General features: G+C 73.3%; 77 protein-coding genes (1 of these 77 running past the window's edge). 47 read left to right on the top strand and 30 right to left on the bottom strand.

Annotated features, from left to right (window positions below):
* The 13 genes from ACFIF2_RS23345 to ACFIF2_RS23405 form a co-directional block, all read left to right on the top strand.
* The coding region (locus tag ACFIF2_RS23345) for a type I polyketide synthase (RefSeq protein WP_395575162.1) at window positions 1-4,710 on the top strand (4,710 nt) is incomplete at its 5' end.
* Between the two features lie 56 nt (window positions 4,711-4,766).
* A complete protein-coding gene (locus ACFIF2_RS23350) occupies window positions 4,767-14,159 on the top strand; it encodes a type I polyketide synthase (RefSeq protein ID WP_395575264.1) in 9,393 nt (3,130 codons plus the stop codon).
* Window positions 14,160-14,203: 44 nt separating this feature from the next.
* Complete coding sequence (locus ACFIF2_RS23355) at window positions 14,204-34,714, top strand: SDR family NAD(P)-dependent oxidoreductase (protein WP_395575163.1); 20,511 nt, start codon at window positions 14,204-14,206, stop codon at window positions 34,712-34,714.
* A 16-nt stretch (window positions 34,715-34,730) separates the two neighbouring features.
* Window positions 34,731-36,029: a lysine N(6)-hydroxylase/L-ornithine N(5)-oxygenase family protein gene (locus tag ACFIF2_RS23360; protein WP_395575164.1), complete on the top strand. Its 1,299-nt coding sequence runs from the start codon at window positions 34,731-34,733 to the stop codon at window positions 36,027-36,029.
* A 28-nt stretch (window positions 36,030-36,057) separates the two neighbouring features.
* Window positions 36,058-36,879 (top strand): SAM-dependent methyltransferase, encoded by an 822-nt coding sequence (locus tag ACFIF2_RS23365; RefSeq protein ID WP_395575165.1) that lies wholly within the window; start codon window positions 36,058-36,060, stop codon window positions 36,877-36,879.
* A 37-nt stretch (window positions 36,880-36,916) separates the two neighbouring features.
* On the top strand, window positions 36,917-38,131 hold the full coding sequence (locus ACFIF2_RS23370; RefSeq protein WP_395575166.1) for a LeuA family protein: 1,215 nt from the start codon (window positions 36,917-36,919) through the stop codon (window positions 38,129-38,131).
* Window positions 38,128-39,558, top strand: coding sequence for a 3-isopropylmalate dehydratase large subunit (gene leuC, locus ACFIF2_RS23375; protein ID WP_395575167.1), 1,431 nt, complete (start codon window positions 38,128-38,130; stop codon window positions 39,556-39,558). The genes ACFIF2_RS23370 and leuC overlap by 4 nt, the downstream gene beginning before the upstream one ends.
* Window positions 39,559-39,583: 25 nt before the next feature.
* Complete coding sequence (gene leuD / locus ACFIF2_RS23380; protein WP_395575168.1) at window positions 39,584-40,189, top strand: 3-isopropylmalate dehydratase small subunit; 606 nt, start codon at window positions 39,584-39,586, stop codon at window positions 40,187-40,189.
* 5 nt (window positions 40,190-40,194) lie between these two features.
* On the top strand, window positions 40,195-41,223 hold the full coding sequence (locus ACFIF2_RS23385; protein ID WP_395575169.1) for an isocitrate/isopropylmalate dehydrogenase family protein: 1,029 nt from the start codon (window positions 40,195-40,197) through the stop codon (window positions 41,221-41,223).
* Window positions 41,207-42,397, top strand: coding sequence for a pyridoxal phosphate-dependent aminotransferase (locus tag ACFIF2_RS23390; protein ID WP_395575170.1), 1,191 nt, complete (start codon window positions 41,207-41,209; stop codon window positions 42,395-42,397). The genes ACFIF2_RS23385 and ACFIF2_RS23390 overlap by 17 nt, the downstream gene beginning before the upstream one ends.
* A 40-nt stretch (window positions 42,398-42,437) precedes the next feature.
* On the top strand, window positions 42,438-43,493 hold the full coding sequence (locus tag ACFIF2_RS23395) for an SAM-dependent methyltransferase (RefSeq protein ID WP_395575171.1): 1,056 nt from the start codon (window positions 42,438-42,440) through the stop codon (window positions 43,491-43,493).
* 44 nt (window positions 43,494-43,537) lie between these two features.
* Complete coding sequence (locus ACFIF2_RS23400; protein WP_395575172.1) at window positions 43,538-44,713, top strand: cytochrome P450; 1,176 nt, start codon at window positions 43,538-43,540, stop codon at window positions 44,711-44,713.
* 24 nt (window positions 44,714-44,737) lie between these two features.
* Window positions 44,738-44,950, top strand: coding sequence for an MbtH family protein (locus ACFIF2_RS23405; RefSeq protein WP_395575173.1), 213 nt, complete (start codon window positions 44,738-44,740; stop codon window positions 44,948-44,950).
* A gap of 113 nt (window positions 44,951-45,063) precedes the next feature.
* On the opposite strand, the gene ACFIF2_RS23410 is transcribed toward ACFIF2_RS23405, so the two are convergent.
* Window positions 45,064-45,555, bottom strand: a complete 492-nt coding sequence (locus ACFIF2_RS23410; protein WP_395575174.1) for a peptidylprolyl isomerase — start codon at window positions 45,553-45,555, stop codon at window positions 45,064-45,066.
* 343 nt (window positions 45,556-45,898) lie between these two features.
* On the opposite strand from ACFIF2_RS23410, the gene ACFIF2_RS23415 reads away from it, so the two are divergent.
* The 5 genes from ACFIF2_RS23415 to ACFIF2_RS23435 all read left to right on the top strand — a co-directional run bounded on the left by ACFIF2_RS23415 (window position 45,899) and on the right by ACFIF2_RS23435 (window position 51,600).
* Window positions 45,899-47,203 carry an ABC transporter substrate-binding protein gene (locus ACFIF2_RS23415; RefSeq protein ID WP_395575175.1) on the top strand — a complete coding sequence of 435 codons (1,305 nt, stop codon included), beginning with the start codon at window positions 45,899-45,901 and terminating at the stop codon, window positions 47,201-47,203.
* Between the two features lie 10 nt (window positions 47,204-47,213).
* Entirely contained in the window at window positions 47,214-48,170 is a 957-nt protein-coding gene (locus ACFIF2_RS23420; protein ID WP_395575176.1) for a carbohydrate ABC transporter permease, read from the top strand.
* On the top strand, window positions 48,167-48,985 hold the full coding sequence (locus ACFIF2_RS23425) for a carbohydrate ABC transporter permease (RefSeq protein WP_395575177.1): 819 nt from the start codon (window positions 48,167-48,169) through the stop codon (window positions 48,983-48,985). The genes ACFIF2_RS23420 and ACFIF2_RS23425 overlap by 4 nt, the downstream gene beginning before the upstream one ends.
* Window positions 48,982-51,363: a glycoside hydrolase family 3 N-terminal domain-containing protein gene (locus tag ACFIF2_RS23430; RefSeq protein WP_395575178.1), complete on the top strand. Its 2,382-nt coding sequence runs from the start codon at window positions 48,982-48,984 to the stop codon at window positions 51,361-51,363. The genes ACFIF2_RS23425 and ACFIF2_RS23430 overlap by 4 nt, the downstream gene beginning before the upstream one ends.
* A 90-nt stretch (window positions 51,364-51,453) precedes the next feature.
* Window positions 51,454-51,600: a hypothetical protein gene (locus tag ACFIF2_RS23435; RefSeq protein WP_395575179.1), complete on the top strand. Its 147-nt coding sequence runs from the start codon at window positions 51,454-51,456 to the stop codon at window positions 51,598-51,600.
* Between the two features lie 126 nt (window positions 51,601-51,726).
* Here ACFIF2_RS23435 and ACFIF2_RS23440 read toward each other — a convergent pair whose 3' ends face one another.
* Window positions 51,727-52,299: a dihydrofolate reductase family protein gene (locus ACFIF2_RS23440; protein ID WP_395575180.1), complete on the bottom strand. Its 573-nt coding sequence runs from the start codon at window positions 52,297-52,299 to the stop codon at window positions 51,727-51,729.
* Between the two features lie 167 nt (window positions 52,300-52,466).
* Window positions 52,467-54,269, bottom strand: coding sequence for a PucR family transcriptional regulator (locus tag ACFIF2_RS23445; protein ID WP_395575181.1), 1,803 nt, complete (start codon window positions 54,267-54,269; stop codon window positions 52,467-52,469).
* A 258-nt stretch (window positions 54,270-54,527) separates the two neighbouring features.
* On the opposite strand from ACFIF2_RS23445, the gene ACFIF2_RS23450 reads away from it, so the two are divergent.
* The 4 genes from ACFIF2_RS23450 (at window position 54,528) to ACFIF2_RS23465 (ending at window position 62,470) form a co-directional block, all read left to right on the top strand.
* Window positions 54,528-55,793, top strand: a complete 1,266-nt coding sequence (locus ACFIF2_RS23450) for an aspartate aminotransferase family protein (RefSeq protein WP_395575182.1) — start codon at window positions 54,528-54,530, stop codon at window positions 55,791-55,793.
* Window positions 55,790-57,229 (top strand): NAD-dependent succinate-semialdehyde dehydrogenase, encoded by a 1,440-nt coding sequence (locus ACFIF2_RS23455; protein ID WP_395575183.1) that lies wholly within the window; start codon window positions 55,790-55,792, stop codon window positions 57,227-57,229. Before ACFIF2_RS23450 ends, ACFIF2_RS23455 begins: the two co-directional genes overlap by 4 nt.
* Window positions 57,230-57,275: 46 nt before the next feature.
* Window positions 57,276-58,721: an argininosuccinate synthase gene (argG, locus tag ACFIF2_RS23460; RefSeq protein ID WP_395575184.1), complete on the top strand. Its 1,446-nt coding sequence runs from the start codon at window positions 57,276-57,278 to the stop codon at window positions 58,719-58,721.
* 368 nt (window positions 58,722-59,089) lie between these two features.
* Window positions 59,090-62,470 (top strand): CARDB domain-containing protein, encoded by a 3,381-nt coding sequence (locus tag ACFIF2_RS23465; RefSeq protein ID WP_395575185.1) that lies wholly within the window; start codon window positions 59,090-59,092, stop codon window positions 62,468-62,470.
* A gap of 34 nt (window positions 62,471-62,504) precedes the next feature.
* On the opposite strand, the gene ACFIF2_RS23470 is transcribed toward ACFIF2_RS23465, so the two are convergent.
* The 3 genes from ACFIF2_RS23470 to ACFIF2_RS23480 all read right to left on the bottom strand — a co-directional run bounded on the left by ACFIF2_RS23470 (window position 62,505) and on the right by ACFIF2_RS23480 (window position 67,120).
* Window positions 62,505-64,772: a hypothetical protein gene (locus ACFIF2_RS23470; RefSeq protein ID WP_395575186.1), complete on the bottom strand. Its 2,268-nt coding sequence runs from the start codon at window positions 64,770-64,772 to the stop codon at window positions 62,505-62,507.
* A 171-nt stretch (window positions 64,773-64,943) separates the two neighbouring features.
* A complete protein-coding gene (locus ACFIF2_RS23475) occupies window positions 64,944-66,398 on the bottom strand; it encodes a glyceraldehyde-3-phosphate dehydrogenase (protein ID WP_395575187.1) in 1,455 nt (484 codons plus the stop codon).
* Between the two features lie 116 nt (window positions 66,399-66,514).
* Entirely contained in the window at window positions 66,515-67,120 is a 606-nt protein-coding gene (locus ACFIF2_RS23480; RefSeq protein ID WP_395575188.1) for a hypothetical protein, read from the bottom strand.
* Window positions 67,121-67,336: 216 nt separating this feature from the next.
* On the opposite strand from ACFIF2_RS23480, the gene ACFIF2_RS23485 reads away from it, so the two are divergent.
* Entirely contained in the window at window positions 67,337-67,738 is a 402-nt protein-coding gene (locus ACFIF2_RS23485) for an SseB family protein (protein ID WP_395575189.1), read from the top strand.
* Between the two features lie 15 nt (window positions 67,739-67,753).
* Here the strand turns inward: ACFIF2_RS23485 and ACFIF2_RS23490 are convergent, their stop codons facing one another.
* From ACFIF2_RS23490 to ACFIF2_RS23510, 5 genes are all read right to left on the bottom strand, one after another.
* A complete protein-coding gene (locus ACFIF2_RS23490; RefSeq protein WP_395575190.1) occupies window positions 67,754-68,161 on the bottom strand; it encodes a MarR family winged helix-turn-helix transcriptional regulator in 408 nt (135 codons plus the stop codon).
* 100 nt (window positions 68,162-68,261) lie between these two features.
* Window positions 68,262-69,293 (bottom strand): LacI family DNA-binding transcriptional regulator, encoded by a 1,032-nt coding sequence (locus ACFIF2_RS23495; RefSeq protein ID WP_395575191.1) that lies wholly within the window; start codon window positions 69,291-69,293, stop codon window positions 68,262-68,264.
* The gene (locus tag ACFIF2_RS23500) at window positions 69,290-70,195 is read right to left on the bottom strand and encodes a carbohydrate ABC transporter permease (RefSeq protein WP_395575192.1); all 906 of its coding nucleotides are present in this window, start codon (window positions 70,193-70,195) and stop codon (window positions 69,290-69,292) included. Before ACFIF2_RS23500 ends, ACFIF2_RS23495 begins: the two co-directional genes overlap by 4 nt.
* Window positions 70,192-71,145 (bottom strand): carbohydrate ABC transporter permease, encoded by a 954-nt coding sequence (locus ACFIF2_RS23505; protein WP_395575193.1) that lies wholly within the window; start codon window positions 71,143-71,145, stop codon window positions 70,192-70,194. The genes ACFIF2_RS23500 and ACFIF2_RS23505 overlap by 4 nt, the downstream gene beginning before the upstream one ends.
* On the bottom strand, window positions 71,142-72,461 hold the full coding sequence (locus ACFIF2_RS23510) for an ABC transporter substrate-binding protein (protein ID WP_395575194.1): 1,320 nt from the start codon (window positions 72,459-72,461) through the stop codon (window positions 71,142-71,144). The genes ACFIF2_RS23505 and ACFIF2_RS23510 overlap by 4 nt, the downstream gene beginning before the upstream one ends.
* Before the next feature lie 185 nt (window positions 72,462-72,646).
* On the opposite strand from ACFIF2_RS23510, the gene ACFIF2_RS23515 reads away from it, so the two are divergent.
* The 4 genes from ACFIF2_RS23515 (at window position 72,647) to crcB (ACFIF2_RS23530) (ending at window position 77,338) form a co-directional block, all read left to right on the top strand.
* A complete protein-coding gene (locus ACFIF2_RS23515) occupies window positions 72,647-74,668 on the top strand; it encodes a beta-galactosidase (RefSeq protein ID WP_395575195.1) in 2,022 nt (673 codons plus the stop codon).
* A 104-nt stretch (window positions 74,669-74,772) separates the two neighbouring features.
* On the top strand, window positions 74,773-76,335 hold the full coding sequence (locus tag ACFIF2_RS23520; protein WP_395575196.1) for an arabinogalactan endo-beta-1,4-galactanase: 1,563 nt from the start codon (window positions 74,773-74,775) through the stop codon (window positions 76,333-76,335).
* A gap of 137 nt (window positions 76,336-76,472) precedes the next feature.
* Entirely contained in the window at window positions 76,473-76,967 is a 495-nt protein-coding gene (gene crcB / locus ACFIF2_RS23525) for a fluoride efflux transporter CrcB (protein WP_395575197.1), read from the top strand.
* Window positions 76,964-77,338, top strand: a complete 375-nt coding sequence (gene crcB, locus ACFIF2_RS23530; RefSeq protein ID WP_395575198.1) for a fluoride efflux transporter CrcB — start codon at window positions 76,964-76,966, stop codon at window positions 77,336-77,338. The genes crcB (ACFIF2_RS23525) and crcB (ACFIF2_RS23530) overlap by 4 nt, the downstream gene beginning before the upstream one ends.
* 98 nt (window positions 77,339-77,436) lie before the next feature.
* Here the strand turns inward: crcB (ACFIF2_RS23530) and ACFIF2_RS23535 are convergent, their stop codons facing one another.
* Window positions 77,437-78,495 carry a fatty acid desaturase family protein gene (locus ACFIF2_RS23535; RefSeq protein ID WP_395575199.1) on the bottom strand — a complete coding sequence of 353 codons (1,059 nt, stop codon included), beginning with the start codon at window positions 78,493-78,495 and terminating at the stop codon, window positions 77,437-77,439.
* A 133-nt stretch (window positions 78,496-78,628) separates the two neighbouring features.
* Here ACFIF2_RS23535 and ACFIF2_RS23540 point away from each other — a divergent pair, with 133 nt between their 5' ends.
* Entirely contained in the window at window positions 78,629-79,552 is a 924-nt protein-coding gene (locus ACFIF2_RS23540; protein WP_395575200.1) for a glutaminase, read from the top strand.
* Window positions 79,553-79,579: 27 nt separating this feature from the next.
* On the opposite strand, the gene ACFIF2_RS23545 is transcribed toward ACFIF2_RS23540, so the two are convergent.
* The 3 genes from ACFIF2_RS23545 to ACFIF2_RS23555 form a co-directional block, all read right to left on the bottom strand.
* On the bottom strand, window positions 79,580-80,761 hold the full coding sequence (locus tag ACFIF2_RS23545) for a D-alanyl-D-alanine carboxypeptidase family protein (protein WP_395575201.1): 1,182 nt from the start codon (window positions 80,759-80,761) through the stop codon (window positions 79,580-79,582).
* A 200-nt stretch (window positions 80,762-80,961) separates the two neighbouring features.
* Entirely contained in the window at window positions 80,962-82,104 is a 1,143-nt protein-coding gene (gene rho / locus ACFIF2_RS23550) for a transcription termination factor Rho (RefSeq protein WP_395575202.1), read from the bottom strand.
* Between the two features lie 343 nt (window positions 82,105-82,447).
* Window positions 82,448-82,858 (bottom strand): nuclear transport factor 2 family protein, encoded by a 411-nt coding sequence (locus tag ACFIF2_RS23555; protein WP_395575203.1) that lies wholly within the window; start codon window positions 82,856-82,858, stop codon window positions 82,448-82,450.
* Between the two features lie 80 nt (window positions 82,859-82,938).
* Between ACFIF2_RS23555 and ACFIF2_RS23560 the strand changes: the two genes are divergently transcribed.
* Both ACFIF2_RS23560 and ACFIF2_RS23565 read left to right on the top strand, forming a co-directional pair.
* On the top strand, window positions 82,939-83,526 hold the full coding sequence (locus ACFIF2_RS23560) for a PadR family transcriptional regulator (protein WP_395575204.1): 588 nt from the start codon (window positions 82,939-82,941) through the stop codon (window positions 83,524-83,526).
* 4 nt (window positions 83,527-83,530) lie between these two features.
* The gene (locus ACFIF2_RS23565; RefSeq protein WP_395575205.1) at window positions 83,531-84,292 is read left to right on the top strand and encodes a class I SAM-dependent methyltransferase; all 762 of its coding nucleotides are present in this window, start codon (window positions 83,531-83,533) and stop codon (window positions 84,290-84,292) included.
* Window positions 84,293-84,313: 21 nt separating this feature from the next.
* Here the strand turns inward: ACFIF2_RS23565 and ACFIF2_RS23570 are convergent, their stop codons facing one another.
* From ACFIF2_RS23570 to ACFIF2_RS23595, 6 genes are all read right to left on the bottom strand, one after another.
* Window positions 84,314-85,069, bottom strand: a complete 756-nt coding sequence (locus ACFIF2_RS23570) for a GntR family transcriptional regulator (RefSeq protein ID WP_395575206.1) — start codon at window positions 85,067-85,069, stop codon at window positions 84,314-84,316.
* Between the two features lie 161 nt (window positions 85,070-85,230).
* Window positions 85,231-86,199, bottom strand: a complete 969-nt coding sequence (locus ACFIF2_RS23575) for an acetylxylan esterase (protein WP_395575207.1) — start codon at window positions 86,197-86,199, stop codon at window positions 85,231-85,233.
* 234 nt (window positions 86,200-86,433) lie between these two features.
* Window positions 86,434-87,018, bottom strand: coding sequence for a DUF3592 domain-containing protein (locus ACFIF2_RS23580; protein WP_395575208.1), 585 nt, complete (start codon window positions 87,016-87,018; stop codon window positions 86,434-86,436).
* A 163-nt stretch (window positions 87,019-87,181) separates the two neighbouring features.
* A complete protein-coding gene (locus tag ACFIF2_RS23585) occupies window positions 87,182-87,958 on the bottom strand; it encodes a ferredoxin reductase (RefSeq protein WP_395575209.1) in 777 nt (258 codons plus the stop codon).
* Window positions 87,951-88,556, bottom strand: a complete 606-nt coding sequence (locus ACFIF2_RS23590; RefSeq protein ID WP_395575210.1) for a sulfite oxidase-like oxidoreductase — start codon at window positions 88,554-88,556, stop codon at window positions 87,951-87,953. Before ACFIF2_RS23590 ends, ACFIF2_RS23585 begins: the two co-directional genes overlap by 8 nt.
* A gap of 91 nt (window positions 88,557-88,647) precedes the next feature.
* Window positions 88,648-89,142, bottom strand: coding sequence for a MarR family winged helix-turn-helix transcriptional regulator (locus tag ACFIF2_RS23595; RefSeq protein ID WP_395575211.1), 495 nt, complete (start codon window positions 89,140-89,142; stop codon window positions 88,648-88,650).
* A gap of 92 nt (window positions 89,143-89,234) precedes the next feature.
* Here ACFIF2_RS23595 and ACFIF2_RS23600 point away from each other — a divergent pair, with 92 nt between their 5' ends.
* Both ACFIF2_RS23600 and ACFIF2_RS23605 read left to right on the top strand, forming a co-directional pair.
* Window positions 89,235-90,314 (top strand): hypothetical protein, encoded by a 1,080-nt coding sequence (locus ACFIF2_RS23600; RefSeq protein ID WP_395575212.1) that lies wholly within the window; start codon window positions 89,235-89,237, stop codon window positions 90,312-90,314.
* 174 nt (window positions 90,315-90,488) lie between these two features.
* Window positions 90,489-91,319 (top strand): putative protein N(5)-glutamine methyltransferase, encoded by an 831-nt coding sequence (locus tag ACFIF2_RS23605; RefSeq protein ID WP_395575213.1) that lies wholly within the window; start codon window positions 90,489-90,491, stop codon window positions 91,317-91,319.
* 62 nt (window positions 91,320-91,381) lie between these two features.
* On the opposite strand, the gene ACFIF2_RS23610 is transcribed toward ACFIF2_RS23605, so the two are convergent.
* Window positions 91,382-93,460, bottom strand: a complete 2,079-nt coding sequence (locus ACFIF2_RS23610) for a SpoIIE family protein phosphatase (RefSeq protein ID WP_395575214.1) — start codon at window positions 93,458-93,460, stop codon at window positions 91,382-91,384.
* A 266-nt stretch (window positions 93,461-93,726) separates the two neighbouring features.
* On the opposite strand from ACFIF2_RS23610, the gene ACFIF2_RS23615 reads away from it, so the two are divergent.
* The 4 genes from ACFIF2_RS23615 to ACFIF2_RS23630 all read left to right on the top strand — a co-directional run bounded on the left by ACFIF2_RS23615 (window position 93,727) and on the right by ACFIF2_RS23630 (window position 97,780).
* Window positions 93,727-94,620: a hypothetical protein gene (locus tag ACFIF2_RS23615; protein ID WP_395575215.1), complete on the top strand. Its 894-nt coding sequence runs from the start codon at window positions 93,727-93,729 to the stop codon at window positions 94,618-94,620.
* Window positions 94,621-94,699: 79 nt separating this feature from the next.
* Complete coding sequence (locus tag ACFIF2_RS23620) at window positions 94,700-95,068, top strand: hypothetical protein (RefSeq protein WP_395575216.1); 369 nt, start codon at window positions 94,700-94,702, stop codon at window positions 95,066-95,068.
* 113 nt (window positions 95,069-95,181) lie between these two features.
* Window positions 95,182-97,197 (top strand): FAD-dependent oxidoreductase, encoded by a 2,016-nt coding sequence (locus ACFIF2_RS23625; RefSeq protein ID WP_395575217.1) that lies wholly within the window; start codon window positions 95,182-95,184, stop codon window positions 97,195-97,197.
* Between the two features lie 31 nt (window positions 97,198-97,228).
* Window positions 97,229-97,780, top strand: a complete 552-nt coding sequence (locus ACFIF2_RS23630) for a PadR family transcriptional regulator (protein WP_395575218.1) — start codon at window positions 97,229-97,231, stop codon at window positions 97,778-97,780.
* 31 nt (window positions 97,781-97,811) lie between these two features.
* Here the strand turns inward: ACFIF2_RS23630 and ACFIF2_RS23635 are convergent, their stop codons facing one another.
* Both ACFIF2_RS23635 and ACFIF2_RS23640 read right to left on the bottom strand, forming a co-directional pair.
* Window positions 97,812-98,366 (bottom strand): hypothetical protein, encoded by a 555-nt coding sequence (locus tag ACFIF2_RS23635; protein ID WP_395575219.1) that lies wholly within the window; start codon window positions 98,364-98,366, stop codon window positions 97,812-97,814.
* A gap of 189 nt (window positions 98,367-98,555) precedes the next feature.
* On the bottom strand, window positions 98,556-99,572 hold the full coding sequence (locus tag ACFIF2_RS23640; protein ID WP_395575220.1) for a fibronectin type III domain-containing protein: 1,017 nt from the start codon (window positions 99,570-99,572) through the stop codon (window positions 98,556-98,558).
* Between the two features lie 430 nt (window positions 99,573-100,002).
* On the opposite strand from ACFIF2_RS23640, the gene ACFIF2_RS23645 reads away from it, so the two are divergent.
* Window positions 100,003-100,881, top strand: a complete 879-nt coding sequence (locus ACFIF2_RS23645) for a glycoside hydrolase family 75 protein (protein WP_395575221.1) — start codon at window positions 100,003-100,005, stop codon at window positions 100,879-100,881.
* A gap of 30 nt (window positions 100,882-100,911) precedes the next feature.
* On the opposite strand, the gene ACFIF2_RS23650 is transcribed toward ACFIF2_RS23645, so the two are convergent.
* The gene (locus tag ACFIF2_RS23650) at window positions 100,912-101,673 is read right to left on the bottom strand and encodes an SDR family NAD(P)-dependent oxidoreductase (protein ID WP_395575222.1); all 762 of its coding nucleotides are present in this window, start codon (window positions 101,671-101,673) and stop codon (window positions 100,912-100,914) included.
* A gap of 135 nt (window positions 101,674-101,808) precedes the next feature.
* On the opposite strand from ACFIF2_RS23650, the gene ACFIF2_RS23655 reads away from it, so the two are divergent.
* Together ACFIF2_RS23655 and ACFIF2_RS23660 are read left to right on the top strand one after the other, a co-directional pair.
* Window positions 101,809-102,453, top strand: coding sequence for a TetR/AcrR family transcriptional regulator (locus ACFIF2_RS23655; RefSeq protein ID WP_395575223.1), 645 nt, complete (start codon window positions 101,809-101,811; stop codon window positions 102,451-102,453).
* 366 nt (window positions 102,454-102,819) lie between these two features.
* Complete coding sequence (locus tag ACFIF2_RS23660; RefSeq protein ID WP_395575224.1) at window positions 102,820-104,109, top strand: sulfite oxidase; 1,290 nt, start codon at window positions 102,820-102,822, stop codon at window positions 104,107-104,109.
* Between the two features lie 9 nt (window positions 104,110-104,118).
* On the opposite strand, the gene ACFIF2_RS23665 is transcribed toward ACFIF2_RS23660, so the two are convergent.
* The 4 genes from ACFIF2_RS23665 to ACFIF2_RS23680 all read right to left on the bottom strand — a co-directional run bounded on the left by ACFIF2_RS23665 (window position 104,119) and on the right by ACFIF2_RS23680 (window position 107,632).
* Window positions 104,119-104,529: a PTS-dependent dihydroxyacetone kinase phosphotransferase subunit DhaM gene (locus ACFIF2_RS23665; protein ID WP_395575225.1), complete on the bottom strand. Its 411-nt coding sequence runs from the start codon at window positions 104,527-104,529 to the stop codon at window positions 104,119-104,121.
* On the bottom strand, window positions 104,522-105,121 hold the full coding sequence (dhaL, locus tag ACFIF2_RS23670; protein ID WP_395575226.1) for a dihydroxyacetone kinase subunit DhaL: 600 nt from the start codon (window positions 105,119-105,121) through the stop codon (window positions 104,522-104,524). Before dhaL ends, ACFIF2_RS23665 begins: the two co-directional genes overlap by 8 nt.
* Before the next feature lie 49 nt (window positions 105,122-105,170).
* On the bottom strand, window positions 105,171-106,163 hold the full coding sequence (dhaK, locus tag ACFIF2_RS23675; protein WP_395575227.1) for a dihydroxyacetone kinase subunit DhaK: 993 nt from the start codon (window positions 106,161-106,163) through the stop codon (window positions 105,171-105,173).
* A 185-nt stretch (window positions 106,164-106,348) separates the two neighbouring features.
* Window positions 106,349-107,632, bottom strand: coding sequence for an MFS transporter (locus ACFIF2_RS23680; RefSeq protein WP_395575228.1), 1,284 nt, complete (start codon window positions 107,630-107,632; stop codon window positions 106,349-106,351).
* Between the two features lie 370 nt (window positions 107,633-108,002).
* Between ACFIF2_RS23680 and ACFIF2_RS23685 the strand changes: the two genes are divergently transcribed.
* The 7 genes from ACFIF2_RS23685 (at window position 108,003) to ACFIF2_RS23715 (ending at window position 114,469) form a co-directional block, all read left to right on the top strand.
* A complete protein-coding gene (locus ACFIF2_RS23685) occupies window positions 108,003-109,022 on the top strand; it encodes a FecCD family ABC transporter permease (RefSeq protein WP_395575265.1) in 1,020 nt (339 codons plus the stop codon).
* A gap of 1 nt (window position 109,023) precedes the next feature.
* Window positions 109,024-109,797: an ABC transporter ATP-binding protein gene (locus tag ACFIF2_RS23690; RefSeq protein ID WP_395575229.1), complete on the top strand. Its 774-nt coding sequence runs from the start codon at window positions 109,024-109,026 to the stop codon at window positions 109,795-109,797.
* Between the two features lie 14 nt (window positions 109,798-109,811).
* Window positions 109,812-110,822, top strand: a complete 1,011-nt coding sequence (locus tag ACFIF2_RS23695) for an ABC transporter substrate-binding protein (RefSeq protein ID WP_395575230.1) — start codon at window positions 109,812-109,814, stop codon at window positions 110,820-110,822.
* A 110-nt stretch (window positions 110,823-110,932) separates the two neighbouring features.
* Entirely contained in the window at window positions 110,933-111,691 is a 759-nt protein-coding gene (locus ACFIF2_RS23700; RefSeq protein WP_395575231.1) for a methyltransferase, read from the top strand.
* Complete coding sequence (locus ACFIF2_RS23705) at window positions 111,688-112,497, top strand: Rossmann-like domain-containing protein (RefSeq protein ID WP_395575232.1); 810 nt, start codon at window positions 111,688-111,690, stop codon at window positions 112,495-112,497. Before ACFIF2_RS23700 ends, ACFIF2_RS23705 begins: the two co-directional genes overlap by 4 nt.
* Window positions 112,494-113,498, top strand: a complete 1,005-nt coding sequence (locus ACFIF2_RS23710) for a GHMP kinase (RefSeq protein WP_395575233.1) — start codon at window positions 112,494-112,496, stop codon at window positions 113,496-113,498. The genes ACFIF2_RS23705 and ACFIF2_RS23710 overlap by 4 nt, the downstream gene beginning before the upstream one ends.
* On the top strand, window positions 113,456-114,469 hold the full coding sequence (locus ACFIF2_RS23715; protein ID WP_395575234.1) for a pyridoxal-phosphate dependent enzyme: 1,014 nt from the start codon (window positions 113,456-113,458) through the stop codon (window positions 114,467-114,469). The genes ACFIF2_RS23710 and ACFIF2_RS23715 overlap by 43 nt, the downstream gene beginning before the upstream one ends.
* A gap of 44 nt (window positions 114,470-114,513) precedes the next feature.
* On the opposite strand, the gene aztA is transcribed toward ACFIF2_RS23715, so the two are convergent.
* A complete protein-coding gene (gene aztA / locus ACFIF2_RS23720) occupies window positions 114,514-115,257 on the bottom strand; it encodes a zinc ABC transporter ATP-binding protein AztA (protein WP_395575235.1) in 744 nt (247 codons plus the stop codon).
* 14 nt (window positions 115,258-115,271) lie between these two features.
* Here aztA and aztB point away from each other — a divergent pair, with 14 nt between their 5' ends.
* On the top strand, window positions 115,272-115,343 hold the beginning of the coding sequence (aztB, locus tag ACFIF2_RS23725; protein WP_395575236.1) for a zinc ABC transporter permease AztB. Its footprint extends 825 nt past the window's final position; 72 of the gene's 897 nt are visible here — the first part of the coding sequence; the start codon lies at window positions 115,272-115,274; its stop codon lies beyond the right edge, outside the window.

Genomic DNA, 115,343 nt, shown 5'->3' on the forward strand with positions numbered 1-115,343 from the left:
CGTCGCAATGGTCATCGGGTGTTGGCGGTGGTGCGTGGGTCGGCGGTGAATCAGGACGGTGCGTCGAACGGACTGACCGCGCCGAATGGTCCGTCACAGCAGCGGGTGATCCGGCAGGCGTTGGCGGGTGCTCGTCTGTCGCCGTCCGAGGTGGATGTGGTCGAGGGGCATGGGACTGGCACGAGGTTGGGTGATCCGATTGAGGTCCAGGCGCTGCTGGCCACCTACGGACAGGGGAGGCAGGAGCCGCTGCTGCTGGGTTCGGTGAAGTCGAATCTGGGTCATACGCAGGCGGCCGCGGGTGTGGCGGGTGTCATCAAGATGGTGATGGCGATGCGCCACGGGGTGCTGCCCGCGACGCTCCATGTGGATGAGCCGTCGTCGCATGTGGACTGGTCGGCCGGTGGGGTGCGGTTGCTGACGGAGCGGACGGCGTGGCCTGAGGGGGATCGTCCGAGGCGGGCGGGTGTGTCGTCGTTCGGGATCAGTGGCACCAACGCGCACGTGATTCTGGAGCAAGGGCCTGCGGTTGTGGCGGAGGATGCTGCGCCGGAGTGGTCGGGGCCGGTGCCGGTGGTGTTGTCCGCTGCGAGTGAGGCGGCGTTGCGGGCGCAGGCGGGCCGGCTGGTGCCGTTGGCGGGAGATGTTCCGGTGGCGGTGCTGGGTCATGCGGTGGCGACGACGCGTACGGTGCTGGAGCACCGGGCGGTGGTCGTGGCCGGCGATGAAACCGAACTCCGTCAGGGTCTCCAGGCGTTGGCGACGGGCGAGTCCCGGGCCGACGTGGTCGTCGGGAGCACGATGCCCGGTGGTTGGGCGTTCCTGTTCGCGGGGCAGGGTGCACAGCGGGTGGGTATGGGACGTGTGCTGTATGAGCGGTTCCCGGTGTTCGCGGGGGTGCTGGACGACCTGCTCGAGCGTCTCGGCGTGCGTGAGGAGTTCTTCGGCACGGATGCCGCGGTGTGGGAGGGGACGGGTGTCGCTCAGCGGGTGTTGTTCGCGTTCGAGGTGGCGCTGTTCCGGTTGTGGGAGTCGTGGGGTGTGGTGCCCGATGTCGTCGCCGGCCACTCGGTGGGGGAGATCGCTGCCGCTCACGTGGCGGGTGTGCTCTCGCTGGAGGATGCGTGTGTGCTGGTGGGGGCACGTGGCCGGTTGATGCAGGAGCTTCCGGCCGGTGGGGTGATGGTGGCGCTGGAGGCGTCCGAGGACGAGGTCGTCCCGCTGCTGGAGAACGTGGCGGGTGCGTCCCTGGCGGCTGTGAACGGACCCACGTCCGTGGTCGTCTCTGGTGAGGCGGACGCGGTGGAACAGGTCGTGGCCTCTCTGCCGGGGCGGCGTTCGCGGCGGCTGAAGGTCAGCCACGCCTTCCATTCACCCCTGATGGAGCCGATGCTCGACGCCTTCCGTGAGGCGGTGTCTGGGTTGTCGTTCCGGACTCCGGAGCGGTTCCGTTTCGTGTCGACGGTGACGGGCGGGCCGGTGGTGGAGGAGATCGCCACGGCGGAGTACTGGGTGGAACATGCACGCCGTGAGGTGCGCTTCGCCGACGCGGTGTCCTGTCTGCATGCCGATGGCGTGGAGACGTTCGTCGAGATCGGACCCGATGGCGTACTGAGCGCCATGGGGCCGGAGATCGTGGACGACGGACGCACGCTGTTCGTGCCCTCCGTCCGCCGCGACCGGGACGAGAGCGCGTCCCTCATGACCGCGCTCGCCCACGCCCATGTCCGCGGAGCTCAGGTCGACTGGGACCAGGTGTTCCAGGCACCGTCCAGGACACCCGCCGTGGACCTCCCGACCTACGCGTTCCAGAGGCGTCACTACTGGCTGAGGGACGCCGCGCGGACGACCGGCCAGGTCGCCGGGGCGGCCGGGTTCGGCAGCGCCGGTCATCCGCTGCTCGGGGCCGTGGTGGAGCTGCCGGAGTCCGGTGGATGTCTGCTCACCGGCACGCTGGCACTGGACGCGCAGGAATGGCTCGCCGACCACGTGATCGCGGGTACGGCTCTGCTGCCGGGCACCGCGTTCCTCGAGTGTGCTCTGCGCGCCGGCCGCGAGGTGGGGTGTACCCAGGTCGCCGAACTGACCCTGGAGACACCGTTGGTCCTGCCGCAGCGCGGGGAGGTGGCGGTCCAGGTGACGGTGGGCGCCGAGAACGAGGACGGCGGCCGTCGGGTCAGCGTGTACGCACGGCAGGGCGACGAGGCATGGGTGCGGCACGCCACCGGAGTACTGACCGGCTCCGCGACCCAGACCGAGCCCTCCGAGAGCGGTTCCGCGTGGACCGCCGCGTGGCCTCCCGTCGGCGCCGAGCCCGTCGACCTCGCGGACTTCTACCCGCGTCTCGCGGAGGCCGGTTTCGAGTACGGACTCGCGTTCCGGGGACTGCGGTCGGTGTGGCGGCAGGGTGACGAGATCTACGCGGAGGTGAGCCCGCCCGAGGACGTCGCCGCGCGGGCCGGGGAGTACGCCGTACACCCGGCTCTGCTCGACGCCGTCCTCCACGCCACCGCGCTGACACGGCCGGAGGCCGGGCTGCCGTTCTCCTGGAGCGGGGTGCGGTTGGCCAGGGCGGGTGCGGCGGCGCTGCGGGTGCGGCTCACGCCGGCCTCCGACGGCGCGCTGGCCCTGACGGCACAGGACACGTCGGGTGAGTTCGTCCTCTCCGCCGAATCACTGACCTTCCGTCAGGTGTCGGAGCGGCAGTTGCGCGCCGCCCGCGGCGGACCGAAGGCGCTGTTCCGGGTCGACTGGACACCCGCCTCTGCCGCTCCGACCGCACCCAGCAACTCCAGCAACTCCAGCAACTCCAGCGACTCCACAACCCCCGCACCCGTCGCTTCCTTCTCCCTCGGCCACCTCGCCGCCGGCCTGGACTCGCTGCCCGCCGAGGTGCCCGAACTGGTGCTACTGCCGTGCTTCGCGAACACCACCGACGTCCCAGACGTCCCAGACACAACCAACCCAACCCACCCAACCGACCCAACCGACCCAACCCACACCCCCCACATCCAAGCCACCCTCATACGCGTCCTGGCCCTGCTCCAGGAGTGGGTCGCGGATCCGCGGCTGGAGCGTTCGAGGCTCGTGGTCGTGACGCGTGGCGCCGTCGCCGTGGACGAAAGCGAGGGCGTGCCCGATCTCGCCGGTGCCGCCGTATGGGGCCTCGTGCGGGCCGCCCAGGCGGAGTACCCCGGCCGGTTCGTCCTCGTCGACGTCGACGTCGACGAACCGGACGTGCTGCCCTCGGCGCTGGCCGCACGGGACTGGGAGCGGGAGCCGCAACTCGCCTCGCGGGCCGGTGTCGTGCGCGTGCCCAGGCTGGTGCCCGCCACGGGGCGGGCGGAACCCGTCGCCTGGAACCCGGACGGCACCGTCCTGATCACCGGCGGCACCGGAGCGCTCGGCACCGAGATCGCCCGCCACCTGGTGACCGCGCGAGGCGTACGCCATCTGCTGCTGCTGAGCCGCGGCGGCGGCGACGCGGCCACCGCTGCCGTGACGGCGGAACTCGCCGGGCACGGTGCCGACGTCCGGGTCGTCGCCTGCGACGTGTCCGACGAGGACGACCTGGCCCGCGTGCTGGCGTCGGTCCCGCGGGAGCACCCGCTCACCGGGGTGATCCACGCGGCGGGCGTCGTCGACGACGGCGTTCTGACCGCCCTGACCGCCGAGCAGCTCCACACGGCACTGGCGCCGAAGGCGGACGCGGCGCTGCACCTGCACCGGCTGACCCGGCACCTGCCCCTGGACGCGTTCGTGCTGTTCTCGTCCACCACCAGCCTCTTCGGCGGACCGGGGCAGGCGAACTACGCCGCGGCCAACGCGCTCCTCAACGGGCTGGCCCACCACCGGCGCGCCCACGGCCTGACGGCCTCCGCGCTGGCGTGGGGACGCTGGGAGCGCGACAGCGGGATCGTCGGCGGCCTCGCCGGGGCCGACGTGCGCAGAATGGCCCGGGCGGGCATCGGCGCCCTGTCCCCGGCGGAGGCGCTGGAACTCTTCGACGCCGGGACCGCGGCGGAGGAGGCCGAGTTCGCGGCCGTCCTGCTGGACCGTGCCGCGCTGCGCGCCCAGGCTCGGGCGGGCACGCTGCTGCCGCTGCTGCACGGCCTCGTACCGGCGCCGCAGAGGCAGGACGAGACGCCCGGCGCGAGCCGGACGGCGGACCTGCGGAGCAGGCTCGCGGGGGCGGCGACGGAGACGGAGCGCACCGACCTGGTGCACCGCGTGGTGGTCCGTGAGCTGGCCGGGGTGCTCGGGCACCACGATGCGGCGGGGATCGACGCCGATCGCGGATTCTTCGAGATGGGCCTGGATTCGCTCACGGCGATCGAACTGCGGAACAGGCTGGACGCGGCCACGGGACTGCGGCTCCCGACGGCGGCGCTCTTCGACCACCCGAACGTCCACGCTCTGACCAGGCATCTGACGGCGGCTCTCGCGCCCGAGGACGCGACGGCCGACGGCGACTCGGAGCTGCAACGGGTGATCGCCGCCATTCCCGTGGACCGGCTGCGCGACGCCGGAGTCCTCGACCTGCTGCTGCGCCTCGCGAACGACGAGGGGCGGCAGCCGGCGGAGCACTCGAACGCCCAGGCCACACGGCAGTTGACGGAGCGTGAGGAATACGACCCGGACGGCATCGACGAGATGGGTCTCGACGAATTGATCCACATGGCGCAGGATGATCAGCGAGAGCGGGACTGACGGGGGCATCGATGAATCAGAGCAAAGAGCAGATCATTGAAGCGTTACGGGGATCGCTGAAGGAGACCGAGCGTCTGCGCCGGCGTAACCGGCAGCTCGTCGACGAGGCGCACGAGCCCATCGCCATCATCGGCATGGCGTGCCGCTGCCCGGGCGACGTACGCAGCCCCGAGGACCTGTGGCGCCTGGTCGAGGAGGGCCGCGACGCGGTCGCCGGCTTCCCGGCCGACCGGGGCTGGGACCTGGAGTCCCTGTACGACCCGGATCCCGACCGGACCGGTACCAGCTACGCCCGGGAGGGCGGCTTCCTCTACCCGGCCGCCGAGTTCGACGCCGAGTTCTTCGGCATCAGCCCCAAGGACGCGCTGGCGATCGACCCGCAGCAGCGGCTGCTCCTGGAGACCTCCTGGGAGGCCGTCGAGCGGGCGGGCATCGACCCGACCACCCTGCGCGGCCGGTCGGTCGGCACCTACGTCGGCGTGATGTACAACGACTACGCCACCCGCATGCACCGCGCCCCCGAAGGCTTCGAAGGCTATGTCGGCAACGGCAGTTCGGGCAGCGTCGCCTCCGGCCGCATCGCGTACACCCTCGGGCTGGAGGGGCCGACGATCACGATCGACACCGCCTGCTCCTCCTCGCTGGTCGGCCTGCACCTGGCGACCAGGGCCCTGCGGCAGGGCGAGTGCGCGCTCGCCCTGGCGGGCGGTGTCACGGTGATGTCGTCACCGGCGGCGTTCATCGAGTTCAGCCGCCAGCGCGGCCTCGCCCCCGACGGCCGCTGCAAGTCGTTCTCCGACCGGGCGGACGGCACCGGCTGGGGTGAGGGCGTCGGCATGCTGCTGCTCGCCCGGCTGTCGGACGCCGTGCGCGACGGGCACCGTGTGCTCGCCGTCGTCCGCGGCTCCGCCGTGAACCAGGACGGCGCCTCCAGCGGACTGACCGCCCCCAGCGGCCCCGCCCAGCAGCGCGTCATCCGTGCCGCGCTCGCCGACGCCCGGCTGCTCGTGACGGATGTCGACGCCGTCGAGGCGCACGGCACCGGAACACCGCTCGGCGACCCGATCGAGGCGCAGGCCCTGCTGGCCACCTACGGCCAGAACCGCCAAGTCCCGCTGGCCCTGGGCTCGGTGAAGTCCAACATCGGCCACACCCAGGCCGCGGCGGGTGTCACCGGCGTCATCAAGATGGTGATGGCGATGCGGCACGGCACGCTGCCGCGCACCCTGCACGTGGACCGGCCGTCCCCGCAGGTCGACTGGTCGGCGGGCGCCGTCGAGCTGCTGACAGCCGCCCGGCCGTGGCCCGAACTGGACCGTCCCAGGCGCGCCGCGGTGTCCGCGTTCGGCGTGAGCGGCACCAACGCGCACGTGATCCTGGAGCAGGCCCCCGCCGTGGCACCACCGGAGCCGACCGGCACCGTGCCGGTCGTGCCGTGGGTGCTGTCCGGCCGGACGGAGGCCGCGCTGCGCGACCAGGCGCGCCGGCTGAACGCGCTGGCGCAGGAGCGCCCCGACGTGGACCCGGTCGACGTCGCGCACGCGCTGGCGACGTCGCGCACCCGGTTCGACCACCGCGCGGTGGTGCTCGCCGGTGACCGGGCCGGCCTGCGCGCCGGCCTCGACGGCCTCGCCGACGGACGCAGCCTGCCGGACGTCGTACGGGGGCGGGCCAAGGGCACGTCCCGGGTGGCGTTCGTCTTCCCCGGCCAGGGCGCCCAGTGGACCGGCATGGCGCTGTCGCTGCTCGACTCCTCACCGGTGTTCGCCGCGCGGATGGCGCAGTGCGCGCAGGCCCTCGCCCCGTACGCGGACCGGGACCCGCGCACCGTGCTGCGCGAGGGCGACCCCTTGGAGCGGGTGGACGTCGTACAGCCCGTGCTGTGGGCGGTGATGGTGTCCCTGGCCGAGGTGTGGCGTTCGCTGGGCGTGCGGCCCGCCGCCGTCGTCGGGCACTCCCAGGGTGAGATAGCCGCGGCGTGCGTGGCGGGCGCGCTGTCCCTCGACGACGGCGCGCGGATCGTGGCGCTGCGCAGCCGGGCGCTGCTGGACCTCGCCGGGCGCGGCGGCATGATGTCGGTGGCCCTCCCGGCCGACCGGGTGCGGGACCGGCTCGCCGCATGGGACGGCGCGCTGTCGGTGGCCGCGGTGAACGGCCCGTCGTCCGTGGTGGTCTCCGGCGACGACGCGGCGCTCGACGCGCTCCTGGGCGCGCTCGCCGACGAAGGCGTACGGGCCCGCCGTATCGAGGTGGACTACGCCTCCCACTCGCATCACGTCGACTCCGTCCGCGGCGGGATAGCCACGGCGCTCGGGACCGTCGCACCGCGCACGTCGGAGATCCCCTTCCACTCCACGGTCACCGGCGGACTGCTGGACACGACCGCGCTGGACGCCGGCTACTGGTACCGCAACCTCCGCGAACCGGTCGGCTTCGAACCGGTGATCAGGCAGCTCCTCGACGACGGGGTGACCTGCTTCGTCGAGGTGAGCACGCATCCCGTGCTGTCGCCGGGGCTGCAGGAGACCATCGACGACGCGGGCCGTGACGCCGCCGTCGTCGGCACGCTGCGGCGGGGGGCCGGCGGGCTGGAGCGGATGCTCGCCTCGGCGGCCGAGGCGTACGTCCGCGGCGTGCCCGTGGCGTTCGAATCGGTCCTCGAAGAGGCCGGTCCCGCACCCGTCGACCTGCCCACGTACGCGTTCCAGCACCAGCGGTACTGGCTCGACGCACCCGACCTCGCCTCGGCGGGCACCCACCCGGACGACTGGGAACGGACGTTCTGGCAGGCCGTCGACGCCGCCGACGGCCGGGCCCTGAGCGAGCTGCTCGCGCTGCCCGCGGACGCCTCGCTGGAGTCGGCCGCGTCGACCCTGGCGAGCCGGCGCCGCGGCCGCACGCGGCGGGCCGCCCTGAACGAGCTGCGGTACCGGATCGTGTGGCGCCCGCTCGGGCTCGGCTCGGCGCCCGGCGCGTCGGGGACCTGGCTGGTCGTGGTGCCCCCGGGCCACGCCACCGACCCCCGAGCCGCCGGCCTCGTCGAGGGCCTGCGCGCCCGGCGCCTCGACGTGCTGGTCACCGAGGCGGCCGGCCTCGCCGACGTCGACACCGCCCCGGTGACAGGGGTGCTGTCGCTGCTGGCCCTGGCCGAGGACACCGCGCTGCTCGGCACGGCCGACCTGGTGCGGGCACTGGGCGCGGCCGGCGTCGAGGCACCCCTGTGGTGCGTGACCGACGGAGCCGTCGCCACCGACGAGGACGAGGCGCCGGCCGGCGTCGTGCCGGCCGGGCTGTGGGGTCTGGGCCGGGTCGTGGGGCTGGAGCACCCGCACCGCTGGGGCGGCCTCGTGGACCTGCCGCCCCGCATCGACGACACGGCCCTGGACCGGCTGGTCGCCGTGCTCGGCGGCATCGACGACGAGTGCGAGGTCGCGATACGCGACGCGGCCGTCCTCGTCCGGCGCATGGTCCGGGCACCGCTGCCCGACACGGCCGCCACCGAGCCGTGGCGCCCGCGCGGCACCGTGCTGATCAGCGGCGGGACCGGGCTGATCGGTGCGCACGTGGCCCGCAGACTCGCCGCGGACGGAGCCGAACACCTCGTCCTGGCCGGACTGCGCGGGCCGGACGCCCCGGGAGCCGCCGAGCTGGCGCGGGAGCTGACCGAGCTGGGCGCCCGCGTCACCGTCGTCGCCTGCGACATGTCCGTACGGTCCGAGGTCGCCGCGCTCCTCGACTCGCTGCCCGAGGACACACCCCTGACGGCGGTGCTGCACGCGGCCGGGGTGCTGTCCGACGGCATGGTCGACACCCTCACCCCGGACCAGTTCGCCGCGGTCATGGCACCGAAGGTCGACGGCGCGCTGCACCTGCACGAACTGACGCGTCACCTGGACCTCGACGCGTTCGTCCTGTTCTCCTCCGTCGCCGGCACGCTCGGCGCCGCGGGCCAGGGCAACTACGCGGCCGCCAACGCCCACCTGGACGCCCTCGCGCTGCAGCGCCGGCGCGCCGGACTGCCCGCCACCTCCGTCGCCTGGGGCTCCTGGGGCGCCGGTCTGGCCGAGGACGTCGCCGACCGGCTCGAACGGCGCGGGTTCACGGCCCTGGACCCGGACCTCGCGGTGGCCGCCCTCCTCCAGGCGATCACCCACGACGACACGCACCTCGTGGTCACCCACGTCGACTGGGAGCGGGCCGCGCCCGCCTTCACCATGGCCCGCCCCAGCCCGCTGATCCGCGAGATACCGGAGGCCAGGCGGGCCCTGGACGGCACGGGGAACGCGGGGCACGGCTCCCGCCCCGACGCGTCGGCGCTGGCGGCGAAGCTCGCGACCGTACCGGCCGACGCCCGGCGCCACCTCCTCCTCGACCTCGTGCGCACCGAGGCGGCGGTCGTGCTCGGACACGCCACGCCCGACGCCGTGGAAGCGACCCGCGCCTTCCGCGAGCTGGGCTTCGACTCGCTGTCGGCCGTGGAACTGCGCAACCGCCTGTCCGCGGCCACCGGACTCACCCTGCCCGCCGGCGTGGTCTTCGACCACCCCTCGGCGCGCGCGCTCGCCGACTTCCTCCTCACCAGGGCGACCGGCCAAACCCCCGAGGTCCGGCAGCTCGCCGATGCGACGGGCGGCGCCGACGACGAACCCATCGCGATCGTGAGCATGGCGTGCCGGTTCCCCGGCGGCGTCACCACACCCGAGCAGTTCTGGGACCTGCTGGCCGCGGGCGGCGACGCGATCTCACCCTTCCCCACCAACCGCGGCTGGGACCTCGCCGAGCTGTACGACCCCGACCCCCACCGGGCCGGGAAGGCATACGCCCGGGAGGGCGGGTTCCTGCACGACGCGGGCGACTTCGACGCGGCGTTCTTCGGTGTCTCCCCGCGCGAGGCGCTGGCCATGGACCCCCAGCAGCGGCTGCTGCTGGAGACCTCCTGGGAGGCCGTCGAACGGGCGGGCATCGACCCGACCACCCTCCACGGCACCGCCACCGGCGTCTACACGGGCGGCATGCACTCCTTCTACGGGGCGGCCACACCGCCCGAGGAGGGCCTCGAAGCCCACCTGATGACCGGCGTGTTCACCAGCGTCCTGTCCGGGCGGGTGTCCTACTCACTGGGACTGGAGGGACCGTCCCTCACCGTCGACACCGCCTGCTCGTCCTCCCTGGTCGCCCTGCACCTGGCCTGCCAGGCCCTGCGCCGGGGAGAGTGCACCATGGCCCTGGCCGGCGGAGTGGCCGTGATGCCCTCCACGGGAGGCTTCGCCGGGCTGAGCCGGCAGCAGGTGCTCGCGCCCGACGGCCGGTGCAAGCCGTTCGCGGCCGCCGCAGACGGCATGAGCATGGCCGAGGGCGCCGGGGTCCTGCTCGTCGAGCGGCTGTCCGACGCCCGGCGCAACGGCCACCCCGTCCTGGCCGTCATCCGCGGCAGCGCGGTCAACCACGACGGCGCCTCCAACGGACTGAGCGCGCCGAACGGACCGTCGCAGGAGCGGGTGATCCGGCACGCCCTGCACGCCGCCGGCCTCTCCGGACGCGACATCGACGTGGTGGAGGCCCACGGCACCGGCACCCGACTGGGCGACCCCATCGAGGCGAACGCCCTGCTCGCGACCTACGGCCAGGACCGGGACCGACCCCTGTGGCTCGGCTCGGTCAAGTCCAACATCGGCCACACAGCCGCCGCGGCCGCCGTGGCCGGCGTGATGAAACTCGTCCTGTCCATGCGGCACGGCGTCCTGCCCAGGACCCTGCACGTCGACGCCCCCACCCCGCACGTCGACTGGGAGTCGGGCGACATCCGGCTGCTGACGGACGCCCGGCCCTGGGAACGCGGCGACGGACCGCGCCGCGCCGCGATCTCCTCGTTCGGGATCAGCGGCACCAACGCCCACCTCCTCCTGGAGGAACCCCAGGCCGCCGACCTGCCCGACCCGCCCGAGCGGACCACGCCGCCCGCCGTCGTACCGTGGGTGCTGTCCGCCAGGACCGGCAAGGCACTGGACGAACAGCTCCACCGGCTGCGCGCGCGGCTCGCCGGACAGCACGACCTCGATCCCGCCGACGTCGGCTACTCACTGGCCCACGGCCGGTCGGTCTTCGCCCACCGCGCCGTCCTCCTCGGCACCGACGGCACCGAACTGGCCCGCGCGGCCGCCGGCACCACCGGCTCCGGCACCGTACGGGGCGTCGCCGCCGGCGAGGCACGGCCGGTGTTCGTCTTCCCAGGCCAGGGCAGCGAGTGGCCCGCCATGGGCCGTGAACTCCTGGAGAACTCACCCGCCTTCCGGGAACAGGCCGAGGCGTGCGACGCCGAGATCCGCGCCCTCACCGGCTGGTCGGTGCTGGACGTGCTGCGCGGCGGGACGGACATGCCCGGCGAACGCGTCGACGTACAGCAGCCGGTCCTGTTCACCATGATGGTGTCCCTGGCCGCGCTGTGGCGCTCCTACGGCGTGGAACCCGCGGCCGCGGTGGGGCACTCGCAGGGCGAGATCGCCGCCGCGTACGTCGCGGGAGCCCTGACCCTGCGGGACGCCGCGCGCATCGTCGTCACCCGCAGCGACGCCTGGCGCGCCCTGATCGGGCGCGGCGGCATGACGGCCGTCCTGCTGCCGTCCGACGAGGCGGCACGCCGTATCGAACCCTGGGGCGGCGCGCTGTCGGTGGCCGCCGTCAACGGGCCGGGCTCCTGCACGGTCTCCGGCGACCCCGCGGCCTGCGACGAGTTCGCGGCCGCGTGCACCGCCGACGGCATCCGGGCCCGCCGGGTGCCCGGCGTGACCGTGGCCGGGCACTCCGCCCAGGTCGACGCGTTGCGCGAGCGGCTGCTGCGCGACCTCGCGCCCGTCACCCCGCGGCAGGGCAGGATCCCGCTGTACTCCACGGTGACCGGGGACACGGTCGACACCGCCACGCTCGACGCCGGCTACTGGTACCGCAACATGCGGGAGACCGTGGAGTTCGAGACCGCGGTCCGCGCCACCGCCCGTGACGGATACCGCACGTTCATCGAGGTCGCTCCCCATCCGGTGCTGGCGCTCTCCATCCAGGAGACCGTCGAACAGCACGGAGCCGAACCGGTCGTCGTCCCCACGCTGCGCCGCGACGAGGGCGGACAGCGACGGTTTTTGACGTCGGCCGCCGAGGCGCACGTGCACGGCGTGACCGTCGACTGGACGGTCGCGTTCCGCGGCACGGGTGCCCGCCGGGTCGACCTGCCGACCTATCCGTTCCAGCACGAGACCTTCTGGCTGGACACTCCTGTCGCCGGTACCGGCACCGCCGGCGCGGCCGGTACGGCGGCCTCGGCCGACGAGGCGTTCTGGGCCGCCGTCGAACGACAGGACCTCACCGCGCTGACCTCGGCCCTGGACGTCGGCGCCGACATCGCGCCTGCCGTCCGTGAGACGCTGCCCGTCCTGGCGGCCTGGCGCCAGAGCCTCAGCCGGCGCTCCGCCGTGGACTCCTGGACCTACCGGGTGACCTGGCGGCCCCTCGCCCCCGCCCCCACGGCGGTGCCGGGCGGCACCTGGCTCGCCGTGGTGCCCGGCGCACGGGCACAACACCCCACCGTCGAGGCGCTCGTGCACGCCGTCGAACGCTCCGGCGCCGAGGTCGTACGGATCGACGTCGACGCCGCCGACCTCGTCCGGGCCACCCTGTCGGAACGCCTGCGGGCCGCCGCCGACAGCCGCCCGGTCGCCGGCGTGCTGTCCCTGCTGGCGCTCGACGACTCCCCGAGCCCCGCCCACCCCGGCGTCGCCGCGGCCACCGCGGGCACCCTGGCCCTGGTGCAGGCGCTCGGCGACACGGCGACGGCCGGACAGCTGTGGTGCGTCACCAGCGGCGCGGTGTCGGTGGACGACACGGACCCGCTCCGGGACCCGACCGCCGCCCAGGTGTGGGGCCTTGGCCGCGCCGTCGCGCTGGAGCGGCCCGAGCGCTGGGGCGGGCTGATCGACCTGCCGCAGGACGTGGACCAGTCGGCGCGGGACCGCTTCGTCGAGGCACTCGCCGGCATGGCGGCCCAGGAGGACCAACTGGCCGTCCGCCCCACCGGGGTCCACGGCTGCCGCCTCGTCCGCGCCGAACCGGCCGCCGCCACCCCGGCCGCCGGCACCGGGTGGCGGCCCTCGGGGACCGTGCTCGTCACCGGCGGCACCGGGGCGCTCGGCAGGGACGTGGCCCGATGGCTCGCGGCCGACGGCGCGGACCACCTCGTCCTGACCGGCCGGCGGGCCACGAGCGCTCGGGGCGTGGACGAACTCGTCGCCGAACTGACCGCCCTGGGCGCCCGGGTGACGGTCGCGGACTGCGACGCGGCGGACCGCACCGCACTGGCGGACCTGCTGGCCGCGGTGCCCGACGACGCCCCGCTGACCGCCGTGATGCACGTCGCCGGAGTGGTCGACGACGGTCCGGTCGACGCACTGACCCCGGAACGTCTCGACCGGGTCTTCGCCTCCAAGGTCACCGCCGTGAACAACCTCCACGAGCTGACCGCGGACCTGGACCTCACCGCCTTCGTGATGTTCTCCGCGTTCGGCGGCACCTTCGGCAGCATCGGACAGGCCAACTACGCCGCGGCCAACGCCTATCTGGACGCGTTCGCCCGCCACCGCAGGGCGCGGGGGCTGACCGCCACGTCGGTGGCGTGGGGCGCGTGGGGCGGCGGCAGCCTCGACTCGCGCGACCACGCCGAGGCCGGCCTCCGCAGCCGCGGCGTACGCGCGATGGACCCCCGGCTCGCGATGGACGCGCTCCGGCGTGCCGTCCACCAGGACGAGACCTTCCTGCTGGTGGGCGACATCGAGTGGGACCGCTTCGCCACGGGCCTCGCGTCCCTGCGGCCCAGTCCGCTGCTGACCACGGTGCCCGAAGCACGGGCCGCCATGGAGGAGGAGGCCGCGGCCGGCCGCGACACCGACGGCCGGGACACGCTGTCCGCCCTGCGCGACAGGCTGGCCGCGCTCTCCGGACCGGAAGGCGACGACCACGTCCTCGGCCTGGTCCGCGGTGAACTCGCCGCGGTGCTCCGGCACCCCGACCCCGACACCGTCGACGTGGACGGCCCGTTGACCGGGCTCGGCCTGGACTCGGTGCTGGCGGTCGAACTCCGCAACCGGCTCAGCCGGCTCAGCGGACTGCGGCTGCCCGTCACACTCGTCTTCGACCACCCGACGGCACGCGCCGTCGCCACCCACCTGCTGGAGCGGATCCGGCAGGACGCGGCCAACCCCGCGACCGAGCTGCTGGAGGAGCTCGAAACGCGGTTGCCCTCGATCGCGTCCGACGACCTGACCCGCAAGGCCGTCACCACCCGGCTGAGATCACTGCTCGCGCAGCTCACCGACGAACAGCCCGAGCACGAGTCCGTCGCGTTGACGGAGGCCACGGACGACGAGCTGATCGAGTACATCGGCAAGGAACTCGGCATCTCCTGACCGTCCGGCCGACACGTTTCCGTTCTTCAAGGGGCACCCACCACATGGCGGACAAAGAGCGTCTCAGCTACTACCTCAAGCGCGTCACCACCGATCTGCAGGACACCCGCAGGCAGCTGCGGGAGATCCAGGAGGAGCGGCGAGAGCCGATCGCGGTCGTCGGCATCGGATGCCGCTTCCCCGGCGAAGTGGCCTCGCCGGAGGACCTGTGGCGGCTGCTCGTGTCCGGCGGGAACGCCGTGGCCGACTTCCCCGCCGACCGCGGCTGGGACCTGGCCTCGCTGTTCGACCCCGACCCCGACCGGCCGGGCACCAGCTACACCCGTCGCGGTGCCTTCCTCGCGGACGCCGCCGACTTCGACGCCGAGTTCTTCGGGATCTCCCCGCGCGAGGCGCTGGCGATGGACCCCCAGCAGCGGCACCTCCTGGAGGTCGCCTGGGAGACCCTGGAACGGGCCGGCATCGACCCCGCGACGCTGCGGGGCAGCAGGACCGGCGTCTTCGCCGGCACGAACGGTCAGGACTACGTCCGCCTGCTGATGACCTCGCTGGAGTCCGAGGCCCTCGAAGGCCACCGCCTCACCGGCAACACCGCCAGCGTGCTCTCCGGCCGCGTGGCGTACACGCTCGGCCTGGAGGGCCCCGCCGTCACCGTCGACACCGCCTGCTCGTCGTCGCTGGTGGCCCTGCACCTGGCCGTCCAGTCACTGCGCCAGGGAGAGTGCGCCCTCGCGCTCGCGGGCGGCGCGACGGTCATGTCGACACCGGGCGCCTTCATCGAGTTCAGCCGCCAGCGCGGCATGGCACCCGACGGCCTGTGCAAACCGTTCGCGAACGCGGCGGACGGCACCGGCTGGGGCGAGGGGGTCGGCCTGCTCCTGCTGGAGCGGCTGTCGGACGCGCGCGCCAACGGCCACCAGGTGCTGGCCGTGGTGCGCGGCAGCGCCGTGAACCAGGACGGCGCCAGCAACGGCCTCACCGCGCCGAACGGCCCGGCGCAGGAGCGCGTCATCCGGGACGCCCTCGACAACGCCGGGCTCACCCCCGACGAGATCGACGCCGTCGAGGCACACGGCACCGGCACCACCCTGGGCGACCCGATCGAGGCCAACGCGGTCCTCGCCACCTACGGCCGCCACCACACGGCGCGACGGCCGCTGCTCCTGGGCTCGGTGAAGTCCAACCTCGGCCACACGCAGGCCGCCGCGGGCGTCGCCGGAGTCATCAAGGCGATCCTCGCCGTCCGCCACGCGGTGGTGCCGCCCACCCTCCACGTCGACCGGCCGACCTCCCACGTGGACTGGTCGTCCGGTGCCGTGCTGCTGCCGACCGAGCCGACGGACTGGCCCGTCACGGACCGGCCGCGCCGCGTCGGCGTCTCCTCGTTCGGAGTCAGCGGCACCAACGCCCACGTGATCGTCGAACAGCCGCCGGCCGCCGAGCCGGCCCCCGCCGTCACGGCACCCGGCCCCCTCACCCACGGCACCCTGCCGCTGCTGCTGTCCGGCCACACTCCGCGCGCCCTGCGCGCACAGGCCACCCGGCTCCTGGCGCGGCTGGACGACGACCCGGACGCCGGCCTCCTGGACCTCGCGTACTCGCTGGCCACCGGCCGCGCGGCGCTGCCCTTCCGGGCCGCCGTCGTCTGCGAGGACCGCGCGTCCGCGCTGCGCGGCCTCGACGCGCTGGCCCAGGGCACCGCCTCCCCGTACCTGCTCGGTGGCGACACCCGGGTCAAGAGCGGACGCACCGCGTTCCTGCTCGGCGGCCAGGGCGCGCAGCGGCCCGGCACGGGACGCCGCCTCCACGACCGGGTACCGGGGTTCGCCGCGGCCCTCGACGCCGTCGCGGCGACCCTCGACCCGCTCCTGGGCCGGCCCGTCCGCGACGTGCTGTTCGGCGACGACGGCCTGCTCGAGCACACGCGGTACGCGCAGCCCGCACTGTTCGCGCTCGAAGTGGCGCTGTGCCGGCTGTGGGAGAGCTGGGGAGTACGGCCGGACTACCTCCTCGGGCACTCCGTGGGCGAGGTCGCCGCCGCCCACGTGGCCGGCGTGCTCTCCCTGGAGGACGCCTGCGTCCTCGTCACGGCCCGCGGACGGCTCATGCAGGCGATGGCACCCGGCGTCATGGTGTCCGTGGCCGCCTCCGAGGCGGAGGTGGCACCCCTGCTCACCGACCGCGTCTCGATCGCGGCGGTCAACGGCCCCGCCTCCGTCGTCGTCTCGGGCGACGAGGACGCGGTGTCGTCCGTGCTGTCGGCCCTGGGCGAGCGCAGGTCGAAGCGGCTGGCCACGAACCACGCGTTCCACTCGCCGTCCATGGAACCGATGCTGGAGGAGTTCCGCTCCGTCGTCGAGGAGTTGACGTTCCACCCGCCGCGGATCCCGGTCGTCTCCGACGTGACCGGCCGGGTCGCCGCGGCCGACGACCTCGCGACCGCCGCGTACTGGGTGCGCCACGTCCGGGAACCCGTCCGCTTCCACGCCGGGATGGAGGACCTGCTCACCCGCGGGGTGACCACGTTCGTCGAACTGGGGCCGGGCGGCGTCCTCACCGGTCTGGGCCGCGACAGCGTGCCCGCCGACCGCACCGACGTACTCCTGACGCCCGCGCTGCGCCACGGCAAGGACGAGATCACCACCACCGTGACCGCGCTGGCCGGTGCCCACGCCAACGGCACCCCCGTCGACTGGGCGGCCGTGTTCGCCGGCAGCGGTGCCGCCCCGGCCGACCTGCCGACCTACGCGTTCCAGCGCGAGCGCCACTGGCTGAAGAACCCGTTCTCCGCGACCGGCGACGTGACCCGCGCCGGCGTCGGCACCGCGAACCACCCGCTGCTCGGCGCGGCCGTGGCGCTCGCCGACGGTGACGGACTGCTGCTGACCGGCCTGCTGTCCCGGCACAGCCACCCCTGGCTCGCCGACCCGGCCGACGGCGTGCCCCGTCTGGCCGCCGCCCTGCTGGAACTGGCGCTGCACGCGGGCGACCGGGTCGGCTGCGGCCGCGTCGCCGAGCTGGCCGTGGACGAGCCGCTGACCCTGCCGGAAACCGGCGGTCTCGTCGTACAGGTACGGGTGGGCGCGCCGGACGAGACCGGCGGCCGGCCCGTCACCGTCCACGCCCGTGAGGACCACGACGACGCCCCGTGGACCCGCCACGCCGCCGGCGTCCTCGACCGAGGCCCGCTGCCCGCGCCCGCGACGGACCACGGCCCGCCCGACGGGACCGCCGCGGCGAGCGGCACCGCCGGGACGACCGGCACCGCCGCTCCGCACGCCGAGCGGGGCAGCGGCGCCGACGGCCCGCGGCTGCTCGGCGCGCGGCGCGACGGCGACACCCTGTACGCCGACGTCGGGCCGTCCGCCGACGCGCCGGCCGGCACCGCCCTCTACGGCCTGCACCCCGCCCTCCTGGCCGCCGTCGTCCAGGCCGCCGGGCCTCTCATGCCCCCGGTGAGCGACCACCGGCTCAGCCTGCTGCCCGTCCGGTGGCACGGGGTGGAACTCCACGCACCCGGTGCGACCGCGGCCCGCGCCGAGCTCACCCTGACCGGCGAGCACACCGCGTCCCTGGTCCTCACCGACGACGCGGGGCGCACCATCGCCCGGGCGGACGCCGTGACGTTCGGGGAGACGGCCGTGCGCGGCCGGCACGGCGACGCCCTCTTCCGGATCGCCTGGGACGAGGTGCCGCTCGAGCACGGGAACATCCCCGACGACGGGTGGGCGGTGCTCGGGGACGCCGGCACCGCCGCCCTGTTCGGTGACGCGGTGCCGTACGCCGACCTCACCGAGCTGTCCCGGGCCGTACGGGCCGGGACCCCGGCGCCCGCCGTCGTCCTCGCCCCCGTGCCGCCGAACGGGCCCGGCGCCGCCGATGGCACCGAGGGCCCCGGGGATCCGGGTGCGCTCGGCCAGGACGTACGCGCCGCGCTCCGGACCGTCCTCGAACTGGCCCGGCAGTGGCTCGCGGACGACGCCTTCGCCGCGTCCCGCCTCGTGGTGGTGACCCAAGGCGCCGTGACCACCGCGCCGGACGCCCCGCCGGACGACCTGGCCACGGCCCCGGTCTGGGGGCTCGTCCGGTCCGCGCAGTCCGAGCACCCCGACCGGTTCCTGCTCCTCGACGTGGACGGCACGGCCGCCTCGTACCGTTCGGTCGCCCCGGCCCTGGCCGGCGGCGAACCCCAGCTGGCGCTGCGGGCCGGCACCGCCCACGCGCCCCGGCTGGCCCGGCTGCGGCAGCCCGGCCTCCCCGCCGCGCCACGCCTCGACCCCGACGGGACCGTCCTGGTCACCGGTGCCACGAGCGGCGTCGGCCGGCTCGTCGCCCGGCACCTGGCGGAGCGGCACGGCGTACGGCATCTGCTGCTGGTCAGCCGACGCGGAGCGGCCGCCGACGGCGCGGCCTCGCTGTGTGCCGAACTCGCCGAGCTGGGCGCCGACGCGACCGTCGCCGCCTGCGACGTGGGAGACCGCGACGAACTGGCGGCCTGCCTGGCGGCGATACCGGCCGCACACCCGCTGACGGCCGTCGTGCACAGCGCCGGTGTCGTGCACGACGGACTGATCAGCTCGTTGACCGAGGAACAGGTGGACCGCGTGCTGCGGCCCAAGGTCGACGCGGTGCTCCACCTCCACGACCTCACCCGCGACCTCGACCTCGCCGCCTTCGTCGTCTTCTCCTCGGCCGCCGCCACCATCGGCGCCGGAGGCCAGGGCAACTACGCGGCGGCGAACACCTTCCTCGACGCGTTCGCCACGCACCGCGCGGCGCTGGGCCTGCCGATGGTCTCCGTGCAGTGGGGCCTGTGGGCGGAACGCAGCGGCATGACGCGAGAACTCGGCGACGCCCACCACACGCGGGCCAGAAGCGCCGGCATCATCCCGATGCCCACCGAGCAGGGCCTCGCCCTCTTCGACGCGGCGCTCGACGCGGACCGTCCCGTCGTGGTCGCCGCGCCGGTCGACCTGGCCGCCTGGCGGGCGCGAGCGGCGTCCGGCACCGTGCCGCCGCTCCTGCACGGCCTCGTCCCGCCGGCGACGTCCGGCCCGGTGACGACCGGCGGTCAGACCTCCGGCACACGGCTCGACCTGGCCGGCATGTCGGACGCGGAACGGTCCAGGACGCTGCTGAACCTGGTCCGCACCCACACGGCCGCCGTGCTCGGCCACGACTCCACCGAGTCGGCCGGCGCCGACCGCCTCTTCAGTGAGCTGGGCATCGACTCCCTCACCGCGGTCGAACTGCGCAACCGCCTCACCCACGCCACCGGTGTCCGCCTGTCCACCACACTCGTCTTCGATTACCCGACCCCGGCCGAGCTGGCCCGCTTCCTCGACGAGGAACTGGCCGACACGGCACGGACGACGACGCGGACACCGTCCGCCGCCGCGACGAGCGGCACGCCGGACGAGCCCATCGCGATCGTCGGCATGGCGTGCCGCTTCCCCGGCGGTGTGCGCTCGCCGGAAGACCTCTGGCGACTGGTCGCCCAGGAGCAGGAGGGCATCGGCGCCTTCCCGACCGACCGCGGCTGGGACCTGGAGCAACTGCTCGGCGACGGCCGGTCGAGCGTGCGCAACGGCGGATTCCTGACCGACGCGGGTGACTTCGACGCGGAGTTCTTCGGGATCTCGCCGCGTGAGGCGCTGGCGATGGACCCGCAGCAGCGGCTGCTGCTGGAGACCAGCTGGGAGGTCTTCGAGCGGGCCGGCATCGACCCGGCCGCCCTGCGCGGCAGCGACACCGGTGTCTTCGCCGGCACCAACGGCCAGGACTACGCCCTTCTCCTCCAGGACCTCCCGGAGGAACTGGAGGGCTTCGTCGGCATCGGCAACGGCGGCGCCGTCTTCTCCGGCCGGCTGTCCTACACGTTCGGCCTCGAAGGCCCCGCGGTGACGGTGGACACCGCGTGCTCGGCCTCGCTGGTGGCGCTGCACCTGGCGGTGCAGTCGCTGCGGCAGGGCGAGTGCTCGCTGGCGCTCGTCGGCGGTGCGACCGTGATGTCGACGCCGATGCAGTTCGTGGAGTTCAGCCGGCAGGGCGGGCTCTCACCGGACGGGCGGTGCAAGGCGTTCGCGGCCGGTGCCGACGGCACGGGATGGTCCGAGGGCGTGGGTGTGCTGCTGGTGGAGCGTCTGTCGGACGCCCGGCGCAATGGTCATCGGGTGCTGGCGGTGGTGCGCGGGTCGGCGGTGAACCAGGACGGCGCCTCGAACGGACTGACCGCGCCGAACGGCCCGTCGCAGCAGCGGGTGATCCGGCGGGCCTTGGCGAGTGCGGGGCTGGAGCCGTCCGAGGTGGACGCGGTCGAGGCCCACGGGACCGGCACCAGGCTGGGCGACCCGATCGAGGCGCAGGCGTTGCTGGCCACCTACGGACAGGGGAGGCAGGAGCCCCTGCTGCTGGGCTCGGTGAAGTCGAACCTGGGTCATACGCAGGCGGCCGCGGGTGTGGCGGGTGTCATCAAGATGGTGATGGCGATGCGCCACGGTGAGCTGCCGGCCACGCTTCACGTGGACGAGCCGTCGCCGCACGTCGACTGGTCGGCAGGTGACGTACGGCTGCTGACGGAGCGGACGCCGTGGCCCGAGGTGGACCGCCCTTGGCGGGCGGGCGTGTCGTCGTTCGGTGTCAGCGGCACCAACGCGCACGTCATCCTCGAAGCCGCGACCGGCACGGACAGCCACCCCGCGGCGGAGGCGGGCGACGCCACCGGCCCTGTCACGCCCTGGGTCCTCTCCGCCGCCGACGACCGGGCCCTGCGCGACCAGGCGGCCCGGCTGCTGGAACGGCTCGACGACGAACCGGCCGCGGTGACCGGCGAACAGGTCGCCACGCCCGCCGACCTGGCGTACTCCCTCGCCACCACCCGGTCGGCGCTGCACCACCGCGCCGTACTGCTCCCGCGGACCGCCGCGGAACTGCCGGAACTCCTGCGGGCACTGGCCGAGGACCGCCCGGCCACCGGAACGGTCCGCGGCACGGCACTCACCCGACCGCAGATCGCGTTCGTCTTCCCCGGCCAGGGAACGCAGTGGAGCGGCATGGCGAGGGAACTCCTCGAAGCCGCCCCCGTGTTCGCCGCGCGCATGGCCGAGTGCGCGGCCGCGATCGACCCCTTCGTCGACTGGTCGCTCCTGGACGTCGTCCGGGGCGAGCCGGGCGCGCCCGCCCTCGACCGCGTCGACGTGGTCCAGCCGGTGCTGTTCGCCGTCATGGTCTCGCTCGCCGAACTGTGGCGCGCGTACGGCGTCGAACCGGACGCCGTCCTCGGACACAGCCAGGGTGAGATCGCCGCCGCCCACGTCGCGGGCGGACTCTCGCTGTCCGACGCCGCCCGCGTGGTGACCCTGCGCAGCCAGGCCCTGACCGCCCTGTCCGGCCGGGGCGGCATGGTCTGGGTGCCCGAAACACCCGACCAGGTCGCCGAACGGCTCACGACCTGGGACGGACGCCTCGCGATCGCCGCCGTCAACGGACCCGCCGCCGTGGTGGTGTCCGGCGAGAGCGAGGCCCTGGACGCGTTCCTGGCCGCCTGCCTCGCCGCCGACGTACGGGCGAAGCGGATCGACGTCGACTACGCCTCGCACTCCCCGCAGGTGGAGGAGATCCGGGAACGGCTCGCCGACGCCCTCGCGCCGATCCGCCCCCGGTCCGGCCACACCCCGTTCTACTCCGCCGTGACCGGCGAACCGCTGGACACGGCCCGGCTGGACGCCGCCTACTGGTACGACAACCTCCGCCGCACCGTCGGCTTCGAGCGGGCGACCCGGCAGGCCGTCGAGCACGGGCACACCGTGTTCGTCGAGGTCAGCCCGCACCCCGTGCTCATCCCCGCCGTGCAGGAGACCGCCGACGCACAGGAGCGGACCGTCTCCGTGCTCGGCACGCTGCACCGCGACGAGGGCGGCCTGCCACGCTTCGTGACGGCACTGGCCGAGGCGCACGTCCGAGGGGTCGCCGTGGACTGGCGGCCGGTCCTGCCCACCGGCCGCCCGGTCGACCTGCCGACCTACGCCTTCCAGCGGCGCCGGTTCTGGCCGGACGACTACCTGGCCCGCGCGGGAGACGCCTCGGGTCTCGGCCTGGCCGACGCCGCGCACCCGCTGCTCGGCGCCGTCGTCACGCCCGCCGGGGCCGACACCTGCCTGCTGACCGGACGGCTGTCCACCCGGACCCACCCGTGGCTGGCCGACCACCGCGTCCAGGACGCGCTCGTCCTGCCCGGCACCGCCTACGTCGACATGGCGATACGCGCCGGCGACGAAGTGGGCTGCCCGTGGATCGAGGAACTCACCCTGCGGGCCCCGCTGGTGCTGCCCCCGCACGGAGACGTCCACGTGCAGGTGACCGTCGCCGCCGCCGACGACGAGGGCCGCCGTGAGATCACCGTGCACGCACGGCGGGACGGCGACGCGGACTGGACCGGGCACGCCACCGGAGTGCTCGGCCCGGAACGCGAGGGCGCCTCGCGGGGCCCGCGCCCGGGGGAGGAGTTCCAGGACGGCCCGGCCGAGTGGCCGCCGCCGGGCGCGGTCCCCGTGCCCCTGGACGGCTTCTACCCGCGCTTCGCGGAGTCCGGGCTGCACTACGGACCCGTGTTCCAGGGACTGCGGGCCGCCTGGCTGGACGGCGACGACGTCCTCGCCGAGGTCCGGCTGCCCGAAGAGCAGCACTCCGCGGCAGGCCGCTTCGGCCTCCACCCCGCCCTCCTCGACGCGGCCCTGCACGCGCGCGCCGTCGCGACCGCGCGGCCCGGGGACGCGGCGCCGCGGCTGCCGTTCTCCTGGTCGGACGTCACCCTGTACGCCACGGGCGCGGCCGCCCTGCGGGTCCGGCTCTCCCCGACCGGGACGGACACCGTGGCCCTGCTGGTCACCGACGAGAGCGGGACCGCCGTCGCCTCGGTGGGATCCCTGGCGGTCCGGCCCCTCACCGGCGCACAGCCCGTCACCCGCAGCCCGCTGCACGCCCTGGACTGGACCGTCCTGCCCGTCCCCACCACGACGGGCGCCGTCCGTACGGTGCGGCTCGGCGACCCCGGACCGGAACCGGACGGCGAGCACCACCCGGACCTCGCCGCCCTGCTCGCCGCCCTCGACGCGGGCGCGGACCTTCCCGACGCCGTGTTCGCCGCCCTCCCGGAGCCGTCGCCAGGCGACGACGTCGTCGCGGCCGCGCACACGAGCGCGCGCACCGCACTGGACCTGCTGCACGCCTGGCTCGCCGAGGACCGGCTCGCCGACAGCCGGCTGGTGCTGGTGACACACGGCGCCGTCGGCGAGGCACCCACCGGCCCGGCCGGCGCCACGGCCTGGGGCCTGGTGCGCGCCGCCCAGTCGGAACACCCCGGGGTGTTCGGACTCCTCGACACGGACGGACACGCCGTACCCAAGGAGGTCCTCGACCTCGCCGCCGTCGGCGACGAACCGCAACTCGCCTGGCACGGTGGTGGTCTGCGGGTGCCGCGGTTGGCGCGCTTGGGTGCGGGTGGTGCTGGTGGTGTGGGTGGTGTGGGTGGTGTGGGTTCGGGGTCGTGGTTCGGTCCTGAGGGGACGGTGGTGGTGACGGGTGGTACGGGTGTGCTGGGGCGGTTGGTGGTGCGGCATCTGGTGGAGGTGTACGGGGTTCGGCGTCTGTTGTTGTTGAGTCGTGGTGGGGGGAGTGTGGAGGGGCTGGGTGCCGAGGTGTCGGTGCGGGTGTGTGATGTGTCGGTGCGGGAGGAGTTGGCGGCGGCGTTGGCGTCGGTGCCGGCGGAGCATCCGGTGCGGGGGGTGGTGCACGCGGCGGGGGTGCTCGACGACGCGTTGGTGGGTTCGCTGAGCGGGGAGCGGCTCGCGCGGGTCCTGCGGCCGAAGGTGGATGCCGCCTGGCACCTGCACGAGCTGACCCGTGACATGGACCTCACCGCCTTCGTCCTGTTCTCCTCGGCGGCCGGCACCCTGGGCAGCGCCGGACAGGGCAACTACGCCGCGGGCAACGTCTTCCTGGACACGCTCGCCGCGTACCGCAGGGCCCAGGGCCTGCCGGCACACTCGCTGGCCTGGGGCCTGTGGGAGGACCGCTCCGCCCTCACCGGGCGGCTCGACGGTCACGACCTGGACCGCGTCTCCCGCAGCGGCATCCGCCCGCTGTCCGCGGCCGAAGGGCTGGCGATGTTCGACGACGCCCTCGGGCGCGACGAGCCACTCGTCCTCCCGGTCGCCTTCACGGCCGGCGGACTCCGCGGCCGGGGCCAGGCCGTACCGCCCCTGCTGCGCGGCCTGGTCCGCGCACCGGAGCGCCGGACGGCCGCCTCCGCGGCACCGGGCGGCGAAGCACTGCGCGACCGACTCGCCGGCCTCGGGGAGAGGGACCGCCACGAGACCGTCCTGAACCTGGTGCGCGCCCACACGGGCGTCGTGCTCGGCCACAGCGCCGCCGAAGCGGTCTCGGCCGAACGGGCCTTCAAGGACATGGGCTTCAGCTCCCTGTCCGCCGTCGAACTGCGCAACCGGCTCGCTTCGGCCACCGGCCTCAGACTGCCCGCCACGCTGGTCTTCGACCATCCGAACGTGTCGGCACTCACCGATCACCTGCTGGCGAGACTCCTCGGCGAAGGAGCCGCGGCCGCCCCGGCGGCCGTCGCGGCACGCCCCGCGAGGGGCGCGGTCGACGAACCCCTCGCGATCGTGGGCATGAGCTGCCGCTACCCCGGCGGTGTCCGGTCCCCCGAGGACCTGTGGCGGGTGGTGTCCGGCGGACAGGACGCCATCTCCGCCTTCCCGACCGACCGCGGCTGGGACCTGGACCGCCTCTTCGACACGGGCCAGACCGTCAGGTCGTCCGCGCGTGAGGGCGGATTCCTCTACGACGTCGCCGACTTCGACGCGGAGTTCTTCGGGATCTCGCCGCGTGAGGCGCTGGCGATGGACCCGCAGCAGCGGTTGCTGCTGGAGACGAGCTGGGAGGCCGTCGAGCGGGCCGGCATCGACCCGGCCGCCCTGCGCGGCAGCGACACCGGCGTCTTCGCCGGCGTGATGTACCACGACTACGCGGCACGGCTCCACGACGTCGTCCCCGGCGACCTGGTGGGCTATCTGGGCAACGGCAGTGCGGGCAGCGTCGCCACCGGCCGCGTGGCGTACACCTTCGGTCTCGAAGGGCCCGCGGTGACGGTGGACACGGCGTGTTCGTCGTCGCTGGTGGCGCTGCACCTGGCGGCGCAGTCGCTGCGGCAGGGCGAGTGCTCGCTGGCGCTCGTCGGCGGCGTGACGGTGATGTCGTCGCCCGCGGCCTTCATCGAGTTCAGCCGGCAGGGCGGCCTCTCGCACGACGGGCGGTGCAAGGCGTTCGCGGCCGGTGCCGACGGCACGGGGTGGTCCGAGGGCGTCGGTGTCCTGTTGGTGGAGCGTCTGTCGGACGCCCGTCGCAACGGTCATCGGGTGCTGGCGGTGGTGCGCGGGTCGGCGGTGAACCAGGACGGCGCCTCGAACGGACTGACCGCGCCGAACGGCCCGTCGCAGCAGCGTGTGATCCGGCGGGCCTTGGCGAGTGCGGGGTTGCAGCCGTCCGAGGTGGACGCGGTGGAGGCTCACGGGACCGGCACCAGGCTGGGCGATCCGATCGAGGCGCAGGCGTTGCTGGCCACCTACGGTCAGGGGAGGCAGGAGCCGCTGCTGCTGGGCTCGGTGAAGTCGAATCTGGGTCATACGCAGGCGGCCGCGGGTGTGGCGGGTGTCATCAAGATGGTGATGGCGATGCGGCACGGTGAGCTGCCGGCCACGCTTCACGTGGACGAGCCGTCGCCGCACGTCGACTGGTCCGCGGGTGACGTACGGCTGCTGACGGAGCGGACGGCGTGGCCCGAGGTGGACCGGCCCTGGCGGGCGGGCGTGTCGTCGTTCGGTGTCAGCGGCACCAACGCGCACGTCATCCTCGAAGCCGCGACCGGCACGGACAGCCACCCCGAAAGGGAGGCGGCCGACGGCACCGCCCCGGTCGTCCCCTGGTTCCTCTCCGCCCGCGGCCCCGCTGCCCTCCGGGCCCGCGCCGCCCAGCTGGTGCCCAGCACCGAGCACGACACGGTGGACATGGCCTACTCCCTGGCCACCACCCGCACGGCTCTGGAGCACCGGGCGGCCGTGATCGCCCAGGACCCGGAGGGACGGGCCGCCGCCCTCACCGCGCTCGCCACCGGCGGCCGGGCGCCGGGAGCCGTCACCGGCACCGTGGTGCCGGACAACCGGCTCGCGTATCTGTTCTCCGGGCAGGGCGCCCAGTACACCGGCATGGGACGCGCCCTGTACGCCGCGTACCCCGCGTTCGCCCGGGCCTTCGACGCCGTGTGCGCGCGGTTCGACGCAGACCTGGACGTCCCGCTGCGTTCCGTCGTCTTCGACGGCGCCGCGTCGCTCGACGAGACCCTCTGGACCCAGCCGGCCCTGTTCGCCGTGGAGGTCGCGCTCGCCCGCCTCTTCGAGGACTGGGGCATCAGACCCGACCGGCTGATCGGCCACTCCGTCGGGGAGATCGCCGCGGCCCACATCGCGGGCGTGTTCACGCTGGAGGACGCGTGCACGCTGGTCGCCGCGCGCGGCCGCCTCATGCAGGAACTCCCGGCCGGCGGGGCGATGGTGTCGGTGCGGGCCACCCCGGACGAGGTGCTGACGTCGCTGTCCGGGGTGGAGCACCTCGTCGGCATCGCCGCCGTGAACGGCCCGTCGGCCACCGTCGTCTCCGGCGACGGCGACACCGTCACCCGCATCGAGGCGTACTGGGCCGGCCAGGGCAGGAAGACCCGGCGACTGGCCGTCAGCCACGCGTTCCACTCGCCCCTGATGGAGCCGATGCTCGAGGAGTTCGCCCAGGTCGTCCGCGGCCTGCGCCCCGCGCCGCCCCGGACACCCCTCGTGTCCACGGTGACCGGTGAGCCCCTCACGGACGAGCAGGCGTGTTCTGCGGAGTACTGGACCGACCACGCCCGGTCGACCGTGCGCTACCTCGACGGCGCGCACACCCTGCACCGGCTCGGCGTGACGACGTACGTCGAACTGGGGCCCGGCGGCGTCCTGACCCCGATGACGCGGGACTGCCTCGCGGACCGCGCCGACGCCGCCGCCGTCGTCCCCACCCTGCGTGCCGACCGGGACGACGTCACCGCCGTCCTCTCGGCCGTCGCCGCCCTGTACGTGCGGGGCACGGAAGCGGACCCCGCGTCCCTGTTCGCCGGCACGGGCGCGCGGCGCGTGGACCTGCCCACCTACCCGTTCCAGCGCCGGAGGTACTGGCTGGACCCGGCCAGGACGCCCGTACCGGCAGCGGAGGCGGCCGCCGCCGACGCCCTGCGGTACCGGGAGTCCTGGAGCCCCCTGGCCGAACCGACACCGGCCGTGCCGACCGGGACCTGGCTCGTCGTCGCCCCCGCGAACGGCCTCGCCGGTCCCGTGGACGCCGCGATCGCCACGGCGCTGGCGGCTCACGGCGCGCGGGTGCGCACCCTGACGCTCGACGGCGCACGGCCACGCGACGACGTCGCGGCACTGCTGCGCGACGCGGTGGCGGACGGGGAAACGGTCGCCGCGGTGGTGTCCCTGGCCGCGCTCGACGACCGGCCGTCGGCCGGGCACCCGGACGTCCCGGCCGGGATCGGGACGACCTTGGAACTGCTCGCCGGACTCGTCGAGGCCGACGTGCGGGCACCCCTGTGGTGTCTGACCCGGGGAGCGGTGTCCGCACACCCCGCGGACGGGCCGGTCGCTCCCGGGCAGGCGCAGCTCTGGGGTCTGGGCCGGGTACTGGCCCTGGAGCACCCCGACCGGTGGGGCGGACTCGTCGACCTGCCGGACGAGGCCGACGAACGCTGCCTCACCCGCCTCGTCGGTGCCCTCGTGAGCCGTACCGAGGACCAGGTCGCGCTGCGGCCCGCCGGTGTGTTCGCCCGCAGGGTGATCCGGGCCCTGCCCCGCGTCGGTGAACGCCGCCCGTGGACCCCGCACGGCACCGTGCTGATCACCGGCGGCAGCGGAGCCCTCGCCGGGCACGTCGCACGGCACCTCGCACGCCGGGGCGCCGACCGTCTGCTGCTGGTCAGCCGCCGCGGCCCGGACGCACCCGGGGCCGACGCGCTCACGGCCGAACTCACCGGCCTCGGCGCCGCGGTGACCACCGTGGCCTGCGACGTACGCGACCGGGACGCGCTCGCCGGGGTGCTGGCGGCCGTACCGGCGGAGCACCCGCTCACGGCGGTCGTGCACACGGCGGGCGTCAGCGAGGTGCGCGCGGCGGCCGACACGGAACCGGCCCACTACGCGGCCGTCACCTCGGCGAAGGTCGCGGGCGCCGCCCACCTGGACGCGCTGCTCGCCGACCGGCCGCTCGACGCCTTCGTCCTGTTCTCCTCGATCGCCGCCACCTGGGGCGCGGGCGGCCAGGGCGCGTACGCGGCGGGCAACGCCTTCCTCGACGCACTCGCACGCGGCCGGGCCGCGCGCGGGCTCGCCGCGACCTCGATCGCCTGGGGAGCGTGGGACGGAGACGGGATGGCCGACGCCGACGGCCTGACCCGGCGCGGAGTACTGCCGATGGACCCGGCCCTCGCCCTCGACGCCATGACGGAGGCGGTGGAGTACGCCCGGACCACGGTCACCGTCGCCGACGTCGACTGGTCCCGGCTCGCCCCGCTGTTCGCCGCGGTCCGGCCGGCCCCGCTGTTCGCGGAACTGCCGGACGCGCGCCAGGCGCTGACCGCGGCACAGGACGGGACGCCGTCGGGCGGACCGGTCGCCGGCCTCGCCGGTCTGGACGCCGTCGCCGGACCTCAGCGGCGCCGGATCCTGCTCGACCTGCTCCGCGCCGAGGCCGGCGCGGTGCTCGGGTACTCCGGGTCCGAACCCGTCGCGGCGGACCGGGCGTTCCAGGACCTCGGGTTCGACTCGCTGACCGCCATGGAACTGCGGGACCGGCTCGCGACGGCCACCGGACTGCCGCTGCCGACGACACTGGTCTTCGACTACCCGTCGCCCGCCGCGCTCGCCGACCACCTGGTAGCGCTCCTGGCGGGCGACGCCGAGCCGGACGGCGACCCGGCCGACACCGCGCCCGGGGCCGCCGCGACCGCGGACGAGCCCATCGCGATCGTCGGCATGGCCTGCCGCTTCCCCGGGGACGTGCGCACCCCCGACGACCTGTGGCGGCTGGTGCGCGACGGCGGCGACGCGATCACCGAGTTCCCGGACGACCGCGGCTGGGACCTCGCCGCGCTGCACGCCCCCGACCCCGAGCGGCCGGGTACGTCGTACACCAAGGAGGGCGGATTCCTCACCGGAGCCGGGGACTTCGACGCGGCGTTCTTCCGGATCAGCCCCCGTGAGGCGCTGGCCATGGACCCGCAGCAGCGGCTGCTGCTGGAGACGTCCTGGGAGGCCGTCGAACGGGCGGGCATCGCACCCGACGCGCTGCGCGGCAGCCGTACCGGCGTGTTCGTCGGCACGAACGGCCAGGACTACTCGCTGCTCCTGCACGCCGCGGCCGAGGACCTCGGAGGGTACGTCGGCACCGGCAACAGCGCCGCCGCCGTGTCCGGCCGTATCGCCTACAGCTTCGGTCTCGAAGGCCCCGCGATCACCGTCGACACCGCCTGTTCCTCGTCGCTGGTCTCGCTCCACCTGGCCTGCAAGGCGCTGCTGCGCTCGGAGTGCTCCCTGGCGCTGGCCGGCGGCGCCGCCGTGATGGCGACACCGGCGGCCTTCGTCGAGTTCAGCCGCCAGCGCGCCCTGGCACCGGACGGCCGCTGCAAGCCGTTCGCCGACGGGGCGGACGGCACCGGCTGGGGCGAGGGCGTCGGCGTGCTCCTGCTGGAACGGCTCTCCGACGCGCGCCGCAACGGCCACCGGGTCCTCGCCGTGGTGCGGGGGACCGCCGTCAACCAGGACGGCGCGAGCAGCGGCTTCTCGGCCCCCAACGGCCCCTCCCAGCAGAGGGTCATCCGCGCGGCGCTGGCCGAGGCCGGGCTGCGCGGGCACGACGTCGACGCCGTGGAGGCCCACGGCACCGGCACCTCGCTCGGCGACCCGATCGAGGCGCAGGCGCTGCTGGCCACGTACGGACGCGACCGGGACGCGCAGCGGCCGCTGCTGCTCGGCTCGGTCAAGTCCAACATCGGCCACACGCAGGCGGCCGCGGGCGTCGCCGGGGTGATCAAGATGGTCGAGGCGATGCGCCACGGCCTGCTGCCCGCCACCCTGCACGTCGACGAGCCCACCACGCACGTCGACTGGTCGGCGGGCGCGGTCCGGGTCCTGGCCGACGCGGTCGAGTGGCCCGAGACGGGCCGGGCACGCCGCGCGGCCGTCTCCGCCTTCGGCGTGACCGGCACGAACGCGCACGTGATCCTGGAGCAGGCACCCGACCTCGAAGGCGCCGGAACCGACGTACCCGTGTCCGACGGCGACCTGTCCGTGTCCGGCGGCGACCTGTCCGCGTCCGACGGCGACGCGTTCGCCTCCGGCGGCGACGGACACGACGCGCCCCGCGCCCTGCCCGTCGTCCCCTGGGTGCTCTCCGCGCGCACCGAGGACGCCCTGCGCGACCAGGCCCGGCGGCTGCTGACCGCCCTGACGGACGGCGGCGCGGACACCCCCGGCCCCAGTGCCGTGGACGTCGGCCACACGCTGGCGACGGCCCGGGCGGCCCTGGAGCACCGCGCGGTCCTGCTCGGCGCCGACCGGGCGGAGCTGCTGCGCGGCCTGGCCGGGGGCGGCGCCGTGACCGGCCGCGCCGTCCCCGACGCGCGAACGGTGTTCGTCTTCCCGGGGCAGGGGGCCCAATGGGTGGGCATGGCCGACGGGCTGATGGCCGAGTCGCCGGTCTTCGCCGACCGGATGCGGGAGTGCGCGGCCGCGCTGAGCCCGTACACGCAGTGGTCGCTGCTCGACGTGCTCGGGGACGCCGACGCGCTCGCCCGGGTCGACGTGGTGCAGCCGGCGCTCTTCGCGGTGATGGTGTCACTGGCCCAGGTGTGGCGCTCGCTCGGCGTCGAACCGGACGCCGTGGTGGGCCACTCGCAGGGCGAGATGGCGGCCGCGTGCGTCGCGGGGGCGCTGTCCTTGCAGGACGCCGCCCGGGTGGTGGCCCTGCGCAGCCGCGCCCTGGTCCGACTCGCCGGCAGCGGCGGCATGGTGTCGCTGGCCGCGCCCGCCGAGCGCGCCGAAGCACTGCTGGCCGGCCACAGCGGCCGGCTGTCCCTCGCGGCGGTCAACGGCCCGTCCTCGGTGGTCGTCTCGGGCGACCGGCGGGCACTGGACGACCTGCTCGCCGAGGCCGGACGGCAGGGGATCCGGGCGCGCCCGGTCGAGGTCGACTACGCCTCCCACGGGGCCGCGGTCGAAAGCGTCCGGGACGAACTGACCGACGCCCTCCAGGGAATCCGGCCCCGCGTCGCGAGCGTGCCGGTGTACTCCACCGTGACCGGTGAGGCCATGGACACCACGGCCTGGGGACCCGACTACTGGTACCGCAACCTGCGCGGCACGGTCCGCTTCGACACAGCCGTGCGGGCCGCGCTCGCCGCGGGGGCCACCTGCTTCGTCGAGGTCAGCCCGCACCCCGTGCTCTCGGGCAGCGTGCAGGAGACCATCGACGACGCCGGACGCACCGCTCTCGCCCTCGGCACCCTGCGCCGCGACGAGGGCGGCACCCGCCGCCTGCTCACCTCCGCGGCCGAGGCGTTCACGCACGGCGTCCCGGTGCGGTGGCAGGAGGTGTTCGAGGGCACCCGCGCCCGCCGGGCCGACCTGCCGACCTACGCCTTCCAGCACGAGCGGTACTGGCTGCGCCCCGCCGCGCAGCCCGCGACGTCCCCGGCGGGGCTCGGCATGACCGTCGCCGGTCACCCGTTCCTCGGCGCCGCCGTGGAACTCCCCGGCACGGACGGGTACGTGTGCGTCGGCCGGATCACCCGCCACAGCGCGGCGTGGCTCGCCGACCACGAACTGCGCGGTGACACGGTGCTGCCCCACGCCGCCCTCGTCGAGCTCGCCCTGAGCGCGGGCGCCGACCTGGGAGCCGGCCACCTGCGGGAGTTCACCGTCGAGGCACCGCCTGCCCTGCCGGACGACGGAGCCCTGTGCCTCCAGGTCGCCGTCGGGGGCCCGGACGACACCGGCGCCCGTACCGTCACCGTGCACGCGCGGCCGGACATGGACTCGGCGGAGTGGACGCTGCACGCCCGGGGTGTGCTGGCGACCGCGCCGCACGGCGTCACCCGGGCGCGTCTCCTGCCGCCCGTCGACGCCGTGACCGTCGAACCGGCCGCCCTGTACGACCGGTTGGCGTCGCTCGGTGTGGGGTACGGGCCCGCGTTCCAGGCCCTGCGGTCGGTGCGGCGGGAGGGCGCCGAGGTGTTCGCGGAGGTCGCCCTGCCCGACGACGTCGACGCCGACGCGTTCGGCACCCACCCCGTCCTGCTGGACGCCGCGCTGCAGGCCGTACGGCTCACCGACAGCGACACCCACGGTGACAGTGACAGTGGCAGTGACAGTGACTCCGACACCGGCTCCGGTGTCCTGACGCCCGTCTCGTGGCGCGGGGTGACGTGTCACGCGGTCGGCGCCTCGGCGCTGCGCGTGCGGCTGACACCCACCGGGACCGACGCGTACACGCTGGTGGCCGCGGACGAGTCGGGCGAGACCGTCCTGACCGTCGAGGAGATCACCCTGCGGCCGCTGCCGGACGCCCGGCCGGACACCGACCGCGCACTGCGGCGCGACGGCCTGTTCCACGTCGACTGGGTCCCGGTGGTCGCGCCGACGGCGGCACCGCGCCGCGACTGGGCCCTGCTGGGCGACGGCGCCCGAGCCCTCATGCCCGACTGCGCGGACCTCGTCACCCACCAGGACGTGGCGGCACTCGGCACGGCACCCGCCGTACCCGAGGTCGTGCTGGCGCCCTGGGAGCCGCAGACCGACGTCCACGCGGCCACCGCGCGGGCGCTGGAACTCGTACGGTCCTGGCTCGCCGACGACCGCACGGCGGACGCGAAGCTCGTCCTGATCACCCGCGGAGCCGTCGCCGCCGCGCCGGACGAGGACGTGACCGACCTGGCGGGCGCCGCCGTCTGGGGCCTGGTGCGCTCCGCCCAGTCCGAGGATCCCGAACGGATCGTGCTCGTCGACGCTCCGGAACCGCCTGCCCGGGACGTCCTCGCCGCGGCGCTCGCCACCGGGGAACCCCAGATCGCCGTACGCGCCGGTGGTCTGCGGGTGCCGCGGTTGGCGCGGTTGGGTGTGGGTGGTGGAGGTGGTGCTGGTGGTGCTGGTGGTGTGGGTTCGGGGTCGTTGTTCGGTCCTGAGGGGACGGTGGTGGTGACGGGTGGTACGGGTGTGCTGGGGCGGTTGGTGGCGCGGCATCTGGTGGAGGTGTATGGGGTTCGGCGTCTGTTGTTGTTGAGTCGTGGTGGGGGGAGTGTGGAGGGGCTGGGTGCCGAGGTGTCGGTGCGGGTGTGTGATGTGGCGGTGCGGGAGGAGTTGGCGGCGGCGTTGGCGTCGGTGCCGGCGGAGCATCCGGTGCGGGGGGTGGTGCACGCGGCGGGTGTGCTCGACGACGCGTTGGTGGGTTCGCTGAGCGGGGAGCGGCTCGCGCGGGTCCTGCGGCCGAAGGTGGATGCCGCCTGGCATCTGCACGAGCTGACCCGTGACATGGACCTCACCGCCTTCGTCCTCTTCTCCGCCGCGGCCGGCATCCTCGGCAACCCGGGCCAGGCCAACTACGCCGCGGCCAACGCCCATCTGGACGCCCTGGCCCTGCACCGCAGGGCCAGGGGGCTGCCCGCGCAGTCCCTGGCCTGGGGGCTGTGGGCGCAGGCCACCGGCATGACCGGGCACCTCGACCCCGCCGAGCTGGAGCGGATCGCCCGGTCCGGAGTGCTCCCCCTCTCCGCCGAGCAGGGCCTGCGCCTGTTCGACCTGGCCTGTGCGGCCGACGCTCCCGCCGTGGTGCCGATGCTGCTGGACACGGCCGCGCTGCGGGCCCGGGCACGCCACGAGCCGCTCCACCCGCTGTTCGACGGCCTCGTCCGCCGGCCCGTCCGGCGCGTGTCCGGCCCGGTACGGCCCGAGAGCGGCGAATCCCTCGCCGAGCGCCTGGCCGCCGTACCGGAGGAGCAGCGCGACGAGGTCGTGTTCGAGATCGTGCGGTCGGCGACGGCGTCGCTGCTCGGCCACACCGACCCGGAGAAGGTCGAGAGGGACCGCACGTTCGTCGAACTGGGCATGGACTCGCTCGGCTCGGTGCGGCTGCGCAACCACCTGGCGGCGGTCTGCGGCGTACGACTGCCCGCGGGCCTGATCTTCGACCGTCCGACGCCGATGGACCTGGCGGTCCACCTGCGTTCGCTGATCCTGCCGGCGACCGGCGACGACGTACCCGAGGAGGTGGCCACCGCGCTCCTGGTGCTGGAGGAGCTGAACAAGCTGCGGGGAAGCATCGCGGCGATGCCGGCCGACAGCGCTCCGCGCGTCCGGATCAACACACTGCTACGCGCCCTCACGTCCACGTGGGGGACCGACTGACATGGGGGGAGAACACATGTCCGCGCGGGAGACGTCCCAGATCCTCGACGTGGCCGGGATCGGCTTCGGCCCGTCCAACCTGGCCCTGGCCATCGCGTTGCGGGAACGGGGCGAACAGGCGCCGAACGCGGCCTTCTTCGAACGCAGTACGTCCTTCGGCTGGCATCGCGGCATGCTGATCGACGACGCGACGATGCAGATCTCGTTCCTCAAGGACCTCGTCACGATGCGCGATCCGACGAGCCCGTTCAGCTTCCTGTGCTACCTCAAGGAACGCGATCGGCTCGTGGACTTCATCAACCACCAGATCCTCGTGCCGTCCCGGGCCGAGTTCCACGACTACCTCGCCTGGGCGGCTGCCAAGATCCCCCAGGACGTGAGTTACGGCAGCGAGGTGACCGCCGTCCGCGCCGTGCAGGGCGACGGCGTGGTCGACCGTCTCGAGCTGCTGGTCCGTGACGTCGCCGAGCCGGGCCGTACGCGGACCGTCCTGGCCCGCAACCTCGTGGTGGCCACCGGCCTGCGGCCCGCCGTGCCGGACGGCATCGAACTGTCCGAACACGTCTGGCACAGCTCCGACTTCCTGCACCGGCTCGCCGGACTGCCCCCGGCGCCGGGGCGCACCTTCACGGTGGTGGGGGCCGGGCAGAGCGCGGCGGAGATCACCAACCACCTCCTGGGGAGGTTCCCCGACGCCCGCGTGCACGCGGTCTTCTCGCGCTACGGCTACAGCGTCGCCGACGACAGCCCGTTCGCGAACCGCATCTTCGACCCGGCCGCCGTGGACGACTACTACCTGGCGTCGCCCGAGGTGCGGCGGTCCCTGATGAAGTATCACGGCAACGCCAACTACGCGGTCGTCGACCTCGACCTGATCAAGGAGATCTACCGCCGCCAGTACCAGGAGAAGGTGGCCGGCACCGACCGGCTGCGGATCGCCAACGTGTCCCGCGTCCGCGCGGTCACCCCGTCCGCCGGCGCCGTGGACGTACGGATCGAATACCTCCCCGACGGCCGGACGGAAACCGTGAATTCCGATGTCGTCATCTTCGCCACGGGTTACCATCCAGCAGATCCGCTGCCCTTGCTCGGAGACCTGAACGACTTCATCGAACTGGACGACGACGGTATGCTGCGGATCGACCGCAACTATCGAGTCGGCACGTCCGAGAAACTCACTTGCGGCATCTATCTGCAGGGCGCGACCGAGCACACCCACGGCATCTCGTCGAGCCTGCTCTCCATGACCGCCGTGCGCTCCGGAGAAATCGCCGAATCCCTGTGCGCGGAGCGCCGGCGCACCGCACGATCCTGACACCCCTGACACGGAAGAGGAGACCGGCATGCAGTCGGACGAGAAGGTTCCCGGCACCGACCTGCCCCAACTGGACTACTACGAACTGGTCGGCCCGATGCTGCGCCGGGAGTGGGACGACAACTTCCACTTCGCCTACTGGCTCGGGCCGGACGACGACGCCACCGTCGAGGAGGCGACCGACCGGTTCACCGACCTGCTGATTCCGAAGCTCGGCGTCGGCGCCGGAAAGCGGGTGCTCGACGTGGGCTGCGGACTCGGGAAGCCCGCCGTCCGCGTGGCCAGGGCGACCGGCGCCGCCGTCCTCGGCATCACCATCAGCACCTACCAGATCGGGCTCGCCACCGAGCGGGCGGCCGCCGAAGGGCTCGCCGAACAGGTGCGGTTCCAGCAGGCGGACGGCACGGACATGCCCTTCGACGAGGGCTCGTTCGACGCGGTGCTCGCCTTCGAGTCGATCGTCCACATGGACCGCCGCCGCGCCCTCGCCGAAATGGGCCGGGTCGTCGCACCGGGCGGACGGGTGGTGCTGACGGACCTGTTCGACCGGGAGGACATCACGGACGAGGAGGCCGCCGAAAGGGCTTCCCGACCCGGCGCGCTGCCCCGCCTCGCGGAATACGGGGAGCTGCTCGCGGAGGCCGGACTGGTGGCCGACGAGATCACCGACATCTCGGAGAACGTGAGCCCCTCGTTCACGATGATGAATGACATCACCCTGGCGAACAAGGACGAACTGGCCAAGCTCTTCAATTTCACGCCGGAGCAGTCGGAGGAGGCGGAGAGCATGGTCGGCCAGATGACCGGAGAACTCGGCTGCGTGCTGATCGTGGCCCATCGGAAGTCCTGAATTCCAGTTTCGGCCGGACGGGAACGGAGCGGGATCAATGACGCAACAGGAAAACCGACGACTGCGCAGAATATCCATCTTCGACGCCACTTTACGAGACGGTGAACAGGCGCCGGGAAACGCGATGACCACCGAGCAGAAGAGAACGCTCGCGCTGGAGGCCGAGGCATACGGGGCCGACACCGTCGAGGCGGGTTTCCCCGGCTCCTCCCCGGAGGACTTCGAAGCCACCCGCCTCATCGCCGAGGCACTGGCCCCCACCACCCGGTTCGCCACGTTCAACCGGACCTCCCGGGACGACGTACGGCTGTCCGTGGAGGCAGGGGGAACACGCCCCAACCACCAGGTCCAGATCTGTGGCACGGGCAGCGACCTGCACCTGAAGTACAAGCGCGGCATCACGCGCCAGGAGGCGGTCAGGGAGACCGGGGACGCGATCCGGTACGCCCACTCCCTCGGGGCGCAGGACATCTCCTTCGGCGTCGAGGACGCCAGCCGCGGCGAGAAGGACCTGATCGAGGCGCTCGTCACCGAGGCGCTGGAGGCCGGGGTCACCACCGTGATCCTCGCCGACACCACCGGCTGCGCCACCCCGCAGGAGTACGGCGACCTGTGCGCGATGGTCCGCTCCTGGCTCCCGGACGACGTCACGCTCGCCACGCACTGCCACGACGACCTCGGACTGTCACTGGCCAACGCCCTCGCCGGCGTCCAGGCGGGTGCGAACGAGGTCCAGGCCACCCTCGCCGGCATCGGAGAGCGCGCGGGCAACACGCCGCTGGAGGAAATGGCGGCGACACTGGCGTACAAGGGCGAGCAGTTCGGCGCCACGACCGGCATCCGGCTGGACCGCCTCTACGGCGCCTTCCAGCGGCTGTCGTCGGCAATCTCCATGGCGCCGCCCCGCAACAAGGCGATCTTCGGCGACAACGCCTTCGCCACCGAGGCGGGCATCCACCAGGACGGCATCCTCAAGAACCCGGCGACCTACGAGTTCATCAACCCGTACCGGTTCGCCCGGGAGCGCTCGCTGCTGGTCGGCCGTCACTCCGGCCGCGCCATCTTCCGGCACGTCCTGGAACAGCTCGGCATGGAGCCCGACGACGCCCTGGTGGAGCGGCTGTACCAGGAGTACGTCACGGAACGCCCGGACGGCCGGTGCGACGAGCTCGACGTGGTGCGCACCCGGCTGACCGCCGAGTTCGGTCCGGCCGGCGACGGGGGCACCTCCACGGCGAAGAGCCGCCGATGACGGGCCCGGCGACGGAACCGACGACGGCACCGAGGACCCTGGTCGAGAAGGTCTGGGACAGCCACCGCGTAGGCGGCACCACGGACGGGCCCGACCTGCTCTACATCGACCTGCACCTGGTCCACGAGGCGACGTCCGCCCAGGCGTTCGACGGCCTGCGGCTGGCCCGGCGCCCCGTGCGCAGACCCGATCTGACCCTGGCCGTCGAGGACCACAACGTGCCCACCGACAGCCTCGTCATCACCGACCCGGTCAGCGTCGAACAGGTCACCACCCTGCGGGGCAACTGCGCCGAGCACGGCATCGAACTCTTCCGCCACGGCGACGGGCAGCAGGGCATCGTCCATGTCGTCGGCCCCGAACTGGGCGCCGTGCAACCGGGGATGACCGTGGTGTGCGGCGACAGCCACACCTCCACGCACGGCGCGTTCGGCGCCCTCGCCTTCGGCATCGGCACCAGCGACGTGGAGCACGTGCTCGCCACCCAGACGCTGGCCCTGCAACGGCCCCGGACGATGGCGGTCGAGTTCACCGGCGAGCCCGCACCGGGCGTCACCGCCAAGGACCTCATGCTCACCCTGCTCGCCCGGATCGGCGCCAACGGCGCGCACGGCCACGTCCTGGAGTACCGCGGCGAAGCCGTCCGCCGGCTCTCCATGGAGGGCCGGATGACCATGTGCAACCTCAGCATCGAAGCCGGCGCCCGGGCCGGACTCGTCGCGCCGGACGAGACCACCGTCGCCTACCTCGCCGACCGGCCGAGGCGGCCGGCCGGCCGGGCCTGGCGGGACGCGCTCGCCCACTGGGAGACGCTGCGCTCCGACCCCGGCGCGGTGTTCGACCGCACCGTCACCGTCGACGTGGGCGACCTCACGCCCGTGGTGACCTGGGGAACCAACCCGGGGCAGGCCGTGCCCCTCGACGACAGCGTGCCCGACCCGGACACGTACGCCGACCCCGTGGAACAGGCCGCGGCCCGCCGGGCCCTGGACTACATGGGCCTGACCCCGGGCACCCCGATGCGCGACATCGAGGTCGACACCGTGTTCCTCGGCTCCTGCACCAACGGACGTGTCGAGGACCTCCGCTCGGCGGCCGAGGTCCTGCGCGGCCGCAAGGTCGCGCCCGACGTCCGCATGCTCGTCGTACCCGGCTCCATGCGGGTCCGCGAACAGGCCGAGAAGGAGGGGCTGCACGAGGTGTTCCTGGCGGCGGGCGCCGAATGGCGGTTCTCCGGCTGCTCGATGTGCCTCGGCATGAACGCCGACAGGCTCCCCGGCCGCCAGCGCTGCGCCTCGACGTCCAACCGCAACTACGAGGGACGGCAGGGGCGCACCGCACGCACGCACCTCGTCTCCCCGGCCGTCGCGGCGGCGACCGCGGTCACCGGCCGACTCGCCGCGCCGGCCGACCTGGACCGCCGGTGACCGAACAGACCGAGGAGGTGCGGGGATGGAACCGCTGAGCAGCCACACCGGCACGGTGCTGCCGCTCCGCCGCAGCGACGTGGACACCGACCAGATCATCCCCAGCGAGTACTGCCGGCGGCTGTCCAGGACCGGGTACGAGGACGCCCTGTTCGCCCGCTGGCGGGAAGAGCCCGGCTTCGTCCTCAACGACCCCCTGCGCGCCCGGAGCACGGTCCTCGTCGCCGGCGCGAACTTCGGCACGGGAAGCTCCCGCGAGCACGCCGTGTGGGCGCTCAGGGACTGGGGCGTCGCCGCGGTGATCGCCCCCAGCTTCGGCGACATCTTCCGCCGCAACGCCCTGAAGAACGGTCTGCTGGTGGCCCAGCTGCCCGAGGACGACGTGGCCCACCTGATGGCACGGGCCGAGCAGGACGCCTCGTACGAGGTCACCGTCGACCTGGCCCGGTGCGTCGTGCGCTGGCCCGGGGGCAGCCGCCCCTTCGACGTCGACAGCAGGGCCCGCCGCCTGCTCCTGGAGGGCCTGGACGACATCGCCGTGACCCTGGAGAGACAGGACGACATCATCGCCTACGAACAGGGGCGGCCCGACTGGCTGCCCGCCTTCTCGCCGACGGGCGGGGTGAGCTGACGACGATGCCCCTCATCACCGTCATCCCCGGCGACGGCATCGGCCCCGAGGTCACCGAGCAGGCCCTCGCCCTGCTCGACGGCCTCGGCCTGGACCTCGACTTCGACGTGCTCGACCACGTGAACGCCGGCACGTTCCTCGCGACCGGGACCGCGCTGACCGACGACGACCTCGCCCGGGTCCGCCGCGGCTCCGGCACCCTGCTCGGCGCGATCGGCGACCCGCGCGCCACGGGCACCCGGTACGCCAGGGACGTACTGCTGCGGCTGCGGTTCGAACTCGACCTGTACGCCAACTACCGTCCGGTCAGGCTCCTGCACGACCGGCTCAGCCCGCTGCGGGACCCGGGGCGGCGGTTCATCGACTGCGCGATCGTCCGGGAGAACACCGAGGGCCTCTACACGGACATCGGCGGCGCGCTGCGGCCGGGCTCCACGGCGGAGGTGGCCGTCGACACCGAGGTGAGCACCCACCTCGGCGTCACCCGGGTGATCGACTTCGCGCTGGCGTCGGCGACGAGCGCCGTCTGCATGGTCGACAAGTCCAACGCCGTACCCAACGGCGGGCGGCTGTGGCAGCAGTGCTGGCGGGACGCCACCGCGAACCGCCCCGACCTGGACACCTCCCACCTCTACGTCGACGTCGCCGCCATGCGCCTGGTCTCCGACCCGACCGCGTTCGACGTCATCGTCACCAACAACTCCTACGGCGACATCCTGTCCGACCTCGCCGCGGAACTGGCCGGCGGCCTCGGCACCGCCGCCTCGGCCAACCTCAACCCCGAGACGGGATTCGGGCTGTACGAACCGGTCCACGGCAGCGCACCGGACATCGCCGGCACGGACACCGCCAACCCGGTCGGAGCGATCCTGTCCGCCGCCCTGCTCCTGGAGCGGACCGGACACCCGGCGGAGGCCGCCGCCGTCCGTACGGCGGTGGAGACGGCCGTCGCGGAGCTGCGCTGCACCGCCGACATCGGCGGCCGGCTCGGTACGAAGGCGGCCGGGGAGGCGATCCGTGCGGCACTCCTGTGAACCACGCGGCGACGGGAAGGCGCCGAGGCTCTCCCGCCGCGTGTCGGGGATCGGCTCGATGGAACTGGCGGGTCTGATGCGGCTGGCGCACGACGCCGGTGCCATCGACATCGCCCTCGGCATCCCGCCGGGCGACCCGCCCGCCGCGGCGATCGAGGCGGCGAGGACCGCACTCGGCACCGGGCACAACCAGTACGCGCCGCCGGAGGGCCTGCCGGCGCTGCGCCGGCTGATCGCCGCCGAACTCCTGCGCACACGGGGTGTCGTGGCCGATCCCGCCGACGAGATCACGGTCACCTGCGGCGCGACCGAGGGCGTCCTGGACGCCGTCCTCACCGTCACCGACCCCGGCGACGAGGTGATCCTGCCCGAGCCGTTCTACGAGAACTACCCGGGCGTGATCGCACTGGCCGGAGCGGTGCACCGCCCGGTCCCGCTCGCCGGCCCCGACCGGCGCCTCGACCTGGACGCGGTGCGGGCCGCGATCACGGGCCGTACCCGCGCGGTGCTGCTCAACACCCCGCACAACCCGACGGGCCGCGCCTTCGACGAGAGCGAGGTGTCGGGGCTGCTCGCCCTGTGCGCCGAGCACGATCTGACCCTCATCACCGACGAGGTGTACGAGCGCTACGTCTACGACGGGCGGGCCCACGTGTCGCCGCTGGGCATGCCCCTCGCCGCGGACCGCGTGATCGTCGTGGGCAGCCTGTCGAAGTCGCTGCACATGTCCGGCTGGCGCGTGGGCTACTGCGTCGCCTCCCCGGCCCTCACCGCGGGACTCCGGCGGGTGCACGAGCGCACCACCGTGGGTGCCGCCCGCCCCTTGCAGGAGGGAGTGTCGGCGCTCGGCGCCGCCGACTTCACCGACGACCGGGCGCTGTTCCAGGAGCGCCGCGACCACCTCGTGGCACACCTGGACGCCCTGGGCTTCGACGTGTCCCCGCCGGAGGGCGGCTGGTTCGTCCTCGCCGGTACGTCCCGCCTGGCGGCCCGCAGCGACAAGCTGGCCGCCGAGCTGGTGGAGTCCGCCGGGGTGCTGCTCGCCCCCGCCACGAGCTTCTTCACCGACCGCGCGGACGGTCTGACCTGGGCACGCGCCACGTTCGTGCGCGACCGGGACCGCACGGTCGAAGCACTGGAAAGGATGCGCCGATTCTTCGCCCGAACACCCTGACACAGCCGAACCGACCGGACGCACAGGAGGAGAGCGAGAAGTGACAGCTGACAGCAAGTCCGTGGAAGTCCTCGACGACGAGGTGCAGCACACCTGGAAGTCCGTGGCCGAGGCCGGCGCCGGCGAGCTGGCGTCGTCGTACGTCCTGAGCACCGCGATCGTCGGGCTCGCCAACTCCGGTGTCGCCGACCGCCTCTCGGGCGACTGGACGCCCCTCGCGGACCTGGCCCCGAAGCCGGAACTGGCCGACCGGATCGGCAAGGTCCTGCGCTTCCTGGAGCTGCGCGGCATCGTGGAGTCCCAGGACGACACGTGGCGCACCACCGAGCGCGGGGCCCGGCTCCTCGACGAGGTCGCGGAGTCGCTCCTCGGCTACTACGTCGACGCCTACGGACCGGTCCTGCACGACATCGGGGGACTGCTGAACGGCACCAGGACGTACGGCACCGACGTCAGCCGGGACACCGAGGCCCTCGGGCTGCGCTGCGAGGTCCTGTTCCGCAGCTTCGGCGGCAACCTGGTGCGCGACCTGGTCCGCGAGCGCGGCGCCCGCGGCGTCCTCGACCTCGGCTGCGGCACCGGCGGCCTCCTGCTCGACCTGGTGCGGGACAACCCCGGACTGCGCGGCTTCGGACTGGACATCGCCGAGGACGCCATCACCTACGCCGGACGGCGAGCGGCCGAGCAAGGCGTCGGCGACCGGCTCTCGTTCCTCGTCGGCGACGCCTTCCGGCCGCAGGACTGGCCGGCCGAGGTGGTCGAAGGAGCCGACTTCTACGTGGCCGTCGGGGCCCTGCACGAGCACTTCCGGGACGGCGAGGCGGCGGTGGTCGACCTGCTCGGCCGGTACGGCGAGCTGCTGCGCGCCGACCGGAACCGCACGCTGCTGCTGTGCGAGCCGGAACTGTTCGTGGACACCGAGGACGCCAACTTCTACCTGATCCACGTACTGACCGAGCAGGGCTTCCCGCAGCCGCGGGAGGGCTGGCTGAAGGTGATCGAGGCGGCCGGACTCACCTGCAAGCGCGTCTTCTCCGCGCCCAACACCGCCTTCAGGTTCGCGTATTACGAGATCGTCGCCGACCCGTCGTCCTGACCGCGCCGGCCCGGCCCACCACCGACCACACAAGGAGACCCGCCATGCCGACCACGCCGGACGGCCCGTCCGACCCGCGCCCCGGTCTCGAGATGCTCGACCTGTGCCGCACCATGCGCGACACCAGCCCGGTGGCGCGCGATCCCGCGAGCGGCGCCTACCAGGTCTTCCGGTACGACGACGCGGTCTCCGTGCTGTCGGACCACGAGACGTTCTCCTCGGACTTCAGCGCGGTCTTCCCCGACGCCACCCAGTTCATGGAGGGGCACATCGGCACCCTGGACCCGCCGCGCCACCAGCAACTGCGCCGGCTCGTCAGCCAGGTGTTCACCCCGCGCGCCGTCGCCCAGCTGGAGGACAGGGTGGAGCAGCTCGCCGACGAGCTGCTGGACCGTGTGCCGAAGAAGACCGAGCTCGAACTCGTCGACGACATCGCCTACTCGCTGCCGCTGACCGTCATCACGGAGATGCTCGGGGTCCCTGCCGAGGACCGGCGGCTGTTCAAGGAGTGGGCCGACCAGCTGTACGCCAACGGCGCCTTCGACCCGAGCGACGAGTCGTCCGCCGGTGCGGCGAAGTCGTTCCACGACTACCTGCTCGACCTGGTCGGGCAGCGCAGGAGGCAACCGCGCCCGGGCCTGCTCGCCGACCTGGTGGCGGCCGAGGTGGACGGCGAGCGGCTGACCGACCGGGAGATCGCCGGATTCGCGACCGTGCTGCTGCTCGCCGGCCATGTGACGGTGACTCTCTGGCTCGGGAACACGTTCCTGTGCCTCCAGGAGCACCCGGAGGCCGAGCGGGCGCTCCGTGCCGACCCCGCCGCCATTCCCGGCGCGCTCGAAGAGGTGCTCCGCTACCGCAGCCCCGTGGGGATCGTGCCGCGTGTCACGAAGAAGGAGGTCGTGCTGCGCGACACCACCATCGAGGCAGGTCAGATCGTGGTGTGCTCGGTCCTGTCGGCCAATCACGACGAGCGGCAGTTCGACCGTCCCGACACCTTCCTGATCGACCGGAACCCGAACCCGCACATCGCGTTCAGCAAGGGGATCCACTTCTGCTTCGGCGCTCCGCTGGCCCGTCTGGAGGCGCGGGTCGCGCTCCGCGTCCTGTTGCGCCGGTTCAGCGCCTTCCGGATCGACCCGGACCGTCCCATGCGATGGCACCCGGACCCGACGATGAGCGGTCCGAAGAGTCTCCATCTCCTTGTCGAACCCGCCTGACACGCCCCGGGGAAAGGTGGTCCGATGTCCACGCGTGAAGCATCCGGCACGGAGCTCTTCCGTGTGCTCGTCAACGCCGAGGGACAGCACTCGATCTGGCCGGCCGGCCTGGAGGTGCCCGCGGGCTGGGACCCCGTGGGACCCACGGCGGACCAGGCCACGTGCATGGCCTACGTCGACGAGCACTGGACGGACATGCGTCCGCTGAGCCTGCGAAGGGCGATGGGCCAGGAGTAGCGGCCCTCGGCCCCGAGGGCGGACGGGCGGCGGTCACCGCACTGACGCCACCGGCCCGTGACGGACGCGCTGAGCGTCCGTCACGGGCCGGTGGTGCAGGGGCCGGCGTCCGGTCACGCCGAAGCGGGGACCACCTCGGCGGAGTTGATCACGATCTGCTGCCGGGGCACGTCCTGGGGCCCCGTCTGGACCTGAGCGATCCGGTCGACGACGTCGTGACCCTCCACGACCTGGCCGAAGACCGCGTAACCCCAGCCGTCCTGACCCGGGTGGTTCAGGAAGTCGTTGTCGTTCACGTTGATGTAGAACTGCGCGTTGGCCGAATGCGGGTCGGACGTCCGCGCCATGGCCAGGCTGTACTTGACGTTCTTCAGCCCGTTGCGCGCCTCGTTCTCCACCGTGCGGGAGGCGGGCTTGATGCGCATGTCGGTGCCGACGCCGCCGCCCTGAATCATGAAACCGCTGATGACGCGGTGGAACACCGTTCCCGCGTAGTGCCCGCTGTTGAGGTACTCCATGAAGTTGGCGACGGACTTCGGTGCGTTGACCTCGTCAAGGGCAAGAACGATGTCGCCCATCGTCGTCGAAAGGCGGACGTTGGTCATGAGCGCTCCACTCGGCGTATGTCATCGGTTCCTTACGGTGACAGAGTCTCTCACAGCCCTCTGAGGGCTTCCGGCCGACGGTCGCGAGCCGCCCACCGCCGTGGCCGGGCCGTCGGCGCGGGCCCGCCGTCCGCCCGCGACGTCCGAACGGCCCTGGGCGATCTCCGAAACTATCGGAAGCACGACGGCGCCCACCTCACCCCAGATGCCAGCAGGACAGGTCATGCGATCGATAACGTTTTGAGTCGACGCGCGCACGGCCATTGACCGTAAATCCCGACGGACTTTACTGTCCGACAGCAGTGGCTTTCGGCGATGAGGTCGAAACTTTCGAAGGGGAACGATGAAGACACGTGCGCGCTTGCCCAGACTGGTCGCCTCCGGTGCGACGCTCGCCCTGGCGCTGAGCCTCGCGGCCTGCGGCGACGGGAGCGGCGGGGCCTCGTCGGACGACGGCAAGATCCATGTCCTGGTCTACGGGGACGCCACCAACAAGGTCGAACAGCAGATCGTCGACACCTTCAACAAGACGTCCGACGTCAAGGCGGTGCTCGACACCATCCCCGGTGCCGACTACCAGAAGAAGCTCCAGACGATCATCAACACCCCCCAGGCCCCGGACGTCTTCTTCAACTGGGGCGGCGGCAGCATCAAGCCGTTCGTCAAGGGCGACCTCCTGCTGCCGCTCGACGACTTCATCAAGAAGAACCCGGACCTGGAGAAGAAGTTCCTGCCGTCCGTCTTCGACAGCGCCGTCGTCGACGGCAAGCCGTACGGCATACCGATGCGCGGCACCCAGCCGGTCCTGCTCTTCCACAACAAGAAGGTCCTCGACGAGGCGGGCGTCCAGCCGCCGAAGACCTGGGACGACCTGCTCGCCGCGGTGAAGAAGCTGAAGGACGCGGGAGTCACGCCGATCTCGCTCGGCGGCGGCGACGTATGGCCCACCCAGATGTGGTTCCAGTACCTCTACGACCGCATCGCCGGACCGGAGCTGTTCGCGAAGGCCGTCGGCGGCGACAAGAGCGCCTGGGAGAGCGCGGACAGCAAGAAGGCCCTCGGCATGATCGAGGAGCTGGTCGACTCCGGCGCCTTCGGCAAGAACTACGACTCCGTCAAGTACACCAACGGCGGCTCGGTCCAGCTGGTGGCCGCGGGCAAGGCCGGCTTCGAGCTGATGGGCTCCTGGTACTACTCCCAGCAGCTCACGGACCACAAGGAGTTCGCCGAGAAGGACCTCGGCTACACCGCCTTCCCGTCCGTCGAGGGCGGCAAGGGCGACCCGGCCAACGTCGCCGGCAACACCAACAACTACTACTCGGTGATGAAGAAGACCAAGCACCCCGAGGCCGTCGCCGAGTTCCTGAAGCTCATGTACTCCGACGAGTTCGTCAAGGCGCAGCTGGACATCGGCAACCTGCCGACCACGACCAACACCGACAAGTTCATCGAGACCTCGGGCACCCCCGAGTACTCGCGCTTCCAGTACGACCTCGTCGCCGACGCCCCGTCCTTCCAGCTGTCCTGGGACCAGGCGTACCCGCAGAAGGCGAGCTCGGACATGCACAAGGCCATCCAGCAGTTCTTCAACGGACAGCTCGACACGGACGGCTTCATCCAGGCCATGCAGGCCCTCCCGACCGAGTGACGAACGGCTCATGACCACACAGATCACGAGCGCCCGGCCCGCCGCCGGACCCCGCAAGGAGTCCCGGCGGCGGCCGCCCGCCTCGTCCGCCACGACGGTGGGCCGCCCCGGCTTCGCCTGGGCCCTGCCCGCCGCGGTGTTCTTCGCCCTCTTCGCGATCGTCCCGCTGATCATGGTGGCGGTGCTGTCCTTCATGACCTGGGACGGGATCAGCTCGCCCGAGTTCGTCGGCACGGACAACTGGTCGCGCCTCCTCGACGACCCGGTCATGCTCAAGAGCATCTGGCTGACCCTGCTGCTGACCGTGCTCGGCGTGCTGCTCCAGACGCCGCTGAGCATCCTGCTCGGCGTCTGGGCCGCCGGTCACCAGCGCAACCGCGCCGTCCTGTCGGTCATCTACTTCATCCCGCTGCTGCTGTCCGCGACGGCCGTGTCCGTGCTGTGGCGGGCGCTGCTCGACCCGAACTTCGGCATCCCGGCCGACGCGACCTGGTTGTTCGGCGACGGCAACCTGTTCGGTGAACAGGCCACCGCCATCGGCGTACTGGCGTTCGTCAGCACCTGGCAGTTCACCCCGTTCCACACGCTGATCTACCAGGGCGCCGCCCGCGCGATCCCGCCCGTGCTGTACCAGGCGGCGGAGATCGACGGGGCGGGCCGCTACCGGCAGTTCTTCCACATCACCCTGCCGCAGCTGCGCACCTCCATGATCACCTCGATGATCCTGATGATCGTCGGCGGCCTGACCACCTTCGAGACGGTCCTCATCCTGACCCAGGGCGGCCCCGGCACCGACACCACCATCAGCGCCTACTACATGTACGACAAGGCGTTCAAGAGCTTCGACTACGGCACCGGTTCGGCGATCGCCCTGGCCCTGGTCGTCGCGTCCACGATCATCTCGCTGATCGTCGTCCGGGTCTCCGGCTACGACAAGATGCGCAGCTCCAGGGAGGGTGTGTCATGAGGCGCCGACCGAACTACGTGGCCGGCGCCGGCTCGCTCGTCTGGCTCCTCCTGGTCGGCCTGCCGCTGTACGTGATGCTCGCCGCGACCCTGCGCACCCGTCAGGACTACGCCGACAACGGCCCGGTCTCGATCCCGGACAGCTTCACGCTGGACAACTTCACCGGTGCCTTCGACTCCGGCTTCGGCCGGTACTTCTTCAACACGCTGGTCGTCACCGCCTGCGTGATCGGCATCGTGCTGCTGCTCGTCCCGCCGCTCGCCTACGCGATCGTCCGCAGCCGCTCCCGGGCCACGTCGGCGATCTTCCGGCTGTTCCTGCTCGGCCTCGCCATCCCGGCCCAGGCCGTGATCGTGCCGATGTTCTACCTGATCAGCGAAGCCGGGCTGTACGACAACCTCCTCGGCGTCATCCTGCCCACGGCGGCGTTCTGCCTGCCGATGTCCGCGCTGATCCTCAGCGGCGCGATGCGCGACATCACGCCGGAGCTGTACGAGGCCATGGCGATGGACGGCGCGAGCCCGCGGCGCATGTTCTTCCAGCTCGTCATGCCGCTGTCGCGCGGCGGACTGTCCACGATCGTGGTGTTCTCCGCGCTCCAGGCGTGGAACGGCTTCCTGTTCCCGCTCGTCCTGACCCAGTCCGAGTCCACCAAGGTGGTCACCCTGGGGCTGTACAACTTCCAGACCGCGCACGGCATCGACATCCCCGGTCTGCTGGGAGCCGTGGTGCTGTCCATGGTGCCCATCCTGCTCGTCTACCTGTTCGCCCGTCGCGCCCTGGTCCAGGGCCTGATGGGCGTCGGAGGAAAGTGATCACCGACGTGGCCGTTAAGACCACCCCCGAAGTCCCCCTCTGGAACGACCCCGCCCTCCCCGTCACCGCCAGGGTGTCCGCGCTGATCGAGGCGATGACCCTGGAAGAGAAGATCGGGCAGCTCTTCGGCGTGTGGGTCGGCGCCTCCGACGAGGGCGGCGACGTGGCCCCGCACCAGCACGAGATGGAGGAGGCCGTCGACCTCGACGCCCTCCTGCCCACCGGACTGGGCCAGCTCACCCGTCCCTTCGGCACCGCCCCCGTCGACCCGGCGCTCGGCGCGCTGTCCCTGCTGCGCACCCAGACGCGCATCGCCGCGGCGAACCGCTTCGGCATCCCCGCCGTCGCGCACGAGGAGTGCCTGGCGGGCTTCGCCGCCTGGGGCGCGACCGCCTATCCCGTCCCGCTGTCCTGGGGCGCCACCTTCGATCCGGACCTGATTGGCCGCATGGCCGCCGCCATCGGCCGCGACATGCGCTCCGTCGGCGTCCACCAGGGCCTCGCGCCCGTCCTTGACGTGGTGCGCGACGCCCGCTGGGGCCGCGTCGAGGAGACCATCGGCGAGGACCCGTACCTCGTCGGCACCATCGGGACCGCCTACGTGCGCGGCCTGGAGGGCGCTGGAATCGTCGCCACCCTCAAGCACTTCGCCGGCTATTCGGCCTCCCGCGCCGGACGCAACCTCGCGCCCGCGCCAATGGGTCCGCGCGAGCGCGCCGACGTCCTGCTGCCGCCCTTCGAGATGGCGCTGCGGGAGGGCGGCGCCCGCTCCGTCATGTCCTCCTACACGGACACCGACGGCGTGCCCGCCGCGGCCGACGAGGCCCTGCTGACCGGACTGCTGCGCGACACGTGGGGCTTCGACGGCACGGTCGTCGCCGACTACTTCGGCATCGCCTTCCTGCGGACCCTGCACTCCGTCGCGGCCGACTGGGCCCAGGCGGCCGGCACCGCGCTGCGGGCGGGCGTCGACGTCGAACTGCCCACCGTCAAGACCTTCGGCGCCCCCCTGGTGGAGGCCGTCACCGCCGGGCGCGTGCCGGAGTCGGTCATCGACCGCGCCCTGCGCCGGGTGCTCACCCAGAAGGCGGCGCTCGGTCTCCTCGACCCCGACTGGAACCCCCTGCCGTCCGCGCTGGAGGGCGCCGACCTGGACGACCCGGAAGCGCTGCGCGGCCGGATCGACCTGGACGGCCCCGCCAACCGGGAGCTGGCCCGCGCGGTCGCCGAGGAGGCGGTCGTGCTGCTCAGCAACGACGGCACCCTGCCGCTGGGCCGCCCGCGCCGCATCGCGCTGGTCGGACCCAACGCCGACGAGGCCACCGCCGTACTGGGCTGCTACTCCTTCCCCCAGCACATCGGCGTCCACCACCCGCAGACACCGGTCGGCATCGAACTGCCCACCCTGCGCGACACCCTGGGCGCCGAGTTCCCCGACGCCGACCTCACGGTGGTGCGCGGCACGGGCGTGGACGACGGGGACCTCTCCGGCCTCCCCGACGCCGTCCGCGCGGCACAGGACGCCGACGTGGTCGTCGCGGTCCTCGGCGACCGGGCGGGGCTGTTCGGCCGCGGCACCAGCGGCGAGGGCTGCGACGTCGAGTCGCTGGTCCTGCCCGGCGCCCAGCAGGGACTCCTCGACGCGCTGCTCGACACCGGCACGCCGGTCGTGACGGTGCTGCTCGCGGGCCGCCCCTACGCCCTGGGGCGGGCCGTGGCGGAATCCGCGGCGATCGTGCAGTCGTTCTTCCCCGGAGTGGAGGGCACCGCCGCGCTCGCCGGGGTGCTCAGCGGGCGCACCAGCCCTTCGGGGAGGCTGCCGGTCAGCGTGCCGCGCGGCGCGGGCACCCAGCCGAGCACTTACCTCGGCGCGCGGCTCGCGCAGGCCAGCGAGGTGTCCAACGTCGACCCGACGCCCGCGTTCGGGTTCGGGCACGGCCTCACGTACACCACGTTCGCCTGGAGCGACCTCGCGGTGGAGACCGAGGAGGCCGCCACGGACGGCGAGTTCGCGCTGTCGCTCACCGTCCGCAACACCGGTGACCGGCACGGCACCGAGGTCGTCCAGCTCTACCTGCACGACCCGGTCGCCTCCGTCGTCCAGCCGGTGCAGCGCCTCGTCGGCTACACCCGGCTGCCGCTGGCCCCGGGCGAGGCCCGCCGGGTGCGCGTCACGGTCCCGGCCGACGTGGCCTCCTTCACCGGCCGCGACGGCCGCCGGGTCGTCGAACCGGGTGAGCTGGAGCTGCGGCTGGCCGCTTCCAGCGCCGACCCGCGCCTGACGGCGACGGTCACCCTCACCGGACCGGAACGCCACGTCGACCACACGCGACGCCTGCACGCGGTCTTCGGCCCGGCGGACCCCGCCGGCGCCTGATCCGCCGGCGGACGGCAAGCGGTGCTCCCGGCCGGCCCGGCCGGGAGCACCGTCCGTCGGCGACGTTCAGCGGGACGCCGGCTCCAGGTCGTGGGCGCCGGCCACGGTGCCGTCGGCGTCGTGCTCTACCGGGACGTGCTCGCCGACATGGCGCGCGCGAACCCCCTCGGCTCCGTGCCCGACCGGGGCGACCGTGCCCCCGCCTTCCGGCCCAGCGTGCCGCGGGCGTCGTGCTGACCGCCCTCGGACTGGCGGGCACCGCGGCCATGCCGAAGGGCGGCTTCCCCGCGCCGGCGGGCTGCGCGGCCTCCTGCCGCGCGGGACCCGGCGCCGCTGGGCCCCGTCGGCCGCCGGGCGTCGCGTTCAGCGGACGACGTCGAAGACGTTCTTCTGCACTCCGTTGGCGTACGCCTCGTGCTCGACGAGCCGCAGCCGCTGGGCGTCCTTGTCCGTGGCGCTGAACAGCCGCTTGCCCGCGCCGAGCAGCACCGGGAAGACGAGCAGGTGGTAGCGGTCGATCAGGCCGGCGTCCGACAGGCTCCGGTTGAGTGTGGCGCTGCCGTGGACGATGATCGGGCCGCCCTCCGTCTCCTTGAGCGCGGCGACCTCGTCGAGCGAGCGCAGGATCGTGGTCTCGCCCCAGTTCGACACCAGGTCGTCCTCGCCGAGGGTGGTGGAGACGACGTACTTCGGCATCACCTTGTACTCGGGGAACTCCTCCATGTCCGGCCACACCGGGCTGAACGCCTCGTAGCTGGCCCGGCCCAGCAGCAGCGCCGCCGCCTCCTTCTGCTCCCGGCCCTTGATCTCGTAGGCCTCGGGGAGGAAGTCCACGTGCCGCACCGTCCACCCGGAGTTCCGGTAGCCGGGCTCCCCGCCAGGGGCCTCCATGACGCCGTCGAGGGAGACGAAGGCGGTGCTGATCAGGGTACGCATCTGAGGTTCCTCACTGTTCAGGTCGGGCGACGAGCGGGGTGCGCGCGTGCCTTCGCCGCGGGCGCGGCTCGGAAGCATCGACATCATGTACGACCGGAGGCCGGCCGGAAACTCATCGGTCCTCGCCCGGCGGGTTCCGCCGGACGTCACGGCGTGGCGCGGTGCCGTCAGCGGCCCCGCAGGACGTCCAGGGCCTGGAGCGCCACGTGCAGTTCGGTGCGCCGGTCGCCGGAGTCGAGGTCGCGGCCGAGCAGGCGCTCGATCGCGCGCAGCCGCTGGTAGACGGTCTCCCGGGAGAGACCTCCGAGGCGGGCGGCGACGGTCTTGTTGCCGGCGGCCTCCAGATAGGCGCGCAGGGTCGTCACGAGGTCGGTGCCGTGCCGGGCGTCGTGGTCGAGGAGCGGTCCCAGCTGCCGCTGGGCGTAGTCCTGGATCCGGGTGTCGTCGCGGAGGGCGAACAGCAGGCGGCGCAGGCCGATGTCGGACCGTTCGTGGAAGGAGCGGTCCGGCGGGAGCGGTTCACCGGGCTCGGTCGCCTCGGCCACGCGGGCCGCCTCACGGAACGAGCGGGCGACGTCGGCGAGGTCCCGGGCGGGGGACCCGACGCTCACCCTCGCGTCCGGGGCCCGGGCGAGCGCGGCACGGCTCAGCCGCTCGACGGCCTGCCGCCAGGGCCGGGACGGGCGCAGCGCCAGCAGGACGCCGAGGCGGGTGGGAGCCAGCAGGCCGACGAGCGCCCGGGGGCCCGCCGGGTCGAGTTCCTCGGAGAGGAAGGCCTCGATGCTCCCCGTGTCCTCCCGTGCCGGTACGTCGACGAGGACGGCGACGAAGCGGGAGTCGTCCGTGGGGAGCCCCAGGGCCGCGATCCGGGCGCGCGCGTCGGCGGGGGAGCGGTGGCGCTGCTCGACCAGGTCCCGCAGGGCGTTGCGGTGGGCCGTGCGCTCCCAGGGGGCGGGGTGGGTGAGGCGGGCGATGGTGAGGGTCATCGCAGTGCGCTCCAGCACGGTGACGTCCTCGGGCCCGAAGGCCGGGGCGACGGCGGTGCCGGACGGGCCCGTGGTGTGGCCCGTGGTGTGGGTGGTGCTGCTGGTGCCGGCGGTACTGATGGTGCCGTTGGTGGTGAGGGTGGTGACGGTGGTGCGGGTCGCGCCGGTGGTGCCGCCCGGGCCGGGCAGCATGGCCACCCGCCCCCAGCGCTCTCCCCGGTACTCCACCGGGGCCACGAGCCAGCCCTCGGGACCGAGGAGACCGGTGCGGTCGGCGGCCGGGGCGGCCCGGGAGCGCCGTTCCCAGTCGGCGAGCGCGGTTTCCGCCGTGCCGCCCGAGGGCGCGCACAGCAGTGCCCGGTGGACCAGGTTCTCCAGCACGACCGTGCGTCCGCTCATCTCCGCCGCGGCGCGCAGCACGTCCTCGGGGCCGGCCCCGCGCAGGGTGAGCGCGGTGAACGCCTCGTGGACGCGCTGGGTCCTGCGCATCGCGTCCGCCTGGTGGCCGAGGATCAGCGCGTGGACGACCTGCGTGACCTCCAGGAAGTTGACGTCCTCGGCGAGGGTGACGAGGGGGAGGCCGCGGGCGAGGCAGGCCCGCACGAGGGCGTCGGGCGGCCGGTGGTAGCGGCGGACCAGTTCCAGGACCAGCGCCGCCGCGCCCACGTCGGCGAGTTCGTCGACGTACCGGCGCACACCGGCGGGGTCGTCGGGCAGGGGCATGCCGGTGGTGAGGACCAGCTCGCCGCCCTTGAGGAAGGAGGCCGGATCCGTCAGTTCGGTGATGTGGACCCAGCGGACCGGACGGTCGATGTGGTCCAGGCCGGTGACCACCCGCGGATCCCCTCCGGCCAGGACGGGCAGGGCCAGCACGTCCGCCACGGTCGGCGGACGGCCCGGCGGGGCGTCCCGGCACCGCACGGGCGCCGAGGGGTCACGGGCCGCCGAGCCGCGCCCCGGACGCGGGTGTCGGTTCTCGCTCACGGTGCCTCCCTGCGCGCCCTGTCACTGTGACGATCCCGGCTGACCTGCGCAAGAGCGCCCCGGCGGCGGCAGCGGCGCGGACGGGCGGCGCGCCTGGAGCGCGACGGCTGACACAACGTCCGGATCCGGCGCCCCGGCCGGACAGTTCACGCGTTGCCCGGCCGCGGACCGCGGGCAGGCTCGGGGCACCGCAGCGGAACTGACGACGCAGCGGAACCGACGACGCAGCAGAACCGACGACCAGGCCGGGAGACGAGCATGACCGCACTGTCGCCGCACCTTCGCCAGGCCACGCCCGTGACGGCGGTCCGGGGCGAGGGCGTCCACCTCTACGGCGAGGACGGCCGCCGCTACCTGGACTTCACCGCCGGCATCGGCGTCACCAGCACCGGGCACTGCCACCCCAGGGTGGTGGCCGCCGCCCAGGAGCAGGTGGGCACGCTGATCCACGGTCAGTACACGACCGTCATGCACCAGCCGCTGCGGCACCTCGTCGACAAGCTCGGCGAGGTGCTGCCCCCCGGCCTGGACAGCCTGTTCCTCACCAACTCCGGCAGCGAGGCGGTGGAGGCGGCGCTGCGCCTGGCCCGCCAGGCCACCGGACGGCCGGGCGTCCTGGTCTGCCACGGCGGTTTCCACGGCCGGACCGTGGCCGCCGCCTCCATGACCACGTCCGGCACCCGCTTCCGGTCCGGCTTCGCACCGCTGATGAGCGGGGTGGTCGTCACCCCCTTCCCGACGGCCTTCCGCTACGGCTGGGACGAGGAGAGGGCCACCCGTTTCGCCCTCCAGGAACTCGACTACACGCTCCAGACGATCTCCTCGCCCGCCGACACCGCGGCCGTCGTCGTCGAGCCGGTGCTCGGCGAGGGCGGCTACGTCCCCGCGACCCGCGCCTTCATGGAGGGACTGCGGGAACGCGCGGACCGGCACGGCTTCCTGCTGATCCTCGACGAGGTGCAGACCGGCGTCGGCCGCACCGGCCGGTTCTGGGGCCACGAGCACTTCGGCGTCACCCCGGACGTCCTCATCACCGCCAAGGGCCTGGCCAGCGGCTTCCCGCTGTCCGGCATCGCCGCGTCCGAGGAACTGATGAGCAAGGCGTGGCCGGGCTCGCAGGGCGGTACGTACGGCGCCAACGCGGTGGCGTGCGCGGCGGCCTGCGCCACGCTCGACGTCGTGCGCGACGAGAAGCTCGTCGAGAACGCCGAGGCCATGGGCGCGCGGCTGCGCCGGGGCCTGGAGGAGGTGGCGGCGCGGACACCGGCCGTGGGGGACGTGCGCGGGCTGGGGCTGATGCTGGGCAGCGAGTTCGTCACCGAGGACGGCGACCCGGACCCGGAGACCGCCGCCCGCGTCCAGCGCGCCGCCGTCGACGAGGGCCTGCTCCTGCTGCTGTGCGGGGCCTGGAACCAGGTGGTCCGGATGATCCCGGCCCTGGTGATCGACGAACCGGCCGTCGACGAGGGGCTCCGGGCCTGGGCGGCGGCCGTCGAGGCCGGCACGGCGGGAGCGCGCGCATGACCGACACGCCCACCCGGCTGTTCATCGGCGGTTCCTGGACGGACGCCGCGGACGGCGCCGTCATGCCCGTGGACGACCCCGCGACCGGCGAGATCCTGCGCCACGTCGCCGACGCCGGCCCGAAGGACGCCCGGCTCGCAGAGGAGGCGGCCGTCCAGGCACAGGAGGAGTGGGTCCGTACGGCGCCGAGGGCGCGCAGCGAGATCCTGCGCCGCGCGTACGAGACGGTCCTCGACCGTGCGGACGGGCTCGCCCGTCTGATGACGTCCGAGATGGGCAAACCGCTGGCGGAGGCCAGGGGCGAGGTCGCCTACGCGGCCGAGTTCCTGCGCTGGTTCTCCGAGGAGGCGGTCCGCGTCGACGGCGGGCACGGCGTCCTCCCCGACGGGCGCCACCGCATGCTGCTCTCCCGGCGGCCGGTCGGACCCAGCCTGCTGATCACGCCGTGGAACTTCCCGCTGGCCATGGGCGCCCGCAAGATCGGCCCGGCCCTCGCCGCCGGCTGCACGGCGGTGCTCAAACCGGCCCCGCAGACCCCTCTGTCCAGCCTCGCCCTCGCCGCGATCCTCCAGGAGGCCGGGCTGCCGGACGGCGTGCTGAACGTCGTCACCACCTCCCGCGCCGGTGAGGTGTGCGCGCCGCTGCTGCGCGGCGGCCGGATCCGCAAGCTGTCCTTCACCGGCTCCACGCAGGTCGGCCGGCTGCTGCTCGCCCAGTGCGCCGACACGGTCGTCCGCGCCTCGATGGAGCTGGGCGGCAACGCGCCGTTCATCGTCTTCGACGACGCCGACCTGGACACGGCCGTGGACGGCGCGATGATCGCCAAGATGCGCAACATGGGCGAGGCGTGCACCGCCGCGAACCGCTTCTACGTCCACCGTTCGGTCGCGGATCGGTTCGCGCGGCGCCTCGCCCGGCGGATGGCCGCGCTCGTGGTGGGCCCCGGCACCCGCGACGGTGTCGACGTCGGCCCGCTCATCGACGCGGCCGGACGCGCCAAGGTCGAGGACCTCGTCGCCGACGCGGTGGCACGCGGGGCCCGCCTGCTCACCGGCGGCCGGACACCCGACGGCCCCGGCTTCTTCTACCCGCCCACGGTGCTGACCGACGTCCGCCCGGACAGCCGCCTGACGGCCACGGAGATCTTCGGTCCCGTGGCGGCGATCCTCACCTTCGACGACGAGGACGAGGTCGTGTGCCGCGCCAACGACACCCCCTGGGGACTCGTCGGCTACGTCTTCACCGAGGGCCTCGACCGGGCCCTGCGCGTCAGCGAGCGCCTGGAGGTCGGCATGGTCGGCCTCAACACCGGCCTGGTCTCCAACCCGGCGGCACCCTTCGGCGGCGTCAAGCAGTCCGGGCTCGGCCGCGAGGGCGGAACGGTGGGGATCGAGGAGTTCCTGGAGTACCAGTACGTCGCGCTGCCGGCCCGCTGACCACCCAGGCTTTGCATGGCCATGCGTTGTCATGCATACTCTTCCTATGTCCAAGGTCCTCACCTCCCTCCCCACCGGCGAGCGCGTCGGTATCGCCTTCTCGGGCGGCCTCGACACCTCGGTCGCGGTCGCGTGGATGCGTGACAAGGGCGCCGTCCCCTGTACGTACACCGCCGACATCGGCCAGTACGACGAGCCCGACATCGCCTCGGTGCCCGACCGCGCCAAGACCTACGGCGCCGAGATCGCGCGCCTGGTCGACTGCCGCGCGGCGCTGGTCGAGGAGGGCCTGGCCGCGCTCACCTGCGGGGCGTTCCACATCCGCTCCGGCGGGCGTGCCTACTTCAACACCACGCCGCTGGGCCGTGCCGTCACCGGCACGCTCCTCGTCAGGGCGATGCTCGAGGACGACGTCCAGATCTGGGGCGACGGCTCCACGTTCAAGGGCAACGACATCGAGCGGTTCTACCGGTACGGCCTGCTCGCCAACCCGCAGCTCAGGATCTACAAGCCGTGGCTGGACGCGGACTTCGTGACCGAGCTGGGCGGCCGCAAGGAGATGTCGGAGTGGCTGCTCGCCCACGACCTCCCCTACCGCGACTCCACGGAGAAGGCGTACTCCACCGACGCCAACATCTGGGGCGCCACCCACGAGGCCAAGACGCTGGAGCACCTCGACACCGGCGTGGAGACCGTGGAGCCCATCATGGGCGTGCGGTTCTGGGACCCGTCGGTCGAGATCGCGCCGGAGGACGTCACCATCGGCTTCGACCAGGGCCGCCCGGTCACGGTCAACGGCAAGGAGTTCGCCTCCCCGGTCGACCTGGTGATGGAGGCCAACGCCATCGGCGGCCGCCACGGCATGGGCATGTCCGACCAGATCGAGAACCGGATCATCGAGGCCAAGAGCCGCGGCATCTACGAGGCCCCCGGCATGGCCCTGCTGCACGCGGCCTACGAGCGCCTCGTCAACGCCATCCACAACGAGGACACCCTCGCCCAGTACCACACCGAGGGCCGACGGCTCGGCCGGCTCATGTACGAGGGCCGCTGGCTGGACCCGCAGGCGCTGATGATCCGGGAGTCGCTCCAGCGCTGGGTCGGCTCGGCCGTCACCGGCGAGGTCACGCTGCGGCTGCGGCGCGGTGAGGACTACTCGATCCTCGACACCACCGGCCCGGCGTTCAGCTACCACCCGGACAAGCTCTCGATGGAGCGCACCGAGGACTCCGCGTTCGGCCCGGTGGACCGGATCGGCCAGCTCACCATGCGCAACCTCGACATCGCCGACTCCCGCGCCAAGCTGGAGCAGTACGCCGGGCTCGGCCTGATCGGCACCGCCAACCCCGCCATCGGCGCCGCCCAGGCCGCCGCGACCGGACTGATCGGCGCCATGCCGGAAGGCGGCGCCCAGGCCATCGCCTCGCGCGGCGAGGTCTCCGGCGACGACGAGCTGCTGGACCGCGCCGCGATGGAGTTCGGCACGGACTGACCGACCCCGCACCGGCAAGGGCCGGCTCGACCACCCAAGGGTGCCGGGCCGGCCTTCTGGTTTCTCGACTCCGTGCACGACTTGCGTGCCGTACGAGGTTCAGCGAGCCCGTCCACGCCACCGTCCGTCGCCCTTCGCAGCTCAGCGGCGACGCAAGGAACTCGCAAGCGGCGCAAGCGAGTTGCGTGCCGGATCCCGCCGTATCCGGGACCGTTGACAAAAGCGTGACGCGCTAGAAATCTGATGACGAACTTTCCGCAAAGAATCGACTGTCCTGCTCAATTGGCGCGCATGGTCGGTGCGTCGGTGCTTCCCCCTCCCCGCCGGTCCGTCGCGCCTCCCGACTCCCCACGGAACAGAGGACCCCCATGAGATGGAGATCCCTCGGCCGACGGTCGCTGACGGGCGCCGTCGTCGCCGGGCTGATGACGGCCGGGCTGCTCCCGCTGCCCTTCGCCGCCGGAGCACACGCCGCTCCGGCCGCCGCCGACGTCAACCTCGCCCTCGGCCGCCCGGCCACGGCGGGCGGCTCGCACGGCGCCTACCCCGCCGGGAACGCCACCGACGGCACCCAGGCGAGCTACTGGGAGGGCCCGGCCGGCTCCTTCCCGCAGTGGGTGCAGGTCGATCTGGGTGAGGCCCGCGACGTCGAGCGGGTGGTCCTCAAACTGCCCTCGGGGTGGGAGAACCGCAGCCAGACCCTCTCCCTCCAGGGCAGCACCGACGGCTCCACCTTCCGCACCCTCGCCGCCTCGGCCGGACGGGCGTTCGACCCGGCCCGGGCCAACACCGTCGCCGTCGACCTCGCCGCCCCCACCGACGCGCGCTACGTCCGCGTCCACGTCACCGGCAACACCGGCTGGAACGCCGCGCAGCTGTCCGAACTGGAGGTGTACGGCGACGACGTCGTCACCGAGCCACCGCCCACCGGCACCAACCTGGCCCGCAACAAGCCCGCCGAGGCCACCTCCTCGGTGCACTCCTACGTCGCGGCCAACGCCACCGACGACTCCACCTCGACCTACTGGGAAGCGGCCGGCCACCCCGCCGACCTCACCGTGAAGCTCGGCGCCGACGCGGACATCAGCGCCGTGGTCGTCAAGCTCAACCCCGACCCCGTCTGGGCCGCCCGGACCCAGGGCATCCAGGTCCTCGGCCGCGCGACGGGCCAGAGCGACTTCACCTCGCTGCGCGCCCGCGCCGACCACGCCTTCAGCCCCGGCCAGGGCAACACGGTGACCATCCCGGTCACCGGCCGCGTCTCCGACGTACGGCTGAGGTTCTTCTCCAACACCGGCGCGCCCGGCGGCCAGGTCGCCGAGTTCCAGGTCGTCGGCACCGCCGCTCCCGCGCCCGACCTGACCGTCACCGGCCTCGACTGGTCACCCGCGGACCCCTCCGAGCGGGACGAGGTCACCGTGAACGCCACGGTCCGCAACGCCGGTACCGCGCGTTCGGCCGCGACGACCGCCGAGGTCACGGTCGCGGGCACCACCGCCGGCAGCGCGGAGGTACCCGCCCTCGACCCCGGCGCCTCCGCCACGGTCGCCGTCCGGACCGGCACGCACGCCGCCGGCAGCCACGCCGTCGCCGCCGTGGTCGACCCGCGCGACACGGTCGCCGAACTGGACGACTCCAACAACAGCCGCACCGCCGGCGACCGGCTCGTCGTCGACCGGGCGCCCGGCCCCGACCTGGAGGTGCGCTCCATCACCAGCGACCCGGCCAACCCGGCCGTGGGCGCCCGCGTCTCCTTCACCGTCGCCGTGCACAACCGCGGCACGAGCGCCGTGGAGGCGGGCTCGGTGACCCGGCTGCAGGCCGGCACCACCACCCTGAACGGCACGACCGGCGCGGTGGCGGCCGGTGCCACGGTGAACGTGCCGATCAGCGGCACCTGGACGGCGACCGGCGGCGTCACCCTCTCCGCCACCGCCGACGCGACCGGCGTCGTCACCGAGACCGACGAGAACAACAACGTCCTCGCCAAGTCCCTCGTCGTCGGACGCGGCGCCGCCGTCCCGTACACCGAGTACGAGGCGGAGGACGGCCGTCACAACGGCACCCTGCTCACCACCGACGCCAAGCGCACCTTCGGCCACACCAACTTCGGCACCGAGTCCTCGGGCCGCAAGTCCGTCCGGCTCGACGCCACCGGCGAGTACGTCGAGTTCACCTCCACCACACCCACCAACTCCATCGTGGTGCGCAACTCCATCCCCGACGCCCCCGGCGGCGGCGGGGCGCAGGCCACGATCAGCCTCTACGCCGACGGCGCCTTCGTACGGAAGCTGAACCTGTCGTCCAAGCACAGCTGGCTGTACGGCAACACCGACGACCCCGAGGGCCTCACCAACCGGCCCGGCGGCGACGCGCGGCGGCTGTTCGACGAGTCCCACGCGCTGCTGGACCGGACCTTCCCGCCGGGCACCGCGTTCCGCCTCCAGCGCGACGCGAGCGACTCGGCCGCCTTCCACGTCATCGACCTGATCGACCTGGAGCAGGTGGCGCCCCCCGCCGCCAAGCCCGCCGGCTGCGTCTCCATCACCGAGTACGGAGCCGTCCCCGGCGACGGACTCGACGACACCGACGCCATCCAGCGCGCCGTCACCGCCGACCAGAACGGGCAGATCCCCTGCGTGTGGATCCCGGCCGGGCAGTGGCGCCAGGAGCAGAAGATCCTCACCGACGACCCGCAGAACCGGGGCCAGCACAACCAGGTCGGCATCCGCGACGTCACCGTCCGCGGCGCCGGCATGTGGCACTCCCAGCTGTACACCCTGACCCCGCCGCACGAGGCCGGCGGCATCAACCACCCGCACGAGGGCAACTTCGGCTTCGACATCGACCACAACACCCAGATCTCCGACCTCGCCATCCTCGGCTCGGGCACCATCCGCGGCGGAGACGGCAACCACGAGGGCGGCGTCGGCCTCAACGGCCGCTTCGGCAAGGGCACCAGGATCAGCAACGTGTGGATCGAGCACGCCAACGTCGGCGTCTGGGCCGGCCGCGACTACTCCAACATCCCCGAGCTGTGGGGCCCCGGTGACGGCCTGGAGTTCACCGGCATGCGGATCCGCAACACCTACGCCGACGGCATCAACTTCGCCAACGGCACCCGCAACTCCACGGTCCACAACTCGTCCTTCCGCAACACGGGCGACGACTCGCTCGCCGTGTGGGCCAGCAAGTACGTCAAGGACACCGCCGTGGACGTCGGCCACGACAACCACTTCCGCAACAACACGATCCAGCTGCCGTGGCGGGCCAACGGCATAGCGGTGTACGGCGGTTACGGCAACACCGTCGAGAACAACGTCATCTCCGACACCATGAACTACCCGGGCATCATGCTCGCCACCGACCACGACCCGCTGCCCTTCTCCGGGCAGACCCTGATCGCGGGCAACGCCCTGCACCGGACCGGGGGCGCGTTCTGGGGCGAGGCGCAGGAGTTCGGCGCCATCACCCTCTTCGCGCAGGGCCAGGACATCCCGGGCGTGACCATCCGCGACACCGAGATCCTCGACTCCACCTACGACGGCATCCAGTTCAAGACGGGAGGCGGCGCGATGCCGGACGTGAAGATCACCGGCGTGCGCATCGACCGGTCCAACAACGGCTCCGGCATCCTGGCGATGGGCGGCGCCCGCGGCAGCGCCACGCTGACCGACGTGACCATCACCAACTCGGCCGAGGAGGACGTCCGGATAGAACCGGGTTCCCAGTTCAGGATCAACCGGTAGGACCGGCGGCGGTCACGTTCCAGGCCGCCGGAACCTACCCGCTCGGCGACGCGACGCGACGCGACACTGCCCGCGCCGCGTCGCCGAGCCTGTCCGGTGACCGTCCCACGGGGAAGCGTCCGTCGTCCCGGCGGCGCTCGGCGTTCAGCTCGTCGACCGCGCCGAGCGCGTCGCCGATCGTCGCGTAGTCCACCGCCACGAAGTTGACCGGCCGCCCGCGCCGCTGCTCGCAGGCGTGCGCCCGCTCCAGCACCCGCTGGCGGGAGTTGACGAGACCGGCGTCCAGGCGGCGTCCGCCGCCGGCCGTGACGAAGTGGTTGAGCAGGAAGAGCCGCTTGTCGGTGCCGCCCCGGTTCGGCAGACACGACATCTCGTCCGGGCTGCGGAAGGCGAACGGCGTCTCCATGCCGTACCGGTAGAAGTTCCGGTACCAGGGCGCGGGGCCGTCGGCCTTCTCCGCGAACACCACCAGCCGCCGGCCGCTGTCGATCATGTCGGCGAGCTTCGGCCACGGCCGGTCGGGGTCGGCGTCGGGCGCGTACAGCAGGTCGGACAGCCCGGCCCGCTCGAAGGCCCCCTGGCTCTCCACGGCACCGACGCCGTCCTGGAGGATCAGGGTGACGACCTCCGTGGGGTTCGCCCGCAGCCAGTCACCGATCTGGCGCAGCGTGGGCGCCAGTTCCAGGGCGCCGGCGCCGCACACCGAGTGGCACAGCCACAGGCCGGGGTGGGGAGGGTTCACCCGTTCCAGGATCCCGGTGAGCCGGCGTCGCAGGGCCGGGGCGAAGTCCGAGGCGTCCAGCCGGGCCGCGACCTCGTCGGGCCGCTCCCAGCGGTGGGTGTCGAGGAGCAGGACCCGTACCCCCGCGTCGAGCTGGCCGACGATGTCCGGGTCCTGCAGGGGGCCGATGAACCGGTCCGCCGTCGTGGCCATGGCGTTGTGCGAGGCGAGCTGGGCGATCTCGTCGTACCGGGCGTCGCACAGCTCGGCGCTGCCCTGGCAGATGCGCGGCGAGGAGCCGGTGATCGCCACCGGGGCCACCATCGTGCCGACCAGCGCGCACGCGGTGACGGCGAAGGTCAGGGCGGGGCCGTGCCGCGGATCGGTGAGCACCGGCACACCGGGCCGGGTCTGCCAGACCCAGCCCACCGTGATCAGCAGGGCGCCGGCGGCGAGCAGGATCACCGCGACGACGGTGGCGGTGGTCAGGAGCCGGTCGAGCGCGGCGGCCTGGACGTCGCCGAGGAGCTCGGACGCGGTCGGGGGCCACGACGAGGGCGGGTCGAACAGGGCGTCGCCCAGGGTGAGGCGCAGCAGGAGCACGGTCAGCGCCATCAGCGTGGCCGCGGCGGCCGGCGCCCACCCGAGCGGCAGCAGCCGGCGCTTGGCGGGGCCCGGGGTGGAGAACCACAACAGGGTGAGCGCGGCGGCGCCCAGCACGGCGGCCGCGGGTTCCACCACCTGCTGGAAGAGGCGGGTGACGGAACGCGCGCGGTCCACCGGCGCCGGCACCTCCCGCGCCGGGCCGAGGCCGACGGTGACGACCCACGTCCCATCCCGCGCCTCCCGCAGCAACTCCGCCGCGGCCGCCCGGACCTGGTCCGTCAGGGCGACCGGCGCGAGAGCGGCCAGGGCCGCGGCCACGTCCCCCCGGTCCAGGGCCGTCTGCACGGTGGACCTCAGGCCGGCGGGCGCGTCGGACGGCACCAGGCGCATCAGCGCGTCCGTGGCCGCGACCGCCTGGCCGTGGGACAGCGGCAGCGTCGGCAGGTCCTCCAGCGGCGCCTCCCCGGCCACCACTTGCGCCGCCAGCTCCGACAGGCGCTGCACGAACGCCTGGAAGTCGGGTTCGGACCGCTGCTGGAGAGCGGCGACGGCATCACCGAAGTAGGCCTGGCTCAGCCGCTCGACGTTCGCCACCACCGGCTCCAGGTCCACGGTGAGCCGGAGCCGGTCGCGGTCTCCCTCCAGGTAGTGGATCATCTCGGCGATCTGCCGGTCGCCCATGGCCCGCAGCGTCTCCGGCGGGATGACGACCTTGATGTTGGAGGTGATCGTGGACTGCGGAACGGGCAGCCGGTCCAGCAGCTCCTGGGTCAGCGGGGTGCCGGCCGGATCGACCAGCACCTCGTCGTAGAACCGCTGGTAGGCCCGTTCGTCCTCCAGCACCTGGCCGTAGAACGTCGGATCGAGCACGGTGCCGCGCACGACGGCGGCCGCGGCCAGGACGGTCAGGCTCAGCACCGCCACGCACCAGATCAGGACCTCGACCCAGAGGGAGCGCCGAACCAGTCCGTCCATGTACCCATTCTCGTTTCAGCCGGCCGTCGTGCGGGGCGGCGCCCGGGCGGACGCCACCACACGCATGCCCCGGCCGCGGTCGGCCGATGCCGGCCGGCCGCCACCCGGCCCCGCACGCGCGAGGGGCGGTGGGAGCCAGGCTCCCACCGCCCCTCGCGCATGCCGCCGCGATCAGACCGCGGGCGCCGGGTACGTCGGGTACTCCACCCCGGAGACGTGCTGGACGACGCGCACGACCTGGCACGAGTAGCCGAACTCGTTGTCGTACCAGAGGTAGAGGATCGCGTTGTCGCCCTCGACCTTCAGCGCGCCGGCGTCGACGATCGAGGCGTGGCGCGAGCCGATGAAGTCGCTGGACACCGCGTCGGGTGCGCCGATGAAGTCGATCTGGCGCTTGAGCGGCGACGTCAGCGACACCTCGCGCAGGTACTCCAGCACGTCCTCGCGGGAGGTCTCGCGGGCGAGCTGGAGGTTCAGGATCGCGATCGACACGTCCGGCACCGGGACCCGGATCGAGCTGCCGGTGATCTTCGCCTTGAGGTCCGGGAGGGCCTTGGCCACCGCGGAGGCGGCGCCCGTCTCCGTGATGACCATGTTCAGCGGCGCGCTGCGGCCACGACGGTCCGACTTGTGGTAATTGTCCAGCAGGTTCTGGTCGTTGGTGAACGAGTGGACGGTCTCCACGTGGCCGCGCAGCACGCCGTACTCGTCGGCCATCGCCTTCAGCGGCGGCACGATCGCGTTGGTGGTGCAGGAGGCGCAGGACAGGATCCGCTCGTCCGGCTTGATGGTGTCGTGGTTGACGCCGTGGACGATGTTGGGGACGTCGCCCTTGCCCGGCGCGGTCAGCACGACCTTGTCGACGCCGGGGCGCAGGTGCTTGGACAGGCCCTCGCGGTCGCGCCACTTGCCGGTGTTGTCGATGAGGATGGCGTTCTTGATGCCGTACGCCGTGTAGTCGACCTGCGTCGGGTCGTCGGCGTAGATCACCTTGATGGCGTTGCCGTTGGCGAGGATCGTGCTGTTGTCCTCGTCGACGGTGATCGTGCCCTGGAACTGGCCGTGCACGGAGTCGCGGCGCAGCAGCGAGGCGCGCTTGACGATGTCCTCGGCGGCCCGCTCGCCGCCCCCGCGGACGACGATGGCGCGCAGCCTGAGGCCGTTGCCCGAGCCGGCCTTCTCGATGAGCAGGCGGGCGACGAGCCGGCCGATGCGGCCGAAGCCGTACAGGACGACGTCACGCCCCTCACGCCGGTCGATCTTGTTGGCGCCGGTGGCTCCCGCGACGGCGTCGGCGGTGAACTCCTCCACCGTCAGCCCGCGGTCGTCGCTCTTCCAGGTGGCGGCGAGCATGCCGATGTCGATCTGCGAGGGGCCGAGGTCGAGCGCGGTGAGGGCCCGCAGGAAGGGCATCGTCTCGGTGACCGACAGCTCCGCGCCGGCGATCTGCCGGGCGAAGCGGTGGGTCTTGAGGATGCTGACCACCGACTTGTTCACCAGGGAGCGGCTGTGCAGCAGGACGGTGACGTCCCGCTCACGGTGCAGCTTCCCGATCATCGGGATCATCGACTCCGCGATCTCCTCGCGGTTCTTCCAGTTGGTGAACGAGTCGTCGTTGGCAGTCACGTCTCTATCTTTCGAGCTAGGCGGCGCTCATATGCTAACCCCATCGCCCTTCTGATCGATCAAGTGGGCCCCTTGGCGATCAGATGATCGGCCCCCGGTGCTCACGGCCGCCCGCCTCAGCGCGCGCCGCTCCACGTGTGGGCGACGTCCACCACGACCCGCCCGTCGAGCGCCAGCACCCGGAACGGCAGCCGGCCGCGGACGCCGAGCCCGATCTGGGTCTCGCCCTCGAAGCTGCCGGCGAACCGGGCGTCCCGGAAGGTGCGGTACCCGGTGAGGTCCACGCCCGGCAGGGGCCGGCCGGCCCGTCCGGGATAGGTGGGCGCCCCCGTCTCGGGGCGGTATCCGGGCGCGGCGACCCGGACCTCGAGGACGGCTCCGCCGCCGACCGCGATCGGGCGGCCCGAGCCGTCCTGGTGCAGGCGGCCGACGTACCGCACGAAGTGGCCGAGGTCGCCCGCCCTCGCGCCGGGCACGTGGACGACCAGCCGGTCGAAGCACGCGTGACGGCCGGTCCCGACGTCCTCCACCGGTGTCGTCGTCCCCGCGACGCGGGTCTTGTCGAGGCTGCCCCAGCCGGTGGGGCACGCCGTGGTGTGCGTGCCGCTTCGCGCGGTGCCGCGCGCCTCGGCGGCCGGTGCCGCGTCCGCCGCGACCGTGGCCGTCCCCAGGGCGGCGCCCGCGAGGACGACCGCCATCCATGCCGCCCTGTCCCGTCGCATGATGTCCTCCGAGGGATGCGATTTCCTTTATCCGGTGAGACAGGCGGATTGGGGGAAAGGTTGCGGTGTGCCGCGGAAAACGCCTCGACGCCCCCTTCACGCCGGGGTGAGCCCGCGGATGTGATTGCGCCCCGGGCGATCGGGTACGCGAGCCTGAACCGCCCCCGTGCCGATCACCGGGGCGGAGCCCACCCATGCCGCTACCAGGGATCTGTCATGGAAACACCCGCGAACGACAACTCCGTCTCGCCCGCCCAGCGCGCGCTGGACGTGCTGGCCGAGAACACCGAGGACACGGCGGCGCTCGACACGCTCGCGAGCAGCGACGTCCTCGTCCCGGTGCCCGACGACGCGAACGACCAGGACGCCGCCGACCCCGGGATGCTGGCCCTGCCGGTGCTGGAACAGCAGGGCGGCCGTCAGGTGGTGCCGGTGTTCACCTCGGAGCTGGAGATGGCCGGCCTGCTGCCGTACGTGTCCCGCTACCGCATGGTGCCGCTGGGCGCCCTCGCCGCGCAGTGGCCGGCCGACGACCTGTCGCTGTCCATAGACGCCGGCTCGGAGCACCGCCTCACGCTCACGTCCGACGGCGTACGCACCCTGCTGGCCCGCCCCTAGAACCGGGGCCCGCCCTCAGGGGCGGGCGCCCTCCTCGTCGCCGAGCATGCGGGCCAGCACGGCCCGCTGCAGCGGCAGCACCTCGGCGTGCAGGGCGCGGCCCTCGCCGGTCAGCTCGACGTACACGCCGCGCCGGTCCTCCGCGCACATCGAGCGTGACACCAGCCCGTCCTTCTCCAGCCGGGCGATGAGCCGGGACAGGGCGCTCTGGCTCAGGTGGACCCGGCCCACCAGGTTCTGCACCCGGCACTGGGCGCCCTCCTCGGGCGCCTCGGTCGCGAGGATGTCGAGCACCTCGAAGTCGCTCGCGCCCAGACCGTGCGGATGCAGCGCGCGGTCGATCTCGCACATGGTGCGCGCGTGCACGGAGAGGATCTCCCGCCACCGTTCCTCGAGCCGTGCGCCGGCCGTCTTGGCTGCCATACGTGCACGGTAACACCGAAGCGGTCAGTCATTGACCGTGCAACTAATGCGCGCGCACCGGCACCTCACCGGCAGGGCACTCGGCGCACCGGCCTACGGCTCAGGCCGAGTCCCGCCGCACCAGTTCCGTCGGCAGGATCACCGCCGCCGGGTCCTCCCCGCCGATCTGGGCCAGCAGCACCCGGACCATCTCGGCGCTGATCCGGTCCCAGGGCTGCCGGATCGTGGTCAGCTCGGGACGGGCCGCGACCGCCGCGGGGGAGTCGTCGAAACCGCCCACCGCCACGTCCTCGGGCACCCGCCGCCCCGCCCGCCGCAACGCGGCCAGCACACCCTGCGCCATCAGGTCGGAGGCGACGAACACCGCGTCCACGTCCGGAGCCCGGGTCAGCAGCCGCTCCGCCCCCGCCTCGCCGCTCGCCCGGCTGTAGTCACCGGAGACGACGAGCCGCTCGTCGAACGCGACGCCCGCCGCGGCCAGCTCCTCCCGGTAGCCGGCGAGGCGCTCCACGCCGCCCGGGGTGTCCGGCGGGCCGGTGACCACGCCCACCCGGCGCCGCCCCAGCGACAGCAGATGGCGGACCATGTCCCGGGCGCCGTCCCGGTCGTCGGCGGCCACGTAACTCACCTTCGAACCCAGCCCGATCGGCTTGCCGCAGGCCACCAGCGGCACGCCCGCCGCGCGCAGCTCCTCGGCGACCGGGTCCCCCGAGTGGCTGGAGACCAGCAGCACCCCGTCGACGTGGCCCGCCGTGATGTACCGCGTGATGCGCCGCCGTTCGTCCTCCGTCCCGGCCAGCATCAGCAGCAGCGGGATGTCGTGCGCGGCCAGCGCCTGGGTGCAGCCGCGCAGCAGGACGTTGAAGTTCGGGTCCTCGAAGAACCGCTCCTGCGGCTCGGTGAGCAGGAAGCCCACCGAGTCCGAGCGTCCGGTGATCAGCGACCGGGCGTGCCGGTTGACGACGTAACCCGTCTTGCGGATGGCCGCGTTGACGGCCTCCTGCGCGGCCGGGCTGACGTAGTGCCCCCCGTTGAGGACCCGTGACACCGTGCCCCGCGACACGCCCGCCTCGCGCGCCACGTCGTGGATCGTGGGCGGTCGGCGCCGGCCCCCCGTGTTGCTCATGGTCATGACTTTACGGCCCCGGAGAGCAGGTCGAGGCTCCAGAACCGCTGGACGACCAGGAACAGGGCGACCAGCGGCAGCACCGCGAGGAAGGCACCGGTGATCACCAGCGTGTACAGCGCGGGCGTGTTGGCGCCCTGTTCCAGCAGCGTGTACAGACCGAGCGTGATCGGGAACCTCTCGTCGTCGCTGAGCATGATGTACGGCAGCAGGAAGTTGTTCCACACGGCCACGAACTGGAACAGGAACACCGTCACCAGCCCCGGCACCATCATGGGCAGCGCGACCCGGGTGAAGATCCGCCACTCGCCCGCCCCGTCCATCCGCCCGGCCTCCACGACATCGGCGGGCACGGCCGCCGCCGCGTAGATCCGCGCCAGGTAGACGCCGTAGGGGGAGAGGATCTGGGGGAGCAGCACGGACAGGTACGAGTCCGTCAGGTCCGCCTCGGCCAGCAGCAGGTACTGCGGGACGGCGAGGATCACGGGCGGCATCAGGACACCGGCCAGCAGCACGTTGAACAGCGTCTCCCGGCCACGGAAGCGGTAGGTCGCCAGGGCGTAGCCGCTGACCGCCGACACGGCCGTGGACAGCAGGGCGCCGAGACCGGCGTAGAGGGCCGAGTTGGCCATCCACGTCCAGTAGACGCCGTCGCGGTAGGCGCTCAGGTCGCTCACGTTGTCGGCGAAGCCCGTGCCCGGCAGGAAGGTGAAGGTGGAGAACAGCTCGCTGCCGGACTTGGTGGCGGCGATCACCACCCAGGCCACCGGCAGCAGGCAGTAGACCGCGCCGAGCAGCAGGGTGAGCGTCGGGACCAGCGCGATACGGCGGCGCGGCGGCGGCCCCTGGGCGGTGCCGGGCGTGGTGCCCGCGGCCGGCCGGGCCTTGCGGACGGCGAGGGAACTCATCGCGTGGCCTCCTGCTTGTCGCGGCGGTTCGCTGCCCGCAGGAACCCGAAGGACAGCACCAGGGTGACGAGCGCGATGATCGCGGCCTGGGCGGCGGCGGCGTACACGTCACCGTTGCCGAAGGCGTCCTGGTACACCTTCATCAGCGGACTCCAGGTGGTGGAGACGGAATTGGTGAGCGGCTTGAGGGTGGTCGGCTCGTTGAACACCTGGAGCGTGGCGATGATCGAGAAGAAGAACGTCAGCACCAGCGACGGCGCCACCATCGGGATCTTGATCCGCAGCGCGATCTGCAGCGGGGAGGCGCCGTCCAGCTTGGCCGCCTCGAACACCTCGGCCGGGATGGCCCGCAGGGAGGTGTAGATGACGATCATGTTGAAGCCGGTGCCGCCCCAGACGGCGATGTTGGACAGGGCGAGGTAGAGCGGACCGCCGTCCAGCAGGTCGGGCTGCGGCAGACCGAGCCGGTCGAGCACGAAGTAGAAGGGGCTGACGTCCGGCAGGTACAGGAAGCCCCACAGCAGCGCCGCGACGACACCGGGGATGGCGTACGGCAGGAAGATCGCGAGCCGGGTGACCGGCGTGAAACGCACCTTCTCGGAGTCGAGCATCAGCGCGAACAGCAGGGCCAGGCCCAGCATCACGGGGACGACGACGCAGCCGTAGGCGAGGACGCGCAGGGCCCCGGCCAGCAGTTCGCCGTCGGTCAGGGCGTCGGCGTAGTTCTGGAAGCCCGCCCACACCTCCTCGCGCGCGCCGGCTCCGAGGCCGAGCCCGGAGACCTCCACCTTGCGGAAGCTGAGGTGGACGGCGTAGCCGATGGGCAGCGCGAAGAAGAGCAGGAAGAGGACGATCGCCGGGATCAGGAAGGCGTACGGGGCGCCCCTGACCCCGAAGGGCCTGCGACGTGCCGCCGTGCGTGCGGTGGTGGGTGCGGTGGTGCCGCTCACGGGGCGACCTCGAAGCCCTGCTTCTTCAGGTCGGCGACGGTCTCCTGCTGCATGGTGCCGAGAGCGGCGGAGAAGTCGGACCTGTTCTTGGCGGCGGCGCCGAACGCGTCCTTGAAGGTCGTGTAGGCGACGTTGACGTTCGGGCCCCACGCGGCCGGCGCCGTGGTCTTCGCGATGGCGGCGGCCCGCGTGTAGAAGTCGGGCTGGTTGGAGAAGTACTCCGGCGGTTCGGCGAAGGCGCCGCTGAGCTGGGCCGAGGTGGAGGCGGGGTAGATGCCGCCCTCCTTCGCGAGGGCGTTCAGCGCGTCGCCGTCGGTGTTCAGCCACGCGGCGAACCTGGCGGCGGCGTCCTTGTGCTCGGAGTCGGTGGTGACGCCGGTGGACGAGCCGCCCCAGCTCCCGGTGCGGTTCTCGCCGGCGGACCACTGGGGGAGCGGGGCCATCGCCCACTTGCCCTTGGTGTCGGGCGCGGCCGTGGTCAGGGTGCCCGGCGCCCACACGGCGCTGACCCAGGCGATCTGCTTGCCGGTGTTGAGTGCCTTGTTCCACGCCGGGGTGTACATCGGCTGGTTGTCGACGGCACCCTCCTCGACGAGGCCGCCCCAGAACTCGGCGACCTTCTCGGTGGCCGCGTCGTCGATGCCGACCTTCCACTTCTCGCCCTCGGTCGTCCACCACCGGGCGCCGGCCTGCTGGGCGAGGCCCGCGAAGAGGCCGGAGTCGTTGGCGGAGAAGGTGGTGAGGTCCTTGTCGGGGGCCGCCTTCTTCAGCTCGCGCGCGGTCTCGGCGAACTCGTCCCAGGTGGCCGGGACCTTTAGGCCGTACTCCTTGAACAGGTCCTCGCGGTAGTAGAACATCATCGGCCCGATGTCCTGCGGGACGGCGTACACGGCGTCCGTGCCCAGCGTGGTCTGCTGCCACACGCCCTCGGCGAACTTCCCCTTCACGTCACCGACCTCGCCGGATATGTCGGCGAGCGCGTCGTTGCTGACCAGCGTCGGCAGTGCCTGGTACTCGGCCTGCACCAGGTCCGGTGCCTGACCGGCCTTGTGCGCGGTGAGGATCTTGGTGACCAGTGTGTCGCCGGACGCCTGCTTCTTCACCGTGACGGTGATCTGCTCCTTCTTGCCCGGCCCCTTGTTCCACAGGTCGACGACCTTGTCCATGCCGGGCGTCCAGGTCCAGTACGTCAGCGAGACCGGACCCGACTGGGCGTCGCCGCCCTCGTCGGAGGAGCCGCAGGCGGCGAGGGCGGTGGCCCCGAGTGCGACGGCGACGGCGGACGTCACCAGGCGGCGGCGCTTCGTGAACGGCATGGAACTCTCCCCTGACCTGGGGTCTCCGCCTGCTGCGAAGACCTGCCATGCTTCTGTGAGCGTTCACAGTAGAGAAACATCCCGGACACTTGTCAATGGTTGTCACTGTGCGGTTATGTTGGGCTCGCACCGCCGAAGATGTGTGTGCACGTTCCCAATTGATCGATCACATCGGGAGACCATCCATGCCGGAGACCACCCCCAGGGGCCTGGCCGGGCTCGCCTTCGGCGGGGACTACAACCCCGAGCAGTGGCCGGAGCACGTCTGGCAGGAGGACGTACGGCTGATGCGCGAGGCCGGCGTCACGATGGTGAGCGCCGGGATCTTCTCCTGGGCCCTGCTGGAGCCCGCCCCGGGCACGTACGACTTCGGCTGGCTGGACCGCGTCCTGGACCTGCTGCACGAGAACGGCATCCGCGTCGACCTCGGCACGCCGACCGTCGCCCCGCCCGCCTGGTTCTACCGTGCCCACCCCGAGGCGCTGCCGGTCACGGCCGAGGGGGTGCGGTTCGAGTTCGGCTCCCGGGGCGCCATCTGCCACAGCAACGCCGACTACCGCGCCGCCGCCGCGAACATCACCACCCGCCTCGCCGAGCGCTACGGCACCCACCCGGCCCTCGCGCTCTGGCACGTCCACAACGAGTACGGCGTCCCCGTCTCGGCCTGCTACTGCGACTCCTGCGCCGCCCACTTCCGCCGCTGGCTCGCCACGGCCTACGGCACGGTCGACGCCGTCAACGAGGCCTGGGGCACCGCCTTCTGGGGCCAGCGTTACGCGGACCTCGACCAGATCAACCCGCCGCGCGCGACGCCGACGGTCGGCAACCCGGCCCAGGCGCTGGACTACAAGCGCTTCGCCGACGCCACCATGCGCGAGAACTTCACGGCGGAACGGGACATCCTGCACCGGCTGTCACCCGGCGTCCCCGTCACCACCAACTTCATGACCGCCCTCAGCCAGTGCGACTCCGTCGACTACTGGGCCTGGGGGCGCGAGGTCGACCTCGTCACCAACGACCACTACCTGATCACCGACGGCCGCCGCACCCACGTCAACCTCGCCATGGCCGCCGACCTCACCCGCTCCGTCGCCGGCGGCGCCCCCTGGCTGCTGCTCGAACACTCCACCTCGGGCGTCAACTGGCAGCCCCGCAACCCCGCCAAGGCCCCCGGCCAGATGGCCCGCAACTCCCTCGCGCACGTGGCCCGCGGCTCGGAGGGCGCCATGTTCTTCCAGTGGCGCCAGTCGCGGCGCGGCGCCGAGAAGTTCCACTCGGCGATGCTCCCGCACGGCGGCACCGACACCCGCGTGTGGCGCGAGGTGGTGGGTCTCGGCGCCGCCCTCGACTCGCTGAACCCCGTCCGCGGCACCCGCACCGAGGCCGACGTCGCCATGCTCTGGGACTGGCACTCGTGGTGGGCCCAGAGCCTCCAGTGGCGCCCCAGCGAGGACCACGATCCCCGCGAACGCGCCGACGCCTTCTACGAGGCCCTCTACGACCGTCACCTCACGGTCGACTTCGCCCACCCGGAAGCCGACCTGTCGGCCTATCCCCTCGTCGTCGTCCCCGCGCTGTACCTCGCGACCGAGGCGGCCGGGAACAACCTCCGCGCGTACGTCGAGCAGGGCGGCACCCTCGTCGTGTCGTACTTCTCCGGCATCGTCGACGAGCACGACGCCGTCCACGAGGGCGCCTGCCCCGGCGCGCTCAGGGACGTGCTCGGCCTCGCCGTCGAGGAGTTCTCCCCCCTGCTGGCGGGCGAGCGGGTGCGCGTCACCGGCCCCGAGGGCGGCGAGCTGAGCGGCGACGTGTGGACGGAGTTCGTCGTGCCCCGCGGCGCCGAACCGGTGTGGACGTACGCCGACGGCCTGACGGCGGGCCGCCCGGCCGTCACCCGGCACCGCCTCGGCGAGGGCACCGCCTGGTACGTCTCCACCCGCCTCGACGCCGACGGCCTCGACGCCGTCCTCGCCCGCGCGGCCGAGGACGCGGGCGTCACCCCCCGCGCCGACCTCCCCCGCGACGTCGAGGTGGTGCGCCGCACCGGCGAGTCCGGCACCTACCTGTTCGCCGTCAACCACACCGCCTCGGACGCCAAGGTGCCGCTGGAGGCGCACGGCACCGAGCTGCTGACCGGCGAGCGCGCGGCGGGCCGCCTCGACCTCCCCGCCGGCGCCGTCCGGGTCGTCCACCTCGACGGCTAGACCGCTTCCCGCGGTTCGGCGGTTCCCGCAGCCGACGCGGTCCGCGCAGTTCCCGATGCCCGCACAGCTGTCACCCACCCCAGTCGAAGGGACCACGGACGACGATGTTCCAGCCCGGACGCACCCTCAAGGCCCTGCTGCCGCCCCTGGTGGCCGGCCTCGCCCTCACCACCCTCCCCGCCCCGCCCGCCCACGCGGCGGGCACCCTCACCAACGGCGGCTTCGAGGCCGACGGCACCGGCGCCGCCACCCCGAGCGGCTGGTCGGAGTCCGGCGCGGCCGGCGCCTCGTACACGGAGGCCGGCGGCCGCGGTGGCGGCAACCGCCTGAGCCACTGGTCCTCGTCCGCGTACCGGGTGGAGACCTACCAGCGCCTGTCGGGGCTCGCCGACGGCGGCCACCGGCTGACCGCCTGGGTCCGTTCCGGCGGCGGCCAGAACTCCGCCCACCTGGCCCTGAAGAACTGCGGCGGCGCCGAGCGGCGCACCAGCCTTCCGGTGTCCGCCAGCGGGTGGATCAGGATCGTCGTGCCCGTCGAAGTGAAGGGCGGCCGGTGCACCGTGAGCGTCACCAGCGACGCGAACGCCGGCAACTGGATCAACGTGGACGACCTGACCTTCACCCCCGGCACCGCGACCGGCCTGAGCGTCAAGGGGGCCGACGTCTCCTCGCTCGCCAAGAGCGAGGCCATGGGCGGCGTCTACCGCACGGCCTCCGGCACCCCGGGCGACGCGCTCGGCATCCTGAGGTCCGCCGGCATGAACTACGCCCGCCTGAAGGTCTGGGTGAACCCGGCCGACGGCTACAACGACAAGGCCCGCGTGCTGGCGACCGCCAAGCGGGTCAAGGCCCAGGGCATGAAGCTGCTGGTCGACTTCCACTACTCGGACACCTGGGCCGACCCGGGCGCCCAGAGCAAGCCCGCCGCCTGGGCCGGCCACTCCTACGACCGGCTCAAGAAGGACGTGTACGACCACACCTATGACGTACTGTCCGCGCTCGAGGCCCAGGGCACCGGGGCCGACATGGTGCAGGTCGGCAACGAGATCAACGGCGGCATGCTCTGGAGCGAGGGCTCCACGGACCACTGGACGCAGCTCGCCGGGCTGATCAACAGCGGGTACGACGCCGTCAAGAGGGTCGACGCGGCCACACCCGTCGCGCTGCACCTCGCCAAGGGCGGCGACCTGGCGGGCACCCGCTGGTGGTTCGACAACGCCGTCGCGCACGGCGTCCGGTTCGACGTCATCGGCCTGTCGTACTACGGCTACTGGCACGGACCGCTGTCCGACTTCCAGACCACCCTGGACGACACGGCCGCCCGTTACGGCAGGCCGGTCTTCGTCGCCGAGACCGCCTACCCGTTCCGGCTGGACAGCGAGGACGCCCACGAGAACATCATCGACGTCCCCGGCGAACTGGTCCCCGGCTACCCTGCGACCCCGGCGGGGCAGGCGGCGTGGATGGACACGGTGGCGAACATCGTGGAGGCCGTCCCGGCCGGCCGCGGCCTCGGCGTCTTCCAGTGGGAGGCGACCTGGACCGCCGTGGACGGCAACGGCTGGGACCCCGCCGACCCCTCCTCCGGCAACGGCTGGGAGAACCAGGCCCTGTTCGGCTACGACGACCGGGCGCTGCCGGCGACCGCGTGGTTCCGCCACCGCTGAGGCGGGAGCCGTGCGGTGCCGCCCGCGAGGCCCGGACGCGGACCCGGCGTTAACCTGTCCCTCAGCCGCGGCCGATGCGCGCGGCACGGCGGTGGGGCCGGCCTCCCCCTCGCCCGTCGAGTAGGAGACGCCCGACCATGACATCCCCGAACGCCGAGAGCGCCGCCGCCCGGCCGGACCGGCCCGCCCGATCCGGCCGGTCCGGCCAGGCACCGGTCCTCGCGGCGGTCGCCCTCGGCGGCGGAACGGGCGCCGCGGCCCGCTACGCGGCCTCCCTCTGGTGGCCGGCGCAGACCGGTGGCTTCCCCTGGACGACCTTCTGGGTCAACGTCACCGGTTGCACCCTGATGGGCGTGCTCATGGTGGCCGTCACCGAGGTGTGGGACGTGCACCGCCTGGTCCGGCCCTTCCTGGGCACCGGGGTGCTCGGCGGCTTCACCACCTTCTCCACCTACGCCGTCGACCTGCGCGACCTGTTCGCCGCCGACCGGATCGGCACGGGACTGGCCTACCTCGCCGCGACCCCGCTCGCCGCCCTCGCGGCGGTGTGGTCGGCCACCCTGGCGACCCGCCGCGCGCTGGTGTCCGCCGGCGGCGGCGAACCGGAAGCGCCGGGCGGGGAGGCGTCGTGAACTGGCTGCTGGTCGTCGCGGGCGGCATGGTGGGGGCCCCGCTGCGCCACCTCACCGACCGGGCCGTGCGCTCCCGGCACGACTCGGACTTCCCCTGGGGCACCTTCACGGTCAACGTCGTCGGCTCCCTGATCCTGGGCCTGCTCACCGGTGCCGCACTGGCCGGAGCGGCGGGATCGGAACTGCGGCTGCTGCTCGGCACCGGGCTGTGCGGCGCCCTCACGACGTACTCGACCTTCTCCTACGAGACGCTCCGGCTCACCGAGACGGGCGCCCGCCTCCAGGCCGCCGTGAACGTGGCGGCGAGCGTGGCGGCCGGTCTCGGGGCGGCGTTCGCGGGGGTGACACTGGCCGACGCGCTCTGGGCGTGACGCGTGGCGCCGGTCTCGGTGCGGTAGGACGGCACAGGCGTGCCGCACAGCTGACCGCAGCACGCCCTACGCCGGACCCGGCCCGCCCCGCCGCCGTTTCAGCGGGCGTCGCGCAGTGGCTCACCCACGCTCCTGAGGTGCCGCAGCGCCGCACGGTGCGAGGCGAGCAGCCCCGTCTGGCAGTAGGGGACGCCCAGCTCGGCGCAGTACCGCTCGGTGATCTCCTGCGCCCTGCCGAGGGCGGGGGTCGGCATGCTGGGGAAGAGGTGGTGCTCGATCTGGTAGTTCAGGCCGCCCATGAAGGCGTCGACGAGGATGCCGCCCCGCACGTTGCGCGAGGTCAGCACCTGACGGCGCAGGAAGTCGAGCCGCATGCCCTCCTCGATCATCGGCATGCCCTTGTGGTTCGGCGCGAAGACCGACCCCAGGTAGACACCGAACAGCCCCTGGTGCACGGCGATGAAGGCCAGAGCCTTGCCGGGGGAGAGGAGGGTGAACAGGCCGCCGAAATACAGGACGAAATGGGCGACGAGCAGCGTGCCCTCCAGAACCGGACGCTTCATCGACGGGCTGCGCAGCGCCTTGAAGCTGTTGAAACTCAGATTGAGGCCCTCCAGCGTCAGCAGCGGGAAGAAAAGGGCGGCCTGATGCTTTCCGACGAATCGGGGCAGCCCTTTCGCCGCGCGCGCCTGGCGCCGTGACCAGACCAGGATGTCGGGCGAGACGTCCGGGTCCTTCTCCTCGTGGTTGGGGTTGGCGTGGTGGCGCGTGTGCTTGTTCATCCACCAGCCGTAGCTCATGCCCAGCAGCAGGTTGGCCACCAGGAGACCACCGGCCTCGCTGGGACGCCGGCGGGAGAAGACCTGCCGGTGGGCGAGGTCGTGCGCGGCCAGCGCGAGCTGGCCGAAGACGACGGCCAGGGCCGCCGCGACGAACAGCTGGCTCCAGCTGTCGCCCAGCGCGACGAACGCCGCGACACCCCCGGCGAGCGCCAGGGCGACGGCACCGAAACGCACCGTGTAATAGAGCGGGCGGCGCCGGAGCAGCCCCGCGTCGGCTATGCGCCGTGAGAGTTCGGAAAAGTCGCTCCCTTTTCCGCGTCCCTTTTCCTGTTCGCGCGGGGGCAGGCTCTCGACGAGCACCGTTTGATTCGCCATGCACCTCAGTATGTGGACGGTGCGTTCGCCGCGGAATGACGTCTGCCCCCGAAGCGGGGTGGAGCCAGCACCACCCCCGGACCTGCGGTTCCCGGCACCACACCGGGAGCGGACCGGAGGGACAATGGCGCTCATGAGTACGTCCACGCGGTTCCAGCCGGTCCTGGAGCGCATCGCCGAGGAGATCGAACGCACCCCGGGCAGCGGCCGGCCCGCCGACTACATCCCGGCGCTCGCCGCCCGCGATCCGCGCCGCTTCGGCATGGCGGTCGCCGAGCCGGACGGCACGGTGTACGGGGTGGGGGACTGGCGGGAGCCGTTCTCCGCGCAGTCCATCACCAAGGTCTTCACCCTCGCCCTCGACCTGGCCCGCGAGGGCGACGCCCTGTGGGAGCACGTGGGCCGCGAGCCGTCCGGCAACCCGTTCAACTCCCTGGTGCAGCTGGAGTACGAGAACGGCATCCCGCGCAACCCGTTCATCAACGCCGGCGCCCTCGTCGTCACCGACCGCCTGCACACCCGTACCGGCGACGCGGCGGGCGAACTGCTCGCGTTCCTGCGCGCGGAGAGCGGCAACCCGGACCTGACCTACGACGAGGAGGTCGCCGCCTCCGAGACCGCGCACGGCGACAGGAACGCGGCCCTGGGCCACTTCATGTCGTCCTACGGCAACATCGACAACCCCGTGCCGGTCCTGCTGGAGCAGTACTTCCGCCAGTGCTCCGTCGCCGCGTCCTGCGCCGACCTCGCCCTCGCCACCGGGTTCCTGGCCCGGCACGGCATCCGGGCCGACGGCACCAGGCTGCTCAGCCGCAGTCAGGCCAAGCAGGTCAACGCGGTGATGCTGACCTGCGGGACGTACGACGCGGCCGGCGACTTCGCCTACCGGGTGGGGCTGCCGGGCAAGAGCGGGGTCGGCGGCGGGATCATCGCGGTCGTGCCGGGCCACTGCACGCTGTGCGTGTGGAGCCCCGGCCTGGACGAGCGGGGCAACTCGGTGGCCGGGGTGGCGGCGCTGGACCGCTTCACGACCCTGACGGGGCTGTCGGTGTTCTGACCCGGACGCGCGCGGGGGCAGGGACGGTCAGCTTCCCTCCACGCGCACGAGCTTCAGCCGCAGCACGAGCGCCATGACGGCCGCGCCGAGCCCGGCGACGCCCACGATCGCGCCGGTCTCCGCCCAGCCCGGGCCGTCGTGCGACGCGCGTGCCGCCGTGACCGTCGCGGGCACCGCCTGCGGGCCCTGGCGCGGACGGACGCCACCGGGCGCCAGCGATCCCACCGGATCGACGCTCCCGGTCGCCTCGAATCCCCAGTCGAGCAGTGCCCGGGCCTCCTCGTACACCGCGTGGCCGCCGCCCTCCTGCGGGTTCATGACGGTCGCCACCAGGGTCCGCCCGTCGCGCCGGGCGGCGGCGATCAGCGTGTTGCCGGCGTTGCTGGTGTAGCCGTTCTTGATGCCGATCAGCCCGGGGTACGGCTCCACGCCGTCCTCGCCCGTCAGCAGCCGGTTGGTGTTCCGGATGCCGTAGGCGTCCCCGTCGCGGCCGGGGAACATCGCGAAGACCTTGGCGCAGTACCGCGCGAAGTCCGGATTGCGCAGCCCGGCCCGGCCGAAGACCGCGAGGTCGTACGCCGACGACACCTGGCCGGGCGCGTCGTAGCCGTCGGGCGAGCTGACGTGGGTGTCGCGGGCGCCGAGGGCGTGGGCCTCGGCCTGCATCCGGGCGGCCGTGGCGCGCCAGCCGCCGGTGAGCGAGGCGAGGACGCGGACGGCGTCGTTGCCGGAGTTGAGGAAGACGCCGTTCCACAGGTCGGAGACGCGGTACGTGTGACCCTCGACGACTCCCACCAGGCTGCTGCCCGGACCGAGGCCGGACAGTTCGTCCGCGCTCACCTCGTGGCGGATGCCGCCCGGCAGGACGGGCAGCACCGTGAGCGCGAACAGCGTCTTGAGGGTGCTGGCCGGAGGCAGCCTGCGATGCGCGTCGTGCGCCGCCAGCACGTCACCGGTGCCGGCGTCGGCGACCACCCAGGACAGCGCGGAGACATCGGGGACCTCGGGCGCCCCGCGGCGGGGGCGGACCTGCGTACCCGACCGGTACAGCAGCGACGGCTGGGCGGCCACCGTCCGCGGCCCGCCGGGCGGACCGGGGTCCGGCCGCTCCGCACGGGCGGCCGCGGCGGCGGGCAGGAGCGTGAGCAGTCCTGCCGCGCAGAGCACGCAGGTGGATCGAGCCGCCCGGGATGAGAATCCGATAGTCATACCGCAAACGTAGGAATGGGCACGCGGAACGCCACGCTGCCCGGGCCGGGCGGCGCCCGCAAGCACCCGGATGCCGTAGGGATCACCGGCCGCCCTCCCCGGCCGGCGACCCGTCAGCGGCGGTCCGTCACCGGGCGCCCCGTCAGCGGCGGTCCGTCCCGGGCGACCCGCCAGGCAGCGGTCCGTCACCGGGCGACCCGTCAGGTGGTGGGCAGTGTCGGCTGGACGGCGCGCAGGAACGTGGCGTTGTCCGGCGTCCGGCGCATCCGCTCCAGCAGGGTCTCCAGACCGGACTGCCCGTCCCGGCTCTGCAGCGCGCGCCGCAGTCCGCGTACGGTGGCCGACTCGGCGGCGGAGAGGAGCAGTTCCTCGCGGCGGGTGCCGGAGCCGGTCATGTCCACGGCCGGGAACACCCGGCGGGAGGCGAGTTCACGGCTCAGGCGCAGCTCCATGTTGCCCGTGCTCTTGAGTTCCTCGAAGTAGTAGTCGTCGGCGCGCGAGCCGGTCTCCACCAGCGCGGTGGCGAGGATGGTGAGGGAACCGCCCTCCTCCGCCTTCCGGGCGGCACCGAAGAACCGCTTCGGCCCGAGCAGTGCCCCGGCGTCGACTCCGCCGCTGAGGGTGCGGCCGCCGGAGGAGGCGGCGGCGTTGTTGTGCGCCCTGCACAGCCGGGTGAGGGAGTCGAGGAGGATGACGACGTCCTCCCCTGCCTCCACCAAGCGCTTGGCACGCTCGATGACGAGGTCGGCGAGCGCGATGTGCTGCTTGGCGCTCTGGTCGAAGGTCGAGGAGTACACCTCACCGCGCACGGAACGGCGCATGTCGGTGACCTCCTCGGGCCGTTCGTCGAGCAGGACCACCATGAGCCGGGCCTCGGGGTGGTTGCCGGCGACCGCGGCGGCGATCTGCTGCAGGAGGACGGTCTTGCCGGTCTTCGGCGGGGCCACGATCAGACCGCGCTGCCCCTTGCCGACCGGGGCGAGGAGGTCGGCGACGCGTCCGGTCAGGCCGGCCGCCGGGTGTTCGAGACGCAGCCGCTCGTGGGGGTGCAGGGGCGTCAGGTCACGGAAGTGACGCCGGCCGCCCTGTCGGTCGGATGCGCGGCCGTTGACCCGGACGACGTCGGTCAGGGTTCCGCGCCCGCCCGGCACCCCCTCGACGCGGTCGCCCTTGCGCAGGCCGTGGCGGCGGATCAGCGCGGGGGAGAGGGAGAGGTCGGACGGCTCGGGCTGGAGGCTCGGACCCCGCAGACGTCCCTTCCCGCCCGCGTCGATGTCGAGGACACCGTCGGCGATCTCGGCCGGGGACTGCTGCACAGGGGGGTGTTCGAGTGTGGTGGTCATGGAGTTCGGTCCTTTCGAGGACACGGGCTGGGACATGCGAAGGAAGGAGGGGGAAAGCCGTGCGAGGGGTCGGACGACACGCCTCCGGACGGCGGGAACAGCACCTCGGACACGGCGGGGAAAGACCCGGTCTCGCGAGGTTGTGCTGAGAAGCGGACGCGCCGGTCGCATCGCGACGGGCGGGTCGGCGAACCGAAGGGAAACCTGCACCGGCGCCCCAGAGGGGGCGTACACAAGTGCTCCCCGAACCTTACCACGAAAGGAGCCGGGCGGCCAGGGATCCCGTTCTCCGGCCCCTCCCGCCCCGCCCCCTCCTCATCGTTCGCATGTGCCCGGGGCGGACTCAGCCTCCCGAACGCGCCTGTGCCTCCTGTGCCTCCTGGGCGATCCGTTCGAACTGCGCGCCCATCGCCGCCTGGAGCGCCTGCGCCCCCGACAACGGGCGCACCATCACCGTCAGTTCGTCGATACGGCCGGACTCGTCGAGGTGCAGGATGTCGCAGCCGCTGATCTCGCGGTCGCCCACCCGCGCCGTGAAGAGCAGCGCGTGGTCGCGGCCGTCCGCCTCCCCGATCTCGCGCGTGTAGCGGAAGTCCTCGAAGACGCGGGCGACCCCGCGCAGGATCGCCGAGGTGATCGCCTTGCCGTGGTACGGCTTGAAGACGACCGGGCTGGTGAAGACCACGTCCTCGGCCAGCAGCGCTTCGGCGGCGTCGAGGTCGTGCGCCTCGATCGCGGCGCGGAATGCCTGCATCGCAACTCCTCCGGGTCAACGGTATGCAACTTTTTGAATAGGTGCGGAGTAGACTAGTGCGTGCTTGCTAGCGTGTCGACATGTCTCTCAAGTACGCCGTCCTGGCCGCCCTGCTGGAGGGCGAGGCCTCGGGCTATGAGCTGTCCAAGGTGTTCGACGTGTCCCTCGCCAACTTCTGGCCCGCCACGCCGCAACAGCTCTACCGCGAACTGGAGCGCCTCGCGGGCGACGGCCTCATCGAGGCCCGTACGGTGCCGCAGGAACGCCGTCCCACCAAGCGGCTGTTCTCGCTCACCGAGGCCGGCCGTGAGCAGCTGCACGCCTTCGCCGCCGAGCCGACCCGGCGGCCCACCGCCATCCGTGACGAGTTCCTGATCAAGATGCAGGCCATGGACGGCGTCGACACCGCGCAGGTCCGCGCGCTGGTGGAGGAGCGCAGGTCCTGGGCGCTGGGCAAGCTCGCCCGCTACGAGCGCGTCCGGGAGCGACTCCTGGGCGGTCGTACCGAGGAGGAGCACCTGCGGGACGCCGACCGCGTCGGGCCCTACCTCACCCTCCTCGCCGGCATCACCTTCGAGCGGGAGAACGCCCGCTGGTGCGAGCGCGTGCTCACGGTGCTCGGGGAGCGGCGCGCCCCCACCGGGCCCGCCGGGCAGCCTCTAGGCTGACCGGATGTTCAGCCCCGAAGGTCCCACCCTGCGTGAACTCGCGGTCCAGGCACTGTCGTCCGTCGAGCGCGGCTACGACCTGCTGGCCCCGAAGTTCGACCACACCCCGTACCGGACGCCGGACCGGGTGCTCGACGCCGTGGCCCGCGCACTGGCGCCGATGGGGCCGTTCCGCGCCGGACTCGACCTGTGCTGCGGTACCGGCGCGGGCGTGGACGTCCTGGCCCGCGTGTGCCGGGAGAGCGTCACAGGCGTGGACTTCAGCGCGGGCATGCTGGCGGTCGCCCAGGACCGCGCGGCGACCCGGGACCGCGCGGCGACCCGGGGGCCTGCGGCGCCCGGGGGTCCCGCGGTGTCCTGGGTGCGCGCGGACGCTCGCGCGCTGCCGTTCGGCCCGGTCTTCGACCTCGCAGTGAGCTTCGGGGCGTTCGGGCACTTCCTCCCCGGCGAACTGCCGGGCCTGTTCGGTCAGGTGCGCTCCGTGCTGCGGCCGGGCGGCTGCTTCGCCTTCCCCGTCGCCGCCCCGCCCCGCCCCGGCTCCCGGGCCTACTGGACGCTGCTGGGCTTCGACACCGCGATGCGGGTGCGCAACGCGCTGTGGCGCCCGCCGTTCGTCATGTACTACCGGACGTTCCGGCTCGGTGACGTGGGCCGGGAGCTGGCGCGCGCCGGCTTCCGGGCGGACCTGCACGCCCTGCCGGAATTCGGGCGCCGGCCCGACGGGAGTCCCCGCGCCCGGCTGGTCGTGGCCCGGCGCCCCTCGTGAGGGCGGGGCGCGCGGACAGGGTCAGCCCGCCGCCGGCAGGGTGAACTCGTAGACCAGAGCGTCCCTACGGGCGTCCACCACGAGGTCGGTGATCTCCAGGGGCCGTGCGTACTGGTCGTGCACCCGCCGCACGACCCGGACCGACGGAGTGTCCGCGAGCCGGGTGATCGTGTCGCGGTGGTGCAGCGCGAGGCCCGCCCGGCGCATCCAGTCGTAGGCCCGCCGCAGCTGCGCCGAGGCGGTGCCGTCGGCGCGGTCGCGGTACCGGGCCAGCTCCTCGACCTCGGCGAGCGCCACGGCGGAGAAGGAGGTCACGGCCGTGCGCAGGCCGCTTCCGTCGGCGGTCGCGGAGGTGTAGCGGTGCACCAGGGTCGGCCGGCCCGGTACCAGCCCGAGCGCCGCGGCGTGCTCCGCCGGCGGTGCCTCCCAGGTCACGGTGGCCCGGTCGCCGGTGCGGGGTTCCGGTGCCCGGGCGCCCACCGGGAAGGTGAGGGACGCCGGGCTCTGGGCCGGCGGTCCCGGCAGGGTCGCGTGACTGCCCCGCCGGTCGGTGGCGAGCAGGCCGTCCCGGCGCAGCACCTCCAGGGCCTGCCGTACGGTCTCCCGGCTCACGCCGAAGTGCTCGGCCAGCCGGCGCTCGCCCGGCAGTCGCTCACCCGGCGGGACGGTCCCGTCGCGCAACTCGTCGAGCAGCCGGGTGGCCACCCGCCGGTACAGGGGCCCGGCGCCGGTGGGAGCGTGGTCGTGCGCGTGGTCGTGCGGGGTGGAGCGGGCCATGCCGCGCCCTCCTGTTGGTGACATGCGGTAGCCGTGCGGGCTCGGTGTGCCACCAGAACTATCATTGGTCTAAACCAACTGGGAAGGGTGGTCCGCCGGTTAGGCCGAAACCCTGCCGTACGGCCCGCCCGGAACCCGCGCCGGCCCGCGCCGGCCCGGCCTCAGGCGTACGCCCGCAGCCAGCGCAGTTTGGCCGCTTCCTGGAAGGGGCCGCCGCCCTCGTGGTCGTTGAAGTCGTACACCTCGATCGCCTTGTCCTCGTGGGCCCAGGCGTTGAACGCCGCGAAGACGGTCGACGGCGGGCAGGTCTGGTCCTCCAGGGCCGCCGAGAACAGGGCGGGGGCGCGGCCGCGCGCCGCGAAGTGCACGCCGTCGAAGTACGACAGCGTGCGCAGGGCGTCCTCGGTGCGGCCGCGGTGCGTCTTCAGGTACAGGCCGATCTCCCGGTACGGGTGCCGGTCGGTGAGCGTGGTCGCGCGCGGAAAGTCGCACAGGAACGGCACGTCCGGCGCCACCGCCGCCACGTCCGGCACCAGGCCGCCCACCGCGATCGTGATGCCGCCGCCCTGGCTCCCGCCGAGGACCGCGGTGCGCGCCGGGTCGGTCAGCGGGTGGGAGCGGGCCGCCTCGACGGCGCGCACGGCGTCCGTGAAGACGCGGCGGTAGTAGTAGTTCTCGGGAGCGTCCAGGCCGCGGGTCATGAAACCCGGGTACGCCGGGGTGCCGCCGACGGGATCCGCGGTGCCGCCGCCACCGCCCCACGCGCTGCCCTGACCGCGGGTGTCCATCACGAAGTGCGCGCGGCCGGTGGACGCCCACAGCAGGTGCTCGTGCGGCAGGCCCCGCCCGCCGCCGTACCCGACGAACTCCACGACCAGCGGCAGTGGTTCCTCGGCCGCGGCTGGCAGGACCAGCCAGCCCTTCACCGGGTGGCCGCCGAAGCCGGCGAACGTCACGTCGTGCACCCGCACCGTGGACAGCCCCGTGTCCACCGGCTCGAAGCGGACGTCCAGATCGTGCTCCCGCGCTTCCCCGAGCGTCCTGCTCCAGAACGCGTCGAAGTCGTCGGGCTCGGCCGACGCGCTGCGATACGCGTGGAGTTCGTCGAGCGGAAGGTCGAACAGGGCCATCGAGAACCGCCTTTGCGGGGAGACAGTGCCGGACCGTACGGATGATCACACCGTACGTGAGTGGTCGGATGAATCGCCAGATCTCCCGTCTCCGCATCTGGTGATCGGTGCGATGCTTCCGTATGTTCGGTCCGTCGAACCGCAGGTCAAGCGGACGTGCCGATCGCTGGACGGGACCGGGAGGGGAGGCGGGGCGCGGAAGGGCGGGGCAGTGGTCGGGTCACCGTTCCGCCGTCAGGCCCGGCGATGGGTCCACCGCGGCTCGACGAGGGCCCAGTCGCGCTCCCACTCGGCCATCCGGTGCCGCAGGGCCACCCGGCGGACGGCGCAGTGCGCGAGGAGCACGACGAGCCCCGTCCCGATGGTGGCGCACACACCCATGGTCACGCTGTGCTGGAGTACCGCCGAGGCGTCCGTCGGCGGCGGCACGCTCCGGCCGCGGGAGTCCAGCCACACGTCGACGGTGTCACCGTGCCGGGTCCCGGCCGGGACGCGGGCCGTGGTGCTCCGCTCACCGCCGTCCGGCGTGCTCCAGCGCACGGTCGCGCGGTACGAGTGCTGCCCGCCGGCCTCCACCGACGGCAGGGAGTCGGGGGTCGTGCCGACCACGGCGGCGCGGACGCGGTGCCGCTCCGCCTGCTGCTCCGCCGCGATCGCCTGGGCCTGGCCGTGGCTCCACCAGGCCGTGGCGGCCCCGAGCAGCGGCGCCCCCAGGCACAGCAGCACGGCGACGGCCAGCGCGGTCCAGGCCTCGACGACGTCGCAACGGCGGCGCAGCGGATTGTTCCGCCGGGCCCGGCCGCGCACCCGGGTTCGCATGACGACCTCCTCGCGATCACCGCGGACGGAGGACCGGACGAGCGGCCGTACGAGGGCGGGAACCCCGTGTCTCCGTGTCGCGTCGCGCCTGCGCGTACCCGCACAGGTCTGGTACCCCGTCCGGCGGGACCGGCACGGACCTCGCGTCCGGAAGTCGCCGCGATCAGCCGAAGCGTTCGATCCTGATCCGGTCCACCGGCTGTCCGGCCGCCACCAGCAGCCGCGAGGCGTGCTCGGCGAAGGAGTTGGAGCCGCACACGTACGCCTCCCAGCCGCCCGCGGGCGGGTCGGACAGGAGCGGTGCCAGGTGCCGGGCCGTCATGCGGCCCACCGGCGTCCCGGCCGGCGCGCTCCGGGTGAACACCGGCGTGGTCTCCGCGCCGAACTCGCTCGCGTAGATCAGTTCCTCGGGGCTGCGCGCGCTCACCAGCATCCGCAGCGGCGCCGACAGCCCCCGCGCCCGGTGGTGCCGCACCATCGACATCAGCGGGACGACGCCGGATCCCGCGCCCAGCAGCAGGGCGGGCCGGTCACCGGGCCAGGCGAAGAAGCCGCTCAGCGGGCCGCGCACCTCGATCCGGTCACCGGGCCGGGCGACCGTGTGGAACCAGCCGGACACCTCGCCGTCCTCGACGTGGTCCAGGGTCAGCTCGATGTGCCCGGAGTCGTCCGGCGGCGAGGCCAGCGAATAGTGGCGCTGGGCCGCGTACCCGTCCTCGGCGGTCAGCCGGAGCATCAGGTGCTGGCCGGGAAGGTGGCCCGCCCAGCCGGGCACCGCGAACCGGAACGTGGACGCCCGGGGCGTCTCGCGGCGGATCTCCGTGAGGGTGGCCGTCTGCCACCTCGCGGCCACCCGCCCGTTCACCTCGATGCGCCCGGGCACGGCGAACCGCGTCGGGGGAGTGAAGGTGCCTGTCGTGCGGATCGTCGTCTCAGTCACCGGAGTACCGCTGCTCTTCCCAGGGGTTGCCGCGGGCGTGGTAGCCGTTCCGCTCCCAGAAGCCCGGCTCGTCGTGGTCGAGGAGTTCCAGGCCGGCGATCCACTTCACGCTCTTCCAGAAGTAGAGGTGCGGCACCACCAGCCGCGCCGGACCGCCGTGCTCGGGGGCGAGCGGCCGCCCGTCGTACTCCCACACGATCCAGGCGCGGCCACCGGTCAGGTCCGCGAGCGGCAGGTTCGCGGTGTAGCCGGTGTGCGCGTACGCCAGGGCGTGCGTGGCCGAGGACAGCGGGCGCACCGCCTCCAGGAAGGCGTCCAGGGACACCCCGCCGAACCGCACGCCGAACTTCGACCAGCCGGTCACGCAGTGGATGTCGCCCTCGTACGCCGACGCCGGCAGCCGGCCGGCGGCGGCGCGGTCCCAGGTGCGGGGCTCGGCGACCAGCCCGCCCACGCGGAAGGTCCAGTCGGCGGGCGACAGGTCGGGTGTGACCTCGGCGGACAGCACGGGCCAGTCGTCCCGGGCGTCGTACTGACCCGGCGGCAGGCCCGGCCGGGCGGCGCGGGCGCGCCCGGTGAAGCCTCGGGTGGTGTTCATGCGGTGCGGCCTTTCGAGCCGTCGCGGACGGACCCGCGGACGGCGTGAGCAGTGCTTACCCGGTCAACCGTACGTGTCCCGCGGGCGGTCCTCAGCCCCGGTCCCCGCCGGGCTCGGCCCCCTGCCACGCGTTGTACCGCTCCAGATACGCGGCGAAGCGGACCAGGTCGTCCTGCGCCCAGTCGGCGAGCCGCTCCCGGAAGGCCGTGCGGCGGCTTTCGGTGACCTGGGCCAGGATGCGCCGCCCGGCGTCCGTCAGGTGCAGGACCTGGACCCGGTGGTCGTCCGGATCGACGCGCCGCTCGACGAGTTCGGCGCGCTCCAGGGCCGACACCTGTCGGCTGACGGTGGACTTGTCCAGGGCGTAGTGGGCCGCCAGGTCGGTGGCCCGGCAGCCGCCCCGCTCCTCCAGGTGACCGAGGAGCGTGTACGACACCAGCGACAGCTCCGGGTGCATGCGCCCGGCCGAGGCGCGGGCGCGGCGGGCGAAGGCCGTCATCTCCCGCTGGATGGTCTCCACGGCCGCGTCCGCCGGGCGGTCGCCGGGGGTGACGGTCGTCTCGTCGGGCGTCCGGGCTGTCGTCACGGGTCCTCCTCCGCATCGCTAGTTGTATAGTACAACTTGAAAAGAAGAGTTGTATAAGCCAACTACCGAGCCGACCATGGAGGAAGCGCGCGATGAGGTCGCCCGCCCTGCGCCACGTGCTCACGCACCTGATCACCCCGCTGCTGATGTGCGTGGGGATGGGACTCGCGTACATGGGGGCCTTCGTCACCCCCGAGCCCAACCACCTGCCGGTCGCCGTCGTCGGCGCCGGTCCCGAGGCGAAGGTGCTCGCCCAGTCCGTCAAGGACGCGGCCGGCGCCGATCTCGACGTGACGACCGTCGCCACCCGCGCCGACGCCGTCGCCCTGCTGAAGTCCCGCGACATCACCGGCGCCTACGTGCCCGGCGACGAGGCACCGGAGGTCGTCGTGGCCACCGCCGCGTCCGACATGGGCGCGATGGCGGCCGAGAAGGTCTTCACCCCCCTCGCCGAGCGGCAGGGCGTCCCGCTGAAGGTGACCGACGTGGCCACCCCGGTCGACGACGACCCCACCGGTCAGGGCCTGTTCTTCCTGCTGATCGCGGTGAGCATCGGCTCGTACGCCTCCGTGGCCGCGCTCGGCGCCGCCGGCGGCACCCTGCCGATGCGTGTACGGGCCCTGCTCACGCTCGGTGTCTCCGTCGTCGTCAGCGGCATCGGCGCGCTGCTCGCCGGGCCGGTGTTCCACCTCGCCCACCACGACCTGGCGGGGATCTGGGGCATGGCCTGGCTCTACGCCGCGGGCATCCTGTTCATCGGCGTGGGCCTGCACACCTTCCTCAAGCGGTGGACCACGCTCGCCATGATGGTGCTGTTCGTGATGCTGAACTTCACCAGCTCCGGCGGCCTGTTCCGGCCCGAGCTGCAGAACGGCTTCTTCGGCACCCTGCACGCCTTCTGGAACGGCGCCGGGTTCGTCGAGGGCGCCCGCAGCCTGCTGTACTTCGACGGCGACGGGCTCGGCCGCGACGTGTGGACGCTGCTCGCCTGGCTGCTGCTCGGCCTGCTGGTGACGGCGGCGGCGGCCCTGCGCGAGCGGGCCGACGCGGCGCCCGTCCCGGCCACCGTCCCGAAGCACGCGAGGCACGACGCGCGCGGGCCCGGTTCCGCGGCCGGGGACGCGGCCCGGAACGAGGCGGAGGAGGAGGCCGAGGAGAGCGTCGGCGTCTGATCGTTGGGGTAGTGTGACCGGCGGCCGCGGAGAGTCCCGGCCCGCCGGACACCTGAGGAGGTGAGACCCATCACCGCTGTGTCGGCCCGGGTGCTCTCACCTCACGTCAGCACGGTCACCGGCAACGGGTGACCGCGAGAGCGCCCTTCGGTTCCCGAAAGGCTCTCGGCTTCCATGCCACTGCTTCCCGCGTCCCCCTCTCAGTCCCCCTCTCCGTCCCCCTTCTCCTCCGCCTTCCCGTCCCGTGACGCCGTCGTGTCCGCGCTCCGCGCCGCCGGCTGCGTCTTCGCCGAGGACGAGGCGGAGCTGATCCTGGCCACCGCCCGCACCGGCGACGAACTCGGCGCCCTGGTGGACCGCCGCGTCAGCGGTCTGCCCCTCGAACTGGTCCTGGGCTGGGCCGAGTTCCGCGGCCTGCGCGTTGCCGTCGCGCCCGGCGTCTTCGTCCCCCGCCGCCGCACCGAGTTCCTGGTGGCCGAGGCCCTCGCCCACGCCCCGGACGCGTCCGTCGTCGTGGACCTGTGCTGCGGCTCCGGCGCCGTCGGAGCAGCCCTGGCCGCCGCGCTCGACCGGCCCGAGGTGCACGCCGCCGACGTCGACCCGGCCGCCGTGCGCTGTGCCCGCGGCAACCTCGCGGACGCCGGCGGCCGGGTGTACGCCGGTGACCTGTTCGACGCGCTGCCCGGCGCGCTGCGCGGCCGGGTGGACGTCCTCGCGGCCAACGTCCCCTACGTGCCCTCGGGCGAGGTCGCCCTGCTGCCCGCGGAGGCGCGCGACCACGAGCCGCTGGCCGCCCTCGACGGCGGCGCCGACGGCCTCGACGTCCTGCGCAGGGTCGCCGCCGAGGCACCCAACTGGCTAGCCCCCGGCGGCTGCCTGCTGTCCGAGACGAGCGAACGCCAGGCACCGGCCGCCGTCGACGCCTTCACCCGGGCCGGCCTGACCACCCGCCTCGCGGTCTGCGAGGAGCTGTACGCGCATGTGGTGACCGGCGTCCGGACCTAGCGTCCGTGGCCCCGCCCGCTGCCCGCCGCCCGCCGCCCGCCGCCCGGCAACGGGCGCGGGCGCTAGGCGGGCGGCGTGGCCCGCGCGATCAGCAGGGCCACGTCGTCGGAGTTCTCCGGCTCGTGCATGGTGCGCAGGAGCAGGTCGCAGACCTCCTCCAGGGGGCGGTCCGGCCCCTCCAGCACGGTGAGCAGCGCGTTCAGGCGCTCGTCCAGCGGATGCCGGCGCGTCTCGACGAGGCCGTCGGTGTAGAGGACCAGCCGGTCGCCCGGTTCCAGACCGACGGTGGTGGTGGAGAAGGCGACGCCGCCCACCCCGAGCGGCACCCCGGTGGGCAGGTCCAGCAGTTCCGGCGGGTGGCCCGCCCGCAGACGGACGGGCGGCAGGTGGCCGGCGTTGGCGATCCGGCACTGCCGCAGGTGCGGGTCGTGGACGGCGTAGACACAGGTCGCGATGGCCTGGTCCAGTCCGGCCGTGGTCCGGTCGAGGTGTTCGAGCAACAGCGCGGGATCGAGGTCGAGGGCGGCCAGGGTGGTCGTCGCGGTGCGCAGCCGGCCCATGGAGGCGGCCGCCGCGATGCCGCTGCCCATCACGTCACCCACCACGAGCGCGGTCTTGGACCCTTCCAGCCCGATCACGTCGAACCAGTCGCCGCCGACCTCGCTGGTGGCCTCGGCGGGCTGGTACCGGGAGGCGACCTCCAGCCCGCCCGTCACCCGGGGATGGCGCGGCAGCAGGCTGCGCTGGAGGGTGAGCGCGGCGTCGCGGGCGTTCTGGTACCAGCGGGCGTTGTCGATCTGGACCGCCGCGCGCAGGGCCAGCTCCCGGGCCAGCAGCACGTCGTCCTCGCCGAACGGCAGCGGGTTGCCGATCCGCTTGAGGTCCAGGGCGCCCAGCACCTCGCCCCGCGCGATCAGCGGCACGGCCAGGTAGGAGTGCACCCCCGCCCGGCGCAGCAGCGACGCCGCCTCCGGCGAGCGGGCGATCCGCGGCAGGTCCCGCTCCGTCACCCGCTCCACCAGCACCGGCAGGCCCGTGCGCACGCACTCGGTGACCAGGCGTTCCGGGCCGTACCGGGCGACCTGGCCGGGGGGATCGGCCGCGCGCAGGGCCAGCGGGGCGTCGTCCGCGTGGACGGCCAGGGCCCGGATCACGGCCGGCTCGGCCGGGCCCAGGGTGCTGCGCCGGCCCTTCACCACGGCCTCCAGCAGGTCCACGGCCGCGATGTCGGCGAGGCCGGGCACGGCGACGCCGGCCAGCTCGTGCGCGGTGCGGTCCAGTTCCAGGGTGGTGCCGATCCGGGCGGAGGCGTCCGCGACGGCGGCCAGCCGGCGCCGCGCCGCCTCCGCCTCGACGCCCGCCCGGTACTGCTCGGTGACGTCCAGGACGGAGACGGCCACGCCCAGCACGGCACCGACCGCGTCCTCCAGCCGGTACACGGACAGGGACCAGGCGCGGTCCTCGTCCGGGTCGGCGGGGGTGCGGCCGATCGTGGACAGGTCGACGACCGGCCGCCCGGTCTCCAGCACCCGTCGCGCCGCCGCTTCCAGGGGCTCCGCGTCGGTGCGCGGCAGTACCTCGCGCACCGTCCGGCCGAGGTGGTCCTCGGCGGACACGCCGTCGATCCGTTCCAGGGAGGGGTTGACGGAGACGTACCGCAACTCGGTGTCCAGGACGGCCAGCCCGATCGGGGACTGCCGGATCACCCGCGTGGACAGCGCCACGTCCCGTTCCAGGCGGCGCACCGTCGACCGGTCGGCCGCGAGCCCCAGCGCGTAGACGTCGCCCCGGTCGTCCAGGAGGCGCATGTTGCGGAACTCCACCAGCCGGGCGGAGCCGTCCTTGCGGCGGATGGGAAACGCCCCGGCCCAGCTCCGGCCGGTCTTCATGACGTCCGCGAACAGTTTCACGACCAGGTCGATGTGCCGTTCGTGGACCATGACGCGGGCGGCGTACCGCCCCAGCGCCTCCGGCGCGGAATAGCCGAACAGCTCCTCGGCCTGCGGGCTCCACAGCACGATCCGGCCCTCGGCGTCCAGGACCACCGAGGCCACGTTCAGCACGTCGAGCAGCCCGCTCGGCCGCACGGGGCCGCGCGGCGACGCGTCGCCCTCGAACCCGGCAGACCCGGCTGCACTCATCCCACGCCCCGCCTTCGCCGTTGCCCGCGGCACGCCCTTGTGATGCCGACTCCCTTTTTCTACCGCGTTCCACCGCGCTCAGGGCCGTTTCTCCCGGGCCGCTGCCGCCTCCCCCCAGCATCACCCGGCACGGCGCCGTCCGCCGCACGGAGCATGGCGGCGCCCGCCGCACGGAGCACGGCCGAGGTTGGTCTGTACATGACCGTACGAGCGGGCCAGACTGTGCGCCGAGCGCCTACGCCCACCCCCCACCGAGGAGTCCGCCCATGCCCCTGCGCGCCCGGCAACGTTGTCACGCCGTCCTGGCCGGACTGGCCGCCCTCGCCTTGGCTGCCGGACTGGCCGGCCCCACCGCCGGGGCCGCCGCCGGGGCCGTGGGAGCCGCCGACACCTGGACCGAGGTGGGGCACGACCGAGCCGACCCCCTGACCGAGAGCCAGGGCCTGGCCTCCGTCGAGGTCCCGGCCGGCAGCCCCAACCGCTACACCGGCATCGGTACCATCCCCCTCGGTCTCAGCGGCCGCGGCTGGAACCACGTGGGCGACCCCGACGCCTCCTACGACGGCCACTACGTCGAGCCGTACCAGCGCGACGACGGCGACACCAAGATGTTCCGCGTGCGGGCACCGGACGGGCGCTGGTCGGAGTACGTGCACACGCTCGGCCCCGGCGAGGCGCGCAACAACTCCTGGTCCGCGATCTCGCCGGACGGCCAGTGGATGCTGGCGGGCGAGTGGGGCACCATGAGCCGCCTGCTGGTCTTCCCGACGCCCGGCGTCAACGCGAGCACCTCGCCCGCGGCGAACCTCCCGCTGGCGGCCACCGTCCGCCTGGACCGCCCGGTGCGGGACGTCCAGGGCTGCGACTTCCTCGACGCGACCACGCTGCTGTGCTCCTCCGACGACCCCGCGGGCACCCTCTTCGGCATCACCAAGCCGCTGCTGCGCGTCGACCTGTCCGCCGCCCCGGCCGGCGGCGCGGACGTCACCGGCCGCGTCACCGCGCTGCGGCAGCTGCCCCTGCGCAGTGCCTGCTCCGGCGATTTCGAGGCGGAGGGCATCGACTACGACCGCCGTACCGGCACCCTGCGCGTGATCGTCGTGTCACCCGGCTTCTGCGTGCTGACGGACAGCAGGACCTATCGCCTCACCCGGGGCTGACCCGCCCCGCCCGCGCCCCTTCGCGCCGGGGCGCGGGTAGTGCTTTTCTGGTGGTGGGGGCCAGGAGAGGAGCGTCACGATGGACGGTGAGCGACTGCATCCGGAGTCCGTCTCGGTGGAGCTGAGCGGGTGCAGCAAGGAAGACGCCCGGACCGTGTTCGATGCCCTGTGCGCGTGCTACTCGTCCGACCGGCGCTCGGACGAGGTGCCCCGGACCCACCACGAGGTGCGCCCCACCGTGTGGCTCGGCACCTTCGACGTGGCCGAGGCCCGGGGCGGGTGCGATCCCGCCCGGCTCTCGGCGTCCGTCGAGGCCGACGTGCAGGGCGGCTACTGGGCGATCGAGAGGTTCCGCACCACCCTGGACTCCCTGTTCACGGTGCACGACCTGAGCACGGCCTCCGGGGACCAGGAGCGGGAACTGCACGTACGGCTGGAGAGCCACTGACCGAGGCCCGCCGGGCCGGCGGTGTGGCGTGCGCCGCCTCTTTGTGCAACTAGTTGCACAAAGAGGCGGCCGTCCTCTACAACAGAGGCACGACACCGCGCACGGAGGGCCCGATGAGCCGCTACCCACACCTGCTGAGCCCGCTGGACCTGGGCTTCACCACGCTGCCCAACCGGGTCCTGATGGGCTCCATGCACGTCGGCCTGGAGGAGGCCGAGCGCGGCTTCGAGCGCATGGCCGCCTTCTACGCCGCCCGCGCCCGCGGGGGAGTGGGCCTCATCGTCACCGGCGGCATCGCCCCCAACGACGAGGGCCGGCCCTACGAGGGCGGCGCGAAGCTCACCACCGGGGCGGAGGCCGAGCGGCACCGGACCGTCACCGACGCCGTCCACCGCGAGGGCGGCCGGATCGCCCTCCAGATCCTGCACTTCGGCCGGTACGCCTACCACGCCGACCTGGTCGCCCCGAGCCCGCTCCAGGCGCCGATCAGCCCGCACGTGCCCCGCGAGATGACCGACGCCGACGTCGAGCGCACCATCGACGACTACGTCCGCACCGCCCGCCTCGCCCGCGAGGCCGGGTACGACGGCGTCGAGATCATGGGCTCCGAGGGCTACCTGATCAACGAGTTCATCGCCGCGCGGACCAACCACCGCACCGACCGCTGGGGCGGCCCGTACGAGAACCGCATGCGTCTGCCCGTCGAGATCGTGCGCAGAGTGCGCGAGGCGGTCGGCGAGGACTTCATCCTCATCTACCGCCTCTCCATGCTGGACCTGGTCCCCGGCGGCTCCACCCTCGACGAGGTGGTCACGCTCGCCAAGGCCGTCGAGTCCGCCGGAGCGACGATCATCAACACCGGCATCGGCTGGCACGAGGCCCGCATCCCCACCATCGCCACCTCCGTGCCGCGCGGCGCCTACACCTGGGTCACCGAGCGCCTGATGGGCGAGGTGACGGTGCCGCTGGTCACCACGAACCGCATCAACACCCCCGAGGTGGCCGAGCGGCTGCTCGCCGAGGGCACCGCCGACATGGTGTCGATGGCCCGCCCGATGCTCGCCGACCCCGACTTCGTCGCCAAGGCCGCGGCCGGCCGCCCCGACGCCATCAACACCTGCATCGGCTGCAACCAGGCCTGCCTGGACCACACCTTCAGCGGCAGGATCACCTCCTGCCTGGTCAACCCGCGCGCCTGCCACGAGACCGAGCTGGTCCTCGCCCCGACCCGGCGGCGCAAGCGCGTCGCGGTCGTCGGCGCCGGACCCGCGGGCCTCGCCTGCGCGGTGAGCGCGGCCGAACGCGGGCACGAGGTCACCCTGTACGAGGCCGCGAGCGAGATCGGCGGCCAGCTCAACGTCGCCCGCAAGGTCCCCGGCAAGCAGGAGTTCGACGAGACGCTGCGCTACTTCCGTACGCAACTCCGGGAGCACGGCGTCGACGTACGCCTGAACACCCGGGTCGGCGCGGACGACCTGGCCGGCCACGACGAGGTCGTCGTCGCCACCGGCGTCACCCCGCGCACCCCGGACATCCCCGGCGTCGACCACCCGAGCGTCGTCGGCTACCTCGACGTCCTGCGCGACGGCGCCCCCGTCGGCGACCGCGTCGCGATCCTCGGCGCGGGCGGCATCGGCTTCGACGTCGCCGAGTACCTCACCGACGGCGGCGACAAGGCCCACGAGGACCCCGAGGCGTACTTCCGCCTCTGGGGCGTCGACACGGACTACCGGACCGCCGGCGGCCTCACCGCCCCCGAACGCCCCGCACCGCCGCGCACCGTGCACCTGCTCCAGCGCAAGACCACCAAGGTCGGTGCCGGCCTCGGCAAGACCACCGGCTGGATCCACCGCACCGAGCTGAAGCACCGCGGCGTCACCATGGTCCCCGGCGTGCGCTACGACCGGATCGACGACGCCGGACTGCACGTCACCGTCGGTGAGGAGGCCACGGTGCTGGAGGTCGACACGGTCGTCCTGTGCACGGGCCAGGAGCCGAGCCGCGCCCTGTACGACGACCTGGTCGCCGCCGGACGCAGCGCGCACCTCATCGGCGGCGCCGACGTGGCCGCCGAGCTGGACGCCAAGCGCGCCGTCAAGCAGGGCACCGAGCTGGCGGCGGCGCTGTAGCCGGCGGACGGGCCGTCCCTAGGATGACTCCATGTCACTCCCGCACGCGATCCTCACCGCCCTGGTCGAAAAGCCCTCGTCGGGGCTGGAGCTGACCCGCCGGTTCGACAGGTCGATCGGCTACTTCTGGTCGGCGACGCACCAGCAGATCTATCGCGAGCTGGGAAAACTGGAGACGGACGGCCTGATCCGCGCCCTTCCCGCCGAGGCTCCGGCGCGCGGGCAGAAGAAGTCCTACGAGGTCCTGCCCGCGGGCCGCGCCGAACTGGCCCGCTGGGCCGCCGCCGCCCAGGACCCCAAGCCTCTGCGGGACACCATGCTGCTGCGGCTGCGGGCCGCGGCCGTGGTCGGCACCGCCGGGATCGAGGCGGACCTGCGCCGCCATCTGGAGCTGCACGAGCGGCAGTTGGCGGAGTACGAGGAGATCGAGGAGCGGGACTTCCCGCCCGGGAGGGACAGCGCCGAGGACCGGCTGCGGCACCTGGTGCTGCGGGCCGGCATCGACCTGGAGACGTTCTGGACGGGCTGGCTGCGGCACGCGCTGGCGGAGTTCGCCGAGCTGCCGGGCGAGGGACGGACGTGAGCGCGCCCACGACCGATGGCGCGTGCCCGGCTCAGAACCGGTACGGCTTCGAGCGGCGGCGCAGGAACCAGGCCGCGGCGATGACCCCGGTGCCGGCCAGCGCGCCGCCCGTCACCAGCGTGGCCGTCCCGTAGTCCTGGACGGTCCCGCCGAGACCGCCCAGGACGCCGCGCGGGGAGGCGGAGGCGGAGGGCGTCGGGGTGGCCGTGCGGCTCGGCGACGGGGTGGGCGCCGCGGAGACGATGACGGTCTGGGTACCGGCGGTGGTGTTGTTGGAGCACATGACGATGACCGTGTACGTGCCCGGGCTGATGCCGGCCCAGGTGGCGGACTGACCGGAACTCGTGCCGGACAGCGCCACCTGGCGGCCCTGGGCGAAGTCGCCCTGGCTGCCGGTGAGCAGCGAGGCGGTGCCCCAGCTCCCGTTGAGCTGGGCGCAGGCGGTGGTGGTGACGGACACCGTGGAGCCGGTGGTGCTCACGGAGATTCCCGGACCGGCCGAGGCGGGTCCGGCGGCCAGGGCGACGGGCAGCGCGGCGGCTGCCACGGTCAGGCCGGAGCGGAGAAACGGCGATGAGATGCGCATGTGGACTGCCCTCCGGCGGCACGGTCGGCGGTACGTTCCGTGCGCCGCCGATACGGGAAACGCCCGTGCTGCCTCACGGGAAGCCAACAGGGCGGCGTCCGCCCCCGCATGCCGAGCGCGACCGCCCAGGTGACGCCCGCCCCGGGCCCGCGCCTGGCGGACCGGCGTCAGCCGTCCCCCCCCCGGGCGTCATCCGCCCGTGCCGGTGGTCACCGTCCGCTCCTGCGAGAGGCCGCCCCAGGTGCCGTCGGACAGCCGGGCCCGGACCCGCACCCGGTGGGTGACGCCGGCCTCCTGCCCGGCGTAGAAGCTGTACTCCGCCCGGTCGCGCGGCGCGTCGCCGCCGTAGACGAGTGAGGTCGCCGGACGGCCGTCCAGCTGGACCTGGTACTCGGTGACCACCCCGTCCGTGCGCGGCGGGATCCAGGTGAGGTCGATGTAGTACGCCCCGTCGGCCCGGTGGGAGGCCGCGCGCAGGCCGGTGGGCGCGGTCGCGCGGCCGTCGTCGGAACCCGGGGTGGCGAGGCGGACGGTGGCACTGGCGGGGGAGACGTTGTCGGCGGCGTCCCGCGCCCGGACCGTGAAGGAGTAGCGGGTGCCCGGGCGCAGGCCGGTGACCACGGCCGCCGTCTGGCCGCCCCCGACGCTGTGCACCTTCGTGCCGCCCTGGTAGACGTCGTACGACGCCACCCCCCGGTCGTCGGTCGCGGCGGACCAGGTGAGCTGGACCGCCCGGCTGCCGGCCGCCCGGCCGTGGGCGTCCGCCGGGCGCGTCGGCGCCGAGTCGTCGGCGACGGCGGCCTCGGTGGTCGCCCGCACCTCCCGGCTGCGCGGCCCGAGCCGCCCGTCGTCGTCGCGCGCCCGCACGGTGAAGGCGTAGGCCGTGGCGGGCCGCAGCCGGGTCACGTCCACCATGCGGTGCGGCGCCGGCACCTCCTTCACGAGCGTCCTGCCGCGGTACACCTCGTACGTCCCGGCCCCCTCGACGGCGTTCCACATCACGTGCACGCTCGTCGCGCTGCCCGCCTCGGCGGTGACACCCACCGGCGCCCCGGGCGGGGCGCCGCTCCCGTCGGCGTCCTCGCCCACGCCCCAGCCGCAGGAGGTGGCGAGGACGAGCACCGCGCACAGCGGGCCCCGGCGGCGCAGGACGGAGGCGAGGGAAGGGAAGCGGGAGGGGACGGCGGGAACGGGGATGTCTCGCACGGCGCTGCCTCCAGGACGGACGTCGGCACACGACAATGGTCCGGACCAATATGACGCCTCTGACGCGATCACATCAAGAGGGCGTCGTTGGTCGCCGTCCGCGACGTTGCGTATGCTGGATCCCCTCACGACCGAACTCCCCCCGACAGGCGGGGAGTTCGGGCCGGTGGCGCGGACCGCTGTCGTCGCTGAAGCCGCGCCGGCGCGGGCGGCCGGGCGGTCCGGAGCAGGGGCAGGCCCGTCCGCCCGCCCCCGGAGCCGCGCGTCATCCGCGCCATTCGCCCCCGTCGTGCGTGCGGAGACGTGTCGTGCTCGGCGTGCCGCGGGCGCCCGGAGGTCACCCGTCCGGCCCACAAAAGGTGGCCGCGCGGGCGATACGGGGACAGATGTGGCCGAGTGACCGTCCATGTCCCCCAGGAGAGGCCACAACGTGCGTGTCCAGTCGCTGACACTGGTCGCGGCCAGTGCCGCCCTGCTCGCCCCATCGACCTTCCCCGACGCGCCGCCGGCGTCCCGCCCCGGACCAGAGACCCGGGTCCACTCCGGGCACCGGCCGCACGGCGGCCCGGTCCACGGCGCTCCGGTCCGCGCCGACAGGTCCGGCCCGCGGGTCGGACCGCTCCTCCCGGCCGCCGCCCGGCCCGGCACGCGTACCGGGGTCGGCGGCAGGGCCGGTACCGGCGCCGGGGCCGCGGCCGAGGAGGCCCGGGGCGAGGGACCCGTCCGCGCCGCCGATCTGCTGGACCGGGTGCGGGACTGCGACCCCGTCTCCCGGGGCCGCTACCGAGGCGACGCCGGAGCGCCGGCGGACATCCCGGTCTGTGGCGCGCGGGAGGCCGTGTACTGGAAGGCCGACCTGGACGTCGACTGCGACGGCCGCCCCGGCGACCGCTGCAACAGCGGCACCGACCCGCACTTCACCCCCGCCACCGCCTACACCCAGTCCGACGGCCGCCCCTTGGACGCCGAACGCCTGCCCTACGTCGTCGTGCCCCAGCCGAGTGACATCTGGGACCACCGCGAGCACGACATCCGCGGCGGATCGGTCGCGGCCGTCGTCCACGGGGACCGGGTGGGGTACGCGGTCGTCGGCGACATCGGCCCGCGCGATCTGATCGGCGAGGCCTCCTACGCCGCCGCGAAGTCGCTCGGCATCCCGGCCGACCCGCACGGGGGCGGGACCGCCTCGGACGTGACGTACATCGTCTTCGAGGGCAGCGAGGTCGAGCCCATCGAGGACGGGGCCGCCGCGAAGGAGGCGGGGGAGCGGCTGGCACGGAAGTTCGTGGACGGCGCGGACGGCGGGTGAGGCCCTCCGCGGGGCGTGGCGCCGGACGCGTCAGACGGCGGACCAGCCGTCGTCGACGGGCAGTATCGCCCCGTTGATGTTGCTCGCCGCCTCGGAGGCGAGGAACACGATCGCCGCCGCCTGCTCCTCGGGCTGCGACACCCGGCCCAGGTTCACGAAGTGCGGTCCGAGCGTGGCCGGGCCGTGGGCGCCCTGTTCGGCGTCCACGGTGATGGCGGTCTGCGTGCCGCCCGGGCAGATGGCGTTGGCGCGGATGCCCCGTCCCCGGTACATCACCGCGAGGGACTTGGTCAGCCCCACCACGCCGTGCTTGGAGGCCGTGTAGGCGGCACCGGCGGCGCTGCCGCGCAGGGCGGCCTCCGAGGCGGTGTTCACCACGGCGCCCCCGCCCGCCGCCAGCATGTGCGGGAGCACGGCGCGGGTCAGCAGGAAGGGGGCGGTCAGATTGACCCTGAGCACCCGGTCCCACTCGGCGTCGCTCACGTCCGCGAGCGCCGACATCCGGTCCATGATCCCGGCGTTGTTCACCAGGACGTCGACCCCGCCGAACCGCTCGACCGCGGTCGCCGTCACCCGGTCGACCACGGCCTGCTCGCTCAGGTCGCCCGTGACGGCGACGGCGGTGCCGCCCGCCCGCTCGATCTCCTGGACGGTCGCCCCCACGCCCTCGGCGTCGAGGTCCGCCAGTACGAGTCGGTCGCCCCGCGAGGCGAAGGCCAGGGCGGCGGCCCGGCCGATGCCCGATCCCGCCCCGGTGACGATGACACTGCGCCCGTCCGGTCGCCCGCTCATGTGGTGCTCCCTCTCGTGAAGTCGAAGGGCGGGCGCGGAGCCCGCCGGTCCGTCACCCTACGACTTAATGTCGTCGAGTGACAAAAAGTAGTGTTGGACAATCCTGGGAGACCACCACCGGCGCCGGAGGATCAGATGGCCCAAGCCCGCGGACGCACAGGGCGACCGCCCCTCTCCGAGGAACGCAAGGCCGAGATCCGCCTGGAGATCGCCCGCGCCGCCGTGGACCTCTTCGTCACCCAGGGGGTCGCGGCGACCACGGGCGAGCAGATCGGCCGCGCGGTGGGCATCTCGGCGCGCACGGTGTGGCGCTACTTCCCGACCAAGGAGAGCTGCGTACGCCCACTGCTGACGGCCGGCGCCGAACTGATCGCCGACACGCTGCGCCACTGGCGGCCCGGTCACCCGCTCCCCGACGCCTTCGACTTCGAGCAGCGGGCGGCGGACGACGACCGCCTCCTCACCGCACCCGCCCACGCGACGGTCGGAGCGCTGGTACGGCTCACCCGCACCGAACCGGGACTGCGCGCCGTCTGGCTCCAGACCTACGACGAGGCCGAACCGGCGTTCGCCCGCGCCCTGGCCGAACGGGCCGGACTGCCCGCGGACGACCTGCGGCCGGCGATCCAGGCGGCCATGTTCAACGCGGCGCTGCGCGCGGCGGTCGAACACCACGCCTGGCACACGGCCGACGTCCCCGCCGACCCCGCGACGGCCCGGTCCGACCTGGCCGCGACCCTCCGCACGGCCCTCACCACGGCGGCGGCCGGTCTCGCCTGACATGTGCCGCCGACCGGGCGCAGCCGACCGACGAGAGGGGCCCGGGGCGCCGGCCGGGCCACCCACGACGGACCCCGCCGACCCCAACCTCGCCCGCGACCCGAGCAGTTGACACTCTCACGCGTCGCGTGCTTGCATCGCGCCATGCCGCCGCTGGAGCCTCTGACGCGCCGCCGCACCGTGGACCTCGTCCGGGTGGCCGCCGCGCTGTGTCGGTTCCCCGGCTGATCCCGGCCTTCCCCGCTCCACCTTCGGACGGACAGCCGTACCCGTCGGCCGCGACGGACCCGCGGCCCAGGCCCCCCGCGCCGACTCGCGCCGTCGTCCTGCCCCCAGCCGTTCCCTCCGCGATGACGAGGACCTCCCATGCCCGGATCCGCTGTGCCCTCACCCCGTTCCGCGAACCGTGTCGACGAGACCGCCTACGACCGTCGCAGGCTGCGCCAGTGGCTGGCCGGCGAGGCCCGGGCGGAGGGGGTCAGCCGCCGCACGCTGCTCACCCTGCTCGCGGCCACGACCGCGGCCACCGCGCTTCCCTCCCCCCACCGGGCCCACGCCGCTGACGACGCGATCCGCAAACCGCTGCCGCCCGAGTGGTTCATCCGGCGCGGCACCAACGCCGAGACCCGCTGGGAGGCCCTGCGCGGGACCGGCCATCACACCCCCAACGAACTCTTCTTCGTGCGCAATCACACCGCCACCCCCCTCCTGGACGCTCAGCAATGGCGGCTGCGGCTGTGGGGGAGCGGACTGCGGGGCGCGCCCGGCGAGGACAGACCGGTGGAGTTCGGGTACGACGATCTGCGCGCACTGCCGGCCGTCGTGCGCACCGCGTTCGTCGAGTGCGCCGGGAACGGCCGCAGCCACTACACGACCCAGCAGGGCGAACCGGTCAGCGGCACTCCGTGGACGCTCGGCGCGGTCGGCGTCGCCCGCTGGCGCGGAGTGCGCCTGGCCGACGTCCTGCGCCGGGCGGGGCTCACGCGGCACGCCGTCGACCTCCAGCCGCGTGGCCTGGACGCGGAGTACGTCAGCGGCGGGGAGAATCTGGGCCGGGTGCGCCGTCCGCTGCCGCTGGCCAAGGCGCTGGACGACGTGCTGCTCGCGTACGAGATGAACGGCGAACCGCTGCCGCACGACCACGGCCATCCGGTGCGGGTCCTGGTGCCCTCGTGGGCGGGCATCGCTTCGATCAAGTGGGTGGGCGACATCGAGGTGTCGGCGCAGCCGCTGTTCTCCCCGTGGAACACGGCCTTCTACCGGTTGTTCGGGCCCGCGCACCCGCCCGAGGGCAGCGCGCCGCTGACCCGGCAGACGATCAAGAGCGCCTTCGAGCTGGCCGCCGGGGCCACGGTGCCGGTGGGCGAGGAGTACGTGCTGCACGGCCGGTCCTGGTCGGGTGCCGGCGCCGTGGCCCGGGTCGACGTCAGTACCGACGACGGCGCGACATGGCGGCGGGCCCGCCTGCACGACCGCCCCCGCCCGGACACGTGGACCCGCTGGTCGGCCGTGTGGAAGCCCGGCACCCGCGGCCCCGCGCACCTGCTGGCCCGCGCCACCGACACGGCCGGCCGCCGTCAGCCGCTCACCGCCGTGCACAACACCCAGGGCTACCTGTTCGACGCGGTGGTACGGCACCCGGTGTCCGTGGTCTGACCGGGACGTCTAAGCCTTTCGGTAGGAGTACGCCTCGGAAGCCGCCGCCTCCACCGTCGCGAGGTCGGCACCCGTCGCGGCCGTGACGACCGCGGCCACCGCGCCCTCGACGAAGGGGGCGTCCACCAGCCGCGTGTTCTGGGGGAGTTCGTCGCCCTCGGCGATCAGCGCCTTGACGGTGAGCACCGCGCTGCCGAGATCGGTGAGGACGGCGACCCCAGCACCCCGGTCCACGGAGGCGGCGGCCGCCGACACCAGCTCGGCGCTGGTCCCGAACCCGCCCGACGCGGTCCCGCCCGCCGGGGCGACCGGCACCGCCGCGCCACCGCCCGACAGGGCCTTCGCCAGCTCGGCCACCGACGCCGCGACCTCCGCGCTGTGCGACACCAGCACGATCCCGACCAGCTTCCCCTCACTCACCGGCCGCCTCCTCCAGCGCGGAGAAGAGCAGCGCGGCCGAGGTGGCCCCGGGATCCTGGTGCCCGATGCTGCGCTCACCCAGGTAGCTCGCCCTGCCCTTGCGCGCCTGCAACGGCACGGTCGCCGCGGCTCCTTCGTCGGCCGCGGCACGGGCCGCGGCGAACGAGTCGCCGAGGGCCTCCACGGCCGGCACCAGGGCGTCGATCATGGTCTTGTCGCCGGGCGCGGCACCGCCGAGCGTCCGGACGGCGTCCACCCCTGTGCGCAACGCCTCGGCCAGCTGCTCGCCGCTCACCTCGACGGCGTCCCCGAGCGCCTTGCCGGTGCGCCGCAGCAACGTCCCGTACAGCGGCCCCGAGGCGCCGCCGACCGTGGAGATGAGCTGCCGTCCGGCGAGGGTCAGCACCGCGCCGGGAGTGCCGGGTGCCTCCTTCTCCAGCGTGGCCGCCACGGCCGTGAACCCGCGCTGGAGATTGCTGCCGTGGTCGGCGTCGCCGATCGGTGAGTCGAGGGCGGTGAGCCGTTCCGCCTCACGGTCGACCAACGCGGCGGTCGCCGTCATCCAACGGCGGAAGAAGTCGGCGTCGAGCACTGGATCTCCTTGCCTGGTAGGTACGTCGTCATCCCTTCCCCGTCCGGCCTCACATGCCCCACCTCAGAGCGGGCGTCCTCACCGGCGCGTCCCACAGCCCGAGCAGTTCCTCGTCGATCTCGCACAGGGTGACGGAGGCGCCCGCCATGTCCAGCGAGGTGACGTAGTTCCCGACGAGGGTGCGGGCCACGGCCACTCCCCGCTCCGTGAGGACCCGCTGCACCTCGGCGTTGAAGCCGTACAGCTCCAGCAGCGGGGTGGCACCCATGCCGTTGACCAGGACCAGGACGGGGTTGCTCGGGTTCAGGTCGCTCAGGACGGCCTCCACCGCGGCCTCGGCGATCTCCCCCGAGGTCATCATCGGGCGCCGCTCCCGGCCGGGCTCGCCGTGAATGCCGATGCCCAGCTCCAGCTCCCCGGCCGGCAGGTCGAAGGTGGGGCTGCCCTTGGCCGGCGTGGTGACGGCGCTCAGCGCCACACCGAAACTGCGGGAACCGTCGTTCACCCGGCGGGCGATCGCCTCCACCCGCTCCAGCGGCCTGCCCTCCTCCGCCGCGGCGCCGGCGATCTTCTCCACGAACAGCGTCGCCCCCGTACCGCGCCGCCCGGCCGTGTACAGACTGTCCGTCACCGCCACGTCGTCGTTGACCAGCACCTTGGCGACCTGGATGCCCTCGTCCTCGGCCAGTTCGGCGGCCATGTCGAAGTTGAGCACGTCACCGGTGTAGTTCTTGACGACGAAGAGCACGCCGGCCCCGCTGTCCACGGCCGCCGCGGCGCGCACCATCTGGTCGGGCACCGGCGAGGTGAACACCTCACCCGGACAGGCCGCCGACAGCATCCCGGGCCCCACGAACCCACCGTGCAACGGCTCGTGCCCGGAGCCGCCTCCCGACACCAGGGCGACCTTCCCCGCCACGGGAGCGTCCCGCCGCACGATCACCCTGTTCTCGACATCCACGGTCAGCTCGGGATGGGCGGCCGCCATACCGCGCAGGGCGTCCGCTACCACGGTCTCCGGGACGTTGATGAGCATCCTCATGGGTACCTCCTGGGTGACTCGGTACTGGCCTCGGTGACGAGGCGTCAGGTCGGGCGCTCGGCCGGGCGGCCGGTCGGGGCGCCGCTGTCGGCAGTATCGGCCTTGTGGCGGCGAAGGTCACGCGCGAGGACGTCTCGGGCGCGCCCCGGCCCCCGCCCTTGGGGGAGGGGTCGGCGCCGCGGCCGTCAGCGGGCGTCGCCGCGGGCGGGCTCGGTGGAGAAGGCGCGGGAGCTGGGGACGAGGGCGGCGGCGGCAGGTGCCGCGAAGCAGATCACCGCACAGGCGGTGAGGACCTCCCCGGCGCCGAAGGTGTCGATGGCGGGGGCGATGACGGCGAGTCCGACCGGGGCGAGGCCGTAGGAGAGCAGGAAGTCCAGGGAGGAGACCCGGGCGAGTTTGTCCGGGGCGACTTCCCGCTGGGCGGCGGTGAACCACGGCACGTTGAACAGCTCGATGCCGATGCCCGCGACGGCGTAGGCGGCCATCACGACCACCGGGTGCACGGGGAAGACGAGGCTGAGCGGGGCGAATCCGTAGGCGGCGAGGCCCGCCAGGGCGGCCCGGCCGGGGGAGCGGGGGCGCCAGCGGGCGATGAGCAGCGCACCGCCCAGCGCCCCCGCGGTGTAGGCGGTCATCGCGCCCGCGAGGACGACCTCGGTGCCGTACTCGTCGCGGCTGACCAGGGGGAGGGCGACGCCGGTCGCGGAGTAGCCGGTGGCTATGACGGCGGTCAGCGCGCCAAGGCCCGCGAGGAACCACGGGTGCCTGCGGGCCTCGCGGACGCCCTCGGCGAACTCGGCCAGGAAGGACGCCCTGCCCGTCCCGGCCGTGGGGTCCGAGGGGGCGTGCGCGGCCCCCCGCCGTGCGCCGCGTCCGGGAACGCAGGCCGCCGCCAGCCAGAGGAGCCCGATGCCCACCAGCAGGGCCCGGGTGTCCAGGAAGACGGCGAGCAGCGCGGCCAGGGAGGGTCCCACGAGTGTGGTGACCCGCACCGCCAGCGTCATGGCGGCGTTGGCCTGCTGCCTGCGGCCGGCGTCCACCACCTCGGCGGTCAGGGCCTGGTAGGCGGGCCGGCAGGCGCCCTGGCCGGCTCCGGCCACGGCGGCGCCCGCCGCCATCAGCAGTACCGAGCGGTCCAGGCCGACGGCGATCACCGGTGCCGCGGCCCCGGCGGCGAGCCCCGCCCACAGCACCACGCCCCGGCGGGAGTGCCGGTCGGCCAGTACCCCGGCCACGGGCACCGCCGCGAGGAAGCCCGCGGTGCGGGCCGCGAGGAGCAGACCGAGACCGGTGGCCGTGAGGGTCCGGTCCAGGACCGCGAGGCCGAGCACGAACGGCAGCGCCCAGGTGGCCAGCCCCGAGGCGGTGGCGCCCGTCCAGAGGCGGAGGAAGGCCAGGTCGAGCAGGATCGAGCGCTGCTCGGCGGGGGGCGGTCCGGCGGAGGTGGGAGGGGCGGAGGGGGTGGGCACGAGGGAACGCTCCTGTTCTGGTGGGGGCGGCGGATCGGACGGAAACCGGTCGCAACGTCCATGCCTGGCAGGGGTGTTGTGCGACGGAGTGGCCGTGGCGCGCGGAGGGCGGCGCGGCATCGACGTCACACTATCGCAGTGATAATCATTTCCATTAGAGTGCTGTCGGCCATCGGGTCCCGATGTGCGGGGGGTTGTGTGCTGCGCCGGACCCGCATGCTAGGTTTTCGTACATGAAAATGATTTCCATTAACGAGGGGGAGTGAAGGTGCCGCTCGTGCCCGCGCCCTCGATCTCCGCACCCCCGGCCGACGGGGACGCGGCCGAACCGGCCGCGGTGCGAGGCCGGTTCGCCTCCCGGAAGGCACTGCTGCTGGGCTGCGCGGTGCTGGCCGCCGTCCTGCTCGTGTCCGTCGTCGTCGCCATCGGGCTCGGCCCCGCGGTCGTCACCCCGGGGGAGACCGCTCGCCATCTGTGGGCGGCTCTCAGCGGCGGGCGCATCGGCCCGGACGAGGTGACGACGTATCAGATCATCTGGCAGATCCGTACGCCGCGCGTGCTGCTGGCGGCACTGGTGGGGGCCGGGCTGAGCGCGGTCGGAGTGGCGATCCAGGCCATGGTGCGCAACGCGCTGGCGGACCCCTTCGTGCTCGGTGTCTCCTCGGGCGCCTCCGTCGGCGCCGTCGGCGTCACGGTCACCGGAGGGTTCGCGGCCCTCGGCATCTACGCCGTCTCCGCCGGCGCCTTCATCGGCGCGCTGGTCGCCTCGCTCCTGGTGTACGCCGCCTCCGCGAGTCGGGGCGCGCTGTCACCGCTGCGGCTCGTCCTGACGGGCGTCGCCATGTCGCTGGGCTTCCAGGCTGTCATGAGCCTGATCATCTACTTCGCCCCGGACAGCGAGGCGACGAGCATGGTCCTGTACTGGACCATGGGCAGTTTCGGTGCCGCGACCTGGGGCGCGCTGCCCGTGGTCTCCTTCGTGGTGCTGGCCGGACTCGCGGTCCTGTACCGGTACGGGCGGGCCCTGGACGTCCTCTCCCTGGGCGACGAGACCGCCGCGAGCCTCGGCTTCGATCCCGACCGGAACCGCCGGGTGCTGCTGGTGCTCGTCTCGCTCGTCACGGGCGTCATGGTCGCCGTCAGCGGCGCCATCGCCTTCGTCGGACTCGTCATGCCGCATGTGGTGCGCATGGTCGTCGGTGCCACGCACGCCCGCGTGCTCGCCGTGGCCCCACTGGTCGGGGCGATCTTCATGGTGTGGGTCGATCTGGCGGCGCGCACCCTGGTCGCCCCGCGCGAGCTGCCGCTCGGGGTCATCACCGCGCTCGTCGGGGTGCCCGTCTTCATCACCCTGATGCGGCGCAGGGGCTACACCTTCGGAGGGCGCTGACGTGGACCTGAGACTTGATGAGATCTCCGTGGTCACGGACGGCAGGAGTCTCGTGCGGGGACTGTCCCTGGAGGTGCCGAAGGGCCAGGTCGTGGGGCTCGTTGGACCCAATGGGAGCGGCAAGTCCACCGCGCTGCGGTGCGTGTACCGGGCACTGCGTCCCAGCTCCGGAACCGTCTGGGTGGGCGAGCGGGACCTGACCCGGCTCCCGATGCGCGACAGCGCACGGACCATCGCGGCGATGACCCAGGACGGTGGCGTCGACTTCGACTTCACGGTCGAGGAGGTCGTCGCGCTCGGACGCGCGCCCCATCTGCGCGGCAACCAGGCGCTCAGTGGCCGGGAACGCGAGCTGTGCGCACGGGCGATGGAGCAGCTCGACATCGGACACCTCGCGCACCGGGGCGTCATGACGCTGTCGGGCGGCGAGCGCCAGCGCGTCCTGCTCGCCCGCGCGCTCGTCCAGGAACCGGCGATCCTCGTCCTGGACGAGCCGACCAATCACCTGGACGTCCGCCACCAGGTCGACCTCCTCTCGCTCCTGCGCGGGTCCGGGCTCACCGTCCTCGTCGTCCTGCACGACCTCAACCTCGCCGCGGCGGCCTGCGACCGGCTCGGCGTGCTCTCGCAGGGCCGCCTGGTCGCCTCCGGCACGCCCGCGGAGGTGCTCACGCCACAGCTCGTCGGGGACGTCTTCGGCGTCCGGGCCAGCGTCGTTCCCCACCCGCTGACCGGCGATCCCCAGCTCCTGTACACGCTCCACCCCACCCGCTGAAAGGCTGTTCACGCATGCGTTCAACCCCCACTCCCGTCACGGCCCGCCGGACCGTCGCTCTCGGCTCCGCCCTGGCGGTGGCACTGGTGCTCGCCGGATGCGGTGCCGAGGTCGAATCGGAGGCCGAGGAGTCCGGCAAGGTCACCGTCAAGCGCTGCGGTGAACCGGTGGAGTACACGGTGCCCGAGCGGGCCGTCGCCTACGAGGGCGGCAGCGCGGACAAGCTGTTCGCCCTCGGTCTGACCGAGCACGTGCACGGCTATGTGATGCCTCCCGCGAACCCGCCGGTGAGTGAGTCCCCGTGGGCGTCCGAGTACGCGAAGGTGAAGATGCTCAGCGACGACCTCCTGAACAAGGAGGTCGTGGTCGAGGCCGAGTCCGACTTCGTCGTGGCCGGCTGGAACTCCGGCTTCAAGGACGAGCGGGGCATCACGCCCGAGATCCTGGACAAGCTCGGCATCCAGAGCTTCATGCACACCGAGAGCTGCTTCAACTACCCCGGCCACCCCGAGAAGATGAGCCCCTTCCAGGCTCTCTACACCGACCTCGAACGACTGGGGAAGATCTTCCGGGTCGAGGAGAAGGCCACGGAGGTCGTGAGCGGTCTGAAGAAGCGCGTGGAGGAGGTCGAGGCCAAGGCCCCGAAGGGTGACCCGGTGCCCGTCTTCCTCTACGACTCCGGCACCGACCAGCCGTTCACCGCGGGCAACCAGGTGCCCCCCAACGACATCATCAGGACGGCGGGCGGCAAGAACGTCTTCGACGGCCTAGACGAGCGCTGGACCCAGGTCAACTGGGAATCCGTGGCCGAGACCGAGCCCGAGGTCATCGTCATCCTCGACTACGGCGACCTGCCCGCCGCGAAGAAGATCGACTTCCTGAAGAAGTCCCCCCACACCAGAGAACTCCCGGCCGTGAAGAAGAACAACTTCTTCGTCCTCGACTACAACGAGGGCATCAGCGGCCCCCGCAACATCGACGGCCTGGAGAAGTTCGCCGCCTACCTGCGCGAACTGAAGGGCTGAGTCTCCCCCCGCCACGGCCCCTCCGGCAGGCGTGAACGCCCGCCGGACAGGCCGCACTCCGGCGCGGCCACGCGCCGTCCCGTCCCACCGTGTGACAAGGAAAGGACCCCATGGACATGGCCCGTGACCCGATCGGCCAGGCTCTCCTGGAGCAGTTGCCCCCGCCCCTGCCCGCCGACCGGATCATCGCCCTCAACCAGCCCAAGGCGGATCTGCACACCACGCGTTCCTACGAGTGGAACGGCTGGACGTTCGACGTCCCGCCCGGCGTCTTCATACCCGGCTGGACCAGCCGTCTGATCCACGAGCGGGTGCTCGACGGCCGTATCGAGACCCGCGGGCTCCGGTACGCCGCCATGGGCGTCGGCCTGGGCGTCGAGGCCGTCGCGGCGGGTGTCCGGGGCGCCCGGGAGATCCACGCGCTCGACGTCCACCCGCAGAGCGTGGCCGCCGCCACCGGGCACTACCGGCGCCTGGTCGGCGAGCGTCCGGACACCGCGTTCCTCCCCGCGGTGAGCGACGTCTTCGACGCTCTCCCCGAGGGGGTTCAACTGGACGTCGTCACCTTCAACCCGCCCGCCGTCAGCCAGACCGTCAGCGACGACCCGGACGTCGTACGCAACGTCTGCGTGGGCGCGCCGCTGCTGGCGAAGTTCTTCGCCCAGATCGCGGAGAAGGACCTGCTGGCCCCCGGCGGCGAGATCTACGTCATCGCCTCCAACACCGCCGACCTGCGGGCCCTGGCCCAGCACGCCCTGGACCACGGACTCAGCCCTCACATCGACCACCTCCACGACTGGCGGGACGGCGTGCTGACCTTCCTCTTCCGCATCACCCACGACGAGTCCCGCACCGGAGGACAGCGATGAAGAACACCGAGGAACTGTTCGCCGCCGTCCTGGCGGGCGAGCACGGCCCCCACCCCGCCGACCTCGTCGCCACCAGCGTGTTCTGGGTGCACCACGGCACCCGGCTGGCCGGCGGGAACACCACCTACCTCAACCAGTACGTCCTCGTCCGCCTGGGCGACTCCTTCGGCGGCTGCGCCTTCGAGGCGGGCGAGGTCGACCCGTCCCTGTGCCGCGACGCCTCCGGCGCTCCCGTCGGCACACTGCTGCGCGAGGCGCCGAGGCCGCTGCGGATCGCCGCGCTCGACGCCTACCTCGGCTCGGTCCGCCCGCACCGGGAGGCGGCCGAGGCGGAACCGGTCACCCTGCCCGCCGGGACACCGGAGACCCGGGCGCTGGCCCGGGACGCGGCCATCGCCGGGCTCCTGGACATCGATGCCGGGGCCAAGGTCGGTCTGATCGGCGTGGTCAACCCGCTCGTCGCGGCCATCCGCGAGCGCGGCGGCGACCCCCTGCTCTGCGACTTCAACCTGCGCACCACCCAGTGGGGCGACCCGGTCACCGACGACATGCACGAGATCCTCGACACCGCCGACGCCGTCGTGGCCACGGGCATGACGCTGAGCAACGGGAGCTTCGACACCGTCCTGGCCCGCTGCCGCGAACGCGGCGTGCCTCTGGTGGTCTACGCCCAGACCGGCAGCGCCGTGGCGCGCGCCTTCCTCGGACAGGGCGTGACCGCCCTGTCCGCGGAGCCCTTCCCCTTCTCCCAGTTCAGCGCCGAACCCACCACCCTGTACCGCTACCGGGTGGCGGCCGACGCATGACGGCCGCCACCCGCCGGCCGGAGGCCGCAGCCCGTCGCACGGAGGGCACCGGACGCGCCGCCTGCCATCACGGCGAGATCCTGCAGGGCGTCTTCCGCGACGAGCGGCGTCGCCCCGTCCACGCACTGGTCACGCTGCCGATGCACGGACCGGGCAGCACCGCCCGGTTCGCGCACCGGCCCGGCAGCGCGCCGGACGAGGTGACGGTGACGCCCGCCGGCCGCACCAAGGCACGGGCGGCGGCCGTCCTCGCGGTACGGGAGTGCGCCGCGCGCCGTGGCGCGGAGCCCTGCGGCGGGGAACTGACCCTCGCCGGGGACCTTCCCCTCGGCCTCGGCATGGGCTCGTCCACCAGCGACGTCATCGCCACCGTGCGGGCGGTCGCCGACTCCTGGGGCGTACCGCTGCCCTCGGAGACGATCGCCCGGATCGCGGTGCGCGCCGAAGGCGCCAGCGACCCCCTGATGCACGGTTCCCGCCCTCTGCTCTTCGCTCAGCGTGAGGGCCGGGTCCTCGAAGTGCTGGGTGCCGCGCTGCCGCCCGCCGTGGTGGTGGGGTGCGTCCTCGCAGGGGGAGCACCGGTCGACACCCTCTCCCTCCCCGCCCTCCACCACGACGACGACCTCGCGGCCTACGGGCACCTGCTCCGCATGCTCCGCCGGGCGGTGACCACCGCCGACACCGCCCTGCTCGGCCGGGTCGGCACCGCCAGTGCCCGCCTGCGTCAACGCCACTTGCGGCACCAGGAGTTCGAGTCCCTCACCGGCATCGCCGACGGCACGGGCGCGGCCGGGGTGCAGATCGCCCACAGCGGCAACGTCGCCGGCCTCCTCTTCGACCCCCGCACTCCCGGCCTGCACGACAGACTGCGCCGCTGCACCCGTGCCCTGGACCGCGAGGGCATCACCCCTACCCGGACCTTCACCACCTTCGCGTCCCCCCTCAGCGAGGAGTTCCCGTGGACGAACACATCTCGGAAGCCATCGGCCGCCCGGACCTGATACGCCTCGACGACGGCCTTCTCTGCCTGCGCTTCGAGACCATGAAGGTCGTCTCCGCCCTGGCCGCCGTACGCCACCTGCTCGACACCGGAGCCGTACGGCGCGGCGACACCCTCGTCGACAGCTCCAGCGGCATCTACGCCTACGCACTCGCCCTGGCCTGCCACCGCTACGGCATGCGCTGCCACATCGTCGGCTCCACCACCGTCGACCACACCCTGCACACCCAGCTCGACATACTCGGAGCCCACCTGGAGCAGATGCCGCCCAGCAGCAGCCTCAAGCTCGACCAGAACCGCCGGGTCGCCCGCGTCCGCGAAATCCTGCGCGCCCACCCGGACTACCACTGGATGCGCCAGTACCACGACGACGTCCACTACCTCGGCTACGAAGCCGTCGCCGAACAGATCCACGACCGGACCGGTGGCGACTCCCTCACCTTGGTCGGTGGCGTCGGCTCCGGCGCCTCCACCGGCGCCCTCGCCCACTACCTGAGGAAACGTTCCGTCGACGTACGCCTCGTGGGCGTCCAGCCGTACGGGAGTGTCACCTTCGGCAGTGAGCACGTCGCCGACCCGGAGATCATCATCGCCGGGATCGGCAGCTCCATCCCCTTCGGCAACGTCCGCCACGAGCTCTACGACGTCGTGCACTGGCTCGCCTTCGACGCCGCCCTCGCCGGCGGCGTCGACCTGCTGCGCCGGCACGCCGTGTTCGCGGGCCTGTCCACCGGCGCCGCCTACCTCGCCGCCCGGTGGGAACGCCGCCAAGAGCCCCGCCGCACCGCCCTGTTCATCGCCGCCGACACCGGCCACCGCTACGTCGACACCGTGTTCGCCCGGCACCGGGAGGCCGCCCGGATCGAGGACCTGGCCCCCCGGGCGGTGGGGCGCACGGACGACCTCACCCTCCCCTGGTCACGTATGAGCTGGGACGGGTCACCCGCGCCGGAGGGGGCGCTCCTCGGGTAGGCCGCCGCCGGGCAGGGGGCGTCACACACGTCCGGTCCGGCCGCTCACGCCGGCTGCCAGATCCGGGACAGGGCCGTGGGGGTGAGCACCTCCTCGGGCCTGCCCTGCCCGGCCAGTCGTCCCTCGCTGAGGAGCAGACAGGCGTCGGCCGAGCGGGCGGCCTCCAGGTCGTGCGTGGCCTGCACGACGGTGGTGCCGTCGGCGACCAGGTCCGTCAGCAGCGCCGTGATCCGCTCGCGGGCCTCGGGATCGAGCCCGGTGGTCGGCTCGTCCAGGAGCAGCAGGTCGGACTGCTGGGCGAGGCCCTGGGCGATCAGGACGCGCTGACGCTGCCCACCGGACAACTCGCCCAGCTGGCGGGCGGCTAGGCCGGCGACGCCCAGTCGTTCCATGGCGGAGTCGACCACCGCCCGGTCCTGCCGGGTCAGCCGCCGCCACGGCCCCCGCTCCTCCCAGCGGCCCATCTCCACGGTCTGGCGTGCCGTGAGGGGGAGTGCGTCGCCGACGGCGCCGCGCTGCGGGACGAAGGCCGGCGGGCGGCCCCGCGCGTACAGGAGGCGCCCGGATGTGGCGTCGATCACGCCGGCGAGGACGCCGAGCAGAGTGGACTTCCCGCTGCCGTTCGGCCCGACGAGCGCCGTCATGGCCAAAGAAGGTATGTGCGCGCTGAGTTGACGGAGCACCGGTCGGCCTGGGTAGCCCGCGTCCAGGTCGTCGAAACGGACGCGCTCGCCCTTCGGGGTGTCGGCGGTCCGCATCCGGGGAGGTTTGTTGAACATGATTGTCATTGTAGGGTCTTCGTATGGAGTGGTTGACGGCCCCCTTCGAGGTGGCCTTCGTGCAGCGTGCCCTGTGGGCCGGGATCCTGGTGTCG

The sequence above is a fragment of the Streptomyces sp. BK79 genome, from assembly GCF_044142145.1.
Taxonomy (GTDB): Bacteria; Actinomycetota; Actinomycetes; order Streptomycetales; family Streptomycetaceae; genus Streptomyces.

Coding starts and splice junctions, on each gene's coding strand:
- ACFIF2_RS23400 (WP_395575172.1), top strand. CDS start 43,538: ATGCCGACCACGCCGGACGGCCCGTCCGACCCGCGCCCCGGTCTCGAG.
- ACFIF2_RS23465 (WP_395575185.1), top strand. CDS start 59,090: ATGAGATGGAGATCCCTCGGCCGACGGTCGCTGACGGGCGCCGTCGTC.
- ACFIF2_RS23405 (WP_395575173.1), top strand. CDS start 44,738: ATGTCCACGCGTGAAGCATCCGGCACGGAGCTCTTCCGTGTGCTCGTC.
- ACFIF2_RS23495 (WP_395575191.1), bottom strand. CDS start 69,293: ATGACCATGAGCAACACGGGGGGCCGGCGCCGACCGCCCACGATCCAC.
- rho (WP_395575202.1), bottom strand. CDS start 82,104: ATGACCACCACACTCGAACACCCCCCTGTGCAGCAGTCCCCGGCCGAG.
- ACFIF2_RS23555 (WP_395575203.1), bottom strand. CDS start 82,858: ATGCAGGCATTCCGCGCCGCGATCGAGGCGCACGACCTCGACGCCGCC.
- ACFIF2_RS23600 (WP_395575212.1), top strand. CDS start 89,235: ATGAGGTCGCCCGCCCTGCGCCACGTGCTCACGCACCTGATCACCCCG.
- ACFIF2_RS23415 (WP_395575175.1), top strand. CDS start 45,899: ATGAAGACACGTGCGCGCTTGCCCAGACTGGTCGCCTCCGGTGCGACG.
- ACFIF2_RS23540 (WP_395575200.1), top strand. CDS start 78,629: ATGAGTACGTCCACGCGGTTCCAGCCGGTCCTGGAGCGCATCGCCGAG.
- ACFIF2_RS23500 (WP_395575192.1), bottom strand. CDS start 70,195: ATGAGTTCCCTCGCCGTCCGCAAGGCCCGGCCGGCCGCGGGCACCACG.
- ACFIF2_RS23615 (WP_395575215.1), top strand. CDS start 93,727: ATGCCCCTGCGCGCCCGGCAACGTTGTCACGCCGTCCTGGCCGGACTG.
- ACFIF2_RS23575 (WP_395575207.1), bottom strand. CDS start 86,199: ATGGCCCTGTTCGACCTTCCGCTCGACGAACTCCACGCGTATCGCAGC.
- ACFIF2_RS23535 (WP_395575199.1), bottom strand. CDS start 78,495: ATGGCGAATCAAACGGTGCTCGTCGAGAGCCTGCCCCCGCGCGAACAG.
- ACFIF2_RS23420 (WP_395575176.1), top strand. CDS start 47,214: ATGACCACACAGATCACGAGCGCCCGGCCCGCCGCCGGACCCCGCAAG.
- ACFIF2_RS23630 (WP_395575218.1), top strand. CDS start 97,229: ATGTCACTCCCGCACGCGATCCTCACCGCCCTGGTCGAAAAGCCCTCG.
- ACFIF2_RS23520 (WP_395575196.1), top strand. CDS start 74,773: ATGTTCCAGCCCGGACGCACCCTCAAGGCCCTGCTGCCGCCCCTGGTG.
- ACFIF2_RS23480 (WP_395575188.1), bottom strand. CDS start 67,120: ATGCGACGGGACAGGGCGGCATGGATGGCGGTCGTCCTCGCGGGCGCC.
- ACFIF2_RS23650 (WP_395575222.1), bottom strand. CDS start 101,673: ATGAGCGGGCGACCGGACGGGCGCAGTGTCATCGTCACCGGGGCGGGA.
- ACFIF2_RS23655 (WP_395575223.1), top strand. CDS start 101,809: ATGGCCCAAGCCCGCGGACGCACAGGGCGACCGCCCCTCTCCGAGGAA.
- ACFIF2_RS23510 (WP_395575194.1), bottom strand. CDS start 72,461: ATGCCGTTCACGAAGCGCCGCCGCCTGGTGACGTCCGCCGTCGCCGTC.
- ACFIF2_RS23610 (WP_395575214.1), bottom strand. CDS start 93,460: ATGAGTGCAGCCGGGTCTGCCGGGTTCGAGGGCGACGCGTCGCCGCGC.
- ACFIF2_RS23705 (WP_395575232.1), top strand. CDS start 111,688: ATGAAGAACACCGAGGAACTGTTCGCCGCCGTCCTGGCGGGCGAGCAC.
- ACFIF2_RS23545 (WP_395575201.1), bottom strand. CDS start 80,761: ATGACTATCGGATTCTCATCCCGGGCGGCTCGATCCACCTGCGTGCTC.
- ACFIF2_RS23440 (WP_395575180.1), bottom strand. CDS start 52,299: ATGCGTACCCTGATCAGCACCGCCTTCGTCTCCCTCGACGGCGTCATG.
- aztA (WP_395575235.1), bottom strand. CDS start 115,257: ATGACAATCATGTTCAACAAACCTCCCCGGATGCGGACCGCCGACACC.
- ACFIF2_RS23370 (WP_395575166.1), top strand. CDS start 36,917: ATGACGCAACAGGAAAACCGACGACTGCGCAGAATATCCATCTTCGAC.
- argG (WP_395575184.1), top strand. CDS start 57,276: ATGTCCAAGGTCCTCACCTCCCTCCCCACCGGCGAGCGCGTCGGTATC.
- ACFIF2_RS23410 (WP_395575174.1), bottom strand. CDS start 45,555: ATGACCAACGTCCGCCTTTCGACGACGATGGGCGACATCGTTCTTGCC.
- ACFIF2_RS23485 (WP_395575189.1), top strand. CDS start 67,337: ATGGAAACACCCGCGAACGACAACTCCGTCTCGCCCGCCCAGCGCGCG.
- ACFIF2_RS23620 (WP_395575216.1), top strand. CDS start 94,700: ATGGACGGTGAGCGACTGCATCCGGAGTCCGTCTCGGTGGAGCTGAGC.
- ACFIF2_RS23385 (WP_395575169.1), top strand. CDS start 40,195: ATGCCCCTCATCACCGTCATCCCCGGCGACGGCATCGGCCCCGAGGTC.
- ACFIF2_RS23570 (WP_395575206.1), bottom strand. CDS start 85,069: ATGGCCCGCTCCACCCCGCACGACCACGCGCACGACCACGCTCCCACC.
- ACFIF2_RS23580 (WP_395575208.1), bottom strand. CDS start 87,018: ATGCGAACCCGGGTGCGCGGCCGGGCCCGGCGGAACAATCCGCTGCGC.
- ACFIF2_RS23490 (WP_395575190.1), bottom strand. CDS start 68,161: ATGGCAGCCAAGACGGCCGGCGCACGGCTCGAGGAACGGTGGCGGGAG.
- ACFIF2_RS23660 (WP_395575224.1), top strand. CDS start 102,820: ATGCCCGGATCCGCTGTGCCCTCACCCCGTTCCGCGAACCGTGTCGAC.
- ACFIF2_RS23560 (WP_395575204.1), top strand. CDS start 82,939: ATGTCTCTCAAGTACGCCGTCCTGGCCGCCCTGCTGGAGGGCGAGGCC.
- ACFIF2_RS23695 (WP_395575230.1), top strand. CDS start 109,812: ATGCGTTCAACCCCCACTCCCGTCACGGCCCGCCGGACCGTCGCTCTC.
- leuC (WP_395575167.1), top strand. CDS start 38,128: ATGACGGGCCCGGCGACGGAACCGACGACGGCACCGAGGACCCTGGTC.
- ACFIF2_RS23590 (WP_395575210.1), bottom strand. CDS start 88,556: ATGAACACCACCCGAGGCTTCACCGGGCGCGCCCGCGCCGCCCGGCCG.
- ACFIF2_RS23360 (WP_395575164.1), top strand. CDS start 34,731: ATGTCCGCGCGGGAGACGTCCCAGATCCTCGACGTGGCCGGGATCGGC.
- crcB (WP_395575197.1), top strand. CDS start 76,473: ATGACATCCCCGAACGCCGAGAGCGCCGCCGCCCGGCCGGACCGGCCC.
- ACFIF2_RS23450 (WP_395575182.1), top strand. CDS start 54,528: ATGACCGCACTGTCGCCGCACCTTCGCCAGGCCACGCCCGTGACGGCG.
- ACFIF2_RS23710 (WP_395575233.1), top strand. CDS start 112,494: ATGACGGCCGCCACCCGCCGGCCGGAGGCCGCAGCCCGTCGCACGGAG.
- ACFIF2_RS23700 (WP_395575231.1), top strand. CDS start 110,933: ATGGACATGGCCCGTGACCCGATCGGCCAGGCTCTCCTGGAGCAGTTG.
- ACFIF2_RS23565 (WP_395575205.1), top strand. CDS start 83,531: ATGTTCAGCCCCGAAGGTCCCACCCTGCGTGAACTCGCGGTCCAGGCA.
- ACFIF2_RS23455 (WP_395575183.1), top strand. CDS start 55,790: ATGACCGACACGCCCACCCGGCTGTTCATCGGCGGTTCCTGGACGGAC.
- ACFIF2_RS23355 (WP_395575163.1), top strand. CDS start 14,204: ATGGCGGACAAAGAGCGTCTCAGCTACTACCTCAAGCGCGTCACCACC.
- leuD (WP_395575168.1), top strand. CDS start 39,584: ATGGAACCGCTGAGCAGCCACACCGGCACGGTGCTGCCGCTCCGCCGC.
- dhaK (WP_395575227.1), bottom strand. CDS start 106,163: ATGAGGATGCTCATCAACGTCCCGGAGACCGTGGTAGCGGACGCCCTG.
- ACFIF2_RS23425 (WP_395575177.1), top strand. CDS start 48,167: ATGAGGCGCCGACCGAACTACGTGGCCGGCGCCGGCTCGCTCGTCTGG.
- ACFIF2_RS23605 (WP_395575213.1), top strand. CDS start 90,489: ATGCCACTGCTTCCCGCGTCCCCCTCTCAGTCCCCCTCTCCGTCCCCC.
- ACFIF2_RS23470 (WP_395575186.1), bottom strand. CDS start 64,772: ATGGACGGACTGGTTCGGCGCTCCCTCTGGGTCGAGGTCCTGATCTGG.
- ACFIF2_RS23635 (WP_395575219.1), bottom strand. CDS start 98,366: ATGCGCATCTCATCGCCGTTTCTCCGCTCCGGCCTGACCGTGGCAGCC.
- ACFIF2_RS23625 (WP_395575217.1), top strand. CDS start 95,182: ATGAGCCGCTACCCACACCTGCTGAGCCCGCTGGACCTGGGCTTCACC.
- ACFIF2_RS23515 (WP_395575195.1), top strand. CDS start 72,647: ATGCCGGAGACCACCCCCAGGGGCCTGGCCGGGCTCGCCTTCGGCGGG.
- ACFIF2_RS23365 (WP_395575165.1), top strand. CDS start 36,058: ATGCAGTCGGACGAGAAGGTTCCCGGCACCGACCTGCCCCAACTGGAC.